Origin of the sequence: Chryseobacterium sp. ON_d1, from assembly GCF_006829085.1 — a bacterium.
Classification (GTDB): Bacteria; Bacteroidota; Bacteroidia; order Flavobacteriales; family Weeksellaceae; genus Chryseobacterium.
Map to the genome: position 1 here is coordinate 227987 of NZ_BJTC01000004.1, position 115343 is coordinate 343329.

A 115343-nucleotide genomic window follows, 5' to 3' on the forward strand; every position below is an offset into this window, starting at 1 on the left:
TCTTTTGAAGAATTTAAAGATAAAAAAGTGCTGTTTGTAGGAGACGGAGCGAAGAAAGCAAAAGATATACTCAATCTTCCTGGTGCTGTTTTTAAAGATGACGTTTATCCGTCTGCCCAATATCTTATCAGTAAAACGATGAAAAAAATACAAAATCAGGAATTTGAAGATATGGCTTATTTTGAACCTTTTTATCTTAAAGATTTCCACGGGGTAAAGAAAAAGCCTTCGTAATTGATATTTTATAAAAGAAAGATAATAACCGTATAAAGTAAAAAAGCAACTCAATTTGAGTTGCTTTTATTATTTTTATTGAGGTCTTGGCGGCGCTTTTGATGCGGGCTTATTTCCGCCGGATTTGTCATTTTTTTTCTGCTGGGCGGGATTACCCTGCTGCAAACCCGGATCTACGTTTAGGGTTTGTGTGGCTATGTTTTCCTGCTGCTGTACTTTCCCGTTATTCATTGGCGGGCCTCCTGTATTTTGTGTATTAGGCTGAACAGGAGCTCCTCCAGGTTGTTGGGGAATTGCATTTCCTTTATTATCGGTCGCCTGAAAGCTGAGATCACTTTTCAGGTAATTCAGCATTTCCTTAGCCCTTATTCCTTCGGGGGTTTTAGAATAATTCAGGGCAATCTGTTCAAGCTGAAGAATCATTACTTCCTTTCCGCTGGATTTTCCTGCATTGAAAGCATTGAGCAGATACAGTTTCGGAACCAGTGCATCCTTTGGATATTTTTGAAGGGCCTGGTCTATGAGATCTTTACTTTCTGCAAATTTTTCCGATTCAAAAAGAGCATATGCTTTTTTATACTCGTTTTCAACTTCCTCAGTTGATTTTACAAATGATTTGTTTTTAGGATTTCTGGCAAATTCAGCATAGGAAGTATAAGGATAATCTGATAACAGAATTTGTTTTGCTCTTTCAGAAGCCTGTGGATTTTTTTCATAATTCATGGCAAAAATCTCATACAATGCCTGCAGCATTACCTTTTCTTCAGGCTTTACATCTACAAGCTCATACAGCGTTTTGGTAGCCAGGGGAGTATTGGTAAAGTAATTCTGATACATAATACCCAGGCCTAGTGAGGCAGTATCTCTGTCCTTTTTCAATTGGGATAATTTACCCTGATCCATAGGAATCTGTTCAATATAATAAGCCGGTTCAAAACGTCTCGGATTAGGAGCAGAAGTCACTCCAAGCGCTTCATTTTTCATATCTTCTATAGAAGCCATTTTCTTGGAAAAACGCCAGTTATCCGCAAGTGCACGGTCTCCCCAGATCTGTTTAAATGTAGAGGCTCCTTTGCTTACTGTTCCGGTATTACTGAAGTAGAATCCTTTAGTAGTGACCCCAAAGTCTTCAAAGGAATTAGAAGAACCGTTGGCAAAAACAGAGTTGGCACTATAGTCCCCGGTATCAAATCCTTTATTTCTTTCTGCACGTCTTCTTTCCAGTTCTTCTTTCTCCTCCTTGGCCTTTAGTTTTGCAATATATTTCGTGAAATAATCTGTTTTCTGGGCATCATTCATCTTGGCAAGAGAAAGAATACTGTCATTCTTCTTGATGAGATAGTAGTTTCTGGAAATCTTTTTAATATACTCGGATTGATCTTTTAAAAGGATCTTTGAAGGTTCATAAGTCATTACAGCAAGTGCAGAATCATAATAGCTTCCGGCTCCGATATAATCATTTTTTTCCAGGTAACTTTTTCCTATTTCATAATAAGCCAGCCCACGGATTTGAGGGTCGGATACCTTTTCAAACAATGATTTTCTGAAGAACTGCTGAGCCTCCTCTTTTTTTCCTGCCTTGTTGGCCATTAAACCTAAAGCATAGTAAAATTCATTTTTTCTGGAACCATAAGTCCCTTTCTTGCTGATTCCCTCCAGATAATTTTTAGCGCCTGCATAATCTCCTTTACCATTAAAAGTTTTAGCAATAGCAATCTGTGATTTTACTTCGAATTCAAAATCATTGGCATATTTGTATGCTGCAGTATAGCTTTCCCTTGCTTTATCATTCTGCCCCAGATTTTCCAAAACCTGACCTCTCAGATAAGCGATTCTGCTTTTCAGTTTCCTGTTGCTGTTCAACTCAAAAGCGTCATCAAGCTCTTTGGCGGCTTCTTCTTTTTTTCCCGCATCCAGCAAAGATTCAGCATAGTAGATACTGAGCAGTTTTGCATAGCTTTTATTAATATCTTCTCCTTTCAGTTTTGCAAAAGTTTCATGCGCTCTGTGATAATCCTTGATTTTATCATAAGCCAGTCCCTGATAAATTCTTGCCAAAGCAATCCTCTTATCATCTTTCATATGAGTGAAAACATAATTAAGTGCGTCCAGTGCCTCCAGAGATTTACCACGATAAATTCTCGCCTGAGCCAGGATCATATAGGCGTCAAAGATCTGTTTATTTTTCTCTTCACCGTTCCTGGTTACAGAATATTTATTAATAGCTTTTAAAGCTTTAGCCTCTGCAATTTCAAGGGTGGTTGCTCCTTTTGCCTGTTCTCCATCCGGTCTTGCCGGGGCATTCCCTGAAGGTCCGCCAGGTATATTCGGTACTCCGGAATTACTCCTTCCTGAAGGTCTGTTAGCTACTTCAGCCATTTTCATAGAGTTCTCTGCAAAAGCCTCAGACTGTCCGAGGTCACTTCCTAAAGGCTGTTCTTCATAAGTCAGAATAGGAATATAAGGCGCATAAAAGTTGTCTTTATGGCCCTTATCCCGGGTCGTAAACTCACTGTTTAATGCGTCTTTGGCATTAAAAAGAGTGTTGTAATATGTTGAAAATCCTTTCAATAGCTTTGAACGCTGCTCCGGCTTTTTTGTTTTGGTAGCACAGGAAGCGACAAGGCATATTACCAAAAGGAATAATATATTCTTTTTCATTATTCAATATAACTCGCTAATCTGCTTTTTATTATCAGCAGTTTGATGATTTTGTAAAAATAATAAAATTTTATAATGAATAATATTTATATTTCCGAAGGAAATATTTTATTTCTTCTTAAATGGATGTCAGAACCTCAATAATTTTTTTAAATCAGAGCGGTTTCTTTTAATATTTTGTAAACAAGATGGGTGGGAAGTCCCATAATGGTGTAGAAACTTCCTGTGAGGCTTCTAATCTTTGCCATTCCCAGCCATTCCTGGATACCGTAGCTTCCTGCTTTGTCAAAAGGCTTATAATTTTGAATGTAATAATTTATTTCTTCATCAGTAAGTTGATCCAGAGTAACATCTGCTACATCTGTTTCTGTAAAAGATTTATTGGCTGTTTTGATAGTAATTCCGGTATACACCTGATGCGTTCTTCCCGAAAGGCTCTGAAGCATTTTAAAGGCATCCGCTTCATCTTTAGGTTTTCCCAGAATCTGATGGTCAATAGCTACTACTGTATCAGCAGTCAGCAGAACTTCATTTGCTTCCAGACTCCTGAAAGCTTCCGCTTTTAGATCAGAAAGATAAGCCGCGGCATCTTCTATTTTGATATTTTCCGGCAGAATTTCTTCACAGTCTATTTTTACAACTTCAAATTTAAAACCAAGGCTGGAAAGAAGTTCTTTTCTTCTTGGGGATTGTGATGCTAAAAGTAATTTCATGCCTGTAATTATACGGATTGTGTATTATCATCATGCCAGTTTCCCTGAACTTTCATCACCTGTTCTATCACATCGCGCACAGCACCTGTTCCTCCTTTTTTCGGGGAAATATAATCAGAAATTCCTTTTACTTCAGGAACTGCATTTTCAGGGCATGCGGCAATAGCTGAACGCTCCATGATATGAATATCCGGAAGATCATCACCCATGGTCAGGATTTCTTCATTTTTAAGGTTGTATTTTTTCTTAAAATCTTCAAAATCATCTATTTTATTGTGAGACTTAGGATAATAGTCCTGAATCCCAAGATAATTGATCCTGTGTTTTACCATCTCATCATTTCCTCCTGTAATAACACCGATCAGATAATTGTTTTTTAATGCTTTTACAACAGCATAGCCGTCCAGGACATTCATTACCCTGCACATATTTCCTCCGGGAAGAAGATAGACGCTTCCGTCCGTGAAAACTCCGTCAACATCAAATACAAATGCTTTAATATCTTTTAGTTTCTCTTTATAACTCATACATTTTCTGAATAGAATGATTCATTGTTTTATAAATTTCAAGACTCTCATCTTTTAGCAACTGTTCATGCAGCTGTAAGATCCTTAGATCATTTCTTACAGCAGGTCCTGTCTGCGCTGCTTTAGGTTCAATTTCATGGATTTTCTGAACGGTTTCATCAATCAGCGGTAAGAAATAATCAAACGGGATATCCTGAGCATCTGAAATTTCTTTAGCCCTTGAAAAAAGATGATTCACAAAATTGCAGGCAAAAACAGCTGTAAGATGGATATATTTTCTTTTTTCGTGAGTACTTTCCATTACCTTTTCTGAAATCTTTAAAGCAAGGTCAAACAACATTTTTTGATCTTCTTGATTTTCAGCTTCTACAAAAAACGGAATTTTTTCGTATTCCAGTTCTTTTGATTTTGAAAAGGTCTGTAAAGGGTATAGGCTCGCTTTCCGATAATCGCCGGCAAGAACTTCTTTAGGAAGAGATCCTGAAGTATGAACAACCAGGCAGTCTTTTTCGGTAATAGTTTTTGAGACTTCCTCTACAGATTTATCACTCACGCAGATGATATAAAGATCTGCCTTTTCCAAACGATCAGTAGAATAGGGAATGTCTAATTCTTCAGAAATATTACTTAATTCTTTTTCGTTCCTGCCAAATATCTGAACAAGAGGAATGCTTTTCAAAATGAAAGCTTTTGCCATATGATAGGCTACATTTCCGGAACCGATGATTACAATTTGCATATAACAAATATAAGATTTTAAGCTGAGCCGGAAAAGACAGATGGCTTCAGAAATGCTGTCGCTCAATATAGGCACGTTTATTGCGTAAGTGTCTCATAATATTTTTAATATTTAAATTGAAAATTAGATTTTTAATTTAACTTTCAGCTATTTTTGTAATCCAAAACAATGAAGGCATCTTATGAAGATTAAGGACGCGGAAATTATTTCGTTGATGCAGAATCCACGGACCCAGGATAAAGGAGTCCGTGCCTTGATGGATGCCTATCAAAGCAGATTGTACTGGCACATAAGAAGAATTATTGTGGACGGAGATCTTGCACAGGATACTTTGCAGGAAACTTTTATTAAAGCTTATCAGAATTTTCATCAGTTCAAAAATGATAGCCAGCTGTATACCTGGTTGTACAGAATTGCTACCAATGAAGCACTACAGCAGGTCAATAAAATGAAAAAAATGCAGAAGACTGATGAAGATCCGGAGTATCACATGCAGAATCTTGTAGCAGATAATACAGAAGGAGATGCAGAAGAAATACAGATTTTACTGCAGAACGCTATACAGAGCCTGCCTGAAAAGCAGAAACTGGTATTTATGATGCGGTATTATGATGATTTGCCCTATGAAGAAATATCAAAAATAGTTGATATGTCCGTAGGGACCCTGAAAACAAATTATCATTATGCCAAACAGAAAATAGAAGATTATATTAAAGAAAATTACGAAAAATAATTTTTGACCCTACAAAGATGAAAGAGTTCGACATAGAAAAATTAGAACGTAAAAACATTTACACAGTTCCTGAAAATTTGTTTGAAAATATTCAGGAGAACGTTATGAATGATATAAAGACAAGTAAAAAAGCACCTGTCTTTAAGCTGAACTGGATGTATGCAGCAGCAGCATCACTGGCTTTGATCTTTGGAGCAACTTATGTTTTCAATTCAGATAATGACTCTGCCGATCAGACCCTGAATTCTAAAACAGCCTATGTTGCCAATAATGGAGAGCCCAAAACAGAAAGTGAGCTGGCTTATGAAACTTTAAAATCTGATTTAACTTCTGTTGAAAATAATAATCAAACAGTTGAAAATCAAAAAAATAACAATATATACGCTTCTGAAAGTGTAAATAAAACTGAAAAAGCAACAGAGACACCCAAACCGGTGAAAACTGTAAATAAAAAAGAAGAAACACGAATGAATGACTATCTGGATTCGTTTTCTAATTCTGAAATTGCAGAATTAGCAAGTAATTCGACCCAGGACGTTTATTTGGATATTTATAATTAAAAGAAGATGAAAAAGATATTATTGACGTTTTTGATTATTTACGGCTTTGGATTAAATGCCCAAAGAACTGATTATGACTGGAAAAAGATGGATCCGAAACAAAGAAAGGAAGTCATCAACAATCTTTCCCCGGAAGAAAGGAAAGAGCTTCTGAAGAAATTCAGAAACAATATGATCATGGATAATCTGAATGTCGATCCGGAGGATAAAGCCGAATTTACACAATTGTATAACGAATATCTGGATAGCCAGAAACAAATAAAAAGTCAGTTTAATTCAAACTTTGATCCTGAAACTTTAACGGATGAAGAGGCTAAAGCCAAATTACAGCAAAGTTTTGAAGTGGGACAAAAGCTTTTGGATAACAGAAAAAAATATGCAGATAAAATGCAGCAGGTAATTCCCTGCCAGAAAGTTCTGAAGCTGTTTCAGTCAGAAAAAATGATGAAGGATAAAATGGAAGAAAGAAAACCTCACGGAAACAATAACACTGCTTCGGGACCTAAACAAAACCCATAATAGTTTATTTTTTTAATGTTGGACGGCTCTTACAGATCTTTCTGTGAGAGCCGTTTAATTTTGCTTCAAATTCCTATTTTTGCCGAAAATTTATAGATGAAAAAATTATTTTTCTTTTTTTTACTTTCGTCTCTATGGTCCGCACAAAAAACTGAAATAATTAAGATTAATGATAATCTTAGAGACAGAAAAGGACTTACAAAATCACTTACTTTTATTGATAACAGATCAGATAAAAATATTGGAAGTATTCCGGATAAAAAAGATATAGTTGAACTGAAATTTGCAACTAATGATCTTCAGGGATTGATCGAAAACAAATTCAGAGAAGACAATAAAACAATAGGAAATAATGATATTGTCCTGATGTTGGAAGACCTTAAAGTCTATGAAGAACAGGATAATAACCGTACATTTACTTATGCAAAAGCGAGAATTAAACTTTCCAGCTTTATTAAAAGAAATGATAAATACTATTTTATCGGAAGATATAGTAATGTAATTGTCTGTAACCCGAATATTACAGTACATCCTTCTATATTTTTGGCTGGACAGATTTCTGAAATATTTACACAGTTTATAAAAGCGTCTTATTATCCAAATATTAATCCCGGATATTATATTCCTGAAAATGAAATAAACAGATATGAAGAGTATTTAAACAAGGAGTATAAAGCATTTAACAATCCTATTCTAAAGGAAGGTATTTACACAAACTTTCAGGAATTTCGTAACCAGAATCCAAATCCTGAGTATTCCCTCAAAAAAAATAAGAAAGGAAAAGTAGTGCAGTTAATAGATAAAGGCCTTGAGACTTCGCTCTCTAAAGTATATTGCTATGTAGAAAATGGAATAGCTTATAAAACGACACCTGTGGGCTTTGATGAAATAAAGAAAGATAATAAAGGCTTTTATATTTATTCTTCCAGAACCAATCTTTTTGCTTCAGCCCAAACCGGAGGTTTATTCGTTGGAGCAGTTACAGGAGGTTTGGTAGGAGCTTTAATCGGTGCTGCAATTGATTCCTCATCCAATACCAATGCTGGAGCAGTTCAGGGAGTCGGTTTCAGATCTACTATGGAATCCAATGTGTATCTTGATTCTTTAACCGGGAGTTATATATTTGAAAAATAAAAAAATCAGCAGTAAAAATTAAATAAATTCATACAATAAGATAATGAAAGACAATAATCTCTCGCTTTTTTTTATCTTTGCAAACTACAAGATTCTTAAATGAAAAACATACGAAATTTTTGCATAATCGCCCATATCGACCACGGTAAAAGTACCCTGGCAGACCGTCTGTTGGAGTATACCAATACAGTTACCCAAAGAGAATTACAGTCTCAGACGCTTGATGATATGGATCTGGAAAAAGAACGTGGGATTACGATTAAGTCGCACGCTATCCAGATGGATTATGAATATAAAGGAGAAAAATATATTTTAAACCTTATCGATACACCGGGACACGTTGACTTTTCCTATGAAGTTTCCCGATCTATTGCTGCCTGTGAAGGAGCGCTTCTAATCGTGGATGCTGCACAGAGTATCCAGGCACAGACCATCAGTAACCTTTATTTAGCACTGGAAAATGATCTGACAATCATTCCGATTCTGAATAAAATTGACCTTCCGTCTGCCAATCCTGAGGAAGTAACCGATGAGATTATGAATCTGATCGGGTGCGACTATGAAGATGTACTGAGAGTTTCCGGAAAAACAGGAGAAGGTGTTCATAACCTTTTAGAACAGATTGTTGAGAGAATTCCTGCACCGGAAGGAGATCCTGACGGTCCGCTTCAGGCCTTGATCTTCGACTCTGTTTATAACCCTTTCAGAGGTATTGAAGCGTATTTCAAGGTAGTGAACGGAAGTATTACTAAAAATGAAAAGATCAAATTCTTCGCTACAGGCAAAGAATATGGGGCTGATGAGGTAGGAACGTTAAAACTTAAGCAGGTTCCTAAGAAAACAATCCATTGTGGAGATGTAGGCTACCTGGTGTCGGGAATCAAAGATGCCCGTGAAGTAAAAGTAGGAGATACCATCACTTCTTTTGACAGACCTGCAGCGGCTCCTATTGATGGATTTGAGGAAGTAAAACCAATGGTATTTGCCGGTATTTACCCAATTGATTCTGAAGATTTTGAAGAGCTGAGATTCTCTCTTGAAAAATTAAGACTGAATGATGCTTCTCTGGTTTTCGAACCGGAAAGTTCTGCTGCTCTTGGTTTCGGTTTCCGTTGCGGATTCCTGGGAATGCTTCACATGGAAATTGTACAGGAACGTCTTGACAGAGAGTTTAATATGAACGTGATCACTACGGTACCGAACGTATCTTATTTTGGATATTCCAAAAAAGAACCAGAAATTCCGATTCTGATTAACAACCCTTCGGAAATGATGGATCCGTCTATTATGGACAGAGTGGAAGAACCGTTTATCAAGGCTTCTATCATTACCAAATCTGATTTCGTGGGGCCGGTAATGACTCTATGTATTGAAAAAAGAGGAGAAATTGTTAACCAAAGCTATTTAACTTCTGAAAGAGTGGAATTGGTGTTCAATATGCCGCTTGCTGAGGTAGTATTTGATTTCTATGACAGGTTAAAATCAATCTCTAAAGGATATGCTTCATTTGATTATCATCCAATCGGATTCAGAGCGTCCAAGCTTGTAAAAATGGACATACTGATCAATGGTGATATGGTAGATGCCCTTTCATCTTTGATTCATGACAGTAATGCCTATCACATTGGTAAAAAAATGTGTGAAAAACTTCGTGAGCTGATTCCGAGACAACAGTTTGATATTGCTGTTCAGGCTGCCTTGGGTACGAAAGTAATTGCAAGAGAAACCATTAAAGCCTTAAGAAAAGACGTTACTGCAAAATGTTATGGTGGTGATATTTCCAGAAAGCGTAAGCTATTGGAAAAGCAGAAAGAAGGCAAGAAGAAAATGAAGCAGATTGGTAGAGTAGAAGTACCACAATCAGCGTTCATGGCTGTATTAAAGCTGAATGACTAATTCATTATAAAAATAAAAACCGCTTCTGATAATGGAGCGGTTTTTTTTGTTGATTTATTTCTTACGGGTGTATTTTATTTCCATGGTTTTGTACTCTTTTCCTGTCTTGGAGTCCGGGCCGTACATTTCCAGTTTTTGATTGTTGTCATCTACAAATGTGAAAACCTCTCTGAAATCACAATCTTTCCCAGGTCTTGAAGGATCCGTCATTTTTCCTTTAAATTCAACCGATTTTGTAGAGGGACTCCATTCCCCTTCACCATGCATGATACCGGTTCCCATATTGTCGATCCATGTACTGATAAATTTCTTTTTGGAGTTGTCATATCCCACAATGCTCATTCCTTCGAAAGGCATTCCCATAAAGTTGCCTTTATGATTACTGATCTGGTAGCGTCCGCCATACATCATTTTATTGATAGTCTCAGATTTACTCATCATAGGTTTTCCTCCGTTTTCCATCCACATGGTGGTTTCTCCCGTCCAGATTCCGTCAGATTTTGCCAGCATCTTATGCATTTCTCCCGGAGTAGAGTACTCCATCCACGCTTTCATAGCTGTTGCTGAATCTACTGGTTTCCATTCAGATTCTGAAGCAGCAGGGTCTGCTTTATCGGAACCATTGACTGCTGTTGTTTTTCCTTTCTCACAGGCTGTTAATAAAAAAGCAGCGATAAGAATTGATAATAAATTTTTCATAATGGTTTAGTTATAAGATGGTTAGAATGATAACTTAAAGATAGGAACTTTTATTATACCTCTGATTATTTTTTTACTTTGCACATAAATCGTAACTTTGTGTATTCATAACGCAAATCAATTTATGGAGTCTCCAAAAAAATTACAGGATATAAAAGTGGCTGTAGATGCTGTCATCTTCGGATATTTTGATAAAAAAGACCTTCAGATTCTTCTGATTAAAAGAAATATTGAACCTTTTAAGGGAGGATGGGCTCTACCGGGAGGACTTGTTCTTGATGATGAGAGTGTAGATGATGCAGTAAAAAGAGAACTGTATGAAGAGGCAGGTATAAAACCCGATTTTCTGGAACAACTGTACACATTTGGTAATCTGGGGCGCGATCCAAGAAACAGAGTGGTTTCTGTAGCTTATCTTGGGCTTGTGAACCCGTCTTATCATGAACTTTTTGCAGACTCTGATGCCGAAGATGCACAATGGTTCAGTATTAATAAACTCCCTTCTTTGGCTTTCGACCACAAAACGATCATTGATACTGCCTTAAAAAGACTTCGTACAAAAATTCAGTATCAGCCGATCGGCTTCAATCTTCTCAATGAAGAATTCCCTTTTTCTGATCTTGAAAACCTTTATAAAACCATTGTGGGGCAGGAAATCGACAGAAGAAACTTCCGTAAGAAAATTATGAGCTACGGTCTGCTTAACGAAACCAACAACGTTAAAAAAGAAGGCAGCGGCAGACCCGGAAAACTTTTTACTTTCAATAAGGAAAAGTATAAAGAGCTTGAAGAGCAGGGCTTTTATTTCGAAATTAAATAGATTTCTAAACACAAACTTCACAAATGTTTTGCACAAATATCCACTAATATTTATGACATTCTTGAAGCCACAGTATAAAATATCAATTGAAAACATTCAATAAGAACGGGCTTTAGCCCGTTTTTTTATACCATATCATTCCATTGGCTTCAGCCTAAACGAATCAAATTTGTGTCATTTGTGATCAAAATTTGTGTTATTCGTGTTGATTGGAATTAAATTTTTATCCCTGAAAATCAATTTATTATATTTATTAGCGTAAAATTAACACAAATAAATTTGGTGCAAAGACTGATATTATTTTAAATTTGTGTCAAAATAACGCAATCATGAAATACACCATACAAAATATTACAGAACGCTTTCAAAAAAAGGAAAAGATAAAATATCTCTTTTTCTGGGGGCACACGGCAAAGGATATTGTGACCAAATCATGCTTCAGCCAATGGTTTCCCGGAAAATTTGAAGAAAACGGGATCATCTATAAGACTGCAGAACATTATATGATGGCAGGGAAGGCCAGATTATTTAATGACCCTGAAACAGAAGAGGAAATTTTAAAGGCAAATACTCCTAATCAGGCAAAAGCCTTAGGCAGGAAAGTAAAAAACTTTGACCCGAAACGCTGGGATGAACATAAATATGAAATTGTAACCCAGGGAAATCTTTTAAAATTCTCGCAAAATCAGAAATTTAAAGACTTTCTTTTATCAACTGGAGATAAAGTTCTGGTAGAGGCAAGTCCTTATGACAGAATCTGGGGTATCGGAATGCTGGAAACGGACAGCAGATCAGAAAATCCTTTACTATGGAACGGAGAAAACCTGTTAGGATTTGCTTTGATGGAAGTCAGAGATGAATTAAGAAGGTAAAAACACATCCAGGCACAAAATATTAATTATGGAAAAAATAGAACTGCACCCACAGATATTTCTGATTGAAGATTTTCTGACCGAAGCAGAATGTGATCATTATATCAGTCTTTCGCAGGAGAAAGTTTTTGAAGAGGCCAAGATCAATGTATTCGGCCGCCAGCAGATGAATAAAGGAATCAGAAATAATGACCGATTGATGATCTTTGATACAACAATAGCTGAAGAGCTTTTTAACAAGGCTGTAGAGTTTCTGCCTCAGGAACAGGATGCATACAAGGTCCTTAACTTTAATGAAATGCTCAGGATTTATAAATATGCGCCCGGACAGCAGTTTAAAATGCACAGAGATGGAAGTTATATACGGAATGAAAATGAAAAAAGCTTTTACACCTTTATGATTTATCTGAATGATGATTTTGAAGGTGGAGAAACAGAATTTGAGAACTTATTTACTGTAGCTCCAAAGAAAGGAACCGCTCTTATTTTTTATCATCCCCTGAGACATGAAGGAAAGACTTTGATCAGCGGGCAGAAATATGTGTTGAGAACAGATGTAATGTATTTAAGAAAAAGACCATGAAAAAGATATATGTTTTTGGGAACGGAAATATATCGTGGGATAATTTCCATCAGTTTTATATAGAACCTATCAAACAATTTGATTGGTCAAAGTGCGAATTTCTTATCGGAGATTTTAATGGTACAGATACCTTAATGATGGAATTTTTAAAAGATAAGACCTCTAATGTTACCATACTTCATATAGGAGAGAAACCTAGATATTTCGTAAATAGATTCAATTGTCAGGCTGGAAATTGGAAAACAATTGGAGGATTTCAGACGGATAAAGAAAGAGATCAATATGCCATGACAATGTGCACTCATTTCTTAGGCATTGATTTCAATTCTGATGAGAGAAGGAAAAGTGGAACTCTGCAGAACATTAAAGCATGCTTTGATTTAGGAAAAATAAAAATATAAAACTATGCTTTCTCTTTTTTGCGTAATAAAAACACAAAAGGATATTGATTATGGAAGATGAATTAAAACCCAGATTTATCGAATCATTACAAAGAAATAATGATCAGATCAGAGAAGACCGGGCAAGGATCATCGGAGCAGATTCCGAATTGATCTATAGACGAAGAGTTGAAGATATTGAATTAAAAATCAAAAGACTCGAGCGTGAACAGGAAGGGCTTATTGATATCAGTCCTTTAGACAGAAACAGTCTGACTTTTGCGGATTTCAATCCCGAAGTATTCGTTCAGAAAGACATGGAATTATCATTAACAATCAGAAATCTGAATATTCAGCTCGAAGTAACCCAAAAGAGATTTGAATATTTATTTGGAAAAACACTGTAGTCATGGGAAGTACAAGATACGATTTAGACGCTCGTTATGACAGAGCAAGAAAAGCAGGTTACGGAACCAAATCCGCGGGTGAGATTTTTACCCAGAATGCCAAAAGAATGGCTCATGAATCCATGAATCCTCACGGAATTTCTTTCAGGGAATCCAGAGACTCAGAAGTTCACCCTAACTCGGTTCCGATTATTTTAGGGCTGGATGTTACCGGAAGTATGGGGCATATTCCTCATGAACTGATCAGAGATGGATTGCCTAAGCTGATGGGCGGAATTATTCAGGGAGGCGTTCCCGATCCGGCCTTATTGTTCCTTGGAATCGGGGATCATGAATGTGATGACTACCCACTTCAGGTAGGGCAGTTTGAATCCGGAGATGCAGAACTGGATATGTGGCTTACGCGCACTTATATTGAGTCAGGCGGTGGCGGAAATGCTGGTGAAAGCTATCTGTTAGCATGGTATTTTGCTGCATTTCATACGAGAACAGATGCTTTTGAAAAAAGAGGTCAGAAAGGATTACTGTTTACTGTAGGTGATGAACCTTGTTTAAAAACACTTTCCGCATCTGCTATCAGGGAAATTATGGGAAAAGGGCAGCAAACCTACACCCATTCTGAGCTGCTGGAAGAGGCAAAGAAAAAATATGAAGTATACCACATCAGTGTTTTGCATTCCGATCAGGCATTGAGAGCGGACAGGGGCTGGAAAGAATTATTAGGACAAAATTGTGTATCTATAACAGATCACAGAGAAATTCCGAATGTTATTAAAAACATTATCTGTGATAAGTTTAAAAATCAAAGTTTCGGAACAACGGGAACAGGAGGGTTAGATCAGTTTCAAATGCTTTAAAAATCTGTCAATGTCATGAGCAAATAGGAATGACAGAGACAAAAGATTAAAAAAAATAAAAGTCATGAAAAAGGCACAAATAGTAATAGGACTTGGTTTTGGTGATGAAGGAAAAGGAATTACTACAGATTTCCTGGCTTCTCAGAATCCGGAGACCATTGTGATCAGGTTTTCCGGAGGCCAGCAGGCAGCACATACCGTGATGATTGATGATAGAAAACATGTGCATTCCAGTTTTGCGAGTGGTGCACTTCGTGGTCTGCCTTCTTATTTCACGGAGCATTGTACCATCCATCCGGTTTTTCTGCTCAATGAAAGAGAAGAATTAAAAGCAAAGAATGGAAATATTGAGGTCCATATTCATCCACTGGCGAAAGTTACGACTCCTTTTGATGTATGGCAGAACAGAACGAATGCAAGAAACCTCGAACACGGAACCTGCGGAAAAGGAGTAGGAGCCACCATGAAAAGAAATGAAAGTCCCTATAAACTGTTTGCTATAGACCTGATTTCACCCGGAGAAATGCTGATGGAAAAGCTGAAAGGAATAGCCTATTATTATGGCTTTACAGATGAAAACGAGATCAGTGAACTTTTACAGCCTTTTTTAGAAGCTATTGATAGTATTGATTGGAGAATAAATGATTATACCTGGTTGGCTTCATTCAATCATCTTATTTTTGAAGGAAGCCAGGGTATTTTACTCGATATGGATCATGGCGTTTTTCCCAATGTGACTTATGCGCATACGACTTCAAAAAATGCCTGTGAGATTTGTAAGCTTTTAAAGATTGAAGATATTGAAATGTATTATGTGACCAGAAGTTATGCAACCCGTCATGGAAACGGCTGGATGAGCAATGAAAAGGAAATGAACCTGAGAAACAATGAAGAAGAAACCTGTACATTTAATGAGTATCAGAAAGAATTCAGAACCGGGGAAATAGATTACAAACTGCTTAATTATGCCTTAAAGCTGGATGGAGCATATGTATTTCCGACTAAAAAGAATTTAGTTGTTACCTGTCTGGATCAGATTGATGAGCAATTTAAATTAGAAAACTTGAGTGTTGAATTTAATGCTGTTTACGGATCCTATTCTCCGTATTCAAAAGATTTTAAACAGATTTTTTAATTTCAAAAGGGAATCAGGAATAAGATAAAAAAGCATTAGTTTTATATTGAATGATAGGATAGAGAATGATTAATGATTGAAAAATAATAACCATGAAAACAACAACATTATATAGACCAGTAGGAGAAAAAGAAATGATATTGATTATGGAAAGCGGATTTAAAAAATTTCCTCCCAGATTAGATTGGCAGCCCATTTTTTATCCGGTTCTTAACGAAGAATATGCTTCTGAGATTGCTGAAAAATGGAATACCAGAGACGAAGCAGGAAATTATCTTGGTTTTGTAACCAGGTTTGAGGTGTTGGAAGAAATCGCGGATAATTATCCTGCACAGAATGTTGGAGCCAGGAACCACAATGAATTATGGGTCCCTTCTGAAGAGCTGAAAAGCTTTAATGAGGCGATTGTAGGAGATATCAAGGTAACCAAAGTATTTATAGGAGATGATTTTAAGAAAGCCGGAAATACTGGACTGGAAGAGCTGATGTTGAACATTAAAAAACTAACTATGACCAATAAAGGAATGGCAAAAGATACTTTAGATATCCTTGCCAAAAAATATTATATCAACGAACATAACGAGAAAATAAATATAGAAAACGAGCTGGAAATCAGTAAAAAAGAAACGGTTCTTTTCACTCAGGAACAACTTTCAGAAATGGCAGAATCCTCAATGCCGGAAAATACTTTCGAAACACAGTTTGAAACAAGAAACTGCAGTTCTTTAAAAGCAATTTTAGAATTGGCTGAAGAAGAAAACCAGGAAAAACTCATGTGTCTGAACTTCGCTTCGGCAAAAAATCCTGGAGGTGGATTTATCAACGGAGCGGAAGCACAGGAAGAAAGTCTGGCAAGAACTTCTGGTTTATATGAAAGCTTACTTCAGGCATGGGATTATTATACAATTCACCGGGCAATGGAATCGTGTTTTTATACGGATACAATGATTTACAGTCCTAAGGTTCCAGTCTTCAGGAAAGATAAAGGAGAATTGCTTCCTAAGCCTGTCCTGTGCAATTTCATTACTTCTCCGGCAGTCAATGCAGGTGTGGTAAAACGCCAGGAACCGGAAAGGGCACATGAAATTCTTAGTGCAATGGATGTGAGGATGGATAAAATGCTTTCTCTTGCATTGCATAAAGGAAATGAGGTCTTAATTTTAGGAGCATGGGGCTGTGGAGTATTTAAGAATGATCCAAAAGAAATTGCAGGATTGTTTAAAAAACATCTTCAGGGGAAATATAAGAATAAATTTAAAAGAGTGGTTTTTGCAGTGCTTACCAGGAAAGAAGAAATGCTGAAACCTTTTGAAGAAATTGTTTTGTAATAAAAAAGAAGATAATTATCATGAAAGTTTATAAATATAGATCAATAGAAGAAGATATTTTTAAAAGAGATTTTGAAACTATAAGTACCAATTCTTTTTACTCATCAAACTATAGCATGTTGAATGATCCGTTTGATATTTATTTTAATGAGGAAATATCCCAAGTCATAGATCTTTTGAAAAAATTATTTCCATATAGTGAATTGGAAAATCTAGAAAAACAATTTCATGAAGTTTTAAATTTTAAAGAAGAAATTGGAGTTTATTGTTTAAGTACAGATTTTTTGAATGAGCAATTATGGGCTTATTATGCTAGTTCATATTTTGGATACTGTATAGAATATGATTTAGATAAATTAGTTGATAAAGGGCAAAATTTTGATTTTCAATATCAATTTCAAATTGATTATATAGATAATATTCCAACTTTGGGAATTGAGGATCTTATAAATTTACAAGATGGCTTTATAAGAAAGATGTTTGCTACTAAGAAGTCTGCTTGGCAGCATGAAAAAGAAATTCGCTTAATCTTTGATAAGTATGGGATAAAAAAAATTCATCGCTCAGCTATTACGGGGATTTATTTTGGAGTTAAAACGCCAGAAAAAATAAAGCAGGATTTTTACAAACTTTTCGAGAATGATGATGTGAAATTTTATGAAGTTTTTCCTTCTAATTTTGAATTAGATTTTAGACTAATAAATGAGACTAAAAGAAAACTAAAGCATAATATAAATAAATTCGATTTTGAAATATTGCAACATAGAATTAATGTATCTCATGAATCATATTATATTTTTTATAAGGGTAACAAAAATGAACTAGATATTAAAGAATTTATTTTAGCATTTAGAGAAGCTTTTTTAATTAAAGAGAATAATAGTCTTTATATTTTTGATAATAAAGAGGTAGAATCTTTAATAGATATTTATCCTAAAAATGATGAACAGTATATTAATTACGCTAATTCAATAATTACTGTTTGTGACGATTGGGAAGAAGCAGGTATCAATAATCCTTATAAAGATTTTCATTATAATGAAATTATAAATAAAAGATGAAAAAACTAACCATATTAAGCGGTGCCGGAATCAGTGCCGAAAGCGGAATAAAAACCTTCAGAGACGGAGACGGTCTTTGGGAAAATCATAATGTAACGGATGTAGCCAGTCCGGAAGGATGGAGAAAAGACAGAGCGTTGGTCCTGGAGTTTTACAACCAGAGAAGACGCCAGCTTCATGAAGTACAGCCCAACGAAGCGCATCAATTATTGGCAGAACTGGAAAAACATTTTGATGTTCAGATTATTACCCAGAATATTGATGACCTTCACGAAAGAGCAGGATCCACCAACATTCTTCATATCCATGGAGAGCTGTTCAAATCTTGTTCGTGCAACAATAAAAGTCTGATTTATGAGCAAAAAGGGGATATCAATATCGGCGACAAAGCAGAAGATGGAGCGCAGTTAAGACCTTTTATCGTTTGGTTCGGAGAAGATGTTCCTTTATATCAGACGGCAAGAGAAATCGTAAAAGAATCGGATATTTTACTGGTAATAGGAACTTCTCTGCAGGTATATCCGGCAGCCGGGCTGATTCATGATATCAAAGACGACTGTCTTTTAATTGTGATCAACCCTAATGAAACAGGATTTGGTTACGGACAGAGAGCTGTTGTAATGAAAGAAACCGCAACACAGGGAATGAAACTGTTGTTTGATAAACTGGTCAACCTTGCCTGATGGAAAATAAAATAAAAGCAGGAATTATGGGTGTTTGTATAGGAGACGCTCTTGGGGTTCCGGTGGAATTTAAAAGTAGAGAAGATTTAAAACGTTTTCCGGTAACAAAAATGCTGGAATACATGTCCTGGAACCAGCCCAAAGGAACCTGGAGTGATGACAGCTCTCTTACGCTTTGCCTTGCGGATGAACTTTCCAAAAGATATGATCTGGAAAAAATCGGGCATAGTTTTGTAAAATGGAATAAATACGGTCACTGGACTGCTCATGGAAGGCTTTTTGACATTGGTGGAACGACAAGGCATTCTCTGGCGAGATTAATCAAAGGTGAGAGTGCCCGATTTTCAGGAAATATTTTTGAAGAAGATAACGGAAATGGTTCTTTGATGAGAATCCTTCCCCTTGCTTTTTATCTCGAAAAAGAAGATGATATTCAGAAGCTTTATCTGACGGTAAAAGAGGTTTCCGCAATAACTCACGGGCATTTCCGTTCTGTTTTTGCCTGTTTCATCTATGTGATTTTTGCTATTCAACTGTTGAAAGGAAAGAATAAAAAAGAAGCATATGGGCAAACACAGAATATCACTTTGAAATATGCTGATGAACAGGGTTTTAATCCAAAAGAAATTGAACTTTTCAACAGGGTTTTAAAAAATGATATTTCCGGATATGCTGAAGATGAAATCAGTAGCGGCGGTTATGTCCTTCACAGCCTGGAAGCCTCTTTATGGTGTTTTTTAAACTCGGAAAGCTATGCTGAAGCGGTTTTAAAAGCAGTCAATCTCGGAGAAGATACAGATACTACCGGAGCAATCACCGGAGGAATAGCCGGAATTTATTACGGATATGAAAATATTCCTCAGGAATGGGTTTCTGAGCTGGTGAGAAAGGATGATATCGAAGAATTGTGCAAAAAATTGGCTAAAAAATTATATAACATTGATAACCCTTTATAAATTTATTTCAGAACAGGAACTGTTTGAAATTGCAACGAATAATTTTAAAAAATTTCCGTCTCATTTCCCATTGTATTTTTATACTAGGAAAATGTCGGAAACAAGTGAAGAACAGTTGCAATTTATTGTAAAGTTTGAAACAGAAGAAAAAAAAATATTGAATCTTACTACGCTTAATGAAGGGAAATTAATTATTGATAATAGTAATAAATTAGATAGGATTAATTGTTTGATTAAAGATAAAATTAAGATAATTGAAATTGGCGGAAAAAACATTGAACTTAGCCAGAATAGCATAAGAATATTGGAGAAAGAAAAAAGGTTCTTCGAATTCAGATTAAAGACCTATCTGCATACCAATAACAGAGAAATTATTGCTTATGATTATTTTGAACAAAATTTTGATGAAAATGATATAACAGAATCAACTGAAGAAGAAATTTCAATTCAATATTATGATGAAAAGCGATCAAGAATAAATACAGTTGAAGAAGCCGTTGATTTTTTAATCAATGAAGAACTGAATGAAGGTCAAATCAATGAAATCAAGAATAAATCACTAGCTTCAAAGTTCGATGATATGGATAGTCTTTTCGGCCTAGGAATGTATCTTAGGAACGTATTCATTTATCCCAATAAAAATAAAAATTTTCTACAATATCTCAATAATTATAATCCACATTATATGGTAAATAGAGGAGAATTTGGAGAAGGTAGTATTGAAGACTTATTATGGAGAAAACTGAATTGCTGTCTGATAACAGATGAAAGTAAAAATAAAATTGCGGAACTGAAAAAGGAGCAATATGAAGAGAATTCTTTTTGGAATAACTATATAAAAGAGCAATTGCTTTCATATAATCTTGATGAAGACGATATCAGATTATATTTAGAAATGGAAGATAAAAAAGATTCTGACGATGAAGATTTTGAACGTAATTATTATGAACAGAAAAGACTTTTGGCAAAAATATCAAACGATGAAAGACTTATTTATAATCAGTTAAGTGAGGACTATTTTAATGTAAGAAATCTTATTGAAAAATTAAAACACCAACCATGAACGAAATAGAAAAGAAAAAAATAAGTAAATTTTTAAGCCTGATCCTACGGCATCAGCCGGAAAGTATAGGCCTTACACTGGATGAAAACGGTTGGGCAAATGTGGAAGAGCTGAGAGCAAAATCAGCAAAGAGGAGAATATATTTTACTCCCGAAGAACTGGATGAGGTGGTAGAAACGAACAATAAAAAGCGTTTTGCTTTTAATGAAGATAAAACAATGATCAGAGCCAGCCAGGGGCATTCTATTGATATTGACCTGGCTTTGGAAGCCAGACAGCCTCCGGAATTTCTGTACCATGGAACAGCAGAAGCTAATATTGCTTCTATTTTAGAAAAAGGAATTGAAAAAAGGACCCGTCAGCATGTACACTTAAGTGCTGATAAAGAGACTGCTGCAAAGGTGGGGATGAGACATGGTAAACCTGTGATTTTGACCATCAGAACCGGAACAATGTATCAGGAAGGATTCTCTTTCTACCAGTCTGCAAATGGAGTATGGCTTACGGATTTTGTTGATGTAAAATATATTTCTAAGTAAAATGAGCCGAACATTAGTAATAGGTGACATTCATGGGGGATTTAAAGCTTTACAGCAGGTTCTCGAAAGAGCAACAGTAACACCTGATGATCAACTGATCTTCCTCGGAGATTATGTAGACGGATGGAGCGAATCTTCCAAAATCATACAGTTTTTAACAGAGCTGTCCCAGCAGCAGGAATGTATTTTCATTAAAGGAAATCATGATGCATGGTGCGAAGACTGGCTTGAAGTGGGACAAAAACCTGATGTGTGGCTTTTCAATGGAGGGAAAGGCACCGTAGAAAGTTATGCAGATTATTCACTTGAAGATTTAGATAGTCATCTCAAATTCTTTCAAAGGATGAAAAATTACCATATTGATGATCAGAATCGACTGTTTATTCATGCCGGATATTCTTCGATGCACGGACCGGAAAAAGAAGTCTATTCCAGCAATTACCGTTGGGACAGAACCCTTTGGGAAACCGCCGTGGCAATGGATAAAAAGCTGTTGAAAAACTCAGCATTATATCCCAAAAGATTGCTTTTGTACTCAGAAATATTCATCGGGCATACGCCGACTCTTGATATCGGAATTACAGTCCCGGCCAACAAAGCTAACGTCTGGAATATGGATACCGGAGCAGCTTATACCGGAGCCTTATCCATCATGGATATTAATACTAAAGAATTCTGGCAAAGTGATCCGCTTCCCTCCTTATATCCTAAAGAAAAGGGTAGAAATTAATACTATCAAGAACACCTAACAGGTTTTCAAAACCTGTTAGGTTTCTATTTTAAAGTAATTTTGCATTTTCACTTTTTCGCAATTTTGCCTGTCAACACATTCCTATTTCTCACAAAAGATAACTACTTTTAAAGTCTGAAAATATGACTTCAATGAAACTGAAATATCTTTTATTCACGCTAAGCTCTACCTTATTTTTTGCACAGAAATCATTTCAGACCCCTTTTGAAAAAGGAAATGGTAACCAGACCGTTACCTATGATGAAATGAACAGCTACTACCGGGATCTGGCTAAAAACTTCAATACCATTCAATACCTTAAAAAAGGAGAAGATGATAATGGAAAACCAGTTTATGTTGTCGTTTATAATCCTTTTGCTGAAAAAGACCTTGAAAAATTAAGAAAAACCAAAGCCATTCTCTTTGTGAACAATGGAATTCACCCTGGGGAACCGGATGGAATAGATGCTACCATGATGCTGATGAGAGATCTTGCCACTAAGAGGATCAAAACTCCGCAGAACTTTATTGTTGCGGCTATTTCCGCTTACAATATCAGTGGAATGCTTAACAGAGGTTCTTACTCCAGAGCCAATCAGAATGGGCCGGAGCAGTATGGTTTCAGAGGAAATGCAAGGAATTATGATCTGAACAGGGACTTCATTAAAGCAGATTCCAAAAATGCCAGAAGCTTTCAGGAAATCTACCAATGGCTGAAACCGGATGTTTTTATTGATAATCATGTCAGTAACGGAGCAGACTATCAGTATACTTTTACTTATATTTCTACCTTTAAAGAACGTCTTGGAAACACTCTTGGAAATTATTTTTATAATGATTATCAGCCTAAAAATCTTGAGGATATGAAAAAACTGGGCTATGAAAGTACTCCTTATGTAAATATTCATGGTGATGTTCCCGAAGTAGGATTTGCGTCATTTGAAGATTCTCCGAGATATTCCACAGGATATGCCTCCCTTTTCAATTCTTTAGGAACCGTTCCCGAAACCCATATGCTGAAGCCTTACGACAAAAGGGTGGACGCTACTTACAAATATATGCTGGTGAATCTGCAGAATTTAGATAAGGACTATCAGAAAATAAAACAGCTTCGCATTGAAAATTTAAAACAGTACCAGGCCGGAAAACAATACGGAATCCGCTGGAAAATTGATTCTACAAAGTTTTCTACGATGGATTTTAAAGGCTACGAAGGGAAATATAAACCAAGTGAAATTTCCGGGAAACCAAGACTGTATTATGACAGAGACAAGCCTTTTACAAAAAATATAAAGCTCTTTACAACAGCTGTTCCGACGGGGTATATAACCATTCCGAAATATTATGTGATTCCGCAGTCACAGTACCGTGTGATTGAAGAATTTAAAAGAAATAATATTCAGTTGAAACCGATTCAGAAAGATAGTACTTTGTCCGTTGAATCCTATAAAATCAAAGATTTCAAGACCGTTAAAAATCCTTATGAAGGGCATTATCTGCATTTTGAAACCACAGTCAATGCTTCAAAAAAGAATATAATGTTTTCAGCCGGAGATTATCTGGTTTCTACCAGTCAGCCTGGTGTGAAATATATCATAGAAACCCTTGAACCTGAGGCATTAGACTCTTTTTTTAACTGGAATTTCTTTGATGGAATTTTAGCCCAGAAAGAATATTATTCTGCCTATATTTTTGAAGACACGGCTGCTGAACTGCTGAAAAAAGATCAAAAACTGAAAGAAGCCTTTGAAGCAGCAAAATCATCTGATAAAAAACTCTCCGAAGATGGAGATGCACAATTAGATTGGGTGTACAGACATTCCCCTTACTTTGAAGAAAAGACTTTCAGACAATATCCTGTTTATAGGGTATTGTAGAGAATTACTCATAAAAAGTCAGATTATTTTATTTTTTATAGTGATTTGTTAATCAATGTGTTAGTTTTTTTATTAAATTAGTATTCAAAACAAAACACTATGAAACAAATTTATCAATTCGTAACATTGCTGTGCTTTGTACCAATAGGTCTGCTGGCACAATATTCTCAAAGTTTTGATTCGGCAACAATGCCTGCCGACTGGACGGTAATTAATGGAGGAGATCCCGGAACCTGGGAAACCTGGACTTCCTATGATTCTTCATTCAACGCACCTCATTCAGGAACACACTTTCTGGGATTAGAATATGGCAGTACTGCCCATGATGATTATGTCATTAGTCCCGCTATAGTAGTGACTGCAGGAGTATCGGATAAGCTTACTTTCTGGGCAAGAAACAGAGGAGCCGGACTTGCAGAGACAGTGGATGTAAAAATCTCAACAACAACTCCTACCGTTGCAGGACTTACCAATACGCTTGCTGCCGCAGTAAAGCCTCCTACTTCATGGAATCAGTATACCTATGATCTGACCCCTTATGTAGGACAAACTATTTACATTGCTTTTCATTCCACTACAACCGATATCTGGTTTATCGGGATAGATGATTTTCAGATTTCAGCAAACAGTCTATCGGTTTCTGATGCAAAAGCGGATAACAGCCGGGCATCTATCTATCCAAATCCGGTAAAAGATATCTTATATATCAAAAATAAAACGAAGATATCTGAAATCAATATCTATGATTTTAATGGAAAACTAGTGAAGAAAGAAATGATGAGCTCAGAAAACGGAACGGTAAACGTAAGCGAACTGGCTGCAGGAAATTATATAGTAAAGGTCAAAGATAGAGAGACTGAAAAAGGCTATAAAATTATTAAGAAATAAAACTTTTTATAATAGAATTAAAAAAGACGTTTCATCTGAAACGTCTTTTTATTTATTTTGGTAAACCTCTTTTTAAAGCAATTTCTGCCCTTTCAATGGCAAGCTTTTCTTTCCAGTCCATGTATTTACTTTTAAACTGTGATTTCATAACATCGTCAAATTTACGCTGTACAGTAAGATTCCATAAAGAATGAGCTTTTACTGCCCATGATTTGTCCCATGCTCTCAAAGAAATAGAGAAACTTCCGTCCAGATATTTCATCCAGTGCCACCATCCGGTAGGCATGAATAAAGTATCTCCATGCTCAAGATAACATTCAATTCCTTCTACACCATCCAGTGCCGGGAATTTGGTAAAATCAGGATTTTCAATATCATAATCTTCCAGTGCATAGGTTGCATACGGAATCTGGTAAAGCCTTTCTTTCCATTTATAGTCAAAAAGAAGAATATGCTTTCTTCCGTTGAAGTGAGTATGGAAAATATGAGCCATATCAATATCGAAGTGAAGGAACGTTACTGATCCTTTACCTCCAAAGAACATGTTTGGATATTTATCAAGAAAGCCTCCCATTAACTCTTTAGGAGAAATATAATCTTCAAGAAGTTTCGGAGCATATTTTATAGGGTCGAAAAGAAAGATTCTGAGATCAGTAGGCTCTCTTTGTATAAGATCTATATAATCTCCAAACTTCATTTTTGCTGCAGATGCATTGATGGGAGCAGAAGGGTCTGCCTTTGAGCTGTCATATAGCGGGACCTCTACATCTCCTACAACCTCCTTCATATATTCCATCGTCCATTTTTGATAAGCAGGCCATTTTTTTGCCATATTTTTGATGACAACGGGCCTTCTTGGCTTCAGATATTTTTCGTAGAAATCTTCTTTCGAAATGTCATCTACAACATCTATAGGCTTTAAAATAATTCCCATTTTATAAATTTTATGTTACAAAATTATTAAATATATATTGATGTACCAGTGTTTAATTTTTTTTTAATCTATGATTCAAATCAGATTTTACTATCTGGAACAGATAAAAATATTAAAATTTCTATTACCGTTAAACATGTTCCTTTGTTACTCAATAAGACAAAATGCCTATAGATTTTGTTACAGATTTTAAAAAATAGAAAGACACCCATTTTTGAGGAATTGATATGCCAAATACAGTTTTTAAGAAAAAATAATCAGTTGAGTCAATTTTATAACTTGTCCATAATTGATTTTAAATAAGGGTGTTACTTTAAAAGCTGAAAATTGTAAAAAAATATAACTATGTTTGTAGTGATAAAGGTTTAACTTTTATCTATAAAATTCATCTTTATAAAAAGTGTAACAAAAAACAATATCCATTAACTAATTGAGCAAATAATAAGTATGAAAAAAAATATTTCCTTATTTCTGATGCTTTTCTTTACGGTGCTTACTTTCGCCCAGAAAACGATCTCAGGAAAGATCACGGATGATGATGGGGTAGCAATACCAAGTGCCAGCGTTACGATAGAAGAGCCGGGGAAAGATGCCATTCTGGCTTATGCTATTACCAATGCCAAGGGAGAGTACAAGGTAACATTTACTTCTGCAGAATCCAATGTGGATCTTAAGGTGAAAGCATTTAATCAGAAACCTCTTACAAAACAGATCAGTAACAGTGATCAGACCCTGAATTTCAAAATGCAGTCGGAAGCTACAGAAATCAAAGAAGTACAGCTGAAAACGAAAATGATCACAGCAAGAGGAGATACCATTTCTTATGATCTTAAAGCATTCAACAGTAAAAATGACAGAACCCTTGCGGATGTAATGAAAAAAATTCCGGGGATTGAAGTGAACAACGATGGTACGATCCTTTACCAGGGGAATGCCATCAATAAATTCTATGTCAACGGAAAAGACCTTATGGAAGGTGGTTATGGCACTATCAACAACTCTCTTCCCAAAGATGCAGTACAGAAAGTAGAAGTTCTGGAAAATCACCAGCCGGTAAAAATTCTTCAGGATAAAGTGCCTTCAGATCAGGCGGCTATCAATATCAAGCTAAAGAACTCTGTAACCATGACGGGAAGAGGAGAAGTAGGAACCGGATTTGGAGACCCGTGGCTCTGGAATGTAAAGCTGACCCCAATGTTTTTCGGACAGAAAAGCCAATGGGTAGTCAATTATAAAACCAATAACATGGGTGAGCAGGTGGAAAATGAAGGAAATATCCTGGCATTCGGGAGCTCATGGGAAGGAAGAAGAAGTAATATTTCTCAAAATAACTGGTTGAATGTAGAGAATGCAGAGACCCCTAACCTTCCGGTAAAAAGATATTTAATGAACAGTGTTCATTACCTTTCTGCAAATTACCTTACCAACATTGATAAAAAGAAAGAATGGGAGCTTAAGGCCAATGCAAACTACACTAATAACGCAGTGGAAAGAGAATCAAACAGTATTACCAGAGATATCCAGCAGGGAACGCAATACACAACAAGGTTCCTGAATAATTTTTATACGGATAAACTAAAAGGAGAATTGATCTTTACAAAAAACGCTAAAAAGGGATTCTTTAAAAATACGACTACATTTTCACAGTTTTGGAATGGAGATAGGGCTTTTGCAGAAAGAAATGATAAAAATGGTTACAGGATAGGAAATGAAGCTTTGGAATCACCCACAACATCTTTCCAGAACTCTCTGAGTACCATTATTCCATGGAAGGAAAAAATGGTAAATTTTAAATCTTATATCAGCTATCAGAATGATAAGCAGACCCTAGAAATTTCTCCAGCCGATTATTTGCAGTTTCCTTACAAAGAAACAAATAGTACAGATTTAACTACGATTAAATTTACGCCAGGAAGCACAGCTTTGCAATATTTCAGAATTAAATCTTTAGATACTTCGCATTCTGCAAATATAAGTTTCTCTTCTAAGGGTTGGACTTTTACACCGCAAGTAGGACTCGACTTTTCAACAGATAAACTGATAACAAATTTCGATGGAAGCACAGTTAATGATAAACCAGACTTTGCAACATTAAACTACGAAAATGATTTGAAATTTACGAGAATCAATCCATCTGCTTCGGTGGGAATTAATTATAAATCTGAATCATGGAGCTTATTTTCAAGTTTCCCTGTTAATTTTAATAATATCAAAGCTGAAGATGCTTTCAGAAATGTTTCGAAATCTTTGAGCAAAGTAACATTTACTCCTAATATTTTTGCACAATATTCATTTGCTTCATTCTTCAAAGCCAGCGTGAATGGAGGAATCAGTAACAATTTTGGAGATATTCAAACAGCTTATGCCGGATATATTTTAATAAGTCCAGGTGGATTTAATAAAATGAACCCTAAAAATCCAATACCTGAAACCAATACAAAAAATGGAGGATTACGATTGGAATACAGAAATCCGCTGAATAATCTATTTTTTAATGTAGGCTATAGGCTAAGTGATACAAAAAATAACCTTTTGGCTTCAAGCATAGTTAACGAATCAGGATTTAGTGAAATTGAATATATAGAAAAAGAAAACAAAAGAACAAACAACAGTTTATATGCAGAAATTGGAAAATATTTTCCGAAATTTAAGACGAATGCATCATTCAGCTATAATAATAGCATCTCAAAATCTCAATCAATAAGAAATACAGATCTTATTGATACTAAAACTAATGGTAATACATTAGGATTTAAATTCAATAATACCTACTTCTCGTGGATGAGCGTTGATTTCAATATGACCAAATCATGGAATAAGCAAAGTAATGACATCATCCAGGCTGACCTTGGTAAAACTGAGGGGTATACCCATAATTTAAATGTATTTTTCTATCCTTTGGAAAATCATACTATTGGTTTTTACTGGGATCAGATCAATTCAAAATTAGGGCAAACAAAATTGAACAATGGTTTTTTTGATGTTTCTTACCAATTCAGCTGGTCTAAGAAAAAAGTCGATTTTGAATTAAAATGGATGAATATTGCAGACAGAAAAGTATTTGAAAAAATAAATGTTGGGGATGCAACTATTGCCCAGACAACTATGCAACTCCGCCCTAGCCAAGTGATGTTTACTGTAAAATTCAACTTTAAATAAAATAAAAACCAATCCATCCGGATTGGTTTTTTGTTGAGATATACTTAAATATTAAAATTAAAAACTTTGCTGGTCTGCTGAAGGCCCATAGCTTCCCGGCAAAGGAATGTTGTTCAGTCTGTAATACACTCCCAGTTGAGCCCTGTGATGGGTAATCTGGTTCAAAGCATGTCGTATTGCCCCGTATTTGCTCCAGCTTGCCAGTTCATGGCCGTCATTTTTAATGGTCCAGCTTGGATTCAGATCTTCTTCGTTGCTGCTTTCCAGGGCTGTTTTTGCTGACTGATAATCTTCCTCCAGTTTTTTCATGAGATCTGCTTTTGTAGAAAGAACAGTAGGTTTATAGTCTCCTTTGGCAAAATCCAGTTCAGACGTTTTTAAAATAGTGTTAGGCCATTCAAAAACTTCTACCAGGTGGGTGGCAAGAGGCATCATTTTCATGCTTTTTTCATGGGGAGCATAATCGTTTTTCCCTTCAGGGAACAGTTCAATAAATTTTTTTGTGGTTTGGAACTCTCCCTCCAGTTCGGATTTTAATTGAGATAAGGTATCCATAATATTTTGTTTTTTAGAAACTTAAAGATAAGCGTTTTGAAAATGAAAATGTTTTAAGAGAATCATAATTTTTCAGTCATCAGAGATTTGAAAACACAGAATATTTTTAGTAAAAAATAAAATTTCAAAAAAAATGTAACAAAAGAAGACATATGATTACTAATTATATAAACTTGTTTACAATGAAAAAGTTATTGTCCGTATTTCTTATCACTCTTTTTGCTTTTGCAGGAGCTCAGGAATCAAAGGAAACAGCCAACCGTTTCTTCTATGAACTGACTTTTAAACCGAAGAAAGATTCGGCAAAATTGGATAAAATAATAACCATTCTTGATATCACACCAAAGAAATCAATCTACCAGGATTATACCATGCCAGCCCAGGATTCTATCATTAAAGTACAGATAGAAGAAATGGAGAAGACCAAATCTTTTAAGGACATGACTAAGCTTATTAAATGGCCGAAGTTTTCCTATAAAATCATTAAAACTTATCCGGATATGAAGGTTCAGTATGTAGACAGAATCAGCAGAAACCTTTTCTCATACGAGGATGATCCTAAATTACAATGGAGTATTTTGCCGGATAAACAAAAAATAGGAGAATATAATGCTCAAAAAGCGACTACAGAATTTGGAGGCAGAAAATGGACAGCATGGTTCAGTTCAGATATTCCTTTCCAGGATGGACCTTATAAGTTTAAAGGACTTCCAGGACTGATAGTAAAAATTGAAGATGCGGATAAAAACTATTCATGGCAGCTGAGCGGAAATAAGAAGATCGAAAACTATGATGAACTGTCATACGCAGACAAGATCAATGCTAAGATGGGAATGACGAGCAATACGGTAACTCCTACTTCTAAGGAAAAATTTCTGAAGTCTTATGAAGGGTACAAAGCAGATCCATTTGCTGAATCCCGTCCATATATGACTCCGGAAAATATGAGCAGACCAATGCCGGGAACAGACGGAACTGTAGGTGATTTCATGAAAAGACTGGAAAAACAGGTAAAAGATTTCTTTGGGTCTAATGATAATCCAATAGAAAAAGATCAGCCTTCTGACAAGAAGAAAAAATAAGACTTCATATCAACTAAATTATATTTCGAATCACCCCAGATACAGCAATGTGTTTGGGGTGATTTCTTTTATGTTAAAACGTTATTTAGATTAAATTTAAATAACGTATATTTGCAGGACTAAAAATCAGGCTTTGAACGAGAAAGGTTTACATAAATTAAGTGGATTCCCTAAAAACAAAATGGGGAAGATATTGGGATATGATAATGACCATCTGAAAATGCCCAATAAAATCATTGAAATGGGGCTTCTTCCGGAGACTGTTTTCAGGGTTTTGTATCAGGCTCCCTTCAGCGGGCCTATGTATGTGGAATTTGGAATAGAGAAAAGCAGGATTGCTCTTCGTGAGGAAGAAGGCGATTACATCATTGTTGAAGAATTGAATTAATGCAGGAAAACAAAAGAAAACAGGTACTTTTAGTCGGAAATCCTAATGTAGGAAAGTCAACGGTTTTCAATACGCTTTGCAACAAAAAGCAGAAGACCGGAAACTATGCCGGCGTTACCGTTGCCAGTCATTCGGGGAACTATGTTTATAATAATGAGGAGGTTGAAGTCATTGATCTTCCAGGTTCCTACAGTGTATATCCGAGTTCAGAAGATGAAGCTATTTTTTCCAAATATCTGCTTGATGAGCAGAAAAACTATGCAGGAGTTGTTTATATTCTTGAAGCACTAAGTTTAAAAAGAGGGCTGCTTCTGTTTCAGCAGATTCAGGACCTTGGAATTCCGATGATTTTGATTGTCAATCAGATTGACCAGGCAGAAAGAAGAGGAATTACTATCGATATTCAGAAGTTTTCTGAAGCATTGGGCATTAAAATTATTCAGACCAATGCCAAAGAACAGATCGGGATTGATGAAGTAAGAAAAGCTGTTTATAACAATGAATTTGTAAAAGCAGATAAAGTTTCTTTTGAAACACCGAACGAGCATCGTGATTTTATTCAGAAATTGGCTGCTCATAAAGGTTTCGACAACGAGTACAAAGCGTGGATGAGCCTTTCATTAGGAACAGACCTGGGAAGAATAGGATCTGTCCTGGAACAGCTTAACGAACCTGATGCGAAAAGCCTGGTTCCAAAGAGATTACAGGTTCAGGAAACCGTAAGAAGATATCAGAATGTAGACAGAATACTGGCTGATGTTATTTCTAAAAAAGCTCAGTTCAAGGAATTACTGACCGAAAAGCTGGATAAGGTTTTAGTGCATAAATTCTGGGGGTATGTTGTCTTTTTAGCTATTTTACTGATTATTTTCCAAAGTGTTTTCTTCCTTGCAGAATATCCGATGAGCTGGATTGAAAGTACTTTCTCATGGCTGGCGGCATTTACCGGGGAACATCTTCCTGAAGGACCGGTTAATTCTTTGATCTCAAACGGGATTATTCCGGGAATAGGCGGAATTGTTGTTTTTGCGCCGCAGATCGGAATTCTGTTGTATTTTCTTTACCTGTTGGAAGACTCGGGCTATATGGCAAGAGTGGTATTTCTGATGGACAGATTGCTTCGACCGTTCGGACTTAACGGTAAAAGTATTGTTCCGCTTGTATCAGGAACTGCCTGCGCTATCCCGGCGGTGATTTCTACCAGAAACATTGAGAATGTAAAAGAAAGATTGCTGACGATACTGGTAACACCATTTATGACATGTTCAGCGAGGCTTCCCGTATACAGCATTATCATTGGACTGATTATTTCAGAAGGAACATTTTTAGGTATAAAATATAAAGCACTGGTTCTGATGGGTATGTACCTTCTTGGCTTTCTGGTTGCTTTATTCTCAGCTGCTATTCTTAAAAGATTTATTAAAAGTAAAGGAAAAACGTATCTGGTGATGGACCTTCCGGCCTATAAAAAACCACTTTTCGGATATGACTTTAAAATGGTCCTGGGAAAAGTATGGGACTTCATTACCGGAGCCGGAAAAATAATTTTCATTGTCAGTATCATCATCTGGTTCCTGAGCTATTTCGGACCGAGCCAAAAAACGAATGAGTTTGTCGCTACAGACGTTCACCTCGATCATTCTTACCTTGCAAAAATGGGTAAAGGAATAGAACCTGTTATCGCTCCGCTTGGCTACGACTGGAAAATGGGGGTGGGAATCCTTACAAGTTTCGTGGCAAGAGAAGTTTTCGTAGGAACAATGTCTACATTGTACAGCCTGGAAGACGATGCTCCGGAAGTAAAAGTGATTGATAAAATGAGAAGAGATGTAAAGCCCAACGGAGAAAAAGTCTTCAGTTTTGCCACCGGAATTTCGGTTCTTCTTTTCTATGCATTTGCAATGCAGTGTGTTTCTACACTTGCAGTAGTCTACAGAGAAACCAAAAGCTGGAAATGGACCGGCTTTCAGGTAGTCATGATGACCGGTTTGGCATATTTTGTGTCGATGATAGTATATCAGATTTTAAAGTAATGGACTCATCATTAATTATTCAATACGTACTTGTTCTGCTTATTGTAGCATTCGCCTGTTACTCTTTATTTAAAGTGCTTAAAAAGAACTTTGCCCCTAAGAAATTCAGTTCCAAAAGAACCAACTGCGATAAAGACTGTGGCTGTTCTTAATATTGGGATGATCCGATAATTGAAAAAAATGTAGTAATTTCATTTTTCTAATGTAAATTATTAATTTGAATTACTTAAAAACAGGATTACTCGTATCATTTTCTTTATTTGCTTTTCTGCTAAAAGCACAGTCAGATACGGCCGGTATCAGGTCTTATGCAGACCAGGTAATGATTCGTGTGAATCTTGATACCAATCTTGAGAACTACGTTTTTTCTGCAGGAGAGGGGAAAGATGCTTTCGAGATGGACCTGTCAATCAATAACAAAACGAAAACTTCTGTTTCAATTGATTATAGAATTATAAGTGCAACAATATCGTTTGCACCCAGGTTTTTAGACGGAAATAATGATGATGAAATGAAAGGGAAAAGTTCTTATACCGATTTCAGCTTCAGGTTTTTTCCAGGGAGATTCATCCAGAATGTTTATTATAAAAATGTAAAGGGCTTTTATGTAGAAAATATGAAAGACCTGTCCCCTGGCTGGCAGGAAGGAAGAGATCCCTATATTCAGTTTCCGGATTTACGGGTGCAAACTTTTGGAGGTTCCACATCTTATATGCTCAATAAAAATTTTTCAGCAAGAAGTATCTACACTCAGGGAGAGTGGCAGGAAAAAAGCAGTGGAAGCTGGGTTCCGTTTGTGGATTATGACCTTACGGTCTTCAGAAATAAAATTGACGGTGTAAGAAGTAAAGAGATACAATACAATATCGGAGGCAATATGGGGTATTTCTATAATTGGGTGATCGGAAAGAAGGTCAATATTTCACCTTATCTGGCTGTTGGAATTGGAGGAAAATTTTCCAGCTATAGAGATATTCAGAATGGAGGAACCAAAGAAAATTCACAGTATGCTACCATAAGAATGCAGGGAGGCCTTCATATAGGCTATAATACTGACCGGTTTTTATTCGGGGGCAGAATGAATTTTAAAGCCTATTCCTATGATCAGAAAAATAACCAGACGATAGAAAATAATAATCTTTATGGACTGTTATATATTGGGTATCGCTTTGCGCCACCGAAAGTTGTAAAAAATACCTACGATAAAATTCAAAAAAAGATCCCTGTTCTATAAGTTCAATGGTCTTTTAAGTATCTTTGCGCTGGAAAATTTAGAAAGAACAAAATAAAAGTAAAAACATCATGTCATTAATAAAATCTATTTCCGGAATTCGCGGAACCATTGGAGGAAGAGTAAATGATAACCTGACACCGCTGGATGTGGTAAAATTTGCATCCGCATTCGGAACATGGCTTCAGAATAATAAAAACAAAAAAGATCTTACCCTTATCATCGGAAGAGATGCCAGAATCTCCGGTCAGATGGTTTCTTCTTTAGTCACTGCAACATTGCAGGGATTGGGAATTAATGTAATAGACCTTGGCCTTTCTACAACACCAACAGTAGAAGTAATGGTTCCTGAGCTGAATGCCGACGGAGGAATCATCCTTACGGCTTCCCATAACCCAAAACAATGGAACGCCCTTAAGTTATTGAACGAAAAAGGAGAGTTCATCAGTGGTGACAACGGTGCTGAGGTTCTGGCTCTGGCGGAAAGTGAAGACTTTAACTATGCAGAGGTGGATGATCTTGGAAAATATGAAACAAGAGATGATGCTTTTGATATCCATATCCAGCAGATCCTGAATTTACCAATGGTAGATGTGGAAGCAATCAAAGCGAAGAATTTTAAGGTAGTCCTTGATGCTGTCAATTCTACAGGAGGAATTGCGATTCCTATGCTTTTAGATAAACTGGGTTGCGAAACCATCAAATTATACTGTGAACCTACAGGACACTTCCCGCACAATCCTGAACCGTTGAAAGAACATTTGGGCGATATCTGCGAATTGGTGAAAAAAGAAAATGCAGACTTAGGAATTGTCGTGGATCCGGATGTTGACAGACTCGCTTTAATTGATGAAAAAGGAGAAATGTTCGGGGAAGAATACACTCTGGTAGCAGTGGCAGATTACTTATTGAAACATAAAAACGGAGTAGCTGTTTCCAATCTTTCTTCAAGCCGCGCTTTGAGAGACGTGGCACATGCCCACAACTCAGAATACTTTGCAAGTGCTGTAGGAGAAGTAAATGTAGTTACCTTGATGAAAGAGAAAAATGCGGTGATCGGAGGAGAAGGAAACGGAGGAATTATCTATCCTGATTTGCACTTCGGAAGAGATTCTTTAGTAGGGGTAGCCCTATTCCTGACCCATTTAGCCAAAGAAAACAAAACCGTTTCCAAACTAAGAGCAGGATATCCAAGCTATTTCATGGGTAAAAAGAAAATAGAGCTGACTCCGGAGATTGATGTAGATGCTATCTTAAGCAAAATGGAGCAGGAGTATCAGAATGAAGAAGTTTCTACCGTAGATGGTGTCAAAATAGACTTTGAAAATAACTGGGTTCATCTTAGAAAATCTAATACGGAGCCGATCATCAGAATTTATACTGAAGCTAAATCTCAGGAAGAAGCAGATCAGTTAGGTGATGATATCATTGCTAAAATCAAGAGTTTAATTTAAAAATATATGAAGAACGGATGCATTGTCCGTTCTTTTTTTATCATAGAAATGTTTGAACATCTCAAAGAAAATTTTCCTTTCCCTAAAGAAAAGTGGAGAAAATTTCTAGGCAGCTTCGAACGGATGGAAGTTCCTGGTAAAACATTGCTTTTAAAAGAAGGTGAGGTTTCCTATAATGCCTATTATATTGAAAAGGGTATTGTTAGAGCCTGGTATAATAACGATGGGAAAGACGTTACATTCCAGTTTTTTCTTGAAAACACGATGTTTTCTTCCCTTGAAAGCTTTAAAAAAGGGTTGCCGAGCATGGTTTCATTTGAGACCATAGAATCCTGTATCTTATACAAAATAAGCAAACCTGATGTGGACGCTTTCCTGGAAGAAGTCTATGAAAATCCTGAGCTCAGAGATTTCTTTATGGATGCTCTTTTTGAAAGAATATTTGATTATATGAAGCATTTCTTTTCATTCATTAAAGACACACCGCAGCAACGATATTTAAATCTGATTAAACAAAAACCGGAGATTATCAAAAGAGTTTCCCAACATTATATTGCCTCCTATCTTGGTATTACCACCGTACATCTCAGCAGAATCAAAAGTAAAATATTGAAAGAAAGATTGGAATAAGCGGGAAGCCGGAAGTTTACAAAGAAACTGCATAAATTCTGACTCATCTTAAACGCAATGTTCGCAAAGAATAATAAGTATTGTTAAAAATGTTCGCAAAGGCGTTCCTCTCAGCGATGTTCATTGTTATTTGCTGAATGAAGTGCCCTTGCGAACACATTAATACTTACTCTTATTTCCTGGCGTCCTCTGCGTTTTTAATCTTTTGCCTGTTTATAAACTTCCGGCTTCCTTTCCCGAAATCCAAAACTGATAACAAATGTTATCGCTCCATAGCTTTCACTCCTCATAATTTTGTATAAAAATTAAAAAGAATGAAAGCAGCAGTAGTATTTGAAAAAGGAAATATTCCTCAATACACCGATTTTCCGGACCCTGAAGTACAGGGAAATGAGATTTTAGTTTCAGTAAAAGCAGCCTCTGTTAAAAATCTGGACAGAGCCAGAGCGGGAGGAAATCATTATTCTACAGATAATCAGGAACATCAGCCAGCCATTATTGGCACAGATGGAGCAGGATATCTGGAAAACGGAGATAAAGTCTATTTTTTCAGCAAAAAAGGAACCGTAGCAGAAAAAGCAGCAGCAGATAAAAAAATGATCATTCCGATTCCTGAAGAACTGGACTTCTCTATAGCAGCAGCATTGCCCAATGCGGTGATGGGATCAGCTATGGCATTAAAATTCAAAGCGGGATTACAGCAGGGGAACACTGTTCTGATCAATGGAGCAACGGGAATTACGGGTAGAATTGCGGTTCAGATTGCCAGGCTATATGGAGCGGGTAAGATTATCGTTACAGGAAGAAATGAAGAATCCCTGCTGGTTCTACGTGAGTTAGGTGTCAGTGAGGTGATTTCTCTCAAGGAGGAAGATGGTGATTTTAAGCAAAAAATAAAAGAGATCCATAAGGAAACCCCTATAGATATTATTGTGGATTATATCTGGGGACATTCTGTAGAAATGATATTATCTGCCCTTAAGGGAGACGGAAACTTTTCTCATAAAACAAAGCTGGTAAACGTAGGAGGAATGAGCGGAGATACCATTCAGCTGTCTTCACAGATTCTGAGAGGAACTGATATTCAGATTTCCGGATCCGGATTAGGAAGCTGGACCAAAGAAGAAACAATGCTTTTGTTTTCAGAAATTATCCCCGGAATTTTTCAGGCAGCCGTAGAAGGAAAAATTAAAATGGAAACACAAGACATTGATATTAAAAATATCGGAACTGTCTGGAATAGTGAGATACAAAGCGGAAAACGCCTGGTCATAAGAATTTAACCCCAATTTCCATTTTTTTATCCACAATCCTTTTATCGGTTTTCTTTTTTTACTATTTTTATAATAGAAATTTATGAAATGGAAAATTCAAAAAAAAGTTGCAACTTTGCATAAATATTTGAATATCAGTTTCAGATGTATTATTAACTAAACGTTTGCCGAGGTTTGCAAGTAAATTCAGACATCAGGCCGACAAAGAGGACACTATTGGAAGAGTATTTTGGAAATGAACTTGTAAAGAAGTTCGAGGAAATGATGGAAAACAATGAGGAATTCTACTTTGATACAGAAGAGTTGGAAGACATTATTGTTTATTATTTGGAGCTGGGTGATTTTAATTACGCTGACATGGCCGTTAATTATGGACTCAAGCTTCATCCTAATTCGTTGGATATTAAGATCAAAAGACTTGAGATCCTTCTGGAGTGGGAAGAGTATAATACGGCGAAAGAACTTATTGATGAACTGAAAGGGGCTTCTATGGAGAACACAGACTTTTTGGTTTGCTACGCCAAGTATTATTCGAACTTAGGAAATCCCAGAAAATCCATTGAAATCTGCAAAAAAGCTTTGACATTAGAGGAAGAAGAAAACTTTCTCCACAACTTTATTGCGGATGAATATGTGAATCTCGGAGATCCTTTTAACGCTCTTAAACATTACAGAAAAGCACTGAAAGAAGATCCGGCAGATGAATATGCGCTGGAAAACTGTATGGTGTGCTTCAGTGACCTGAATAAGAGTGAGGAGGCAATAGCCTTTCTTAATGAATATTTAGATGATTTTCCTTATTCTGAAACCGCATGGTTTGAATATGGGCAATTCTATTTCAACAGAAAAAATTACGATGAAGCCATAAGAGGCTATGACTATCTGCTGGCCATCAACTCAAACTCTGTAGGAGTGTATGCCAATAAAGCAGCCTGCTATGAGGCCCTGGGACAATATCAAAAGGCAATCGAGACTTATGAGGAGATGCTTGAGCTGGAATATACAAAGGCATTTACTTTTTATAAGATCGGATTGTGCAACAAGGCATTAAAACAGCCTATACTTGCACTGAATGCGTTTCAGAAATCGTTAAGAGAAGATCCTCAGTTTTATCTTGCGATGATGGAGCAGTCTTATCTTTATGAAGAAATGGGAGGAATGACTGAAGCATTACATTATGCCAAAGAAGCTACCCAGCTGAATGAAAATAACCTTGATTATCAGAAAAGATTGGCTTTTCTGTTCATAGATTCAGGGAAATTTGAAGAAAGTCTTTCCTGTCTGAAAAAGCTGGTAGATGCTGAGCCTACAAGGTTTTATAACTGGTATGCCTATTCAGAAGTTTTGATGTTGGTAGGAGAGTATGAAGAAGCAATAACGGTCTTGAATAAAGCTATAAAGAAACATCACAGAGCTGAGCTGTTTTATCAGCTGAGCAATTGCTTTTTCAATCTGAAAGATCAGGATAAAGGAATGGAAGCACTTCAGAAAGCCTTAGACCTTGACCCTTCTTTGGTGAAAGATATGCAGAAAAAATATCCTTTTATTAAAGATGAGGTGAAAAAGGTAAAAGCAAATAAAGTGAAGAAAAAGAATTAATCAGTCTAATAAAATAAGGAAACCTGCAGTAATGCAGGTTTTTTTTATTGGTAGTTGTATTCATAAATAAATTTATCAGAAGCACTGCCCGTCGGGTTTCCGTTGGCATCGAGCGCCTGTCTGTCTTCTACAGATGGATAGCCGGCAGTATTGAATGTGGTTGTATACTTATGGCTTGTGGTTCCGGTAGCAGTTCCGCCTCCGGCTGTTGTATTGGTAAATTCACCCTTATAGCTGCTTAAGCTGTTTTTTATATTCGAAAATAACATGCTTACACCATCACTTTCGTTTCCATTGAATATGATTTTATCAAAACCCTTTACATTTTTAAAAGGATAATTTTTGTCTGTGTACGTATAAGTCTCTTTTTCGGTATAGCTAACGGTATTTCCGTTTACGGTTCCTGTTCCTGTTCCTATATTGCTTACCATATTTCCATTATTATAGGTAAATACACTGTTGATCGTAGAAGAACCGGCAGCTCCGGAATTCGTCTGTCTCTTTACGTTGATTTCTGAATTGCTGGTGTAGGTATAGGTAAATGTGACTGTGTTTTGCACTGTCCCACTGGTAGAATATTCCTTGGTAACGGCTGTTGCCATACGTCCGCTATTGTAGGTGTATTCAACCATGCTTTCCAGAACATTATTTTCGTAGTTTTTAATACCGGTCACATAATCATCGGTATAGGTGAATTCAATCCTTTGTCCATGATTAATATTGTTGATCATGCTGATGATTTTGGTACCGTTGTAATTGATTTTCATTACAATCCCATCCTTGGTCATCTTTGTAGGAAGGATCACATTTTGATTGGAAGGGTCGCTGTTGTCAAAAGGAGTATCATCAGAGCTGTAACATGAAAGGGTAAATAAGGCTATAGAGCCACAAAGTAGAATTTTTTTCATAGTTATAAGTTAAATCATTCAAATATAATTTAATTTATAATATAATTTTACTTTTTGGGATTCGCTCTTAAAAATAAAAGTCCGCCAATAATAATAGCTGCTCCTACAAACTGTAAATAAGTCAGTTTTTCACCATCTATAATCCCCCAGATAATCGCAACAATAGGCATTACCAGAGTTACGGTTGAAGCAAAAAGAGGGCTTGAAACTTTCAGCAGCCTGTAATTCATCATCATGGCAAGTCCGGTACCGAAAACAGATAAAAGGCTGACAAACATAAGACCAAGCAGGTTATCTTTTGAAAAGGTGAATTCTGAGAAGAACCCTGTACATGTCAATGCAATAACAGATGGGAAAAATAAAACAAAAGAGAAAACAAAAGCAGATAAAACAGTAGAGGAAACCTCCATGAGTTTTGATTTTACAGTAGTTGTACTCAAGGCATAACATAACGTTGCCAATAAGAGCAGTAGAATGGGGATCAGTTTAAATTCCCCACTGTCGCCTCCTCCAAATGCCAGGATACAAACACCTGTAAAGCTTATGAATGTCCCTATAATCTGTTTTTTGGTTGTTTCAAACCTCCATACCAATGCTCCTACAATAATCACAAAAATCGGCATCATAGAGTTGATGATTCCTGCAATGCTGCTGCTTACTTCAGTTTCGGCAATCGGAAACAGGAACATCGGAATAAAGTTTCCTGTAAAAGCAGCCAGAATTAACCACTTGATATGTTTTTTAGGAAACAGCTTATAATTTGAAATAGCAATCGGAAGCAGAATAATTCCGGCAATAAGAACTCTTAAGGATCCCACCTGAAAAGGATTGAAATGTTCCAGTGATTTTTTGATTAAAATAAAGGAAGATCCCCAAATGATGCTCAGGATAACCAGAAGAACCCACTTTTCTTTATCTGCGTTCATTATTTTCGTGTAAAATTTTTAGAAATTCTTTTTTAGGAATCATTTTTGCGCCCAAGCTCTCAAGGTGTTCTGTATGGGATTGGCAGTCAATTAACTCTAATATGTTTTTGTTGTTTTCTACAAAATGGATAAACCCTGCTTTGGAAGCGTTGCTCACCTTTGCGAACATGCTTTCTCCACAGAAAACACCGCCGATCTGCAGGCCATAAAAACCACCGACAAGCTCTTCGTCCTGCCATACTTCAATGCTTTTTGCCAGTCCATACTCATGAAGCTGAATAAAAGAATCCATCAGTTCATCAGAAAGCCATGTTCCTGTTTGTCCTTTTCGTGCAGCTTGCTGGCAGTTTCTGATCACTTCCCTGAAATTCTGATTCTCAGAGAAAGTAAAAACATTTCGGTTCAATATCTTTCTCATTGATTTCGAAACCTTTAATTCTGCTGGAAAAAGAACAAATCTTGGATCCGGGCACCACCAAAGGATTTCTTCTCCTGGATTGTACCAGGGAAAAATACCTAACTGATAGGCAAACCAAATACGTTCTACGGAAAGGTCACCTCCAAAAGCAACCACTCCTTCGTGACCGTCATACAGCTCAGGGTCTGGAAATGAAATCTCGTTTTCGTCTAATCGGACCATTTTTAGAAAAAAAATCCCACTTCAAAAAGCAGGATTTATATTGATCTTTATTCTTTAATTAAAAAGGTAAATCATCATCATCGTCTCCGGCAAACGGATTCTCATTAGAAACAGGAGAGGCAGATTGCTGAGGCATTGCCTGAGTAGGTTCTGAAGCATTATCAAATACTTTTTCTACTCTCCACCCTGTAATAGAGTTGAAATATTTCGTTTCACCCTGAGGAGAAACCCATTCTCTACCTCTGATGTTGATTCCTACTTTTACGTTTTCTCCTTCTTTAAGGTTATCTAATAAACTGATTTTATCAGATAAAAATTCTATGTTTATCGGCTGTGGATACTGTTCCTGGGTCAAAATAACCATTTCTCTTTTTTGAAACCCGCTCGCAAATGTTTGAGCATCAAAAAGTTTCTTTACCGTTCCTTGTAATTCCATATCGTAAATATTAACGATGTAAAAGTAAGAAAATGAAATGTAATAAAAGGTGCCGTGAAAAAAAAATGTATAAATTTTAATTTTTTTCTCTGAAAAGTTTGGTACTAAAGGAAATTGTCCTATATTTGCACTCACAAAAACGAAGCAAGCTCTTTAAAACTTACAATATAAAAACCAGCGGATGTGGTGTAATTGGTAGCCACGCCAGACTTAGGATCTGGTGCCGTGAGGCGTGGGGGTTCGAGTCCCTTCATCCGCACTATGCGAAAATAGCTCAGCTGGTAGAGCACAACCTTGCCAAGGTTGGGGTCGCGGGTTCGAATCCCGTTTTTCGCTCCACACCATGCCCTGGTGGTGGAACTGGTAGACACGCAGGACTTAAAATCCTGTGCCTCTTTTGGCGTGCGGGTTCAAGTCCCGCCTGGGGTACAAGACCCTCTGTACGATCATACGGAGGGTTTTTTGTTTTTATAGAGAGCGTTCTTTAAAAAAAACTTATATTTGTAAGAAATATAGCTGATGCTGCACAAGTAATCAGTAAAAACCAGCGGATGTGGTGTAATTGGTAGCCACGCCAGACTTAGGATCTGGTGCCGTGAGGCGTGGGGGTTCGAGTCCCTTCATCCGCACTATGCGAAAAGACTCCTGGAGTCGCAGAGAAGATTGGAACTCTTGGTTCGAATCTTTTTTTTCGCCCACACCATGCCCTGGTGGTGGAACTGGTAGACACGCAGGACTTAAAATCCTGTGTCCGCAAGGACGTACGGGTTCAAGTCCCGTCTGGGGTACAAAGCCCTCTGTAAGATATTACGGAGGGCTTTTTTTGTTTTTTAATGAGCATATTTCTCATTGATTTTATATTGAATTCATTATAATTTTAAAATATTCTACCAAAAAATAGAAACCATAGAATGTCTTTTGGTACATTTGCTTCAGAAAAAACAAAACCATGAAATTATTCAATACTGTTATAGTCGTTAGCATGATAGCTGCTTCTAACCTATTATTCTCACAAGTATCCAGCGAAAACAAAGCCAGGGAAATTATTGAAAAAGCTATTCAGGCAGAAGGTGGAAAAAAACTTCTGAGCAGTATAAAAACGCTTTATACCAAATCTGAAACGGTGATGGACGGGCGGAATGTGAATTGGATTACAAAGGAAATGGTGCCCAATAAAGGAAGTTTTGAAATTGAATATCAGGGAAGGATTGTTTACAGATCGTGGTTTGATGGTAAAACAGGTTATGAATTGGTAAAAGGAGAAAGAAAGGTGGCTGACCAGGCTGAATTTAAAGATAAGGCTGACAGAAAGTACATCATGAATGAACTTGCTTATACAGATCCCAAGTTATATAAGATTGAACTTATTGAAGAAAATTCCGAAAAGATGTATTATAAAATAAAGGCCACCTATATAACCGGAAAAGTGACTTACCTGTACTATGATGTAAAATCATTTTTTCTGAGTAAAGAGGAAACAGTGGAAAATGGTGAAAAGAATGCCTTTTCAACGGTTTTACAGAGTGATTATAAAAAATTCGGGGAACTTTGGTATGCTACTAAATCGACTTTTATTTCTGAAAGTGGAAATCAGGAAGTTCGACTTGTAGATTTGTACTATAATAAAAATATTGAGGAAAAAGATTTTAAATAAATCTTTTAGCCCTAAAATCTCATTTAATAATACCTCTAAGTAATCATTTACTTAGGGGATTTTTATTTCTGATCTGATTAATGACCGAATTTCTTCATGATTTACTTTCCAGTTTTTCCAGTCTTTCAAAAATGCCTGTGAAAATATTTTTCTCAGCAGTTGAAACATATCCTACGATCTTGTAATATTCCTGGTTGTTTTTGTTTATAGACTGATGGTCAGTTGCATACTGAAGGCTTTTGTTGGTGTACACCAGCAAATTGTTAATAGGGTCCGTTTTCAGATCTGTTTTATTCAGAAATAAAATATCACCATATTGATAGTGTTGGAGCAAATGTTTTTCAGCAGTAAATTCATAAACGAGATCAACAGATGCTAATATTTTTTGCAAAACTGCTGAATTGGGATTATTTTCTTCCGTTTTTACCTGTGCTTCTTTGCTGTTTTGAATGGCCAGCTCAGGAAAAAGCATCAATTGATCAATATCAGAAACACTTACCAGTTGATTTACCTGAATGGTTTCAGTCAGTAATTTGTCAAGATTGAGGTTAAAATGATTCGCAACCTTTAATATGGTTTCAATCTTAGGTTCGGCACGGCCTTCCTCATAAGAGCTTATGACTCCTCTGTTTAAATCAAATAAATCAGCAAAAGCCTTTTGGCTTAGTCCTTTCACCTGTCTTATTTTCTTAATATTAGTTCCGAAGAAGCTCATTTTTGTCTAATCTTTTTTGCAAAGATAGAGAATCTGAAATAAATAATTGCTAATAATATTTGCATTTTGAAAATTTTATTTTATATTTGTGTAGAGAAAATAAAACACTAAACCAGCCATTATGAGAAATCAAATATTCAGAACGGTCAAAGAGTGGTTGTTAGATTATGAGTTTAACATCACGTTGGAAGATGAAACTCAGAGAATCTTAATCATTGAAAAAGAATCCAACGGGATAAAAAATATGATCCTGATCATTTCAGACTCTATTCTGATCATGGAGCAGTTTCTTTTTGAAATCAAAAATCCATCCGAAAAAATATTTCTGAGACTGCTTCAGAAAAACAGAGACATTGTTCACGGGGCATTTGTGCTGGACGGAACCGGAAGACGGGTGATTTTCAGAGATACGCTTCCAACTGATAATATGGCACAAAACGAAGTGATGGCTTCCATCAATTCTTTAGGGATCCTTGTGGGGGAATTTACAACAGAAATGCTGGAAATGAGTAAGTAATTCACAAAAGATATTTAAAATGAACATTTTCAAAAGATTGTTAACAATAGGAAAAGCGGAGATCCATTCTGTGATCGAAAGCTTTGAAGACCCAATCAATTTAACGGAAGAGGGTATCCGTGAAATGAAAGAACAGCTGGCAAAAAGCATAGAAGCGCTTGCCCAGTTAAAAGCTCTTGCTATTCGGAAAAAGAATGAAGCAGAAACAGAAGAGCAAACGGCTAAAGATTATTATAATAAGGCTGTTGTCATTGTACAGAAAGCTGAAAACGGAGAAGTGGAAGCTGCAGAAGCAGACCGCCTTGCCAAAGAAGCCCTGAAAAAACAGACTGCTTCCCTGGAAAATGCAAAAACTCTTCAGAAAGAACACGAAAAGCAATACGATGAATGCGAAAAGATGCAGGGAAGTATCAATCATCTGAAGTCCAGTATCGCCAAATGGGAAAATGAGCTGAAAACCCTGAGGGCAAGAGTTCAGGTAAGTGAAGCCACGAAAGATATCAATCAGAAGATGACTCAGATGGATACCGGAAGTACAGTAAGCATGCTGGAAAAACTGAAAGATCGGGTGGTACAGCAGGAGGCCCTTGCAGAAGCCTATTCTGATATTTCGAAGTCAGCAAAAAGTATTGATGAGGAAATAGATGCCATGGTAAACAATAACGATACAAAAGCTGAAGAAGCTTTAAACAGATTAAAAGAAACACTAAAAAAAGGCTAAAATGACCTTTCAGGAATTTTTAAATGTAGCATTTTCTCCGGTGAATACAGTGCTGACGGTCCTGCTTGGGCTATCAGTGATCTATTGGCTCTTTACCATTCTTACAGGGCTGGATATCGATGTAGGTATTCATTCTGATCTGGATGCAGATGCAGATATAGATGTTCCGGACGGCCATCTTCACACGCCTGATCATGATCCTTCGGCATGGATGCACTTCCTGAAATTTTTGAATCTGGATATCGTTCCGGTGACGTACTTTCTTACGCTTTCACTGCTGATCACATGGCTGGGCTCATTTTATCTGAATTATTTTATACCACTACCAACATGGGCCGGAATACTGATTTTATTCCCGCTAATGATAGGAGGAATGCTGTTAACTAAAATCATTCTGAAGCCCCTGAATCCCTTTTTTAAAGAGATCAATCATAAAGGTGAATTATCGTATGCTTTTTTAGGAAGAGAGGGCCGTTTGAAATCAAGCATTCAGGATGATAAAATAGGAATGATGGAAGTCTTTATCGGAAGTGATCCTATGACTCTGATGGTGAGAAGCCAGGACGGTAGCAGGCTGGAACACGGAAGCCGCGTCATGATTGTAGATGAAGAACCTGAAAAAAGGATCTACTACGTACAGCGGTCAATGAGATATTAAAATAAAAAACTAATAACCATGATAACTATTTTTTTGATCCTGATAGCCTATATCCTGGATATCGTCTGCCAATTTTTATAAACAAAAACACAATCTATATATAAACTATAAACTTATAAAACTATGAACTTACCTTTAATTGCTGGAATAATTGTTGCCGTAGTAGCAACAGTCGGATTGATTTTCTGGATTTTATCGATGTATAAAAAGACCGTTCAGGGAATCGTTATTTTAAGAACTGGTTATGGAGGTACAAAAGTCTTCTTTAATGCAGGTATTGTCATTCCCATCATCCATCGTATGGAGTCTATGGATATCTCCGTAAAAAAGCTGGAGATTTCAAGAGAGGGAAGAGCAGGATTAATCTGTAAAGACAATATGAGAGCAGATATTCAGGTGGCGTTTTTTATCCGTGTCAACAAATCAGTAGATGATATCGTGAATGTAGGTCAAACCATTGGTTGTCAGCGTGCTTCAGATGCCCAGACATTAAGAGAACTGTTCGAAGCAAAATTTTCAGAAGCCCTTAAAACAGTAGGAAAGAAATTTGATTTCACCGAATTATACGAAGCAAGAAGCGAATTCCGTCAGGAAATCCTTGATATTATAGGGACAGACCTTAATGGGTATGTTCTGGATGACTGTGCGATAGACTATCTTGAGCAGACTTCCATTGATAAATTAGATAAAGACAATATCCTTGATTCTGAAGGGATTAAAAAAATTACAGAGCTTACAGCCACTCAGAATATTAAGGCCAATCAGGTTCGCCGTGATGAAGAAAAAACCATTACAAAACAGAACGTAGAAGCCCGGGAAGCAATTCTTGAGCTTGAAAAACAGCTGGCAGAAAAAGAAGAATCTCAAAAAAGAGAAGTGGCCAATATCAAAGCACGTGAAAATGCAGAAATTCTGAAAGTAGAAGAAGAAGAACGTCTGAGATATGAAACAGTTCGCATTGCTACAGAAGAAAAGTTGCAGATTGCTGAAGAAAACAAGCTTCGCCAGGTCGTTATTGCTGCTAAAAATAAAGAACGTGCAGATCTGGTAGAAACAGAAAGAGTACTAAAAGATAAAGCGCTTGAAGCTACGGAAAGAGAAAGAATTGTCTCTCTTGCACAAATTGAAAAAGAAAAAGCCATAGAACTTGAGAAGAAAAGTATTCAGGATGCGATCCGCGAGCGTCTGACCATGGAGAAAACCGTTGTGGAAGAGCAGCAGGGAATCAAAGACCTGGAAGCCTTCAAAACAGCAGAAAGAAACAAGCAGGTAGAAATTACCGTTGCCACTCAGGAAGCTGAGAAAAAACTGATTGAAGAAACAAGAGCCGCAGAATCCCGCAGATTGGCTGCCGAGAAAGATGCCCAGAAATACGTCATTGAAGCACAGGCAAAAAGAGATGCTGCCGAAAAAGAAGCAGAAGCCCGAAAAATCATCGCGGATGCAAAAGCCAAAGAAGAGGCTACCGTAGGATTATCTGAAGCTCAGGTAATGCATGCAAAAGCAGATGCTGCAGAAAGACAGGGAATTGTAGAAGCCGTGGTGATTGAGAAAAAAGCAGATGCCTCCAAGAAAGAAGGAATTGCGCAGGCAGAAGTGATCAAAGAAAAAGCATTGGCAGAAGCCGCAGGAATTACAGAGAAGGCAGAAGCCATGAAGAAACTGAACGATGCCGGAAAAGAACACGAAGAATTCCGTCTTCAGCTTGCTAAAGAAAAAGATGTGGAGCTGGCTCAGATTGCAATTCAGAAAGATATTGCAGAAGCACAGTCTATGGTACTGGCAGAAGCCTTCAAATCTGCAAAAATTGATATTGTAGGAGGTGACAATACTTTCTTCGACAACGTTATCAGGCAGGTTTCTGCAGGAAAAGGGCTTGACAAATTCATCAGCCACAGCGAAAACGCACAGATTGTAAAAGAAAATCTTCTGGGCGATGGAGAAAATATCATCGGAAAAGTGATGGGAATGGTAGACAAATACAAAATTTCCTCAGACGATATCAAAAATATGAGTATAGCTTCCCTGATCTTTAAACTGAACAGTGTTGCCACTCAACAGGAAAAAGGAATTCTGGAAAGAGCGCTTGATATGGCTAAACACCTCGGTGTGGAAAATAAACCGGTGAACAATAACCACGTTTAATACAAAAGTCTTTTAGATGCTTTAAGAGACTTTAAGCCTCAAACCTTATAGGTTTTCAAAACCTATAAGGTTTAGATTAAAAAATTTTCAAAGTACCAAAGTTATACAAAGACCTGCAGACCTGCAGCAGTCATGACAACCTAAATAAAAATGATGTCAGAACAACTTAATTCCGGAACTTACGAAATTATTCAGAACCGTTTAAATGAGCAGAAGAATGACCTGATTCAGAGACTTCAGCAGCTTAACGAAAGCCGTAAAAATATATTTGGCGGAGTAGATTTTTCGCTTGTAGCCAATGAAAGAATTTCTACGGATCACAGCTGTATTGCCAAAGATATCTATTCACTGGGTGACCACCTGATATTCGGATCAAATGCACACCTTGGACTTCAGACGGAAATCCATATTTCGGATGTTTTCTCAATATATACAATTAATAATGACCGGTTTGAACCTCAGGATTACACCCTGATCAATGATGAGGTTTTCATTGACGAATTCAAAAATCTTTACAAATATTACAGAAATACTTTCTTTGCCAGATTTGCTTTCACAGAAAACTACCTTTATATGGTTTTCCAGCTGTCAGAAAGTACTACAGATATCAAAGCTTTTAAATGGCTGATCAAAGATAATCAACTGATCTATGTAGATTCAAGAAGTGCCTCCGAGACCTCATACCCTCAGCAGCATGGTTTTGCATGGACAAAGGCAACGAGAGATATGCAGAGATCCGGGAAACATCCTCATATTTCTCTTGCAGATAAAGTCTTTGTAGAAAGCATTGGTGGCGATATCACCATCAAGGTAGAAGACAATACAGATACTGGGAAAGGAATTTATTCTGAAGACGTGATTCATAAAGACCAGAATCTGGACGATGCCGAGATTCATTTCTGTGATCTGGATAATCTTGTTCTGTTTAAAATAAAACCCTATCAGGAAACAGAACGTTATTTCATTTATAATCACAAAGAAAAAACAGTTTCCAGAGCAGATGCGCTTAAATATTCGGGACTTCTGCTTCCGGAAAACCAGGGTGTACTATTTTCAAACGGTTATGCTCTTCAGACAGGAGGACTAAAGGTAATTTCCCAGGATCAGAACAGGCTTTACTATCTGAAAACGGTTATAGAGCCCAACGGTGAAAATTTTTTATACGTTTTTTATGATGATAAAACCAATAATTATCAGCTGATCTCCTATAATATTATCACCCAGACCATTGAAACACCCATCCGATGCAGTGGCTTTACTTTTCTTGATGATGGAAAACTGATTTATCTTCGGGAAAGTACAGAAACCACAAAGAATCACCTTGCACAGATCTGGCAGACTCCTTTTTCTAAAGAATTGCTGCCAAATACTGAAAAGGCAGACAGCTTAATTTATAAAATCGGAAACAAGGATATCGTAAGAGTGATGGCGGAAAGCCAGGAACTGATCACCCTTCTGAACAAAAAAGATTCTTACAGTGGTCTTTATAATGATATTGTAAAGCTTTCTACATTTATTCTGGATACCTATTATTTCCTTGGTGAAGATGAGGTCCAGAAGCTGGATGTTCCATTGAAGGAGATCAGAGCCATTGCTCATTCTGCCATCAATGAATACGAAAAAGTAGTAGAACAGAGGAAAAATACAGAAGAAGCTTTAGAAAAAATAAAACAGGCCTGTGAGAAAATTCTGGATGATACCAAAAGACTTCACTATTCTCAGCTTACAGAATACATTGATGCCCTTTCTCATATCAGAGTATTAAGAGGAGAAGTTACAGGAGCAAGGGAACTCAAATATGCAGACACAGTTCTGCTGGATACACTGGAAAAATCGCTTGCAGACCGCTATACAGAACTGTCAAATGCCTGTGTGGAATTTCTGCTTCAGGAAGGAGCATTATTGCCATATGAAGAAAGAGCGCAGCAGATATCAGCAGACATTATTGAGCTGCAGAAAGCCATAGACGCTAAAACAATAGAAGAAAATATCAATACCCTTTCCGGGAAGCTGGAATTATTGGTGGATATTGTCAACAATCTTAAAATAGAAGATACTTCCCAGTCTACTCAGATCATTGAAAACATCTCAGTGATTTTTGCCAGGCTGAATCAGGAAAGGCTTGAGCTCAGCAAAAGAAAAAGAGAAATTTCAGGAAAAGAGCTTGCTTCGGATTTTCAGGCCCAGATTACTTTATTTGATCAGTCTGTAATCAACTTTCTTGAACTTTCACAAACCCCGGAAAAATGTGATGAATATCTGACCAAGCTTTCCATCCAGCTGGAAGAAATGGAGACGAAATTTATTGATTTTGAAGAATTTATAGGGCAGATTGGAAGCAAAAGAGAAGAAGTTTACGGACATTTTCAGAATAAAAGAGTACAGCTTACCGAAGCAAGAAATAAAAGGACTCAGAATCTCTTTGATGCAGCACGGAGAATTCTGAAATCCGTACAGACCAAAGCAGAATCCTTTGATTCTGAAAATGAGATCAATGGCTATTTTGCAGCAGATCTTATGGTAGAGAAAGTGAGAGACCTATCCAGACAGCTTGCAGAATGGGAAGATTCAGCAAAGTCGGAAGAGATTCAGACATTGTTAAAGACTCAGCAGCAGGAAGCAGTAAGAAAACTGAAAGATAAAAAAGAGATCTATGCGGACGGGCAAAGTATTATTGCGTTAGGAGACTATAAATTTGCCGTCAATCAGCAGAAACTGGATCTTACGCTGGTGCTGAGAAATGCCCAATACTACTATCACCTTACCGGAACAGGCTTTTATGAGCCTCTGAATTTCACTGCAGATGAATTCAAAGATGTATGGAATCAGGAATTTGTTTCAGAAAACAACAAGGTAAAAAGATTTGAATATCTTGCCTGGAACGTATTTTCCGCTCATCAGGAAATAACCTCGGAAGCAGAGAATGAAAAGGCTGTACAGGATTTTACCTCACAGCATTTTGGGGAAGGACTGGTAAAAGGGGTCCATGATAAAGATGCCGAAAAAATTGTTCTCAAACTGCAGCAGATACACAATGAGCTGGGACTGATGAGGTTTACAGCACAGGAAAGAGCACTTGCCCAGCTTTTCTGGTTTTTCCTTGGAACCGAAAGAAAGGAATATTATACCAAACAGTTTGCGGCTGCATCTATTATTGCCCAATCATTCATTGTAAAACAGGAATTTGAACATCTGAGCAAAGAGCTTTCAGAAGAAATGAAATCATTTGCATCGGCCCATGGTATTTTTAAAGAAACAGATTGTATCAATGCTGCCATCTACCTGAAAAAAGAGAACAAAGAAAATTTCCTGATCTCAGAAAAAGCAGCCATTCTGTATGAACTGTTCATGAAAGAACTCAAAGAAAAAGGCAAAGACCTGGAGTTTATGGCTCAGTTACAGGCTATGTATCAATATCCTTCGGCATGTTATTATATTGCTGAAGGCGCATTACAGGCATTTGACTCTAATGCTGATCAAAATACGGTACAGGAAGCAGCAGGATTTTTGATCACCCAGAAGTTTGATCCGAAAAATATCAAACACATTGCTTGTGAAGTAGCGCTAAAAGAGCTAAAGTCTCTGGAAAAAGATACAGAATATCATGTGAACTATTTTGAATTTGTATCCCGGCTGAACTATTTTAATACCGTTACCGTTCCCCAATATAAACGTCTGCAGGAACTGAAATACAGTTGGGTAGATGAAAAGAAAAAAGCACTAAAACTGGATACCTTTAAACCTCAGATATTAAGCTCATTTGTAAGAAATAAACTGATCAATGATGTTTATTTTCCTCTCATCGGAGCGAACCTTGCCAAGCAGTTGGGAACAGCGGGTGCCGACAAAAGAACAGACAGGATGGGAATGCTCCTTCTGGTATCTCCTCCTGGATACGGAAAAACAACCCTGATGGAATATATGGCAGAACGTATGGGATTGGTATTTATGAAAATCAACGGTCCGTCTTTAGGATATGATATTGTGTCAACGGACCCTTCCGAAGCCAAAAATGCAGGTGCGAGACAGGAGCTTGAAAAACTGAATCTTGCGCTGGAAATGGGAGATAATGTTATGCTTTATCTTGATGATATTCAGCACTGTAATCCTGAGTTTTTACAGAAATTTATCTCTCTTGCTGACGGACAGCGAAAAATCGAAGGAATCTACAATGGAGAAAGTAAAACTTATGATCTTCGGCCCAAAAGATTCTGCCTTGTCATGGCTGGAAACCCCTATACGGAGAGTGGAGAAAAGTTTAAAATCCCGGACATGTTAGCCAACCGTTCAGACACTTACAATTTGGGAGAAATATCCGGCTCGAAAACAGACCTTTTTGACCTGAGCCTTATTGAAAATGCTCTGATGTCTAACGAGTATCTCACCAGATTAACAAATCCGGGAATGGAAAACCTTTATGAGCTCTATGATTGTGTGATTACAGATAATCCTGCCGATAACCTGAAAGGAAACTTTAGTTCCAGTGAAATATCAGATTTCAGAGCAGTAATGAAAAACACGATCATGGTGAGAAATATGGTGTTGAAGGTGAACAAAGAATATATTGCATCCGCAGCCATGTCAGACGATTACAGAAGTGAACCGCCATTCAAGCTGCAGGGATCTTACCGTAATATGAATAAACTGATTGCACAGATACAGCCGATCCTGAAAGACAGCGAAGTTACTCAGATTGTCCTGAATCACTATCAGAATGAATCCCAGACGCTGACAACAGGGGCAGAATCTAATATGCTGAAACTAAAAGAGCTGATAGGAATTCTTTCGGTAGAAGAAACAGAGCGATGGAATGAAATAAAGAAAACCTTTGTTAAAAATAAAACTTTAAAAGGATTGGGTGAGAATGATAGAATGTCACAGATTGTAGCACTGCTTGCCCAGTTTGGTGACGGATTGGAAGGAATCAAGGAAGCCCTTAAAAAAGCTGAACAATAAGCATGAAACTTTAAATAGTAGCAGACAGGCTGTTTCAAAATAGAAGCAGCCTGTTTTTTTATATGCGTTTTTCTCACGTTTTTAAAAGTGAGCACTGATTGTAAATGAATCACACTTAATCCACAATAGATAAAGGTAATGAAGTAAAAAATCTGTACCCATAATATTGTATAGTTCTGTATCTGTATCCAGGATCAAATACTCCATAATTTTGTTTAGCTAAAGAAGAAAATATGGAAACAATCATTCAACATCAGAAATCGTTTCAATATGCTGAAGCTTATATATCAGACATGTTGATGCTTAAAAATATTTTTCTGGAAACGCAGAATCTGAAATTAGCAGATCCAAGTTTCGGACTTCCTTTTCTTTTGGCTAAAGAAGGAAAGGATGCTATTGCTTTTGCCAGCCTTATCGTGAATGAAAAAGATGAAATTTCTTTCAAAATCTATGATAAAAACAGGATGACAGAGGGAGAAAAGAGAAATTTCTTTTCCCGTGCCGAAAGATATTTAAAAAATAATAATACCGCCAATTTCAAAGATCCGAAACAATTAAAAAGCAGCATCAGCAGTATGATCAACTGGCTGAATCCTGAATAAATACGGGATAAAATTGTACATTTACGTAAAACCCAGATTCTATGTCTAAAGATGTTCTGTACCTTAAAATAGCCAATTCTGTCACAGAGCAGATCAAAAGTGAAACCCTGCAGTTTGGAGACCGGTTGCCTTCATTGAGAAGCGCCCAGAAGTTATATAATGTAAGTCTGAATACCATAAAACAGGCGTATATGGAACTGGAAAGTCGCTCTCTGGTAGAATCCCGTCCAAAATATGGATATTATGTAAGCCAGACTTCCCAACGAAAACTGGCGCTGCCTTCCGTAGCTCAGATGAAAGGTTCAGAAAAAAAGAATACCCCGCAGGATCTTATTGATAAAGTATTTGGAGTGATTGGAGGAACAGATATCACACAGTTTGGATTGGGAGTTCCAGGTAAAAGTCTTCTTCCGGTTGCCAAAATGAAAAAATGCATGATTGATGTGATCAAAAGAAAAGGTGACAGCGGAACAAACTATGAACCCGTACAGGGGAGTGAAGTGCTTCGCCGGGAAATTGCCAAATGGTCTATTGTAATGGAAGGCAAAATCACGGAAGATGATCTGGTGATTACCTCGGGAGCAATGAATGCGGTTTACAACTGTTTGATGGCTGTTACAAAGCCTGGGGATTTGGTAGCGGTAGAAAGTCCTGTTTATTTCGGAATCCTTCAGGCCATTCAGTTATTGGGACTCAAGGCAGTAGAAATTCCTACTCATCCTATTACAGGAGTAGATTTGGATGAGTTAAAGAAAGTGCTTCCAAAGCTTTCCGCGTGTTGTTTTGTGGTCAATTATAATAATCCGTTAGGGTTTCAGATGCCTGATGAAAACAAAAAAGAGCTGGTAAAAATGCTTACGGAATATAATGTTCCTCTCGTTGAAGATGATGTGTATGGAAATATTTACTTCGGAGCAGGGAGGCCCAAGCCCTGTAAGTTTTATGATGAAGCGGGAATTGTGATGTGGACCGGCTCAGTTTCGAAAACACTGGCTCCGGGCTTTAGAGTGGGATGGGTGGCTCCGGGAAAATTTAAAGAAAAGATTATCCGTCAGAAAATCGTTCAGACTGTTTCCGGGCCGTCTTTATTTTCAGAGGTCATTGCAGATTTCCTTGCCCATGGGCGGTATGATCATCACCTGAGAATGTTCAGAAAAAAACTGTATGCCAACTATCTTCAGATCCAAAAATCGGTGATTGATTACTTTCCTGATAATACAAAAATCTCGGAGCCCAAAGGAGGGTTTATGCTCTGGCTGGAGCTGGATAAAAGGATCTGTACAGAAGATCTTTATGATATTGCGGTAAGCCAGAAAGTAAATTTTGCTCCCGGAAGAATGTTTTCACAATATAACCAATATCAGAACTGTATGCGTCTGAACTACGCTCTGGAATGGACAGACAGAGTGGAAAGTGACCTGGAAAAGCTGGGGAAAATGATAAAAAACAGAATTTAATAAACCTTATAGTGATGAATGATATTAAGAATGAAGTAAAAATTGTAGCCTATGACCCTCAGTTTAAAGAAGCCTTCAAAGCTTTGAATGAAGAATGGATCAAAACATTTTTTGTAATGGAAGCAGGTGATTATAAACTGCTGGATCATCCCGAAGAAGAAATTTTAGATAAAGGAGGACACATTGTTTTTGCTTTGCTGGACGGGGAGGCAGTAGGAACCTGTGCATTGGTAAAAACAGAAGATCGTCCTCTTACTTTTGAACTCTCAAAAATGGCAGTAAGTCCTAAAGCTCAGGGAAAAAAATTAGGCTATCTGCTGGGAAATGCTTTAGTGGAAAAAGCAAGAGAATTACATGCAGAAAAAGTCTTTTTAGTGACCAATTCTATCCTGGTTCCGGCGATTAAGCTTTATGAAAAATTAGGGTTTATTCATACTCCTATCGGTAAAGCCGAGTATGACCGCGCAGATGTTCGGATGGAGTTGATTTTCAATAAATAAGAAAAAATATTAGAACTCGGATAGAAATATCCTTGTTCTAATATCAAAATTTAAATCTAATTGCTTTACTGTTTTATTTCTTAATAAAAGTCTTGGTCAGTGATTTTTTGCTTCCATTGATTTTAATGTAATACACACCTGCCGGAAGATTTCCCATATTGATTTTTTCATCGTAAAAACCTCTTGAAGACTGTAAATGTGACGTTGAAACAACCGCTCCTTTACTGTCAATGATTTCTGCTTTAATTTCCTTATCCTCAGATTGATACCGGATTCCGATGAATGTTGAAACAGGATTCGGATAGATTTTAAAGTCATCAGCGATTACCTTGGTCTCTTTTGCGGCCAATATCTCTTTGGAACATGCCAAAATTCTATTAACTCCATCGATTCCCCATGAAGATTGTACCGGAATACAAAGCCAGTTCAATACCGTAGGGAAATGATCTGTTTCTCTTGTTGTTGAGGTATAATCGTACACCTTAAAATTATTCACTGTACCCGCATTATAAGTAGGAGAACCCGTCACAGTCATATGATTGGCGTTTGGACCAGAGTCTGCCAATGTATTTCCTGAAGTTCCATTACATTTCCAATTGGCTAATAATTGAGAATAATAAGGATGCGAAGGCGTAATGTCCTGATTGGCCCAGTTTACGATGACATCGTTCGGAAGAACAGATTTCCAGATTCTTACATCTTTATAAGAAGCCGCCAGATTAATGCCGTAAGCATTCGTTCCGTCCTGGTTTAAAGTTAAAGGAAGCCCGGAATCAATATTTCCAATCGTTCCCATTTTAGCAAAGGTTACAGGAACACCATCTTCATATAATGTTACAAGACCATCTCTGTCAAAACTTGCAGCAATATGTTTCCACTTATTCGTTTCCACTTTTCCGCCCACAAGGTCAATTCTGTTGGTTCCATCTCCAATATTCATCTTAAAGGTCTGCCCTGAATAGCCTGAGAACACAAACCCTTTATTTTTTCCGTTCGCCCAGTTTTTATTACTGATCATCACCGGATCACTGGAATAAGCTGTGTTAGGTTTTACCCAAAATTCAATGGTGAAATCCTGATTGGCCCCGAAATTAAAAGCAGACTGGTTTGTTGGTTTTGCGTATGTTCCTGCTGGAAAGGTCAGCTGATTAAAGGTTATATTGGATTCCAGAACGGTTTTACTGATCTGCTGAGGAGTAAATCCCGGATTGGAATACACGGTAAAAATATTTCTTTCAGTAAGATTTCCGCCTCCATGAGAGCTTTCAATTGCACCATGATCTGTTGTTAACACAACCAGCCAGTCTTCGTTGCTGTAAGAAGGCCTGTTTTTCATCGCAGCAACAATCTCTCCGATATAAGTATCCGTTGTCTTGATAGAAGAAACGTACTGAGGAACTGTTGACGCAAACCCATAAGAATGGCCTGCATGATCTACATCGTCAAAATCTACGAAGAGAATATCTGGGTTGTCATTCTGTAAAGCCGTTACCGCTGCATTTTTTACTGCAAGATCCGTTGCCAGATTGGTTTTTACATCTGCGGTTTGGATGATTTTATCGTTAATAGGCGACCAATGAGCCAGAGAAATGGTTCTTAAATTAGGATTAAAGGTCTCTGCTCTGGTTAAAAAATCAGGATAGTTGACGAAGTTCGGGCTGGTAAAGTTATTGTCCTGAACATTGTGTTTGGTATGCCATACTCCGGTAAGCATAGTGCTCCATCCGTTTCCGCTCCAGGTAGTGGCAGCACAAAGCCCATCGGTAGAGTAGATTGACTGACTGATAAGGTTTTGAATGTTGGGAGTAGGAGTAGACATCATCACATCTGCACGGCATCCGTCAATACCGATAAAAAGTACTTTTTTGGTCTGAGCTCCAAGGAAACAGCTCATGACAACAGCCATTGAGAATAGTTTTGTTTTCATAGGGAAAAAGAGTTTTTTAAATATAGAAAGTTTACAAATAGTAATTTATTTTTTAGTTATTGTAAAATTAATTTACTATTTGTAAATATTTGTAAACTGAAAGTTAATTAATTGATAATTAAAAAGTTCACTCAAAAGTTTAGAAATTAACCACAAAAGTCACAAAAGAGAATGACTTTATTTATTTTAAGTTATATGCTTTACGAATATAAAGTTCAAAAAAGTTTGCCGGAAGTTTAGGCTATAACAAATATCAAATGATCCGTACGATATTCCCCTCCTCCGGAGGGGTGTCGAAAATTCAAAGAATTTTTGACGGGGTGGTAAAAAAACACAAACATTTCCAATAGAAAAACCATGAAAATATTTGTGTCAGGAAGGATTTAAAAATATGTTGAAAAAGAAGTTGCTAAAGAATTCCCGCTGCCTCAGAAATCGTATTCAGAATATAATCAGGAGATGCTTTTTCAAGCTCTTTTTTACCTTGTGCTCCGGAAAGAACCGCTACTGTCAGTCCGCAGCCTGCATTTTTACCTTCTTCAATATCAATCACAGAATCACCCGCTTTTAAAACTTTACTGGCTTCCGTAATATTGAATTTCTTCATGGCAAGATGGATCATCTCTGGGCTTGGGCGGCTTTCTGAAACATCATCCGCAGTAATCAAAGCATCAAAATGAATGTTTTCCTTCCAGTTCAGTTTGTTCAAAAGCTGATGAGCGATTTCTGAGGTATACCCTGTATTTAAGACGATCTTCTTGTTTTGAGACTTCATGTTAAGCAGGAAATCTTCCGTTCCGTTGATGGGCTTTACATCCAGATTTTGATAAGATTCTTTCAGCTGATCAGAAAAATTCTCAAAAATAGCAGGAGCATCCTCCACATTTCCATTGATTTCCTTTAAAAGACTTGTGATGGCTTCCAGTTTTTCCATCCCGGCACAGCTGGATAATACTTTTTCCAGACTTACCACATAGCCATAATCATTTACGGCATTGGTAAGTGTTTTGTAAACTACATTGTCTTCATCAATTGTTGTTCCGGCCATATCCAGAACCAGTAATTCTATATTTTTCATGTAAATGTTATGCGTAAATTTTTTCAATATTAAACTTAGAGAAGCCGCCGCTTCCCGTCATTCCTTTTCCTCCGATACCCGTTACAATATGAATATTGGAAGATGGACTGTGCTCAAAAATATCTTTTGTTTTGCATTGGGAGTAGATGCCGAACCATCTTCTTTGTATCTCATATGTAGGAAGATCAATGATTTTTTTTGCTTCATGAATCATGAATTCATCAATCTCCATATTAAGATCATAGCCAAGATCATCCGCATTTTTAGCGTCTGCATATTCATGAGAGTCTCCTATTATGACAGAACCGTCAAGAGCCTGCTTGAATAAAATATGAACTCCATATTTCTTCTCAAATGAGTTAGGGTCTTCTAAAGCCTTGATTTCCTGGAAAGAAGGACACTCGCTGAATGATTCGTATCTTCTCACGGAAAGCCCGGTAAGAATATTTCCCTGAAGCGAATAGATTCCCTGCGGTTTGGTCTGCAGCATCTGAAGCTTGCTTACTTCCAGATCGCTGTCATTGAATACTTTAGGGTATAAGGTTTTGAACTCATGTCCGCCACAGATTATGATTTTAGAGGCATTGAATGCTGTTCCATCTGCAGCTACTGCAATACATTTCTGATCATCTTCAAGGGTTTCAAGAACTGTGGTGTTATAAAAAATCTGTAATCCCATTTTCTCCTGAAGCAGCCTATGAAGTTTTACAATCATATCTGCCGAATCTACTGAAAGTTCCTGCGGAAAAAATAGTCCCCCTTTACAATAGTCAGAGCGAAGTCCGTCAAATTTCTTAATGCAGTCGCTTTTGGATAATAAAACAGATTCATAATCATTATTTCTGTTGATTTCATAAAGTTCTTCAATCAGCTGGAGCTCTTCATCATTTGAAGCGATATATACAGATCCGTTTTGTCTGATGGTAAGATCTGCCTGATCATGAAGTTCATTATAGATGGCAAGGCTTTCTCTTCCGAAATTCTGCCATTTAAGATCCATGCCGGAAGGTACTACCTGTCCGAAATTTCTTACGGTGGCACCCTGAGGAAAAGAATTTCTTTCCAGTAAAGCTACTTTAAGATTTTTCTTCAGCGCATGATAAGCGTGGAATGTTCCTAAAATTCCACCTCCTACAACGATTAAATCAAATTTTGTTGTCATTGTACTATAGTTTATAAAATTTTCGACGTATCGAAATTGATGAATTGATTAGAGTTAGATTTGGGTTTTGACTTTTTTCTGAATGCCAGAAATGCAATCATCGAAAGAACGAAAACCGTAACGGTGATGATATAATTTAAATTGATATAGAAATTTAACCAAGAAGTCTGAGCTGAACCGAAGTTTTTATACAGCAGGATCAAGACACTTCCAAGGTACCCGAAGGAATCTACAATATAGATCAGGAAACCTACATTTCCCTTGATTTCAAATGCGGCAATCATCCGGTCAAAATAAATTCCATTGAAAGGAATATAGCAAATGTACATTCCAAAGCCTGAAACCGTCATCCATAAAAAAGGCGACAGAGAACCCTGCTGAAACAGATAGGTGGAAAGTCCTACCGTAAGAATTCCCGCAAAAAGGATGTAATGATAATAGGCAAATGCCTTTTTATTGTTTTTGACTTTTACCATAAAACTTAAAATCACCAGAACCATTACGGCGATAGGAATTTCTGTTAAGGTGAAAACAGAACTGTCAAAAGTAAAATGCAGTCCGTCCCAGATCTCACGGTTGAAATTATCTCTGAAATCCCTTAGAACCGTTAAGCTGATATATAAAAAGATGATACATACGATCGGAACAAAAAATTGTTGGATCAGGGCTTTTCTTTCTTTACCATTCAATGGTTGTCTCTTGTTTTTAAGCAAAATATCTTCGTTTGAAGGTTGGGGAATTCTTTCAAGAAGCAGCCCGAAAAGGATCAGTGGAATTATGAAAATAAGTCCGGCTGAAAAAGGCATCCAGAATTCTGTAACCGAGAAAGTATCCATCAGAAATTTTCCTACAGATTTTGTAAAACCTGAAGAAACCACAAAGCTTGAACATAAAAAAAGTCCGATGATTTCTGTGGTTTTTCGTCCTTCAATATAGGAGAAAACAATTCCCCAGACCATTCCCAGCGGAATACCGTTGATGAACATAAATATAATATTGTAAGGAGCGGGAACAGCTGCAAATCCTAACAACGCAAGTTCTGCAATGGCAATGAAAACAAACAGATAAGTGAGTCTTTTCTGAGGTTTCAGCTCTGAGATAAATTTGATCCCAATGAATTTTGAGATAAAATATCCTACAGCTTGGGCAATGATAATAAGAATCTTATAATCAACCCCGAAATAAGAAAGCCCCTCGAAAGAGGCTACGGTAAAAGGTTTCCTGAAACCGTACATGCAGAAGTAAACACCAAAAGCGGCAAAGGCAGCTTTCAGTGTTACTAATGTTTTTTTACTGATGGTTTTGGCCATGGTAATGATTTAGAAGTTCAGTTTTATTCCAAGATTGAATCGTACTCCATAATATTCTACCTGCTCCGGACGGTCTTCACTTTTACCGAAATGATAGATTAGGGGTTTGTTCAGAATATTGTTTACATCCGCATACAGAGTCAGGTATTTGGTAAACTGATAAGAACCCCCGAAGTCCAGATTGCTGTATTTACCATAATAAGAATCATTAATATCCTCTTCAGCATATTCTACGGCATATTTTCCTTTGTAATTGTAAGCCAGCCTTGCGTTGAATCCTTTTTTCTCAAAGAAAAGCTGGGCATTATACAACTCCTTTGCCTGATAAGGAAGGGCTACCTTTCTTCCACCTGGCTTTTCCATTTCGGAAGTCATGAAGGTGGCATTCAACTGTACCCCGAAGTACTGTAAAAACCCTGGCAGGAAATCAAATCTTTTATTAATTCCCAATTCAATTCCCCCTAACCATGCTGCTTTTCCATTGTTTGGTGCTGTAAACTGTACTCCATTGATTCCGTTATAATTTCCGATAAAAGAGTCCTGGAAAATAGGATCTGTAATGGATTTATAGAAAACACCACCGCTCAGAATCCCGACATTGGAAAAATAATATTCTCCCATCAGGTCAACATTCAAAGAATACGTAGGATTAAGATTTGGGTTTCCCCCTTTGAACTCGTTGTCTGCTTCAATATAAGTTCCTCCCGGGGTCAGATCACCAAAATTCGGTCTTGAGAAAGTTCTTGTCGCAGCAAAACGAAGATTGGTTTTATCATTCAAAGTATATTTTAAATGAACCATTGGAAGAACAGCCAGATAATTTTTGGTATTTTCTACAGGGGTCAGTACATTATCATTTACACTGTATCCTTTTACTTTTGTATTGGTATTGGATAGTCTGATTCCTCCTAAAATGGTAATCTTATCATTCAGTTTATAGGTGGCCATCCCATAAGCGTCTGCATGTTTTTCAAACACATCAAAGTTTCTTCCTAAGGCTTTGTTATATTCTAATACTTCAGAATCTGCAGTATTGATCTTCAGATTTCCCTGATGATCATACCAGAACTGGTTCATTCCTGTGGTTGAAAGTACCGGGCCAAACGTATTGCCGATGTGTGCATTCATTTCACTTAAATATTTAGGTCCGTTAGGTTGTGTCGTGATATATTGAGAATAATCGGACAGAAGAGGTGCGGTTCCGTTGCTCCAGTTGTAAAAAATATCGGAGAATTTTGCATTACGTTCCTTATCACGGTATTTAAAGCCATATTTCAAGGTCAGTTTGTCTGAAGCATTGATTTCATGATTGAATGCCGCTACGATTTTATCCTTTTCCTCCACAAAGACTTTATAAAATTCAAGATCTGTAAATCTCATCTTGGAAGCATCCATTTTAAAGTTAGGGTCGCTAAAGAAGCCGAATAATGCATCCGGGTTTTTGTAATCTAATTTCCCACCATCTGCTTTCCAATAGGCTCTTGGGCCATTTCCATGATCTGAAATATAATCAGGATTGATGCCTACACCAGATTGGGTATATTTGATTACATAATAAGAATTGTTCTGTTTATCGGGGATATTTCCATATTTGAATTGGTTGTCATAGTAAGATAGATCCCAGTCTATTTTCCCTTTATTGAAATGATGAACGGCACCCAAAGAAACAGAGGTAAGTTCTGTGATCAGTAAATTGTGGATGTTCTGAAGTTCCACTCTTGCTGTATTATTGGCGCTGCTGAATTTATCAAACCTTATTCTGTGTTTGTAATGGGTTTCGTCATCCGATAATGTGCCATACATTCCCTTTAAATAGAAGGTCGTTTTTGGAGACAGTACATATTCAAAAGCGGTATTGATCCCTGTTGTCTTTCTTACCCCGTTATAATCGCGGAGTTCAAGTCTGAAAACACCTTCATCACCACTTCTTCGCGCTTCAAAATTATCCGTAGACCAGTTTCTGATGAAATGGGCAAAATTGAATAAATACCCGAATTTTTTATCCTTCGTTCTGCCTCCATATAAAAATCCAAGATTGTAAACTCCCTTATCAGACTTTTCATTATAACCGCTTCCTACAGTGGCCTTGAATTCTGTTTTCATAGGCGGAGTTTTAGTGATGAAATTGACACCACCGCCTATTCCGTCAGCTTCAATATCTGGGGTAAAAGACTTATTTACATGTACATATGAGATCAGTTCTGTGGGAAAGAAGTCGAATGCGGTGGCTCTGGAAGTCGTTTCCTCCTCTGCGGTGGGAAGCCTGTTTCCGTTAATGGTTGTAGATGCCCAGAATGGAGGAAGTCCTCTCAGGGAAACAAACCTTCCTTCTCCCTGGTCTCTTTCAATAGAAACACCCTGTACACGCTGTACGGTTTCTGCTGCATTTCTGTCCGGTAATTTTCCTATCCCGTCTGAGGCGATTATATTGGTAATATTGATGGCATTTTTCTGAAGACTTAAAGCTCTTGCTTCCGTATTTTTTAAGGTTCCGGTTACTACAACTTCGTCAATTTTTTTTCGGAGTTGGGAAAGTTTGATGATTCCCAGATCAACTGTTTGCTCAGGTTTCAGATCAACCGTAATATCTGAAGAATCATATCCTATATAGCTGATCTGTAAAGTATACTGGCCTTCTTTGATGTCGTTGATGGTGAATTTTCCTTCAATATCAGTGGTAATATTTTTAGATAAGCCTTTTATTTTGACTGTAGCCCCGGGGAGAGGCTGGCTGTCATCAGCTACAGCTCCTATAATTAACTGCTTTTGTGCTGAAACACAGACCATGAAACAGACAAAAACAAGGGTAAGTAAGTTCTCTAAATTTGTTTTCATTTTTACATATATTAAATTTTTTATGCAAATCACGCTAATAATTTTAATATATATAAATATTTTGTGTTAAGTATTGTTTAACAAATGAGCAAGGTTTGTTACGTCTTTTTTACTTTAAAACCAATTGTATTTTTCCTTTGGAAATTTGATAAAATAGGGTTTGAAGTAGCGATGACAACGTTTTTAGTAGATGTTTTCCAAAAATAGAAGGACTAGAAACCTACTGAAGACAGGCTTGTTTTAGTTAATATTTCGTTCATTTTGAGAAAAAGTAAAAAATCAAAAGTTGCATATTTGTAAAATTTTGTGTGTGCTGGAATTCAAAAATTGAAGAATGATGTAAATTGGAACATGATTTAAACGTAAAGTCTAATATTTATAACGCTAAATTATAAGTGTGTAAAGTTTGCGACATTGTCGCTGATGAAGCTTGATTATTATGGGTGTATTTATAGTGCATCTACACTACAATTGTCATTCTGAATGAAATGAAATGTAATGAAGAATCTCAAATTATTGAATGAAAATAAGAGATTCTTCCTTCGTCAGAATGATAAAAGTAAAATAGTAAAAAGCTTTGCGTTAAAAAAAAAGTTAAGCCGTATAAAAATAAAGAACAAGCATCACACAGCTTTCATTGCTGATGCTTACCGGAACGTGTGGAAACTTACCATTGAAATACAGGGAATCCCCTTCTTTTAAGATAATTTCTTCATTATCAATTATATATTTTACTTCTCCTTTCAGAATATATTTGAATTCCCAGGCATCCGTAATGACCTTTTCTCTTTTAGAATTGGGTTCAAGTGTTAGTAAAACGGCTTCGAAGCCCAGAGAGTGAAGACTTTTGCTGAAGATGTGCATATATTTGAATCCCTCAGCTTCTACTTCTTTTTCTATAACCTGTTGGTTTTCTTTTGGAACATAGATGAATTTGGCGTTGGATTTTTTCTCAACCCCTTCGAAAAAATAACTGGCATCAATCTCGAGCGATTGGATCAGGTCCAATAAAACAGGAAGGGAGGGAATCGTTCTTCCATTTTCAATCCTTGACACAAGACCATTGCTTACATTGGCTTTGAAAGCCAGTTCATTAATGGTTAAATTATTCTTTTTTCTAATATCCTTTAATCTCTTACCGATACCTATTAAAAAATCGTTCATACGCTGTGCAATTTAACCTGAATTATTTTTTCATCATTCTATTAAAAGCAAAGGTAATATTATTCTATAGAGTTTAGGCACAGGAGGGAATCAATTCATTGAAAATTATTATTTGCTACTTGACTCTCTGAGATTCTTCACTTTTTCTCCCCAGGAAAATTTCCCTATTTTTGTAAAACTCCTTATTTCATCTATGAAAAAAATTATTCTTATCGAAGACGAAACCAGCGTAGTGTCTTTTATTAAAAAGGGACTTCAGGAAAATGGATATGAGATTTCTGTAGCTTTTGACGGGCGTACAGGAGTACAGCTGGTGCAGGCTAACGATTTTGATCTGGTCATTTTGGACATTATGCTTCCGGAAATGAATGGTCTGGATGTATGTAAAGAAATAAGAAAAACCAATCAGAGCGTTCCTATTTTATTTCTGACAGCGTTGGGAACTTCTGAGAATATTGTTCTCGGACTGGAAAGTGGAGGAGATGACTATCTGGTAAAACCTTTTAAATTCATTGAGCTGGTTGCCCGCGTGAAATCTTTGCTGAGGAGAAGCAAGAACAATGGCCCACAGGAAATTGCCGAACCGGAGCCGGATAATGAACATGTATTTCAGTTTTCGGATCTCATGGTGAATGATTATACCAAGAAAGTAACCCGTGCAGGAGAAGACATTTCGCTTACTTCTACAGAATATAAACTGCTGCTGTATTTCCTGAATAATCCGGAAAAAGTAATTTCCAGAGCGGAAATTCTCGATGCTGTTTGGGGCGTGAATTATGAGCTGGGAACCAATGTGGTGGATGTATATGTAAATTATTTAAGAAAAAAACTGGACAGTCAGGACGATAATAAACTGATTCATACCGTTATAGGAATGGGTTATGTTCTGAAAAAGACATAATGGATGTTTAATAAAGTCATTACAAATCAGACCAAAACGATGGTGCTTTTAATGTTGGTTTTTACTGCCATCATTTTGCTGTTCAGTGGTTTGGTGTACTTTTCTATCGTTAATTTTTCACATCAAAGATTCTATGAGCTGCTGAAGATCAGGACTGCGACTATTGTTCAGATCGAAAAAAGTAAAGACCATCTCGATCTGCCGGAAAATTATGTTCTCAACAGTTTAAATGATGAGGAACTTCCAATGGAAAAGGACTATGTTTTTGCCGTTCCTGCAGATTCCAATTTCAAAAAAATATCTCAGGAAGTGCATATCCCTGATTATTTCTTTAAAAACATTATTAAGGAAGGGGAATCCAATTATAATGACAAGGAATTCTATTATATAGGACAGAGCTTCAGACATGATGATAAAGATTATATAGCAATCGCTTCAGCTAAAAATCACTATGTTGTTTATTATCTGGGCTTTTTAAAGAGAACATTAATTACCTGTATTGTACTTTCTCTGTTCTTCAGTATGATCTTTTCTTTTTACCTGTCCAAAACCTTATTCAGACCGATCTTGAAAATAACCGGTAAAGTAAAGGAAATCAGTTCTGAAAATCTTCACTTAAGACTTGAGTCCCAGCCTGATAATAAAGAACTGAATGAGCTGGTAGATACCTTCAATGATATGCTCAACCGTATTGAAACTTCATTTGAAACCCAGAATCATCTTATCGGAAATGTTTCCCACGAATTGAGAACCCCGCTTACCTCTATCATGGGAGAAGCCGATGTTGCCCTTTCTATAAGCAGAACGGCTGATGAATACAAAGAAACCCTGGGAATCATTCTGGATGAAGCTGAAAAGCTGGATAAAAAGATCAAGGCTTTGTTGATGATTGCCCAAACCGGATTCGACGGAAAGATCCAGAAAATGGATAAAGTAAGAATAGACCAGCTGCTTTGGGACGTTATTGAAACACTCAGAAGAATTGATTCCCGGAATAATATCTATCTGGATATCAGCATGCTTCCGGATAATCCAAAGAAGCTTAAAGTACAGGGGAATGAGCAGCTGTTGCATCTTGCAGTGGCCAATATCATCAGTAATGGCTGTAAATATTCTAATTTTCAGCAAGTTAAAGTTTCCCTGGGAGCTACCAATACAGATGTTTATATCATCGTAAAAGATAACGGTATCGGAATTCCGGAAGTGGAAATGAATAAAATCTACGATCCGTTTTTCAGGGCTTCTAATACGAATAACTATGAAGGCTACGGAATTGGACTTCCACTGGCAAGAAACATCGTAAGAATGCATCATGGTGAACTGATCGTAAGCTCGCATGAAAACCAGGGAACAACAGTACAGATGAAATTCCCGAATTTCTATAGTATGCAGAAAGGGGAAGAAACAAAAGGATAATCCGCAAGAACAATAGGAAAAATCGCAAAATGGCAAATTTGCTGTTTTGCTTTTTCGCCATATTAACTCCCCTTAACAATTTTCTAATCTCATTTTAATCTCTTTAATCACATTTTAATTCTATTCCAAAGATCTTCTAATATGGTCGTTCTAGTTTTGTATCATCAAAAAAGATAAACACAATACAAAATAATAAGAACATGGCTAAAACAATTTTAATTGCAACAGATTATTCTCTTGAGTCATTGAATATATTGAAAAAGGTTCTTAAAGAGAAAGACGCAGCAGAAGATCAGAACCAATATAACATCTTTCTGACTTCCGGATATGATGGCGGAGATTCTATCAGAGATCTTTTATTCAGTACCAAAACAACTATTTTCAATAAAATCAGACCTGCTGAGTTCTGCGATGCTTTAGGAATTATCAGCAATAAATATCCCCATCTGATTAATAAAATCATCTGCGACATTTTTACAGGAAGTTTCCAGAGAACATTCAACCAGTATGTGAAGGCAGAAAATATTGAGGAAGCTTATTATTCTCTTTCTGTCAAAAGCAGAGGGAAAGGGAAATTCGATCTGATTCCTTATATCAAAAAATGCAAAGAACTGAATTCTCAGGAAATTACCATCGAAGCCAGAGAAAGTCTCCCGGAAAGAGGCAGATTGGCAGAGATCTTTGTAGAGGTCTAAAATTAAACACAATTTAAAAAAATAGAAAATGTTAAGAAATTATAGTAACAGCAGAACATTGGGAGACAATATCAGATTGGGGACGCTGACTGCTTTCACAGCAGGTACTATAAATATTGCTTCCCTGTTGATATTTCTCTCTTTTACATCGAACGTAACAGGACACTATGCTATTTTAGCAGCAGAAATCAGTAAAGGAAACTGGACGCAGGTAGCTGTAGTGGGAGGATGGATTTTCCTCTTCTTCTTCGGAAGCTTTGTTTCCAACTTTATTGTTATTAATTTTAATAAGAAAAGTAAATACTTTGCCCATGCCATGCCGATTGTGCTGGAGATTATATGTCTTCTTTTCGTAGGAGTATACGGGCAGTTTTACTACCAGAAGACATTAGAAGAAACAGAATACCTTGTAGCCCTGATGCTTTTTGCGACAGGATTACAAAACGGATTGACAGCAAGTATCTCTAATTTCTCTGTGAAAACCACCCACCTTACCGGAACAACCACCGACCTGGGAATTCTCGTATCTATGTTTACACAAAAGAAGTACAGAAGAAACGGAGAACTGATCGGCAGAGCAAAGCTTCTGATGAGTATTATGCTTGCTTATGTGATGGGAGCTGTTTTCTCTGGATTAACTTATTACTATCTGGAATTCAGAGTATTCTATGTGATCAGTATATGTCTGTTGATTGTCATCGGGTATGATGCCTATAAAATTCATGTAAGGCACTTCAATACAAAATACAGGTACAACAGAATTTACAGAAAGCCCAATATCTTTGCTTATCTGTATGAAAAAATTCATGGCGCTCCTAAAAAAGAGAAAAAGAGAAAGCTTGTCTTTGAGGATTAAAATATAAACACACTATTAATTTTTTGTATAAACTAGCTGTAAGTGCCCTTATTTTATCATAGAATAGGGGCATTTTTCTTAAAAATTGACTTTAATAACTATAAATTCATTGTTTTTTATTCTGTTTTTCATGGCTGCAGAAATGGAAATTTCCCAATGGGATCAATCAACTTGCTAACGCCCTTCATTACAAACATTAAAAAAAACAGATGGGGATAAATAGGTAAAAATGTTGATAATTAAATATTAAATCACGGTTTTAGTATTTTAATTCCCGATTCCATTGACTATTTTTGTAAGTTGATTTACGTTTTTATGTCAGATATTATTCAGCTTTTACCGGATCATGTAGCCAACCAGATTGCAGCAGGAGAGGTGGTGCAGAGACCTGCATCCATCGTGAAGGAACTTTTGGAAAATGCTATAGATGCAGATGCAACGAAAATTGAACTGATCATCAGGGATGCCGGGAAAAACCTTATTCAGGTGGTAGATGACGGAAAAGGAATGTCTGAGACCGATGCCCGCATGGCGTTTGAAAGACATGCTACCTCCAAAATCAAAGGAACAGAAGATATCTTTAAAATTGCTACAAAAGGATTCCGTGGTGAAGCTTTGGCTTCTATTGCTGCTGTTTCTCAGGTAGAGCTGAGAACGAAACAGAAAGATACTTCCATTGGCACCAACATTTATATCGAAGGTGGAGTTTTCCAGTTTCAGGATCCGGTTCAGACTGCGGACGGTTCCAATTTTTTAGTAAAAAATCTTTTCTATAACGTTCCTGCAAGAAGGAAGTTTTTGAAAAATAATAATATCGAATTCAGACACGTAATTGATGAATTTCAGCGTGTGGCATTAGCTCATGAAAATCTGGAATTTTCGCTGTTCCATGACGATGAGGCTGTTTTCAGATTGAGAAAAGGAAGCCAAATGCAACGTATTGTAGATGTTTTTGGCAGAAAACTTCAGCCGCTTCTGATTCCTATCAAAGAAGATATCATCTGGTGTAGGCTTCATGGGTTTGTTGCCAAGCCCGAAGGAGCTAAAAAAGCAAGAGGGGAGCAGTTTCTCTTTGTAAATGGCAGGTATTTCAGAAGTCCCTACTTTAATAAAGCAGTACAGGAGGCTTTTGAAGGGCTTCTTCAGCCGGGATATGTGCCTTCGTTTTTCCTTTTTCTGGAGCTTGATCCGGAGAAAATTGATGTAAACATCCATCCGCAGAAAACTGAGGTGAAATTTGAAGATGAACACCTTATTTTTGCTTTGCTCCGTTCAACGATTAAAAGATCTCTGGGAATCTATAATGTGTCTCCAAGCCTCGATTTTGACAGAGATCCGGAGCTGGATGAAATGATGAATAAACCGATTCCAAGTAAAAGCAATGGCGGTGGTACCGGTGGAGGAGTTATCAAAATGCCTGAGATCATTGTAGATAAAGATTATAATCCTTTCCTTGAAGAAAGGAATGTAGTACACCCGGAGGAAATTCAGAATCTTACAGAAATGTACCACCAGAATATCACAGCTGAACCTTCAAAGATCAATCTGTTTGAAGATGAGGATTTTGACGAAGACCTGATGAGGCTCCCGAATGGCTACTGGCTTTTCAATAAAGGTGATGTAACGCTTATGCTTGATCTGGGAAGAATGCACCGGCTATTGGTATCTGAGAGTAACAAATCTGTCAGAAAATCAAGCACAAACAGTCATGCTCTTCTTTTCTCTCTGGAGTATCATATGAATGAGATTGAGAAGACAAAATACAATGCGATAAAAAAATATCTTCCGGAATTAGGGTTTGACATGAAAATTGCTCATGAAAGTGTACTTCGGATAGATTCACTTCCTGAAGGGCTGAAAGAAACCCAGGCGATGAAGTTCCTGGAAAACCTTTTTGAGATCCTGGAATACAAGACGGAAGAAGAATTTATGCTGTATTACCATAATCAATGGAATAAAATGCAGTCGAAGTCAAGATTTGACTTTATTTATAAAAAAGATGCGGAACAGCTTATTAAAGACTTTACAGCATTAGGATTTCCGGAATTTTTACCGGATGGTAAAAGATGCTTTTATGAAGTTCCGTTTAATGACTTTAAAAACAAATTTTAAAAATTATGTTTAATAATATACCGCCTATTACAAGGAACATCATTATCATAAATGTGGTAGTATTTATTGCTACTTACTTTATGGGAAATCAAATGATTGGCTATCTTGCAGGCTTTTATCCTTTCTCACCATTTTTCCATTCATGGCAGATTATTACCCATATGTTCATGCATGGAAGTATCATGCACATCTTATTTAATATGATGACGCTTTTTAGTTTTGGGCCTATTCTGGAACAGACATTAGGAGACAGAAAATATTTGCTTTTATATTTTGCGAGTGGCTTAGGGGCATTTTTTCTTTTTAATGCGTGGAATTTTGTGGAAGCCCAACAGATTTCTAATGAATTACAGCAGCTGGGATTTAATGTAAACGCTTATCTGTCAGGAGCAAGTGTCCAATTTGCAGGGGGCACTGAATCGATCCTTAAACAAAAAGAATTATTGGAAAGTTTAAAAGCTATTGTAGCAACACCAATGGTAGGTGCATCGGGAGCTATTTTCGGCGTGGTTGCTGCATTTGCAACACTATATCCGGATTCTAAAATTGGGATTATGTTTATTCCGGTCCCGATTAAAGTAAAATATCTGTTGCCGATCATTGTAGTGATCTCCGTATATCTTGGAGTTTCCGGTAATGGAGGAGGTATTGCCCACCTTGCTCACGTAGGTGGGGCTTTGGTAGGGTGGCTGTTGGCACGAAACTGGAAAAAACACCTGTACCGATTTAACTAAAATAAGTTTGTGAAGGTTTTCCGACTCATACTGTTCATCTTACATCTGGGAATTCTGTTTATGCTGCTGGGTACTTTACTGAATGCCTATGTTCCGCCTAAGATTTTTCCGTGGTTTAATTTACTGTCACTGGGATTCCCGATTCTCATCGTTATCTACATCATTCTGACGGTATTCTGGGTCTTCAGCTGGAAAAAAAGAGCTTTTTTATTTATGCTGGCGGGTTTAGCATTTATAAATCCCGTTAAAAGATGGGTTAACTACTCTTCTGATTCAAAGAACAGTTCAGATTTCAAGGTTGTTTCTTTCAATACAAGAAGCGGAATTGTAAAGAAAAAAGAAGTTACAGATTATTTAAAATCTCAGAATGCAGATGTGATTCTTTTACAGGAGGATGCAGGGAAAGAATATGAATTTGAAGGCTACCAGAAGGCAAATCCGGGAGGAGGACTGACGATTTTGACCAGGCATAAAATCATTAAGCAGCAGATCATAGATCCATTGGATGAAAGCTTGAGAATTCCTGGATTGATGGCTGATATAGAAATTTACGGCAGGGTATACAGGTTCATCGATGTATATCTTAATCCTTTTCATTTCGAGAAAGAAATGGTGAAGCTCAATGGTAATACCGATGCCGATGAACAAAAGATAAAAGATGTCATAAAAAGACTGATTCCAACCTTTAAAAAACACCAGGATCAGGTAGATTTAATCAGCCCGGTAATTGAAAACTCGCCCTATCCGGTTATTCTTGCCGGGGACTTCAACTCTGTACCAAATTCTTATGAATACTATCATCTATCCGATGGGCTTGAAGATGCATTTTTAAAAGCCGGAAAAGGAAGTGGCACCAGTTTTCATGACTATAAATTTCCGATAAGAATTGATTATGTTTTTTCTTCAAAATCATTGCGGACAATATCTTATGAAGTTGACCGTTCTATAAGTGTTTCAGATCATTACCCGGTTGTAGCTAAGTTCTCCTCAACACGTAAATAATCATAAAAAGAGTTAAAGTTTACTTGCTTGGTAGGGTTTTTGATGAAAGAAAACCGTACCAAGACCGTTTTTCATGAAGTCGAATCAGATATTACTATTCATACATATCGTTGTTGCCGTTTTGCTGTTATGCACATTGGGGAATGCGTGGATTCCACCCAATATTTTGGGCAACCTGAATCTTCTCTCTCTTGGTTTTCCTTATCTTATCCTGTCACACGTCATTCTTACGCTGATCTGGATCTTCAAAAAAGAAAAAATTGCAATCGCTTTTGCGTTAGGTACCCTTATTTTCTATAACCCCATCAGACGGTGGATTAACTTTTCCCCTAAAATAGAAAACTTAAAAACAATACGGGATATCAAAGTACTGACTTTTAATGTGAAATATGGAGAATATGGATGGGATAAGGTAAAGGATTATATCAAAGCACAGGATGCGGATATCATTCTCGTACAGGAAAAAGATACCAACCGTGTTATAAAACGCGATCTTATAAAGTACCCATCAGTAATTCTTAAAACCAAACATAAAATTGTAAGGCAGGCAGAACTGATTGATGAGAAAGCGCGAGGAAATTCATTCTATGCCGACATAGATATTAATGGAAAGGTAATCAGAATTATTAATGTTTATCTTGAACCTTTCAGACTTAATAAATCGATGTTTACGAAGCTTGACGGATTGGGTTTTGGAAATGTTTCAACATTACTTTCTCATATGACCCCTACATTTCAGGCTCATGAAGATCAGGTGAAAAGAATCAGAAAGATGGTGGATTTATCACCATATCCCGTCATTCTTGCCGGTGATTTTAATTCTGTTCCCAATTCATATGAGTATTATAATCTGGGAAAAGATCTTCAGGATGCATTTTTAGTAGCAGGAAAAGGAAGTGCGAGCAGCTTTCATGATTATAAGGTTCCTTTGAGAATCGATTATATTTTCAGCTCAAAATCAATCATTCCTTTAAGCTATAAAGTGGATCAATCTGTGAAATTATCGGATCACTATCCTGTAATTGCAGAATTTCTGTTAAATTAGTTCCATGAAAAATTTACTGGCTGCTATTTTTGTTTTTACAATTTTTTTTACTGCTTGTTCCAAAAAGGAATCTCCGGGCTTCGGAGATGAGCAGGAGGTTAAAATAACTTATGATACTGCTGCTGTTGATTCCTTTTCTACAGGAGCTGTTTCGGTAGATATTGCACGTAAAATAAGAATGTCTTCTCCCCAGTATATTGATTCTGTAAAACAGGCTAAAAAGCTTCAGGACGAAGAAAATAAAATGAAGGTGGAGCTTGAAAAAGAGAATAAAGCAAAACAAGAAGAGGAGAAGAAAAAAGCAGAAGCGGAAAAAAAGCAGAAAGCATCAGAAAAACCGGCTGCTCAGGAAGCCAAAACAGAATAAATCCAAAAAAAACATTAAACAATAAACAATATGAAAAAGCAAATTCTGGCTGTAGTGGCCATCTCTGTATTCACGGTGGCATGCACAAAATCAACAACAAAAACAGAACAGGTAGAAAATCCTGACGGATCAGTTACTACAACCACCACTACAACTACTGAAACCCCTAACGTTGTGGATACTGCAAAGATCAACAATGCTAAAGAAGATGTGAAGGCTAAAGTAGATGCCGCAGGAAATAAGATTGACGAAGCTGCTCAGAAAGCGAAAGATAAAATTGATGCCACCGCAGATAAGACGAAACAGGATCTTAACAAAGCGGGTAAGGATATCAAATCTGAAGCAGATAAAGTAGGACAGGATGCAAAAGAAGCTGCAAAAAAAGGAGCTTCAAAAGTAGAGGAAGCTGCAAAGAAAGTTAAAGAAGATCTAAGTAAATAAACGAAAGCCGTAATTCAACTGAATTACGGCTTTTTAGTATACAGAAAAGAAATGACACCATCGGTCTCTCTTACTTATTCATTTCCAGTAATGGATCAATATATTCCCTGTCATTACTTAATCTCGGTACTTTATTTTGCCCTCCAAGCTTTCCTTTAGCTTCCAGCCATTGGTAGAAAAGGTTTTCCTTAGCGATATGAACAATAGGCCTTTTTAAGGTCATATTATTGTACCTTTTCGCTTCATAATCTGAATTGATGGCTTTTAAATGCTTGTCAAAGGCATCTATAAAGTGGTCCAGGTTATCCGGATGCTGGCTGAATTCAAAGATCCATTCATGAGCGCCGCCTTCATTTCCTTTCATAAAGACTGGAGCTCCTGTAAAGTCGGTAATTTGGGCCCCTGTTACTTCACAGGCTTTTGAAAGGGCAGATTCTACATTGGTAATCATTAGTTCTTCCCCAAAGGCATTGATGTAATGTTTGGTTCTTCCTGTTATTTTGATTCTGAAGGGATTGGTTGAAGTAAAGACTACCGTATCACCAATCAGGTATCTCCAAAGTCCTCCGTTGGTTGTAATGACCATAGCATAATTTTTTCCCACTTCCACATCTTCGAGATTGACAACCTTCGGATTTGAAAAATGAAACTGATCCATCGGTATAAATTCGTAAAATATACCATAATCCAGCATCAGAAGCATCTCATCACTGTCTGATCGGTCCTGGATGCCGAAGAATCCTTCAGAAGCATTATAAATTTCGTAGTAATTGATGTTTTTTCCGATGATCTGCCTGTATTGCTCCCTGTAGGGCTTAAAACTGATTCCGCCGTGAAAAAACACCTCCAGATTGGGCCACAATTCAGAAATACTTCCTACGTGGGTTTCCTTCAGTACTCTTTGAAGAAGGACCATCATCCAGCTTGGTACCCCTAGGATACTTCCCACATCTTCATTTTTTACTTCAGAAGTAATTGCTTTCAGCTTACTTTCCCACTCTCCCATCAGAGATACCTTCTTACTTGGGGTGGTGGTAATTTCTACCCAGAAAGGAAGATTATCAATTAAAATAGCAGATAAATCACCAAATTTAGTATTGAAATCCGCATACAGTTCAGAGCTTCCGCCTAACCGTAAATTTTTATAATTAAAAAGCTGATTTTCAGGATGGTTGTTCGCATAGATGGAAACCATATCCTTTCCTGCCTTCATATGACAATATTCAAGGCTTTCTGCAGATATGGGAATAAATTTACTTTTAGCATTGGTAGTCCCCGACGATTTTGCAAAATGTTTAATGAGCCCGGGCCAGCTTACATCCTTATATCCCTGTCTTGCTTTTTCAATATAGGGTTCCATTTCTTCATAGGTAACAATCGGAACCTTATTTTTAAAATCCTGATAACTTGAAATGGAATTGAAACCGTAAAGTTTACCATATTCTGTATCCTCTGCATGAAACAACTGAGAAAAGAGTATACCTTTCTGTGTTTCAATGGGATGATCCATGAAATTCTGTATCTGGTCAATTCTTTGACGGATAAACCAGTTGACCACGGTATTGAAAAGTGCTTTGGTTGCCATTCCAACAAATATAATGATATTTGAATTTTCAGAAAATTTTTTATCTGATTAAATAAAAAAACCGTTACAGATTATGTAACGGTTTGATATTTAGTTTATTGTATATTAGCAATACTCGTCATAAGCAGCCTGAAGGTTGGCAGCAATAGCACCAGCCGGATTCCCTTCAATGTGGTGTCTTTCCAGCATGTGAACCAATTCACCATCTTTGAAAAGGGCAACACACGGAGAACTTGGAGGAAATGGAGCAAGGTGTTTTCTTGCTTCTACTACCGCTTCAGTATCATATCCTGCGAATACGGTTGTTAAATGATCTGGTTTTTTATCTCCTGTCAAAGAGTATACTACTCCTGGTCTTGCCGCTCCTGCAGCGCAACCACATACAGAGTTGATGACCAGTAATGTTGTTCCGGACTGCTTTAAAGCCTCTTCTACCTGAGCAGGAGTTGTTAAATCCTGAAAACCTTTATCTGTAAGCTCTGCCTTCATAGGCATTACTAAATCTGTTGGATACATATATTTTGTTTTTATCACCACAAAGTTAAGCAATTCCTGGCGTTTGTTCAATATATAAAAACTATCAATCGTTTAGGCATATAAAATTAACCAAATATTAATACTTCAATAATATTCAAAAAAAAGTGAATTAAGACTAGGAATAATGAAATATTATTATTAAATTTGAAATGATTCTGAAAAACAAGGACCATGAAAAAAACATTTAAGGCTTTCCCTCAAGCAATCAATCACTTAAATACTGTCTGAAATATGGTAGTAGCTAAATTCTTTTTTCAGTTTAGAATTAAAACTGATTAACAAACTTTAATATCCAAAACGAAGTCCGGAACTGAACAGTTCCGGACTTCTTTAATCAAATCGATATGCAAAGGTTGTATATCCTTAGTTATGGAGTGAAACGTGTCTAAGATTTGTAAATCAGTTCAAATCTCAAAAAACGGATCACCTTAAGACAGGAGTTTCTTAGCCATCTCGGAAATACTTTTTCCATCAGATTTTCCGGCTAATGCTTTTGATGCCACTCCCATTACCTTCCCTAAATCTTTGATAGATTCAGCTCCGGTTTCAGAAATAATGTTTTTAATTTCTGTTTCCAGTTCTTCAGCAGAAAGCTGCTTTGGCAAAAACTGCTCAATAATTTTCATCTGAGCTTCCTCTACTTCTGCGAGATCATTTCTGCCCTGGGCTGTAAACTGGTCGTAAGAATCCTTACGTTGTTTTACCATTCTCTGAAGGATGGCAATTTCCTGTTCTGCAGTTACTTCTGCTCCTACAGCTTCAGTTTTAAGCAGTAATATCTGGGATTTTACAGCACGCAGAGAATCTAAAGCTACTTTGTCTTTAGCTCTCATTGCTGTTTTTATAGCTTCGTTTATTGTATTTTCTAAACTCATGGTTTCAAATTTAACAATGTATCAATGTAACAGTTTACCAATAAATGTCTGGTAATTGTTACATTGGTACATTTCTACATTGTTATATTATTTAGTCTACGTCTTTATTTAAAAATCTGTTTTCTCTGATCTGCATAGATCCATTGTTATCAGACAGGTATGTATTGATGTTCTGGTCTGATGCATTGTTTCCGTCGATCGAAATATTTTTTCTTTTGAAAGCCGGAATAGATTCAAATTCACTTGTGCTGTCAAAGCTCTGATAGCGTGAGTTGAATTCTTTTAATTTATTTCTTCTTTCAATCACTCTGTCCTGATCAATTGTTTTATTCACGAAAGTGAATTCTGATTCTTCAGTTTTCGGAGTTTCAATTTCTGTTTTGTTTTCAGAAGCTGATCTTATTTCAGCCTTTGGTTCTTCCTGTTTCTGATAGAATGTTTCTATTTTTTGAGCGGGTTCAGCTATGGCAGCGTTTGTTGGGGTATTAAATTCTGCCTTTGGCTGTCCAAAATCGGTATTGGGTTCGTTTCTTGTAGGCTCGTTGACAAAGAAGCTGAATTCAACAGGTTTTTCCTCTGAAAAAGAGCTTGTAAGCGGAGTTCCGGATTGTGGCTCATCTTTCTTGTTTTCAAAATCAAATGAGAAAGACTGGATCTCAAGATCGTTAGGATCGTCATGCTCTTCATCAATAGAGAATAAGCTGTATTCTTCTTCTGCACCTTCTTCATTTCTCCAGTTCTGTTCAGGAGTATTCACCGTATCTTCCTCTTTATCAAAGAATTTTATTTCAGTTCTGGGCTGTTCTTCTTCAATAATCATTTTTTTTTCAGTAGACTTCACATTGAATGAGATGTCGTGGTCTTCATCATCCAGCCTGAAAAGATTTTTCCCACCAAAATCATGCGTGGTTTCAGGAGCAGATTCTCTTTCTTCTCTTGTTTTGAAAGGAGAATTTTTGGGAGCTTCAAAACTGTCGTTAAGACTGATTCTGATTTTCTCTGTAGGTCCTGCAAACTTCTTATTATCGTTGGAGAATCCTGTTGCAATAACAAGAACGCTTACTGCATCTCCTAATTCTTCATCAGCACCCACCCCGAAAATGATATCCGCTGTATTTCCAGCTTCTTTCTGGATGTGGTCCATGATCACCCCGATTTCGTCCATGGTTACTTCTTCTGCACCACTTCTGATCAATAACAGTACGTTTTTCGCTCCTGTAATCTTGTTATCGTTCAATAATGGAGAATCTAAAGCCTTTCTTACCGCTTCTTCCGCCTTATTTTCACCCGAAGCAATACCTGTTGACATCAGCGCAGTACCGGAGTTCTGAAGTACAGATTTAGCATCTCTAAAGTCAATGTTTACATCAAAGTAACCGGTAATAACCTCTGCCATTCCTTTGGCAGCATTGGTTAAAACTTCATCGGCTTTTGAGAATCCCTGTTTGAATCCAAGGTTCCCGAACTGCTGTCTTAGTTTATCATTATTGATGACAATAAGTGAGTCAACATTATTTCTTAATTTATCAAGACCGTTTTCTGCCTGTTCCAGCCTTCTTTTCCCTTCAAAGCTGAAAGGAACGGTAACAATACCTACCGTCAGGATTCCCATGTCTTTTGCGACTTTAGCAATGACAGGTGCAGCTCCGGTACCGGTACCACCACCCATTCCGGCAGTGATGAACACCATTTTGGTGTTTTGTCCCATAGCCGCTTTGATATCTTCAATACTTTCGATGGCAGATTTTTCTCCCACTTCAGGATCGGCACCAGCTCCAAGCCCTTCTGTGATAGAAGTTCCCAACTGAACTTTATTGGCTACCGGGTTGTTATCTAAAGTCTGGGCATCTGTATTACAGATCACGAAATCAACCCCGTGAATCCCTTTTTCGTACATGTGTTTCAGGGCATTGTTTCCACCGCCTCCTACACCGATTACTTTTATAATGGATGAATTTCCTTTTGGTAAATCAAATGAAAATCCTTGTGTACCTAAATTTTCCATAACTATACTTTTTATAATTATAATTGATCATTGATTGATGATAATTGATAAGGAAAAGATCGTTTATCGCTTATCATTCATCATTTATAATTTACTCTACTTCTTCAAAGAATTTTTTTACTTTTTCCATCAGCGACTGGCCGAAGGTCAATTTCGCTTTTCTGTTTTCCAGTTTCTCCTTTTCAAAAGACTGTTGCTCTTGAACGGGCGCAGCCTGCTGAACAGTTTGAACAGTTTCTGTCTGTGCTGCAGTAACTTCCGGTTTTGGCTGTTCAGTGACAACTTCTGCTATTTCATCAATATTCTGCTTTTTGTCCCTGATCTTTAAACTTTCCATCAGTAATCCGATAGATGTAGCAAATTCAGGGCCTTTCAGATACTGATTTTTATCGTTGGCAATATATTCATTCGCAAAACCGATTCTGCTGTCAAAACCTGTGGTATAATTGGCCAGCTGGCGAAGATGCTTTAAGTTTGAACCCCCACCGGTAAGAACGATTCCGGCAATCAGTTTTTTCTTTTGTTCAAAAGCTCCGTAAGCCTTCAGCTCTGTATTTACCATTTCCAGAACTTCTTCTACTCTTGCATTGATGATCTGTGCCAGCGTTTTTAAAGAAATTTCTTTGTCTGGTCTTCCGTGAAGCCCGGGAATGGTTACAAAAGTACTGTCTTTTTCCAATTCGGGAACAGCCGAACCAAACTTTACTTTCAGTTGTTCTGCATGTTTCTCTATGATAGAACAGCCTTCTTTGATATCTTCGGTAATAATTCCGCCTCCGTATGGAATCACGCAGGTATGACGGATGATATTATCTTTAAAGATGGCAATGTCGGTTGTACCACCACCAATGTCAACGATGGCTACCCCAGCTTCTTTCTCTTCTTTGGTAAGGACAGCTTCTGAAGACGCCAATGGCTCTAAAGTAAGGGCTTCCATTTCCAGGCCGGCCTCACGGACACATCTTGCAATGTTTCTGATACTGCCCATTTGGCCTACTACAACATGGAAGTTTGCTTCTAATCGTTTTCCATGCATTCCGACAGGTTCCTGAATTTCCCCCTCGGAATCCACTTTATATTCTTGAGGAAGTACGTGGATAATTTCTTCTCCAGGAAGCATGACCAGTTTTTTTACCTGATCTTTTAATGCTTCAATGTCATCGTCTGTAATAAATTTGTCAGGATGTTCACGCATAATATAATCGGAGTGCTGCAGAGAACGGATGTGTTTTCCTGCAATACCTACCGTAACTTTGCGGATAGGAACTCCGGCGCTGGATTGTGCTTCGGATACTGCAGCCTTGATTGAATTAATGGTCTGTGAAATATTATTCACAATCCCTTTATGAACACCAAGACTTTTAGCTTTTCCTACACCGAGAACTTCTATTTTCCCGTGTGCATTCCTTCTTCCGACAATCGCGACTATCTTTGTTGTCCCGATGTCCAGACCTACTGAATACTCTTGATTTTCCATTTTATATCGATTTGATTTTTTCTACTTTTTTCCTTTTTCACTATAAGGATGATCTCTTATTTGTGCATTAAATGCCCTGAAGGGCCTATTCTATTTTTACTTTTGCCTTAGGCTTGGACTGTGCCTTGACGGGTGGCTTTTTCTCGGCTTTTTTCGTTTCTTTTGTATGTGTTTTCGTTTTTGTACTTTCTTTAGGCTTTACCGTGGTGGAGGCCTTTTTCGCTTCCGTTGTCTGGGGCTTACTATCCGTCTTTTTAGCTGCTGCTGTAGAAGGAGCTTTGGCCAGTTCCATTTTTCCTGCCTTTAAAATACTGTCATTTTCTTTAAAATAAGGGTTTAAAGTAGTGACAATCTGATTTTGATATTTCACAGAAACCATACTGTATTTCTGCGGATCCTGGTATACCAGGTATTTCTCAACAAAGGTTTTAAATCCTTTTACTTTAAAGTCGATATTATCAAGATCTCCTATTTCTACTCTATAGTTTCCTTCGCTTGTAAGCAGGCTATAACTGTCTTTATTTTTTGAGATTCCAATAAAATATTTTTTACTGAAATCATCTTTGTCAATCTTTTCTACCAGTTCTGCCAGTTTTTCATATTCATCCGGCTGTACATTTCCGGTTACCAGCATACATGGGTGTGAATAGGTTCTTGAAATCGGGAATTCAATCCCCTTTTCATCTACATAAAAGTCTCTTCCGTCTTTATTCAGCCTGAAGACAGGTACTCTTTGCTTGATATCCAGATTCAGTTTTCCATTCAGATTCAGATAGACATTGGCGCTATCCACTGCCGGAAGAGAATTGATCTTTTTTTCTAAAGAAGGAATATTTAGATCTCCTACTTTTCCTGAAGGGTTTTCTTTTTTTACAATCTCCCTGATATCTTTTTCATCCACAAAATACACCGGAGTTTTCTCGCTCATTTTTACAGAAATCTTATTGTCCGTAATCTCCTCACGGCTGAATCTTCTCAATGAGAAGCTCAGTAAAAATCCTAAGATGATTACAGTGACAACAATTTTTAATATTCTGTATTTATTTTTCATACATTTTTTGTATTCATGTATTTATGTAAAATGTATTCATGAATACGTAAATACATTATTACTTTTTACAATTTATTTACAACTCGTTTTACTCCATTTTTGAATAGCATTGAATGGAAATTCAAAATCATTCCGAGTTTTATGTTGGTTATTCTTAAATAATTTAAAAGCTGAAAAAAATGATAATCATTAATCTCCTGAACTGCTTTTATTTCAATTATTAATTTGTTTTCAACTAATAAATCTACTCTGAACGCTTTAGATATCTTTAACTCTTCATATTCAATGTCAATGTTTTTTTGACTTTCTACATTCAATCCTCTATTTTTTAGTTCATAAACTAAGCACTCTTCATATACATTTTCATAAAGTCCAATTCCAAGCGTACGATGTATTTTCATTCCAGCACTGAAAACAATCTCTGAAATTTCATTTTCTATCATACATTTTGTGTTTTTCTTTTAACGCTACGATCGCAAAGCAACCTTTTTATTTTTCCGTTCGCGAGGGCGTTTCACTCAGCGAGGGCTATAACTTATATAATTTGTTTTCTCATTTTTGCTGAGTAAAACGCCTTTGCGAACGATGTTACATTTTTCTTCGCGAGCATAGCGTTTATACTCAAATTTTCTCAATCCATTCACAGATAGGATCATACAGGGTATCTATATTTCCTGCACCTACGGTGAGAAGGATATCAAAATCTTTTTCTTTTATTTTTTCAAAAGCATCAGATAAAGTCGATACCTCTTTTTTATCTAATGTCACTTTTTCCAGCAGCCAGTTTGAAGTAATTCCCTCAAAATTCTCCTGAAGCTCTCTCGCAGGATAAATATCAAGCAGAATAAGTTCATCGGCTTTGCTTAAGCTTTCCGCAAATCCGTCTGCGAAATCTCTTGTTCTGCTGAAAAGGTGGGGCTGGAAGGCTACCAGAAGTTTTTTATCAGGATAAAATGTTCTGATTGAGCTCATTACAGCATTGATTTCTGTAGGATGGTGAGCGTAATCGTCAATATAAATTTTACCGTTTTGATAAATATGTTTGGTATATCTTCTTTTAATTCCTTTAAAATTGGCAATTGCTTTTTTCAGCGTATCAAAATCTGCGCCTAAATTATGCAGAATAGCCAGTGCTGCAGTAGCATTTTCCACATTATGAATGCCAGGAATTTCCCAGACAAAATCCTTTATCGTTTCTGTTGGGGTATGGAAATCAAAATAAATTTTATCATGATCCATACGCAGATTGTCTGAATAATAATCTGCAGGCTCATTAACGGCATAAGTCTGATGTCCTCTGCCGATTTCCAGTCCCTTTCTTATAAAAAGCTGTTTGTCTTCAGGCACTAATGCTGCAAACTGTCTGAATCCTTCTTCAATATGGCTCTTATCTCCATAGATATCAAGGTGATCCGCATCTGTAGATGTCACGACTGCCCAGTCCGGAGAAAGGTTCAGGAAGCTTCTGTCATATTCATCTGCTTCTACTACAGAATAGGTAGAACCATTGTACAGGAAGTTGGATTTAAAGTTTTCAGAAATCCCTCCCAGAAAACATGAGAAAGGAAGATCTGCTTCTTTGCACAAATGGGCAACAAGGGTAGACGTGGTGGTCTTTCCGTGAGTGCCAGCTATGGCGATGCAGTCTGTATTTTCTGTAATTAATCCTAAAACTTTCGCTCTTTTCAGAACTTCAAACTGATTTTGGCTGAAATAATCCAGTATTCCAAGTGTTTTGATAGCAGGAGTATAGATGACCAGTGTATCTTCTTTCTGAAGAGAGGTTATTCTTTCATCAATAAGATCCTCAAAAACAATATCAATGCCTTCGTTCATCAGGTTCTGGGTAAGTTTTGTATTGGTTTTGTCGTAGCCCAATACTTTTTTCCCGGAGGCATTGAAATAACGCGCCAGTGCGCTCATTCCGATACCTCCGATTCCGACGAAGTAAAAAGTCTGATATGTTTGTAAAATGTTCATTTATATTTTAATCTTTAATGGCTCTTAACTAGTTCAGAGCTTTATTTTTAATATATTATAAGACTTCAATCACTGATATCCATGACTTGTTAACGGATTAAATTTTTAACAGAGTCAGGCTGAGCTTGTCGAAGCCTCTAATCTTTCATTCTATTTTTTGATAACATTGGTAATAAATCCCAGTTATCATTTATTATTGCTTCCTTCTTTTTTCTACTCCAACCTTTAATTTGTTTTTCAAAGCTTATCGCTTGAGTAGCATCATTAAATTCATGGTAGAAAACAAGTTCTACGGGTTTTCTTGTATACGTGTAACTTTCAGGATTTAATCCGTCATTATGTTCATTAATTCTCCTTTCCAAATCATTGGTAAAGCCTGTATAATAAGAATTATCAGAACATTTTACAATGTATACATAATATATTTTCATTTATTCATTTGTGTTTGCTTACTGGCCCTTCGACAAGCTCAGGGTGACAGCTCTAATACTAACTGTCTTATTTTATGTAGGTCAGGCTGAGCTTGTCGAAGCCTGACCTAATTATTTTATTACTTTAAAAATCTCGTCTACAATCTCTTTTGCTGCATTGGGCTTGGCAAAATATTTCAGATTGTCAGACATTTCTTTTCTTAGACTTTCATTCTCACAGATTTCTGATAATGTATTCCAGAATTTTTCCTGCATCTCAGAGTCTTTTACCATTCTGGCTGCATTCTTTTCAACCAGATTCATGGCATTTTTAGTTTGATGGTCTTCCGCTGCAAAAGGGAAAGGCACCAAAAGCACCGGTTTCTGTGCTACAGCCAGTTCTGAAATGGCAATAGCTCCTGCTCTGGAAACAATGATATCAGCGGCAGAATAGGCCAGTTCCATGTCTTTAATAAATTCTTTCAGATGAATTGAAGCTGGAAGCTGAAGGCTGGATGACAATTCTTTGTAATCCAGTTTTCCTGTTTGCCAAATTAACTGATACCCTTTTTCTTTCAGATTTTCAAGGTTTTCTTTCCATGCATTATTTAATGTTCTGGATCCTAAAGAACCGCCTACTGAAAGAATGGTAAGTTTGTCTTTATCCAGTCCCATTTTCTCTTTTGCCTGAGCAGTATCTTGCATTCCTGAAATAATATTTTCACGAATCGGATTTCCCAGGAATTTTATTTTCTCTGCCGGAAAGGCATCTACTTTCGGATAAGCCGTAAAGACTGCTTTAGCTTTCTTGCTGAGGATTTTATTCGTTACCCCTGCATGGGCATTCTGTTCCTGAATGAAAATCGGAATTCCCATTTTACTGGCTTCATAAAGAGCGGGTCCGCTGGCAAATCCTCCCGTTCCTACCGCAAAGTCAGGCGCGAAGTTTTTGATAATCTTTTTAGATTTGGACAGGCTTTTCAGAATCTTGAAAGGGAGACCTAAATTAGATAACAAGTTACCTCTGTCAATTCCGGCAATATCAATTCCTTCAATTTTATAGCCTGCCTGTGGAACTTTTTCCATTTCCATTTTCCCGTTGGCACCAATGAACAAAAATTCTGCATGAGGAAATCTTTTTCTGATCTCATCAGCAATAGCGATGGCCGGGAAGATATGTCCTCCTGTTCCCCCGCCTGATAATAGTATTTTTAATTTTTTGTCCATTTTAAGCGATATCGTTTATTTCTGCTATACTTTGTTTTTTGCCCATTCCTTCTTCATCATAAATCTGAATTCTTGAGCTTATATTTAGAATAATACCTAACTGTAAATAAGTCACCAGCATTGAGGTTCCTCCATAACTGATCAAAGGCAGTGGCTGCCCTGTTACCGGGATCAGATTCACTGCTACAGCAATATTTACTGAAAGCTGAATAAAGATCATTACCCCGAGGCTGAGAACAAGCAACGATCCGAAGAATGCCGGCATCTTACTGGCGATCATGACGATCCTGATCATCATAATCAGGTATAAACTGATCAGAAAGGCTGCGCCTATCACCCCATATTCTTCTACAATGACTGCGAAAATAAAGTCGGAGGCAGACTGTGGAAGCATCTGTTTCAATGCACTTTTTCCCGGTCCCATCCCGGTAATTCCGCCATGTACAATAGCTGCTTTAGCCTGCATTACCTGATAGTTTTTTGCTTTTACGCTTTCATCATCTGTGTCTGCTGTTTTGGCTTTACTGGATGTAAATGTTTCTATACGGCTCATCCATGTATGAACACGGTTTCCTCCGATCAGATTGGTGTTCAGAGCAATCAGAAGGAAGAATACAATGGCTACAAATGATGCCGAGATAAAGCCCGCAATGTATTTCCAGTGAAGCTGTCCTATTACAAGAACTATCACAGAAACCATTAAAATCATTAATGCTGTGGAGCCGTTATCTTTGGCTACCAATACAAATACAAGCAGGATAGGTCCGAAGATATACATGATATTCTCTATCGGAAGTCTTTCCCTTGTGATCTTTTTGGTTAAATATCTGCACAGATAGATGATTAGCATTAAAAATGCAAATGATGAAGGCTGAAAAGAGATGGGGGTTCCAGGAATTTTCAGCCATCTGGAGGCACTGGCTCCATCAATGGTCTGGCCTGTAAACATGGTAACCACCAGGAGAATAATCATCAGGCCAAGCAGAATACTGCTGAGCTTTCCGATGTATTCATACTTTACGGTTCCTACCAGTCTCATAATACCCAATCCTAAGACTACAAAGAACATATGCTTGATAACGTGACCTGTTGTGGTCCCGTTATTGACAATGTATTCGAGATTTGAACTTGCAGAGTATACAGGGAAAATAGAGAAGATGGAGATCACAAGGATGACCATCCAAAGCACTTTATCGCCCTTTAGAAATTCAAATCTGCTTTCTGTGTTCTGTTCGTCCATAATTATTGTATTCATGTACTGATGTAAAATGTATTGATGAAACTGATGATCATTAATACGTTACTCCATTAGAACTTTTTACATTTTTATTTTAATACCTGTTGTTTAAACTGGCGTCCTCTGTCCTCGTAGCTTTTAAACAAGTCAAAGCTTGCGCAGCATGGAGACAGTAAGACTGTATCGCCTTTTTTAGCCAGAGATTTTGAAATTCTCACAGCTTCTTCCATGCTTGAAGTGTCATAAATAAATTCTTTTTTATCTTTAAAGAAATCGATGATCTTCTTGTTATCGACTCCAAGACAAACAATTGCCTTTACTTTTCTTTTGACTAAATCTTCAATTTCGGTGTAGTCATTTCCTTTATCTAATCCGCCAACAATCCATACGGTTGGTGTTTTCATGCTTTCCAAGGCATAATAAGTAGCATTTACATTGGTTGCTTTGCTGTCGTTGATGTATTTTACGCCATCAATTTCTGTCACAAACTCCAGTCTGTGTTCTACGGCCTGGAATGTCATCAATGAATGTCTGATACTTTCGTTGTTGATTTCTAAAATCTTACCGGCAATTGATGCTGCCAGGCTGTTGGCTACATTATGATTTCCCAACAGAGACAATTCATCAACTTTCATTGAGAATTCGTCTTTCATTTTTACCACAATTTCATCTTCATTTACAAAACCTCCTTCCGGTAATTTCTCTTTTGTTGAGAAAGGAATCATTTTGGCTTTTATCTCAAGCTTTTCAAGAAGATTTTTGCTCATTTCATCATCTTTGTTGTAGATGAAGAAATTATCATTTTCCTGATTTTCAGTGATTCTGAATTTTGCCAAGGCATATTCTTCATAGTTGTAGTTGTACTGGTCCAGGTGATCCTGGGACAGATTCAGCAATAAAGAAATATAAGGTCTGAAATTCTGAATATCATCCAGCTGGAAAGAGCTTACTTCCAGTACATAATACTCATGGTTTTCATCTGCAACCTGCTTGGCAAAGCTATAGCCGATATTTCCTCCCAAACCTACATTCAATCCGTCATTTTTCAGGATATAATAGATCAGGGAAGTTGTAGTTGTTTTTCCGTTACTTCCGGTAATGGCGATAATTTTTGCATCTGTAAATTCAGAAGCAAATTCAATTTCAGAGGAAAGTCTGATTCCTTTTTCATGAATTTTATTGATAATTTCCGCCTTTTTTGGAATTCCGGGGCTTTTTACGATCCAGTCAGCATTTAAAATTCTTTCTTCGTCGTGATTTTCTTCTTCAAATTCAATTTCATTATCGGTAAGGAACTGCTTATAGTTATCCTTAATGGCTCCTTTATCTGAAAGAAATACTTCCAGACCTTTCTTTTTAGCCAAATAAGCAGCACCGCATCCGCTTTCTCCACCTCCTAAAACAACTATTTTCATATTTATTCTTTTGTAAAATGTAAAATGTAAAACGTACAATGTATCTGGTGTCTTTTTACATCAATACTTTTTACTTTTTACAAAATTTATCTCATTTTTAATGTGATCAGACATATAATAGCCAATATTACTCCGATGATGATCATTCGGTTCACGATTTTACTTTCGTGGAATCCTTCTTTCTGATAATGATGGTGTAATGGTGACATCTTGAACAGTCTATTGTTTTGGGCATATTCCAGCCCGTATTTTCTTTTTCTGTATTTAAATACCCAAACCTGAAGAATAACAGATAGTAATTCAATTAAGAATACTCCGCATAATACAGGAATCAATAATTCTTTTCTTAAAATAATGGCTAATACAGCAATCACTCCTCCCAACATCAAACTTCCGGTATCTCCCATGAAAACCTGTGCAGGATAGGTATTGTACCAGAAAAAACCTATTACAGCCCCTACCATTGCTACGGCAAAGATGGTGGTTTCCCCCATGTTTGGAAGGAACATGATATTGAGGTAATCTGCAAAGATGATGTTTCCGGAAAGGTAAGCGAAAAGGGCCAGCGTGAGCAGTATAATAGTACTTGTTCCTGCGGCCAGACCGTCAATCCCGTCTGTGATATTGGCTCCGTTTGAAACGGCTGTTACAATGAAAATTACGATAGGAATAAATACAACCCATGCCCACTCATGGGCATCTTTGTCATTCATCCAAAATAAAATTCCGCTGTAGTCGAATTCATTATTTTTTGCAAAAGGAACGGTGGAAACGGTAATTTTTTCTGTCGGCATAAAATTTTGCTCTACGTTATTTCTGTTGACCACCTTAGCATCTGCATATTTTCTTTTAACGGTGATGTCCGGATGAAAATACATGGTAATTCCGACAATCAGCCCTAGTCCAACCTGGCCTACAATTTTAAATTTACCACTTAAGCCGTCTTTATTTTTTTTGACTTTCTTTAAATAATCATCAAGGAAACCAATTGCTCCCATCCATAACATTGAAACCAGCAGCAGAACAATATACACATTGGTAATCCTGGTAAACAGCAATACCGGAATAATGGTTGCCAGAATAATGATAAGTCCTCCCATGGTAGGGGTCCCTTCTTTCTGTTTCTGGCCATCCAATCCAAGATCACGTACCAATTCACCCATTTGTTTTGTTCTCAGGTAATTAATGACTCTTTTTCCGTAGACAAGAGCAATAATCAATGAGAACAGTACAGCCATTCCGGCACGGAAGGAAATGTATTTCAACATTCCTAATCCCGGAACGTGGATTCCATGGTTGGTTAGATATTCGTATAGATAGTATAGCATGTTTCTGTTTTTTATTATTTAAAAATTTAATTTATTTAAAGATTTAAAGATTGGGCTTCTCCATATTTTCATTTAAATACTTAATGAAGTTTGATATGTTTGAAGAAACCTCTTTTGAAAGAGTAATGATTTCTTCAGCTTTATTTTGATCACCTAATTTTAATCTTTTACTTACAATCAGCATGCTTTTTACCTCAGCACAGCTGCCTTTTGCAATTTTTAAATATCTAATAAATTGTCTGTTATTATTATATTCTGAGCCTTCCGCAATATTATTGCTAATGGAAAAACTCGCTCTTTTTATCTGGTTATTAAATTCAAATTCTTTTTCAAAGCTTGGATTTTGAAGAAACTCATAAACTTTTTGAATAAGATCTAAACTTTTGATATATACTGGGAAATTTTCAAAATTCTTCGTCATCATCAAATTTTTAAATCATTAAATGAGTTTAATCTTTCAATCTATTTGCTCATTAATTTCCAGAGCTCATTAATTACTTCTTTGTCATCAAAATGATGTTTCACACCATTGATCTCCTGATAGGTTTCGTGGCCTTTTCCGGCGACCAAAACGATATCTTTAGGTTCTGCAAACTTGATGGCCATTTTTATGGCTTCTTTTCTGTCTGGAATTGAAGTGTATTTGCTGAAGTTCTGTGGTTCAACACCTGCTTCAATTTCTTTGATGATCTGTGCCGGATCTTCTGTTCTCGGATTGTCTGATGTGATGATTGCCAGAGTGGATTTTTTAGTGGCAATATTTCCCATTTCAGGTCTTTTGGAGTGGTCTCTGTCTCCTCCACAACCAAATACAGTGATTAATCTTTCGTTCTTGGTTCTGATATCGTTGATGCTGTCCAGAATGTTTTCCAAAGCATCCGGAGTGTGTGCATAGTCTACGATAAAGAAAATCCCCCCGTCGGATTTGAATGTTTCAAATCTTCCGGAAACTCTTTTTAATCTGCTGATGGCCTGAAGAATTTCATCCTGTTCAAAACCCAGTTCAGCAGCAATTCCGAAAACCAGAAGTAAATTGTATACATTGAATTTCCCGGTCAGTGTCGTCCAGAATTCTTTTCCGTTGAAGTTCAGCAGCATTCCGTTGAAATCAACTTCCAATAGTTTTCCGTGATAGTCTGCCATGGTTTTCAGGGCGTAAGACTTCTTTTTAGCCTTAGTATTCTGAAGCATGACATTGCCGTTCTTATCATCCACATTGGTAATGGCAATAGCTGTATCTTCTAATTCGTCAAAGAATCTTTTTTTCGTTTTTAAATATTCTTCGAATGTTTTATGATAGTCTAAATGATCATGGGTAAGGTTGGTAAAGCCTGCTATTTTGAAGTGCAATCCTTCAATTCTGTTCTGAGCAATCCCGTGTGAGCTTACTTCCATGAAAGCAAATTCACATCCTTTTTCTACGGCTTCAGCTAAAATCCTGTTGATGGTAATCACGTCAGGCGTAGTGTGGGTAGCCGGTATAATTTCTTCACCAATTCTGATTTCAACAGTAGAAAGTAACGCAGCAGGATAACCCAGATTTTTGAAAACATCAAAAAGAAGGGTAGAAACAGAGGTTTTTCCATTGGTTCCTGTAACACCTATCAGTTTCAGTTTTTGAGAAGGGTTTCCGTAAAAGTTCGACGCCAGGTGACCTAAGGCTTTAGACGAATCTTTTACCAAAATATAGGTTACATTTTCTGCCAATGTTTGAGGGAGTTCTTCGCAAGCAATTGCTGCAGCCCCTTTTTCAATAGCAGATGCGATGAATGAATGGCCATCCACTACAGTTCCTCTCATTGCAACATAAAGAGAACCTTCTGTAACCTTTCTGCTGTCGATCACCAATTCTGCAACCTCACGGCTGTTATCTCCGTGAATTTCCAGTACTGGGATTCTGTTTACTAATTCTGTTATAATCATCTTTATCAATAAGGCTTTGCCTTATTTGGGTTTAAATTGTCCTTACGGGCTTGTTTTTTAATTCTGCAGAGACAAATAAATTCTCTGGTTTTTACTGATCGTTGTGCCTTCCAGCGGGAATTGTTCCTTAATTCTTCCTACTCCTTTATAGTCGACGCGATAGCCTAAGTTTTCCAACTGCGGGATCACGTTTTTCCCGATTAATCCCACTACATTAGGCATCTGTTTATCATTTACTGCTATTTTCACATTAGGCTCAACCATTTTACTCAGGTTTACCTTTTTGTCTACCAGCATTTCTTTTTCAATATTCTGTGGGGTCTTCAGGAATGTTTTTCCTGCAATTTCCTTAAACACCGGTGCTGAAACGGATCCTCCATAAAAGCCTTTTGCTGTATTGGGCTCACTGATCATTACATAACAGGTATATTTGGGTGCGTCAGCCGGATAAAATCCTGCGAATGAAGCACGGTATTTCATAGGGCCAGGCAGCCAGTACTCAAATCTTGCGGTTCCTGTTTTCCCTGCCATTTTCAGGTTGGGTGTAAAAATACTTCGTCCTGTTCCTTTTTCTACGGCTTTCGTTAAAGCACTGGTCATCATTTTAATCGCTTTTTCAGAAGCCATTTTGTTGACCATTACCTCAGGTTTTGCCTGATACATTACCTTTCCGTCTTTCATGATTTTATCGATGAATAAAGGCTTAAGCATTTTTCCTCCGTTAGCAACCCCATTGTAAAATGTTGTTAATTGAAGCAGGTTGATATTGGAAGAATACCCGTACGAAATAGAAGCAAGCGTTGCAGCGTTCCATCTTTTGTTTTCCGGTGTGACAATCTTTGGCTTTGTAATTCCCGGAAGTTCGATATCCATTTTGTCGAACAATTTCCAGCGTTTCAGATGATCAAGGAAAATCTGTGGCTTATCTGCATAATACTTTGTGATCAGTTTTGAAGTACCTACGTTACTTGATTTAGCCAAAACATCACTGATATCATAAGTTCCACCGCCATGACCGTCAGAGATTCTCTGTTTTGCATATACCCATACTCCGTTTCCTACGTTTACGGTTGTATTTTCGTCAATGAATCCGTCATCCATTGCTGCCAGAAGTGAAATGGTTTTAAAGGTGGATCCCGGCTCAATATTATCTTTCAGGGCATAGTTGTAGGAGTCTTCGTATTCTCCTGATTCCGTTCTTCTTAAATTAACAAGAGCACGTACTTTTCCGGTTTCAACTTCCATCACGATAACGGTACCGTGTTTTGCTTCAAAATTAATTAACTGTTTCTCAAGAGCAGAGTGTGCAATATCCTGAATTCTAAGGTCTAAGGTGGTATAGACATCTTCTCCATCGACGGGTTCCTTAACTTTCCAGAAGTCAATGGGTTTCCATTGTGAAGAGTTAATTCTTTGCTCCAATCTTTTACCGTCTGTTCCAGTTAAATATTTTGAAAAGGCGCCTTCCAGTCCGGATTTAAATTCACCGTTATCCATACCAATGGTACCGGCCCCGATTTCTGAAGTAGCCAGTTCTCTTTTGTAATTTCTGTCAACGATGAATCCTCCTTTATTTTTACCTCTTTTGAAGATCGGGAACTTTCTGATCCTGTCATATTGATCAAAATCAAGACCTTTTACAAGGGTGTAATACTGGTTTTTCTTTTTCTTCTGTTCATCGAACTTCTGTCTGAATTCGCTTCTTGGTTTTCCGAACATTTTGCTCAGAGAATCGGTCAGCGCTCCGATATTGTTAGAGTACACCGTATCTTTCATTGTTTTGAAGTCAAGATAGATGTCATACCGCATTACAGTTGTGGCAAGAATAGAGCCGTCAGAAGCAAAAAGATTACCACGGGCGGCCTTTAAAGTGGCTTCGCGATAGTTTTTATTAATGTAATCATCTTTGATTTCCTGGACATTGGTATTCTGAAGGATGACAATTCTTGCCAAGAACATGACAAACACGCACAAAGCTACCACTGCAAAGAGGTAGCCCCATCGTAACGTTTTCTTACGTTTATTGTCGTATTCATTTTGCTTTTGCATCTGTACTGTCCAGTTTTATTAGCAATTTGTGAGGATGGTTTTCCAGGGTCATCAATGAATCCCGTGCAACCTCTTTCCCCAGCTCTGATTCCATTTTTACTTTGATCAGCTTACTCTGGGCGTAAGCGTTTCTTGATTTATATTCTTCTGTTTCTTCCTTTAAGGCGTTTACAATTTTAATTTTTTTATTGACGAGATGGTTCGTATAAATCATGGCCATCATCAGAACAAACAACAGGAGAAAATACTTGTAATGTATTTTGATCTCATCACGGTTCAGAAAGTTACCTTTTATAATATCTATAAAAGTGAGTCTTTTCTGGGGGCGATTTGTTGTTCTTTTTGCCAATTTATTGTGTCAATTTGCTTTGCAGTGAATTTACTTCGTGTCAATAGTCAATTTTATTTTGCTTAATGATTCACTATTGACGATTCACTCATTCACATTTTATACTTTTATTCCTGTTCTCATCTTGGCACTTCTTGCTCTGGAGTTTTCTTCGATCTCCTTGTCATCAGGAATAATCGCTTTACTCTTAATCAATTCGAATGCCTTTTTATAATTTCCGTAGATATCTCTTTCCGGCTCTCCTTCGAACATTCCGTTTTTCAGGAATCTTTTTACCAAGCGGTCTTCTAAAGAGTGGTAAGAAATAACGACTAATCTTCCTTCCGGTTTCAATACATTGTAAGCCTGAACCAGCATTTCTTTTAATACTTCAAGTTCCTGGTTCACTTCAATTCTTATCGCCTGAAAAAGCTGGGCATAGAATTTATTAACCTTGTGAGGCGGAATATAGCTGAACAGTTTTTTCAGATCTTCCGTTGTTTCTATACTTTTTGTTTTTCTGTGATGAACAATTTCTCTAGCCAGTTTTCTTGCTTCTCTCAATTCTCCATAGTGATAGAAAAGATCTGCAAGCTCTTCTTCTTCATACTCATTGATCACTCTTTTGGCATCAAGATTCTGCATGACGTTCATTCTCATATCCAAAGGAGCATTGCTTCTTGTTGAGAAGCCTCTGTCTGCCTCGTCAAACTGATGAGACGACACTCCTAAGTCTGCCAAAACACCGTCTACCTGCGATACGCCATACATCAGCAATGAATTTTCCAGAAATCTGAAATTCTGATTGACCAATGTAAAGCGTGGATCATCAATTGTATTTTTAAGTGCATCCAGATCCTGATCAAAACTGAACAATCTTCCTTTGTCGGAAAGTCTGCTCAGGATTTCTCTTGAATGGCCTCCGCCTCCAAAGGTGCAGTCCACATATATTCCGTCAGGATTCGTCACCAAATCATCAACACTCTGCTTCAACAAAACGGGGTTATGATACATGCTTAATTGTGTTTTTTATTTAATAATAATCAATTAATAACCGCTACAGTTATTCTTCATCGAAAGAGCCCATCACATCTTCGGCAAGGCTTGCAAAATCAGCTTCATTGGTAGCAATTACCTTTTCATAGGCCTCTTTATCCCAAATCTCAAAGAGTTCTCCTGCGCTGGTGATCACAATATCTTTCTGAAGATTTGCGAAAACCGTAAGGTCTTTGGAGATCTGTAATCTTCCTGCATTATCCAACTCTACAGTCTTTACTCCTGCCGTAAACATTCGTATGAAATCAGCATTCTTTTTTATGAACCTGTTCAGTTTATTAATTTTACCCATCAGTTTGTCCCATGCATTCATAGGATAAACCTCCAGACAAGGTTGGAACACAGATCTTTTGACTACAAACGCCTTATCGTCGAAGTTTTCCATCTGTTTGATTAAAGATGAAGGAACTTTTAAGCGGCCTTTGTCGTCAATTTTACACTCATATGTCCCAATGAAATTTTTCATTTGGGACAAATTTATATAATAATTTCCAAAATTTCCCACTTTTTCCCACTTTTTGACTTAATGTTAATAAGTTTTATTAAAGATTGAATTTCAATAATGTAAAATACTGATATGAAGAGAGTTGTTGGAAGTGTTATTTAAGCCATAATAAAGCGGTTTTGAAAAAAAAAGTTAAAAAGGAGAATATTATATTATTTTTATCTTAAATTAGGATAATCAAAATTTTTTTGAGGTTTAATTTGTATTTTTGCAGGGCTTTATTAAGGCGTTTTATGATATTTAGTACAAAAAAAGAAAAGAAATATTCCTATGTAGAAGCGGGAGAAGGGCATCCATTAGTGCTGTTGCACGGGTTAATGGGTGGTTTGAGTAATTTCGATAAAATGGTAGATTTTTTTTCGGAAAGAGGGTTTAAGGTATTTGTACCACAGTTACCCATCTATGATCTGCCGGTACTCAATACGAATCTTACCACGATTGCAAAATATATTATCAAGTTCATAGAAAGTCATATTTCAGGCCCCGTAAGTATTGTAGGAAACTCGATGGGGGGGCACGTAGGGCTTATTCTGACTCTGGCAAGACCTGACCTGGTAAAAAATCTTGTTCTTACAGGAAGCTCCGGTCTATATGAAAGAACTTTCGGGGACAGCTTTCCGAGGAAAAACGACCGTTCCTATATCAGAAAGAAAACGGAAGAAGTTTTCTATGATCCGAAGATCGCAACGGAAGACCTTGTAGACGAAGTTTTCAGTGTGGTAAATGACAGAATGAAAGGAATAAAAACGGTAATGCTGGCCAGAAGTGCCATCAAACACAATATGCTGAATGATCTTCCGAAGATCCTGACTCCCACATGTCTGATCTGGGGGAAACAGGATAATGTAACACCTCCTGAGGTGGCAGAAGATATGCATAAGTTCATTCCCAATTCCGATTTATTCTGGATAGATCACTGCGGTCATGCAGCCATGATGGAAAAGCCGGATGAGTTCAATGAAATCCTGTACAACTGGATAAAAGATAAAGTTTAAATACATTATAAATGACCATTAAGAGCTTTTCTTAATGGTTTGTTTTTCTAAAATACATTCAAAATGATTATCAAGACAGCAGAGTTTGTAAAGAGTAGCGGAAAATGGCAGGAATGTCCTGAACCCAATATTCCTGAATATGCTTTTATCGGGAGATCAAACGTAGGAAAGTCATCACTGATCAATGCAATGATGAACCATAAAGATCTTGCCAAAACATCACAAACCCCCGGAAAGACCCAGCTGATCAATCATTTTTTAGTGAATGAAAGCTGGTATCTAACCGATTTGCCGGGGTATGGGTATGCAAAGGTTTCAAAAGTTCAGCGAAAGGATTTTGAGAAGCTGATCACCAACTATATCCTGAACAGAAGAAATCTGGTAAATCTTTTTGTCCTTGTGGATGTGAGGCATACCCCTCAGAAAATTGATATGGAATTTATCCAATGGTGTGGTGAAAGTGGGATCCCATTTTCTATTGTCTTTACTAAGGCAGATAAGCTAAAACCTAATGCCGTTATTAAAAATGTTGAAGACTATAAAGCTGAGCTGCATAAAACATGGGAAGACCTTCCTGAGTTGTATATTACCTCCGCAGAAAAGAAAGAGGGAGGAGATAAAATTCTTGATTTTATTGAAAAGACCAATGACTTTTTAACACTTAATAATATAAGTTTCGATGAGTAATATTGTCTGGAAGATCAAAACATTTGATGAGTTCACGGTTCCGGAATTGTACGCTGTACTGAAAGCCCGTATAGATGTTTTCATCATTGAACAGAACTGTCCTTATCCTGATCTGGATAATGATGACCAGAAAGCAGTCCACATCTGGGCGGAAGAGGATGGTCAGGTTTTAGCTTACTGCCGTGTATTTGATAAAGGAATAAAGTACGATGAAACTTCTATTGGCAGAGTACTGACCACTGAACAGGCAAGGGGAAAAAATCTGGGAAAACAGCTGATACAATATGCGGTAGAAACCATAGAAAACCGTTTTCACACTTCTGAAATCAGAATATCAGCACAGGATTATCTGTTGAGATTTTACAGCGGATTCGGTTTTGAAGATACAGGGAAGAAGTATCTGGAAGATGATATTCCCCATACGGAAATGATAAGAAAATAGATAAAAGCGAGGAAATATATTCTTCGCTTTTTTGATTGTGAAATATATTGATGTGTTTTTTTATTTTCCTGTAATCGCTTTTAGAATGACCGGTTCCAGATTGGAGGGAAGATCTGCGGATTTGATCTGGTAATTTTTAATTTTCATTTCCTTGAACCAGTTTTTCCAGTATTCTTTAATAACAGCTTCTTCGAAAGGATTTCCTTTTTCAGGATTAATGCCGAGAACAATTACTTCTAAATTTTTGAGATCCTCATTAGCTTTAACAAATCCATAGCCATTTTTTTCAATGGTTTCTTTAAAACCAGAGGTTATTAAGTTGTTAGCTTTTATAAGTTTGGTTGTTAAATAGGATGTTTTATATGAATTTTCTTTTTTTTCATCAAACCTTGTGTTTTCATGATACATATAGCCGTCTGTCAGAATGAACAGAATATTTCTGCGATCGTCTTTTATGCAATAATCCTTTACCTTATTTTTGAAAAACTCCCAGATATCGGATCCAATATATTTCCCGTCCTTAATGGCAGACTGATAAATGCTTGATGGTAATTCTGAATATTTTTTATCCACAGAATTAAAATAGCTTTTTGGAGTATCTTTATTGAAGGAAACTTTCAGTTCTTTTGTGAGTTCGTTCATCTTTGGATCTGAAGGTTCCGGATTGAAGAAAACCTGCATCTGATCATCATAGGTGATGATTCTTTTTGATTTAATATGGTTTAAAAGTCCTTTTTCAATGGCTTTGATATATTCCATATCCCGTTGGTAATATTCCATTGTGGGATTGGGATGGACTGTCGGATCAATCCTGTCTGAAAGATCAATTAAAATGCTGACATTGATATTGTTTGAGTCGGCTTTAGGCGGGCAATTTGTACAAGGAGGAGGCGGAGTCTTTTTACAACAGGAAGCTAAAGAAATAATCATTAATAAATAGAAGATTTTTTTCATGATAGTAATTATAAAGATGATAAATACACTAAATTTTGATTGTCAGAATTAGCCCCCACAGCTTCCAGGCTGGTATTGTAGGTAGCAATACAGTCATCAATCATTGTTTGTTTTTCTGTCCTTGATACGGCTATTTTTTCACCTATAAAGGTGATCCAGCCCTGAACATATTCCGAAGCATATAATTTGTAATCTTTGGTAGGAATGATGACTCCGTCAATAATATTCTGAAGCTCCTCGATTCTGCCCCGTGTTTTGATAATGGTTTCTTTTATATTTCCGATCCCGGCAAGAATTTCCTCAATTTCCTTTTTCAGAACGTTTATTTTATCCTGAAAGAATTCAATCCTTTTCTGTCTGATTTCCTGTTCATTTCTGATCTTATCTTTTTCTCTGTGCTCTTTCATGACGAAATCGAAAACCACTCCCCAGATAATATACACGATGAACCCTGCGAAAATAATTCCCCAAAACTGAATCTTGGTAAAAGCAATTGTAAGATCAAATGGCGGTGAATCAAAAGTTTTGTTCAGCTCATAGAGTTTTGATTCAATTTCATAAGCTAAAATAGAGTCAAAGACAAAGGTTACTATAAATAATAATCCGAGCTTGATGTAATTCGCTCCTGTTTTATTCTCCCAAAACATATGAATCAGATAGCCTAATCCAAGAAAGACAAACGGAATCAGGGTTACAAATGCCCCTTCAATAACTCCTTCATCCCATGCTTTGCTGAAAGCCTGCGCATCCAGAACACTTTGGATAATAGTACTTTTTGCATCAAAGTTTTTAAAGAAAGCTGAATAAGAAGTGGAAATATAAAAAGTGGTTAAATATAAAGTAATGGGAATAAGAATGATCAGGCCGATCCAGAATTTTGCAGAAGCTCCTTTTGTTGCTTTTACGTTGTATTTTTCGGGATTTCTTGGAAGATCAAGAACCTCTGCCTTTAAAATTTCAATGCTGTGCTGATGGTTTTCAATTTCTGTGTTTTTATTTTTCAGCTGTTCCTCTTTCGTCTCCTGTGATACTGTGAGTGCCTTAATTTCAGTTTCCCTGTTTTTCTGTTCATTGACGTAGGATTCTTTAAGTTTTTGCTGTTTCTCTACCATTTCTTTTTCTTCATTCTGAAATTTCGAATAAACGGCATCCAGGCAAATCGACAGGGTAGAGTGGTTTCCGTTGGTTCGTGAGCTATCCCTGTAGCCTGATTCGTGGTAGGTTCTTTTTCGGGTTTCTTCAGAGGATTCGTTGTCCGGATCTGTTTCGTTTTTGAAGACCGGTTCCTGTTTGGGTTCTATCGGAACGGATTTTAGTTTAAATAAATTTTTTATGCTGGTGGTATCCATGATCGTTAGTTTTTTAATTCATATAAAATTTCGTTTTTGTTTTTTCCGATTTTTACGGCTTCTATCAGATAATCTACAATTGCTGTTGCGTTTTCTTCCAGGAAGCCAAACATCAGAACATATTTTTGCATGGCAGAATATTCGTCCGGAGAAACGATACCGTCAGCCCAGATCATGACGGTGAGATCATAGAGATAATCCACTTTTTCTTCAATCGTTTGCGGAACCAATGATTTTAGATTGATCGGGTTTAAAAGGATCTCGTCCAAGTTTTTTGATGAGATACCTCTTTCTTCTGCACATTTGTAAAGCATTTTCAGCTCTAATGCACTGAAATCATCATCACAGATTGCCATTTGATACAGCCTTAAAAAATGGGCTTTGAGGTTTTCTGTTATTTGATTGTTTTCCATGATGGTTATTCTTGTTTTGTTGTTTTAGGATTAATAATTCTGTCTCTGGAAACAGTTCTTTGGTGTATAGGAGGTGAAGGCTCTGATGTTTCTTCGGCAGTTTCTTCTTCTTTTTTTGTATGCTCTTTTCTTTCTATGAAGTTAATGAGTAAGAATAAAGCACCCGTTATCGTATCTATCGGGATCCAAATGCTTTTCCGGTACAGATAAATAGGGAAAACGGGATTGAAAAGAATGAGGATAACCAGAAAAATTATACTGAAATAGTGCTGCCCGGAACTCAGCGTATGGTATAAAACCAGTAAGGCTCCAAGGGAAACAAGAATTCTGAGGAAAGTATAATATTCTATAGGAAGTTTGAAAATACCCGCGAAACAGCATAGCGCACAGAAAGTGAGAAATGGTTTCATGATTTTGATTATTTTACGTCTTTAATGGAAACATATCCTTTTTTACCGTTTGATTTAATCTGTACCTTATACCATGATCCTTCCTTTGAAAGCTTTATCAGCTGGGTGCCCTTAGGTAGTGTTGTTATTACTTTTGATGTAGGGGTAGGTCTCTCATACATATTTATCGCTGCAATGCCTGCAATGTATCTGTTGTTGGTGTTAACATTAACCGTTACCTCATCGATAAAAACTTTGGGAGGTTTTCCGGAGTGGGTTTTCGAAGACCGGTAAGAATCTGGTGATTTGTGTTTTTTAGACCTGCTTTTAGCATGGTCGTCCGAAGATGATTTTCTTCCGGAAGATCCACCACGGCAGACCCCACAGGTTCCTCCACTGCTGCAGTGTCCACAGCCTGAGCAATTTGAACAGGCCGTACAGTATGCGGAGCCTGTACACCTTCCGCCATGTCCTATATTATCATTGGCTTTAAAGCAGGAATTGAAGAGAAATATGCTGAAGGTAAGTATGATGAATGGAATCAGTTTTTTCATGTTTTGAATATTAATAGTGAATTGATTTTGGACTTCAGATGAAATTTTCATTCATAGAGATTTCTCTCATAGCCTGTATTTTTATTTGATCATTGGCATTTCTGTACTGTCGGAGAGCACTTGATAAGGCAAGCATAAATATTTCAGCTTCTTTATAGCTGATACGCAGTGAGTGGTTTTTGTTTTGGATTACCAATTCAAGACTTCCTCCTCTTGCGTTGTGTGAAATCAATTTGCAGAAAGGGATTTGGAAACTCTTACCTCCGGCATTGAAAACAATTCTTGAGCTGGTAAGATACAGTGTTCCAGGATGGGTTTCCCTTACATTTTCTTTTACGGGGCGGTACCTTCCGCCGCCAATTCTTGCATTGACTCCTTTCATAACCCTGAAAGAAACACCGGTACTTGTGCGTGAATATCCTGCATGAACCAGTTTGTTTTCAATGAGGGTTGCATGAACATTCAAATAACATTGTTCATCTCTGCTTAAGGCTATGGAGGGATTGTAAACAACCGGAAAAATACCGTGATCAAGATTCCATAGTAACTTGGCATGCCGCAAGCTTTTAATTTTTCGGTCAGAAAGAAAGGCTGTAATACTCTGATGGTCAATTTTCAGATTTCTTGTCGCCTGTTTCAGCTCTGTTTCTTTTATTGGAGAAAGGCGGTTATCTGATATCTTTTCTTCAAGTATTCTGTTGAATAATGAAAAAGCGATTTTATTTTTGATCTCTCCTGCTTTATTTAACGGGAATTGAAGAAAGTTAGCCATGTTTGTAATTTGCTGTTCTTCTAAATCAGTCAGTACATGGTCTGCATAACATTTCTGCACCAGGTTTTTAACCGTTTTTTCCGAAATCCTGTTTTTTTCAAAGAATATTTGCTGATCAGATAAGTTGAAATATACCTTAATCTCATTTAGTTTAGCTATTTTGCTCTGGGTGAGAGTGAAATCTGAAATTGCAGTGCATAAAGTATTGTAGTAAATTTTTCTTCCGAATTTTATTTTTTGCTTATCACTTATTATTTTTTTGTGGTTCAATACATTTTGCTGATAGGTGGGTAAAATAGTATGAAGTTCAGAGTAATTGATAGACCGCAAGACTTTATGGGTTCCCGAAAGATTGATCTTCATTGTTTTTCTTACGATATAATCCCCAGTGATCGGAACCAGAAAAGCCGTTAAAATTAACAGTATAATTGAAGCGCCAAAACTTTGTTCTATTAATAAACCCAACGAAGTAAAAAGGAATACAGCACCCAGCATCCATCGCACAACTTTCAGAATGATAAAAAAAGTTTTCATGGTGAGTAATTTTTAGGCATAGTTTTCCAGTGTCTGATGAAGCTGGTTCCTGTAGTTATAGATTTCGTCAAGAGTATTTAATAAAACCTTTTCACCAGCTTCCTTTCCGTTGTGGAAAGTTTCCAGATATTTATTCGTTGTATTAAAATGCAGTCGGCAAAGCGGTTTTCTGTTGTTGTCATCCAACAGGATTCCGAAGTAGGATAAAGTATCCCGGTAGGCAATTCTTGAAGAAGGAATTTTCTCTCTCAAAATCGCTTTGACAATCTGAAAACCTTCCAGCTCTTCTTCTGTGGTAACGATTTTAGAATCATTATTTTGATCAATAGGCTGTGATGTTTTCACATCGTCTTCCTTTTTTTCTATCTGTTCATTGATGCTCAGTGCAGACTTTAACCGGAAACTGATCGATTCATTAATAGAAGTCGTCAATGCCTTTTTAGCATATTCTTTGAAAGAAATCATTCTGTTGGCTGTTAAAGGCTTTTCAAAGAAACGGTTCACCAGAAGTTTTACCAATTCATCAGATGGGTTTTCAATTTCTTTTTCGAATTCTTTTCTGATGGCTTTGATATACTTTAATGCTTCTGCAGAATCAAGAATGCTTTCAAGGTTATAGTCTTTCTTGGTGAAACTTTCCAGAATTTTGATGGAACTGTCTTTCAGATCTTCAATATTGATGGTGAAAAACGGTTTTTCATCCATAATATTGGGTTTTTCCAGATCTGTATAAAAGTTATAAACGATACCATTGGTCAACACACCGAACCTCGTTTTCGAAACATGATAATACCTGTGAAGCTGTGAATTATGGGCATCTGCACTTTCCTTCCAGTGCTTGCATTCGATAATGAAGATAGGTTCATCATTATTTTTGATCACATAATCTACTTTTTCACCTTTTTTAGTTCCGATATCACAGACATGCTCGGGAACCACTTCCGTAGGATTGAAAATATCATAGCCCAGGATTTGTATGAAAGGCATCACAAAGGCATTTTTTGTGGCTTCTTCCGTACCGATCTGTTCCTTAAGGCCCGTTACTTTCTGATGCAGCTGCTCCAATTTAATTTTAAGATCCATAGTTTTATTTTTTTAAAGTTTCATCAATGATTTCTGCTGTCAGAGCATTTGATTTTACAGAGGCAATACCATTCTCCATTCCGGACTTTGAACTGTACATCTGGCTGTTTCCGATAATTTCACCGTTTCTTGCTTTTAACACGAAATAGTCTTTTCCATTTTTTGCAAGTCTTCTGTCGTACCTTGAAAGATCCTGAGAATTGACTTTTACAGATTCGATGCCTTTCTGACAGGATGCTTTCTGGATATACCCTTCACTGGTCAGAATGATTTCACCGTTTCCGGCCTTAAGATTGAACTGATACTCTTTGTTGATTCTCTGTGTGATTACGAATTTTCCCATGATTAATTTTATTTATTTTTAATAAATCTCTCTGAAATCTCTGTTTCATTAAGAATTTGTTGATTCGGTAAAATGATTTGAATTTCTCCGCAAGGATTCTCTATGATATAAGCTCCGGATCTGCAGTTTTGAAAACGATATTTAAAAGCTTTTAATCCTGAAATAAATCCTTCGTGTATTGTTTTTTCATAGACGTGTCTGGAGCAGCTGGTTTTGAAAATACATTTTCTTCTTTTTGATGGGGGAACCAGCCAATAAATTTTAATAAGAAGAACTAATAGGTTTTTCATTTTCTTTTTTACTGAAAACTATCATCTGATAAGAAGTCATATAACCAGGTTTGACTGTATTTCCAAAACATCCTTCGACTGGCTGGATATAAGTAGAGACACTTTCCAGTCTTATATATTCCCAGCCATCATTGGTATGAACTTTTATTAAATTATCTAGTTGTTCTGCAATATTTTTTGAACTCATATTTTGTTGATTGGCAGTTGCAACAAACGGTATTACTTTGTATTCCATAGTTGATTATTATTTTATACTCCAAAAATATGAGCATTAAATTTTGGTCTGTTACGGAAAACCGTAAAACGGGCAAAAAATAAAAAAACCTTTCAAAAATTTGAAAGGCTGTATGTAAAATGAATTGTTTTTTATATTATTCCAATGTCCTTGCAGAAGGCTACCAGCTGCTCATTGCTGTTGATTTCAAGGTCTTCCTTCAGACTGTTTAATCTTTTCTCAACACTGCTCAGGCTGGAGGGTTTAATATTTCTTTCTTCGAGGTGGGCAGGAATGTTTTTCTGTAAGATTCCCTTAGAAAGAAGAGAGACCAGGGTAATGTCGAATGTAGAAAACTCGTAGCTGTTGAATTTTTTCATATCCTGCTTCAGATCAAAAGATAAATAATTTTCGCCGATGTATGCGGATGCAATCGCCTTTTTCAAATCTTTTGAATCGTTTCTGGCTTTACGGACATATCCGTTGATTTGATAATCAGAAAAAAGATTTTCTATTACGCCCGTTTTATGTTCTGCTGAAAATACAATGACTTTCAAATTGGGCTGTATCTCTTTTGCTTTTCTGATGAGTTCTTTTCCGTCTTTAAGGTTTTGCTCATGATGATCATCTTCATAATAAAGATCTGTAATCAACAGATCATAAGGATATTCTTCCCGTAACGCTTTCTGAATTTTTCCTATAGCATCATCACAGTAATACACATAATCTACTGTGGGAATATTCAGCTCCTCAAGGGTTTTCTGAACAGAAATATTGATGCTTTCATGATCTTCGGCAATTAAAATTTTTTTGAACATGGTTATACGGTTTAATTAAAAAATTGGTTAAGACCTCAAAAGTATATTCATTTAATTTTTCGTCATTACGGGTTCACGTAAAAGGGACGAAAAAAATGATATTTCAGCAGAGCTGATCAGATGAGACCAATATCTTTGCAGATGACGATCATCTCAATATTATTTTTTGCACCAAGACTGTCCCTGAGTTCATTCAGCCTCTTTTCAACAGACCGGATGCCATACGGGATCATTCTGTGCTGTTTCAGATAAGTGCTTATTTCACTTTGTTTGTAGCCCTTGGCTAGCAGCTCAAGCAATTTGATATCATATGCATCAAACTCAGAAGAAATATGACGCATGGTATTCAGAATTTCCTGGGGAATTACGGTTTCTCCGTTAAAGATTTTCCGTATTGTGCTTTTCAGACCTTGTCCGTCACGTCTTGCTTTGCTTACAAATCCGTCAATCTGATAGATTTTGTAAAGATCGTCAATTGTTTTTGCTTTCTTTTCAACAGAAAACACCACTACTTTTAAAGCTGGCTGAACTTTTTTTGCCTCACGAATAAGTTCCTGTCCGGAATGAAGCTTCTGAGGAATATGGTCCTGGACAAAGGACAGATCAGCGATAAGCAGATCATACGGATTTTTTCTTTCTAAAGCTGTTCTGATTCTGCTTAATGCCTCATCACAATAGGTTACATAATCAAAATCAGGGATGTTTAACTCTTTTATCGTGTTCAGGATTCCCTGGTTCATGATTTCCTGATCTTCAACGATTAAAACTTTTTTGAACATGGCTGCATAGTTAGGAGACAGGGAATGAAAGATTTACCTTCAGCCCCTTTTCAATTTTCGTTTCAAAAGTAAGGGTTCCGTTGATTGCTTCAATACGGGATGCCGCATTACGTAAGCCGTTTTTATAAACAAGATCCCCCGGAATTCCTATTCCATTGTCTTTGTACTGAATTTCAATGACATTGTTTATTTTTTCAAATTTAACCGCAACATGACTGGCCTGGCTGTGCTTTTTCATATTTACCATCAGCTCACGGACCATTTGGTAAACTTCTTCTTTTACTGTAGGAGAAACGGACTCCCAGATCGCAGGACTGTTTCCAGCGGTAAAGGTTTTTACCGTATCATTATTAAAAGAAGCAATAAGCTCTGAGACGACTTTGCTGAACTCTTTTTCTTCTCCAATTTTATCATAGGAAATATCCCTTGATTTTTCATATACAAACTCCAATTCGTCAAGTGCTTTATCCCGGTCAAAATCTTCCTGATTTTCAATCTTTGTCATCACCTGGTAAATCCCATTGGCAACCACATCATGAACTTTCTTTGACATTTTGAGCTGCGTGTTTTTTACCTCGATTTCTTTTTCTTGTTGAAGTTTTTTTTGTCTTCTTCTGTATTCAATTGTTGTAATAGTAATAAGTAAAATTAATATGCCAAGGAGAAAATATTGTCTTTGAATTTCGTTTTTAGATGATAAAACTTCAGCTCTACTTTGTTCGGCGTCGTAAATAACAGATGTAAATTGGCTTTTAGAATTATTGATAACATTTTGAATACTATCATTTAGATTTTGATATTTTTCAAAAAGAGGTTTTAAATTAATTGTTTCAACTCTAATAATTTTTCTAAGTGCATCTAGTTGGTCTTCTGGGCTACCCGTTCTTTTAGAATTCTCATACATAGCTTTTGCATAATCTAAAGATTTCTTTTGATCTCTTTTACTAAAGTAATCTGATAAATGGGCTAAGCTAGCATTTACTCCTTGTAAATCTTTTCTTTTGAATTTATTGGCAAGAATTGAAGTCAATTCATTTTCTGCATTGTAGTTAGCATTTAATAAAAATTTTGAGTATGCATAATTATCTAAAATTTTATTTCCTAAATCAATACTGTCTTTAACGCAGTTACTTTTAGATGCATTTTCAAAAATTTTTACGGCTTCATTATAATTTTTAAGCTTTAGATTAATAATTCCAATATTATTTTTTAAAACTAGAATAGAATGTTCGTCATTGCTATATGGAATAGCTTTATTATAAAAATAGATTGCTTCTTTATAATTCTTTAGTTCATCATGATTTCTTCCAAATTGATTGTAAATAGAAACGAAATTCTCATCATCTTTTTTCAAAAGTTTTGCTGCCTTAGTGGCACTTTCATTACTGCCGAGATAATCTCCCTTTTCATTTTGTATAATTGATAAAAATATCATTGCTTTTGCAGCATTTTCATTATCCTTATGATCAAGATAATCTTGGTGTGCTTTATAGAATTTTACAAAAGCACTGTCATATTTTTTTTCATAATATAAATCACTAGCTCGATTATAAAGTTTATCACCTAGCGATGGAGTTTTATCTTTATTGCAGGATAAAATAATTAAAAAAAACAAAAAAAATAGGGAATGATTTTTTTTCATTCCCCTAAATTATAAAATATTATTATTTTTTTGGAGGTATTGGATGGGTTTCTCCTCCCGTATCGCTGCCTCCCGTGTCTCCTGTATCTCCTCCCAATCCTGTTGAATCTCCCTGAGATTGAGTTGTTACAGTAGTTGGGTTATTATCATTTGCAGTTGTAGTATTGGCATTATTGTTTGAGAATGCTAAACCGATTAGCATCAATATAATCTCGATCATTTCCGTAAAATTTTAGAAGTTTTTTGACTGTTTTTCTTCCTCCTGAGATGTATTTATCTCAGGCTGTACACAATTAAAATTTCGAAGCGCTTCTTAATTTTTTAGGGAAGTGAACCTTCAAAAACGGAGGAGAAACATCTGCTTCCCAATCCGGAGTTTTCCTCCGTTTTATCTGGTGATTTTTGAAATCAGTTTTTAGATTTTATTTTTAATGTTTGTATTTGTTCCTGATCTCGATTACAAAATTGCATCAAAATGGAAAGCAGGGGGTAGTAGCTTTTTAGTAAGATTTTGGAAACTTTAAAATGTTGATATTTACGGTTTTCCGCATATTTTTTTTGTGAAAACTTTTTATTTTTCCAAATAATTACTAAGATCATGGCAGAAAATTTACAAGAGAAAAAAGAATTACTTCAAGAAGTACATTTTAAAGCAAAAAAGGATAGTTCAGAAAGCTCAATAAGTGGCATTTTTAAATACTTGTCAATAATATTATTAAACGAATTTAGATTTCCTTTGAACTATAGAACTATGCAAGGATATTATCAGTCTATAGTGGATAACAATGAGGATGTAACTATAAAACCTGCTACATTAGACTTATTCAGCAGGTATTTAGGTTTTAATGATTTCAAACATTACCGAGAAGAAAGAAAAGTACATTGTGTAAATAATACTGAAGATACTGAAGTAAATGTCACAGTGAATAAAGGCAATTCATTTTCTGATAAAATGTCAAATATCATGATAGTGGTAAAGAACCAACCTGTCTTCAATATTCCACAGATGGCAAAAAATGGAATGGGAATAGGAGCTATGGTTTTAATTTTATTTGCAAGTTTTTCTTACGGTGGAAATGGAGGTATAAAATTTGGCAAAGAGAATCAATGTATGTACTGGGATGGGAATGAATATAAGCTAACATCCTGTGACGATAAAAACCCAAAGCATCAATTAATACCTGTTGATACTGTCAAGCTAAAGTATTTTAAGAAAATTACCAGACCGGATACGCTGACGGTTGAAAATGGATTAGGTAATTCCTGGTATACAAAGTATGATAATGTGGTTGAGTTTTTTACAATGGATGGAATAAATCCTGATAATGGTAAAAGTTTGAGAGATGCAAGCAGACATATGATCACCAAATATGCTGGTAAGAATGCAGAACCTTTATTAATGGTAGAGTAGGCTATCTTTTACAATTATTTAAAATTCAATTAAAACATTTCCTTGTCAATTCCTGTAATTTCGTCTTATTTTTTAAAGATGAACAAAGGAATATTCACTATTGTATTATTGATATTTACCCTTTTTCAGGCACAGAAACCCGTGCAGATTGCTTTTCTTTCGGATGTCCATTTCCAGGATCTGTACGGGAGTTTTTCGGACCATGATTTTAAGGGAACTATCAATCCGAAAACGGGAAAATCTACCATTCTGAGAACCATGGATTCTCAGTTGCATTCCACAAGAATCTTCAATGAGAATTACTTTACCTTTCTTAAAGCGCTGGATGATATTGCTGTAAAAGGAATTAAAATTGTAGCGATGCCCGGTGATTTCTCAGATGACGGGCAGGCTTATAATCTGCGTGGACTTCATAAAATTTTAGAAGAATATCACGGGAGATACGGAATCCGTTTTTATTTAACCACAGGAAACCATGATCCTGTTGGACCGTTTCGAAATGACGGAGGGAAAGACGATTTTCTGGGAACTGATGGAAACCCACTGGGAATTTACAGCCGGAAAGATGTGGGGAAATCAACGGAGAAAGTAATTACAAAAGATATTGCTGAATCAGGATATCTTGAAATTTTAAATGAATTGAAAGACTTTGGTTTTTATCCTCAGAAAGAAGACCTGTTCTGGAGTACTCCCTTTGATGGCAGTTCATCTGAGAATTACTCTTACGAAGAAGGGCTGCAGGCTGCAGACTATTCGAAGAGAATGTATGATGTTGCCCAGGGATTTTCTGTTCCGGATCTGAGTTATGTTTTTGAGCCTGTGAAAGATGTATGGATGATTGCTATTGACGGCAATACCTATATACCGAAAAATCTCAGCGAAAACCCCGCAAATCCATCAAATTATAAAGGAGCGGCCATCGGGTATAACAATGTACTGACCAGTAAGCAGCATTTAATACAGTGGGTAAAGAAACTTGCCGATGAAGCAAAGAAAAATAATAAAACCCTGATTGCATTCACCCATTATCCGATGATTGATTTTAATGATGGGGCAACCCATGAAATTAAAAGTTTATTGGGCGAAAAAAAGTGGCAGCTGGAACGTGTTCCGGAGGAGGAAGTGTCAAAAGTATTTGCTGAGGCAGGATTGCAGATTCATTTTGCGGGTCATATGCATATTAATGATACTGGAATTAGAAAAACGGGAGATACGTTTCTGGTAAATATTCAGGTCCCGTCACTGGCGGCTTATCTGCCGGCATATAAGGTTCTGACCATACAGTCTCCCGATAAGATGGAAATTCAGACCGAGATTTTAGACGAAGTTCCCCGTTTCGATGAATTGTTTCCATTATATGAAAAAGAATATGATGCTTTACAAAGAAATACGGGTAAAATACTTTGGAATAAAGATATATTAAAGACAAAATCGTATCATGATTTCATGCTTTTTCATTTAAAAGAGCTGGTTCGCTTACGAATGATTCCCGATGACTGGCCGGAAGATTTTATTAAAAAAGCAAAGGAGTTGAATGGGGAAGATCTGCTTCTGCTTATTCAGAATAAAGGGCTAAAAGCTAAAGGAATCAAATCTGAGAATTTTAAAAATTGGTCTTTTGATGATCTGTTGTTGGATGTATATCAATTTCAGTCTGCAGATGAGCTGGCAAAAAAGGATATTCCTGAAGAAAGGCTGAAGCAGTATCATGTATTGGAAACCCTGTACAGAGATAACAACTCGAAAGATCCATTTATTCAGCAGTTAAAATCTGTTTTCAAAATCCTTTCATTACTTTCCCACGGAGATCCGGCAAACCATTTTGAAATAGATTTAAAAAGAAAAGAAATAAGGAAGCTGTAATTTACAATGCTTTAAGAGCATTCAATTCATACTTACAGATTGGTGAATATTTGTGAAAAGCATTAGCGCTATTTGTGTTTAAAATAGAAAGGCTGCCCATTCAGACAGCCTCCTCAATTATAAATCTGACAGAAACAGGATTATTTTCCTGTTATGGGGTTTATTCTTTCATACGTATTATGATCAAAGCTTACTCTATAACCGGATTTAAATAGCTTGCTCGGGTAATAGTAGTCTGTTGTAATAATTTGTGCTCCGCTTGCTTTTGCTTTTTCAAACCTTGAGTAGTCTTCACTTCTTGCTTCCATGGTATCAGCATCAGCTCTGGTACGGATGATATAACCTTTTTTGACCAGATCTTTGATCATCGCATCATCTTTTTTCGGTTCATTCATAAAAAGAACAGCAGATTCGGGAGTTCCCGGAGCAGAATTGGTAAAAATCATTCTTCCTTTCAAAGAGGGGTGACCTTTAATATATAAATCCCTGTTTTTCCCGTTATTATCCAGTACAAAAAGGAATTTTCCCTTTGCGTCTTTTACTTTCGGCCAGTTTGTGTTGATAACTGCTTCGTTCAGTGTTTGATAAGGGCCACGGATATCATCCGGGGTGATGATTTTTTCTTTTCCGAGATATTTTTTCAGTTCAAGATCCAGGTCGTCAAAAAGTTGAGAAGTATAATGTTCCGGTTCTGTTCCGAATTGATTGGCGTTTCCGTCTTTGGGCTCTAGGGTTATAAAAACAGGATCGTGATCCGGATGGCTGTCTGACCATTTTTTCAGGTCCTTCAGACAGTCTTCTAATGTAAAGTACCAGGTCTGGTAATCAATATCTGTAATATGGATCATCTTATAACCGGGCTTTTTCATTTTATTTTCAGGATCGAAAGGCTCTTTTGTTTGGACCAGATCCAGAATTTTAGGGTGGGCATATTTTCCTCCTTTACGGTCTGCATATACATCAATTTCCAGGTTCCTGAGCCCGAGATCCAGCTGCTTGAGGATAGGAATGTGTTCATACTGAATTTTCGGAAGTACATTAAGAGTATCTTTTTGAGATAAATAATGATACACTTCCGGCAGAATCGCTTTTTTATAAGAATTATGTGAACCAATGACCTGAATTTCATTGATTTTTAATTCATCAGGAAGCTGAGACTGTGACCACAACAGATTGATTGAAGATAAACAGATGCCAAGAAAGACAGCCTTTTTCATTGGATACATTTTGAATACGAAATTAATCACTCTTTACAGGTAATGATCTATATATTATGTTAAGTAATTTTTAAAATTCCGTAAAGTCGTGAAAAATATAACCGTATAAATGTTTGATAGCTAATTGTTTTCTATTTTCCCACTCCGGGATATTTATATTTTGTTGACTTTAAGATAATATTATGTTAAAATGAAATTGTGGTAGATCCTTTTACTTTGTATGCCGAAATAAAAACTAACCGTTGCCTGAAAATAAAACCACTGTTGCGGGAACAACAGCGGCTTTTTGATAAGCAATGTAACGTCTTGCAATTACTTTACTTATTGATATGTACCACAAAATTAATTTTTTTAAATTTAAAAGACTAATTCCGGTTGCATTAATTTTCCTGGTGTCTCATCAGGCCGATGCAAAAGGATTTACTTCAAAGTATCCTGTGTTTTCACAGATAAAAGAAACGATTTCCGGAAATGTAAAAGACCAGAATGGCGTTGCAGTAGAAGGGGCGAAAGTTACTGTTGTAGAAACCGGGGATACCGCTGTTACCGATGCATCAGGAAACTTTACCATCTCAGCCGGTATCGGGCAGACTTTATCCATTTCTTACGACGGATATGGAGAACAAATGATCAAAATATCCGGCACTTCGGTATCTGTACAGTTAGAGCCTAAAAAACAATCTACTTCTATTGAAGAGGTGACTCTGGTAGGATATGGTTCTCAGAAAAAGTCTGATTTGACAGGAGCAGTAAGCCAGCTGAAGGCAGAGAACTTTAAAGAGGGAATGAATATTTCTGTTGATAACCTGATGCAGGGAAAAATCGCAGGAGTCCGTATTGTTCAGTCCAGTGGGGAACCGGGAGCGGGAGTGAATGTTTCTATCAGGGGAATTGGTTCCATCCGAAGCGGGAGTACTCCCTTATTTGTTGTAGACGGAGTTCCTTTGAGTAACGATGCCGTAAGTGCTACCGCACCGAATATCGGTTTGGGAAATGCCCAGGCTAAAAACCCGTTAAACTTTTTAAATACCAGTGATATTGAATCGATTACTGTATTGAAAGATGCTTCTGCGGCAGCTATTTATGGAGCCAGAGGATCCAACGGCGTTGTTTTGGTAACAACCAAAAGAGGAAGAAAAGGAGAACCTTTGTTTACCTATGATACCTATTTGGGCTTTTCTTCAGTCATTAAAAAACTGGATCTGATGACTGCTGATGAATACAGATCAGCAGGGATCAACAAATTATATGATCACGGAGGAAACACAGACTGGCAGGATGAGATTTTCAGAAATGCCGTTTCATCCAATCACTCGGTATCGTTTTCAAAATCTACGGAAACAGGAAACTATTTTGCTTCCATATCCCATATGGATCAGGACGGTATTGTGCTGAACAGCGGTTTCAAAAGAACAACAGCCCGCCTGAATGCTGAAGAATCGTTTTTTGATAACAAGAGATTAAAAATCAAGCTCAACCTTACGGCAAGTGACATCAAAGAAACAGGAATTCCGAATGGAGGCAATGCAGGTTCTGACGGCCAGGTGATCATTCATGCTCTGATGGCAAATCCTACACGTTCCGTATATGATCAAAACGGGAACTATACGAACTTTAATATGAACGCTCATTACAATCCACTGTACCTGTTGAGTGTTTATAATGATAAAACCAATACTTTCAGAGTTCTTGGAAATACTGAGGCGACATTAAGAATCTTACCGGGACTGAATTATAAATTCAACTTAGGAATTGATAAAACAATGTCCGAGAGGAATACAACCATGTATCCGAATATCACAGACAGAACCCCGAAAGGAATGTATGTTCAGGCCAACCTTGATTCTTATAATGTATTGCTGGAGCATTATTTAACCTATGACCTGAGTTTAAACAAACATAATTTCAGCTTGTTAGGCGGTTTCTCTTATCAGAAATTCAAAACGACAGGAACCTATTTCGGGTTGAAAAATATTGCCGGCCAGGGAGCCGGTATTTCACCGGAAATCAATCCGGGATATTCTGGAGAAGCCTTTGTTCCGGCTGCGGGATATGCTCAGGAGAATGAGCTGCAGTCTTATTTTGGAAGAATAAATTACAACTATGATAAAAAATATTTATTAACAGCTTCATTAAGGGCTGACGGTTCTACCCGTTTCGGGCAGAACAACAAATACGGATATTTCCCATCTGTTGCAGTAGGCTGGACCATTTCCAATGAAAATTTTCTGAAAGATTCTCAAATTATTAATGAATTGAAATTAAGAGGAAGCTGGGGACAAACCGGTAACCAGGAAGTTCCGAACAAGATCACCCAGGCGAGTTCTTCCCTGTCACCAGCAGGAGGCTATTATCTGTATGATAACCTCAACCTCATCAATGGAGTTGTGATCAACAGGACCCCTAATCCGGATTTGAAGTGGGAAGTGGTAGAACAGACCAATATTGGTGCAGATTTCAGCTTGTGGAGAAACAAATTGTACGGATCATTGGAATATTATAATAAAACAACGAAAGATCCTATCCTGAATATTCCTTCGAGGCCTTTGAGTCCTACAAGTACAGTCTGGAAAAATGTTGATGCAAAAATTGTCAATAAAGGATTTGAATTCTCTTTAGGTTCAGAAATTATCAAGACTGAAAATTTCACATGGAATGTTGATGTCAACGGAGCTACAGTCAATAATGTAGTGAAAGACCTTCCGGTTTCTGCCATCTACTCAGGAGAAGTTTCGGGACCCGGGCTTTCCGGAGTTACCGCCAATATTTATAAAAACGGCTACGAAGCAGGAT

General features: G+C 36.9%; 108 protein-coding genes and 5 tRNA genes (2 of these 113 running past the window's edge). 61 read left to right on the forward strand and 52 right to left on the reverse strand.

The genetic code is table 11. From position 1 onward, the window contains the following. On the forward strand, positions 1–234 hold the 3' end of the coding sequence (gene tsaB / locus CRS_RS08300; RefSeq protein WP_142723587.1) for a tRNA (adenosine(37)-N6)-threonylcarbamoyltransferase complex dimerization subunit type 1 TsaB. 441 nt of this gene lie to the left of the window's left edge; only the last 234 of its 675 coding nucleotides appear in the window; its start codon lies beyond the left edge, outside the window; it ends in the stop codon at positions 232–234. 75 nt (positions 235–309) lie between these two features. Here tsaB and CRS_RS08305 read toward each other — a convergent pair whose 3' ends face one another. The 4 genes from CRS_RS08305 to CRS_RS08320 all read right to left on the reverse strand — a co-directional run bounded on the left by CRS_RS08305 (position 310) and on the right by CRS_RS08320 (position 4874). Continuing rightward, a complete protein-coding gene (locus CRS_RS08305; RefSeq protein ID WP_228451211.1) occupies positions 310–2895 on the reverse strand; it encodes a lipopolysaccharide assembly protein LapB in 2586 nt (861 codons plus the stop codon). A 149-nt stretch (positions 2896–3044) separates the two neighbouring features. Continuing rightward, positions 3045–3608 carry a nucleoside triphosphate pyrophosphatase gene (locus tag CRS_RS08310; protein ID WP_142723588.1) on the reverse strand — a complete coding sequence of 188 codons (564 nt, stop codon included), beginning with the start codon at positions 3606–3608 and terminating at the stop codon, positions 3045–3047. Between the two features lie 8 nt (positions 3609–3616). Beyond that, positions 3617–4135, reverse strand: coding sequence for an HAD family hydrolase (locus tag CRS_RS08315; RefSeq protein WP_142723589.1), 519 nt, complete (start codon positions 4133–4135; stop codon positions 3617–3619). Further along, positions 4125–4874 (reverse strand): Rossmann-like and DUF2520 domain-containing protein, encoded by a 750-nt coding sequence (locus tag CRS_RS08320; RefSeq protein ID WP_142723590.1) that lies wholly within the window; start codon positions 4872–4874, stop codon positions 4125–4127. The genes CRS_RS08315 and CRS_RS08320 overlap by 11 nt, the downstream gene beginning before the upstream one ends. 181 nt (positions 4875–5055) lie before the next feature. On the opposite strand from CRS_RS08320, the gene CRS_RS08325 reads away from it, so the two are divergent. The 5 genes from CRS_RS08325 to lepA all read left to right on the forward strand — a co-directional run bounded on the left by CRS_RS08325 (position 5056) and on the right by lepA (position 9716). Next, positions 5056–5607, forward strand: coding sequence for an RNA polymerase sigma factor (locus tag CRS_RS08325; protein ID WP_034694015.1), 552 nt, complete (start codon positions 5056–5058; stop codon positions 5605–5607). 17 nt (positions 5608–5624) lie between these two features. Continuing rightward, positions 5625–6167 (forward strand): hypothetical protein, encoded by a 543-nt coding sequence (locus tag CRS_RS08330; RefSeq protein ID WP_142723591.1) that lies wholly within the window; start codon positions 5625–5627, stop codon positions 6165–6167. A 6-nt stretch (positions 6168–6173) separates the two neighbouring features. After that, positions 6174–6686, forward strand: coding sequence for a hypothetical protein (locus CRS_RS08335; protein WP_142723592.1), 513 nt, complete (start codon positions 6174–6176; stop codon positions 6684–6686). 96 nt (positions 6687–6782) lie between these two features. Next, on the forward strand, positions 6783–7820 hold the full coding sequence (locus CRS_RS08340) for a hypothetical protein (protein WP_142723593.1): 1038 nt from the start codon (positions 6783–6785) through the stop codon (positions 7818–7820). A gap of 99 nt (positions 7821–7919) precedes the next feature. Next, positions 7920–9716: a translation elongation factor 4 gene (gene lepA, locus CRS_RS08345; protein ID WP_142723594.1), complete on the forward strand. Its 1797-nt coding sequence runs from the start codon at positions 7920–7922 to the stop codon at positions 9714–9716. 54 nt (positions 9717–9770) lie between these two features. Here the strand turns inward: lepA and CRS_RS08350 are convergent, their stop codons facing one another. After that, the gene (locus tag CRS_RS08350) at positions 9771–10415 is read right to left on the reverse strand and encodes a DUF1579 domain-containing protein (protein ID WP_142723595.1); all 645 of its coding nucleotides are present in this window, start codon (positions 10413–10415) and stop codon (positions 9771–9773) included. Between the two features lie 124 nt (positions 10416–10539). On the opposite strand from CRS_RS08350, the gene CRS_RS08355 reads away from it, so the two are divergent. The 16 genes from CRS_RS08355 (at position 10540) to CRS_RS08435 (ending at position 24594) form a co-directional block, all read left to right on the forward strand. Continuing rightward, entirely contained in the window at positions 10540–11235 is a 696-nt protein-coding gene (locus tag CRS_RS08355) for an NUDIX domain-containing protein (RefSeq protein WP_142723596.1), read from the forward strand. Between the two features lie 329 nt (positions 11236–11564). Then, positions 11565–12107, forward strand: a complete 543-nt coding sequence (locus CRS_RS08360) for an NADAR family protein (protein WP_142723597.1) — start codon at positions 11565–11567, stop codon at positions 12105–12107. 28 nt (positions 12108–12135) lie between these two features. After that, positions 12136–12690, forward strand: coding sequence for a 2OG-Fe(II) oxygenase (locus tag CRS_RS08365; RefSeq protein ID WP_142723598.1), 555 nt, complete (start codon positions 12136–12138; stop codon positions 12688–12690). Next, a complete protein-coding gene (locus CRS_RS08370; RefSeq protein ID WP_142723599.1) occupies positions 12687–13091 on the forward strand; it encodes a hypothetical protein in 405 nt (134 codons plus the stop codon). Before CRS_RS08365 ends, CRS_RS08370 begins: the two co-directional genes overlap by 4 nt. A 50-nt stretch (positions 13092–13141) precedes the next feature. After that, complete coding sequence (locus CRS_RS08375) at positions 13142–13477, forward strand: hypothetical protein (protein WP_142723600.1); 336 nt, start codon at positions 13142–13144, stop codon at positions 13475–13477. A 2-nt stretch (positions 13478–13479) separates the two neighbouring features. After that, positions 13480–14334 (forward strand): hypothetical protein, encoded by an 855-nt coding sequence (locus CRS_RS08380; RefSeq protein ID WP_142723601.1) that lies wholly within the window; start codon positions 13480–13482, stop codon positions 14332–14334. A gap of 64 nt (positions 14335–14398) precedes the next feature. After that, on the forward strand, positions 14399–15469 hold the full coding sequence (locus CRS_RS08385) for an adenylosuccinate synthetase (protein WP_142723602.1): 1071 nt from the start codon (positions 14399–14401) through the stop codon (positions 15467–15469). Positions 15470–15561: 92 nt separating this feature from the next. After that, positions 15562–16797: a TIGR02452 family protein gene (locus tag CRS_RS08395; RefSeq protein ID WP_228451212.1), complete on the forward strand. Its 1236-nt coding sequence runs from the start codon at positions 15562–15564 to the stop codon at positions 16795–16797. A gap of 20 nt (positions 16798–16817) precedes the next feature. Beyond that, positions 16818–17858, forward strand: a complete 1041-nt coding sequence (locus tag CRS_RS08400; RefSeq protein WP_142723603.1) for a DUF2971 domain-containing protein — start codon at positions 16818–16820, stop codon at positions 17856–17858. Beyond that, the gene (locus CRS_RS08405; RefSeq protein ID WP_142723604.1) at positions 17855–18541 is read left to right on the forward strand and encodes an NAD-dependent deacylase; all 687 of its coding nucleotides are present in this window, start codon (positions 17855–17857) and stop codon (positions 18539–18541) included. The genes CRS_RS08400 and CRS_RS08405 overlap by 4 nt, the downstream gene beginning before the upstream one ends. Next, entirely contained in the window at positions 18541–19497 is a 957-nt protein-coding gene (locus CRS_RS08410; RefSeq protein WP_142723605.1) for an ADP-ribosylglycohydrolase family protein, read from the forward strand. Before CRS_RS08405 ends, CRS_RS08410 begins: the two co-directional genes overlap by 1 nt. 91 nt (positions 19498–19588) lie before the next feature. Beyond that, positions 19589–20560, forward strand: a complete 972-nt coding sequence (locus tag CRS_RS08415) for a hypothetical protein (protein ID WP_142723606.1) — start codon at positions 19589–19591, stop codon at positions 20558–20560. After that, complete coding sequence (locus CRS_RS08420; protein ID WP_142723607.1) at positions 20557–21099, forward strand: RNA 2'-phosphotransferase; 543 nt, start codon at positions 20557–20559, stop codon at positions 21097–21099. The genes CRS_RS08415 and CRS_RS08420 overlap by 4 nt, the downstream gene beginning before the upstream one ends. A 1-nt stretch (position 21100) precedes the next feature. After that, positions 21101–21829: a metallophosphoesterase family protein gene (locus CRS_RS08425; protein WP_142723608.1), complete on the forward strand. Its 729-nt coding sequence runs from the start codon at positions 21101–21103 to the stop codon at positions 21827–21829. Positions 21830–21981: 152 nt separating this feature from the next. After that, positions 21982–23706 (forward strand): hypothetical protein, encoded by a 1725-nt coding sequence (locus tag CRS_RS08430; protein WP_142723609.1) that lies wholly within the window; start codon positions 21982–21984, stop codon positions 23704–23706. A 99-nt stretch (positions 23707–23805) separates the two neighbouring features. After that, on the forward strand, positions 23806–24594 hold the full coding sequence (locus tag CRS_RS08435) for a T9SS-dependent choice-of-anchor J family protein (RefSeq protein WP_142723610.1): 789 nt from the start codon (positions 23806–23808) through the stop codon (positions 24592–24594). Between the two features lie 52 nt (positions 24595–24646). Here CRS_RS08435 and CRS_RS08440 read toward each other — a convergent pair whose 3' ends face one another. After that, complete coding sequence (locus CRS_RS08440) at positions 24647–25528, reverse strand: cupin-like domain-containing protein (RefSeq protein ID WP_142723611.1); 882 nt, start codon at positions 25526–25528, stop codon at positions 24647–24649. A 447-nt stretch (positions 25529–25975) separates the two neighbouring features. Between CRS_RS08440 and CRS_RS08445 the strand changes: the two genes are divergently transcribed. Beyond that, a complete protein-coding gene (locus tag CRS_RS08445) occupies positions 25976–28687 on the forward strand; it encodes a carboxypeptidase regulatory-like domain-containing protein (RefSeq protein ID WP_142723612.1) in 2712 nt (903 codons plus the stop codon). Positions 28688–28744: 57 nt separating this feature from the next. Here the strand turns inward: CRS_RS08445 and CRS_RS08450 are convergent, their stop codons facing one another. Then, positions 28745–29242, reverse strand: coding sequence for a DinB family protein (locus tag CRS_RS08450; protein ID WP_142723613.1), 498 nt, complete (start codon positions 29240–29242; stop codon positions 28745–28747). A 182-nt stretch (positions 29243–29424) separates the two neighbouring features. On the opposite strand from CRS_RS08450, the gene CRS_RS08455 reads away from it, so the two are divergent. From CRS_RS08455 to CRS_RS08490, 8 genes are all read left to right on the forward strand, one after another. Then, the gene (locus CRS_RS08455; protein ID WP_142723614.1) at positions 29425–30324 is read left to right on the forward strand and encodes a GLPGLI family protein; all 900 of its coding nucleotides are present in this window, start codon (positions 29425–29427) and stop codon (positions 30322–30324) included. 133 nt (positions 30325–30457) lie between these two features. Next, entirely contained in the window at positions 30458–30712 is a 255-nt protein-coding gene (locus CRS_RS08460; RefSeq protein ID WP_142723615.1) for a FeoA family protein, read from the forward strand. Beyond that, positions 30712–32745, forward strand: coding sequence for a ferrous iron transport protein B (gene feoB / locus CRS_RS08465; protein ID WP_142723616.1), 2034 nt, complete (start codon positions 30712–30714; stop codon positions 32743–32745). The genes CRS_RS08460 and feoB overlap by 1 nt, the downstream gene beginning before the upstream one ends. A gap of 217 nt (positions 32746–32962) precedes the next feature. Continuing rightward, entirely contained in the window at positions 32963–33979 is a 1017-nt protein-coding gene (locus CRS_RS08470; RefSeq protein WP_142723617.1) for a DUF4421 family protein, read from the forward strand. 68 nt (positions 33980–34047) lie between these two features. Continuing rightward, positions 34048–35430 (forward strand): phosphoglucosamine mutase, encoded by a 1383-nt coding sequence (gene glmM / locus CRS_RS08475; protein ID WP_142723618.1) that lies wholly within the window; start codon positions 34048–34050, stop codon positions 35428–35430. 6 nt (positions 35431–35436) lie between these two features. Beyond that, positions 35437–36060, forward strand: coding sequence for a Crp/Fnr family transcriptional regulator (locus CRS_RS08480; RefSeq protein ID WP_228451213.1), 624 nt, complete (start codon positions 35437–35439; stop codon positions 36058–36060). Between the two features lie 314 nt (positions 36061–36374). Continuing rightward, positions 36375–37343 (forward strand): zinc-binding alcohol dehydrogenase family protein, encoded by a 969-nt coding sequence (locus tag CRS_RS08485; RefSeq protein WP_142723619.1) that lies wholly within the window; start codon positions 36375–36377, stop codon positions 37341–37343. A 207-nt stretch (positions 37344–37550) separates the two neighbouring features. Beyond that, positions 37551–38933 carry a tetratricopeptide repeat protein gene (locus CRS_RS08490; RefSeq protein ID WP_142723620.1) on the forward strand — a complete coding sequence of 461 codons (1383 nt, stop codon included), beginning with the start codon at positions 37551–37553 and terminating at the stop codon, positions 38931–38933. Between the two features lie 44 nt (positions 38934–38977). On the opposite strand, the gene CRS_RS08495 is transcribed toward CRS_RS08490, so the two are convergent. Genes CRS_RS08495 through CRS_RS08510 form a run of 4 tightly spaced genes read right to left on the reverse strand, consistent with a single transcriptional unit; the run spans position 38978 to position 41843 of the window. Next, a complete protein-coding gene (locus CRS_RS08495; protein WP_142723621.1) occupies positions 38978–39841 on the reverse strand; it encodes a hypothetical protein in 864 nt (287 codons plus the stop codon). 47 nt (positions 39842–39888) lie between these two features. After that, positions 39889–40767 carry a DMT family transporter gene (locus CRS_RS08500; RefSeq protein WP_142723622.1) on the reverse strand — a complete coding sequence of 293 codons (879 nt, stop codon included), beginning with the start codon at positions 40765–40767 and terminating at the stop codon, positions 39889–39891. Further along, positions 40754–41407, reverse strand: a complete 654-nt coding sequence (gene aat, locus CRS_RS08505) for a leucyl/phenylalanyl-tRNA--protein transferase (protein WP_142723623.1) — start codon at positions 41405–41407, stop codon at positions 40754–40756. The genes CRS_RS08500 and aat overlap by 14 nt, the downstream gene beginning before the upstream one ends. A 58-nt stretch (positions 41408–41465) precedes the next feature. Next, positions 41466–41843: a DUF3127 domain-containing protein gene (locus tag CRS_RS08510; RefSeq protein ID WP_041461994.1), complete on the reverse strand. Its 378-nt coding sequence runs from the start codon at positions 41841–41843 to the stop codon at positions 41466–41468. A 177-nt stretch (positions 41844–42020) separates the two neighbouring features. Here CRS_RS08510 and CRS_RS08515 point away from each other — a divergent pair. The 6 genes from CRS_RS08515 to CRS_RS08540 all read left to right on the forward strand — a co-directional run bounded on the left by CRS_RS08515 (position 42021) and on the right by CRS_RS08540 (position 43497). Then, a tRNA-Leu gene (locus CRS_RS08515) sits at positions 42021–42102 on the forward strand. A 4-nt stretch (positions 42103–42106) separates the two neighbouring features. Next, a tRNA-Gly gene (locus CRS_RS08520) sits at positions 42107–42182 on the forward strand. Positions 42183–42188: 6 nt separating this feature from the next. Next, positions 42189–42272 (forward strand) — tRNA-Leu (locus CRS_RS08525). 118 nt (positions 42273–42390) lie between these two features. Then, positions 42391–42472: transfer RNA gene (locus tag CRS_RS08530), tRNA-Leu, on the forward strand. 75 nt (positions 42473–42547) lie between these two features. Beyond that, positions 42548–42631: transfer RNA gene (locus CRS_RS08535), tRNA-Leu, on the forward strand. Between the two features lie 161 nt (positions 42632–42792). Further along, positions 42793–43497: a hypothetical protein gene (locus tag CRS_RS08540; protein ID WP_142723624.1), complete on the forward strand. Its 705-nt coding sequence runs from the start codon at positions 42793–42795 to the stop codon at positions 43495–43497. 94 nt (positions 43498–43591) lie between these two features. On the opposite strand, the gene CRS_RS08545 is transcribed toward CRS_RS08540, so the two are convergent. Further along, positions 43592–44212, reverse strand: a complete 621-nt coding sequence (locus CRS_RS08545) for a helix-turn-helix domain-containing protein (RefSeq protein WP_142723625.1) — start codon at positions 44210–44212, stop codon at positions 43592–43594. Positions 44213–44333: 121 nt separating this feature from the next. Between CRS_RS08545 and CRS_RS08550 the strand changes: the two genes are divergently transcribed. From CRS_RS08550 to CRS_RS08585, 8 genes are all read left to right on the forward strand, one after another. Next, positions 44334–44729, forward strand: coding sequence for a YbjN domain-containing protein (locus CRS_RS08550; protein WP_142723626.1), 396 nt, complete (start codon positions 44334–44336; stop codon positions 44727–44729). Positions 44730–44748: 19 nt separating this feature from the next. After that, the gene (locus tag CRS_RS08555; protein ID WP_142723627.1) at positions 44749–45450 is read left to right on the forward strand and encodes a PspA/IM30 family protein; all 702 of its coding nucleotides are present in this window, start codon (positions 44749–44751) and stop codon (positions 45448–45450) included. Between the two features lies 1 nt (position 45451). After that, entirely contained in the window at positions 45452–46108 is a 657-nt protein-coding gene (locus CRS_RS08560; RefSeq protein WP_142723628.1) for a hypothetical protein, read from the forward strand. 123 nt (positions 46109–46231) lie between these two features. Next, positions 46232–48253, forward strand: coding sequence for an SPFH domain-containing protein (locus CRS_RS08565; RefSeq protein WP_142723629.1), 2022 nt, complete (start codon positions 46232–46234; stop codon positions 48251–48253). A 150-nt stretch (positions 48254–48403) separates the two neighbouring features. After that, positions 48404–53209 carry a DNA repair ATPase gene (locus CRS_RS08570; RefSeq protein WP_142723630.1) on the forward strand — a complete coding sequence of 1602 codons (4806 nt, stop codon included), beginning with the start codon at positions 48404–48406 and terminating at the stop codon, positions 53207–53209. Positions 53210–53442: 233 nt separating this feature from the next. Beyond that, positions 53443–53811 carry a hypothetical protein gene (locus CRS_RS08575; RefSeq protein ID WP_142723631.1) on the forward strand — a complete coding sequence of 123 codons (369 nt, stop codon included), beginning with the start codon at positions 53443–53445 and terminating at the stop codon, positions 53809–53811. A gap of 41 nt (positions 53812–53852) precedes the next feature. Further along, positions 53853–55268, forward strand: a complete 1416-nt coding sequence (locus CRS_RS08580) for a PLP-dependent aminotransferase family protein (RefSeq protein ID WP_142723632.1) — start codon at positions 53853–53855, stop codon at positions 55266–55268. A 14-nt stretch (positions 55269–55282) separates the two neighbouring features. Next, positions 55283–55768, forward strand: a complete 486-nt coding sequence (locus CRS_RS08585) for a GNAT family N-acetyltransferase (protein WP_142723633.1) — start codon at positions 55283–55285, stop codon at positions 55766–55768. Positions 55769–55841: 73 nt separating this feature from the next. On the opposite strand, the gene CRS_RS08590 is transcribed toward CRS_RS08585, so the two are convergent. From CRS_RS08590 to CRS_RS08615, 6 genes are all read right to left on the reverse strand, one after another. Beyond that, positions 55842–57695 carry an alkaline phosphatase family protein gene (locus tag CRS_RS08590; protein ID WP_142723634.1) on the reverse strand — a complete coding sequence of 618 codons (1854 nt, stop codon included), beginning with the start codon at positions 57693–57695 and terminating at the stop codon, positions 55842–55844. 409 nt (positions 57696–58104) lie between these two features. Beyond that, positions 58105–58773: an HAD-IA family hydrolase gene (locus CRS_RS08595; RefSeq protein WP_142723635.1), complete on the reverse strand. Its 669-nt coding sequence runs from the start codon at positions 58771–58773 to the stop codon at positions 58105–58107. Positions 58774–58780: 7 nt separating this feature from the next. Beyond that, positions 58781–59935 carry a TIGR03364 family FAD-dependent oxidoreductase gene (locus CRS_RS08600; protein WP_142723636.1) on the reverse strand — a complete coding sequence of 385 codons (1155 nt, stop codon included), beginning with the start codon at positions 59933–59935 and terminating at the stop codon, positions 58781–58783. Between the two features lie 11 nt (positions 59936–59946). Continuing rightward, entirely contained in the window at positions 59947–61245 is a 1299-nt protein-coding gene (locus tag CRS_RS08605; protein ID WP_142723637.1) for a DUF5690 family protein, read from the reverse strand. A gap of 9 nt (positions 61246–61254) precedes the next feature. Continuing rightward, a complete protein-coding gene (locus CRS_RS08610; RefSeq protein WP_142723638.1) occupies positions 61255–64080 on the reverse strand; it encodes a TonB-dependent receptor in 2826 nt (941 codons plus the stop codon). A 594-nt stretch (positions 64081–64674) separates the two neighbouring features. Beyond that, a complete protein-coding gene (locus tag CRS_RS08615) occupies positions 64675–65244 on the reverse strand; it encodes a helix-turn-helix domain-containing protein (protein WP_142723639.1) in 570 nt (189 codons plus the stop codon). A gap of 193 nt (positions 65245–65437) precedes the next feature. Between CRS_RS08615 and CRS_RS08620 the strand changes: the two genes are divergently transcribed. The 10 genes from CRS_RS08620 (at position 65438) to CRS_RS08665 (ending at position 74813) form a co-directional block, all read left to right on the forward strand. Continuing rightward, positions 65438–66145 carry a response regulator transcription factor gene (locus CRS_RS08620; RefSeq protein ID WP_142723640.1) on the forward strand — a complete coding sequence of 236 codons (708 nt, stop codon included), beginning with the start codon at positions 65438–65440 and terminating at the stop codon, positions 66143–66145. A gap of 3 nt (positions 66146–66148) precedes the next feature. Next, entirely contained in the window at positions 66149–67561 is a 1413-nt protein-coding gene (locus CRS_RS08625; protein WP_142723641.1) for a HAMP domain-containing sensor histidine kinase, read from the forward strand. A gap of 200 nt (positions 67562–67761) precedes the next feature. Further along, positions 67762–68256 (forward strand): hypothetical protein, encoded by a 495-nt coding sequence (locus CRS_RS08630; protein ID WP_142723642.1) that lies wholly within the window; start codon positions 67762–67764, stop codon positions 68254–68256. Positions 68257–68284: 28 nt separating this feature from the next. Then, on the forward strand, positions 68285–69112 hold the full coding sequence (locus CRS_RS08635; RefSeq protein ID WP_142723643.1) for a YoaK family protein: 828 nt from the start codon (positions 68285–68287) through the stop codon (positions 69110–69112). Positions 69113–69427: 315 nt separating this feature from the next. Further along, a complete protein-coding gene (gene mutL, locus CRS_RS08640) occupies positions 69428–71224 on the forward strand; it encodes a DNA mismatch repair endonuclease MutL (protein WP_142723644.1) in 1797 nt (598 codons plus the stop codon). Between the two features lie 5 nt (positions 71225–71229). After that, the gene (locus CRS_RS08645) at positions 71230–71958 is read left to right on the forward strand and encodes a rhomboid family intramembrane serine protease (protein ID WP_142723645.1); all 729 of its coding nucleotides are present in this window, start codon (positions 71230–71232) and stop codon (positions 71956–71958) included. Between the two features lie 9 nt (positions 71959–71967). Continuing rightward, complete coding sequence (locus tag CRS_RS08650) at positions 71968–72960, forward strand: endonuclease/exonuclease/phosphatase family protein (protein ID WP_228451214.1); 993 nt, start codon at positions 71968–71970, stop codon at positions 72958–72960. Positions 72961–73033: 73 nt separating this feature from the next. Next, positions 73034–74005: an endonuclease/exonuclease/phosphatase family protein gene (locus tag CRS_RS08655; RefSeq protein ID WP_142723646.1), complete on the forward strand. Its 972-nt coding sequence runs from the start codon at positions 73034–73036 to the stop codon at positions 74003–74005. Positions 74006–74009: 4 nt separating this feature from the next. After that, on the forward strand, positions 74010–74372 hold the full coding sequence (locus CRS_RS08660; protein ID WP_142723647.1) for a hypothetical protein: 363 nt from the start codon (positions 74010–74012) through the stop codon (positions 74370–74372). Positions 74373–74402: 30 nt separating this feature from the next. Further along, positions 74403–74813, forward strand: a complete 411-nt coding sequence (locus CRS_RS08665; RefSeq protein ID WP_142723648.1) for a hypothetical protein — start codon at positions 74403–74405, stop codon at positions 74811–74813. Positions 74814–74883: 70 nt separating this feature from the next. On the opposite strand, the gene CRS_RS08670 is transcribed toward CRS_RS08665, so the two are convergent. The 19 genes from CRS_RS08670 to mraZ form a co-directional block, all read right to left on the reverse strand. Further along, entirely contained in the window at positions 74884–76398 is a 1515-nt protein-coding gene (locus tag CRS_RS08670) for a GH3 auxin-responsive promoter family protein (RefSeq protein ID WP_142723649.1), read from the reverse strand. 105 nt (positions 76399–76503) lie between these two features. Beyond that, entirely contained in the window at positions 76504–76914 is a 411-nt protein-coding gene (locus CRS_RS08675; protein ID WP_002981903.1) for a BrxA/BrxB family bacilliredoxin, read from the reverse strand. A gap of 449 nt (positions 76915–77363) precedes the next feature. Beyond that, positions 77364–77810 carry a GatB/YqeY domain-containing protein gene (locus CRS_RS08680; protein ID WP_142723650.1) on the reverse strand — a complete coding sequence of 149 codons (447 nt, stop codon included), beginning with the start codon at positions 77808–77810 and terminating at the stop codon, positions 77364–77366. A 91-nt stretch (positions 77811–77901) separates the two neighbouring features. Continuing rightward, a complete protein-coding gene (gene ftsZ, locus CRS_RS08685) occupies positions 77902–79815 on the reverse strand; it encodes a cell division protein FtsZ (RefSeq protein WP_142723651.1) in 1914 nt (637 codons plus the stop codon). Between the two features lie 91 nt (positions 79816–79906). Continuing rightward, a complete protein-coding gene (gene ftsA, locus CRS_RS08690; protein ID WP_142723652.1) occupies positions 79907–81292 on the reverse strand; it encodes a cell division protein FtsA in 1386 nt (461 codons plus the stop codon). Positions 81293–81377: 85 nt separating this feature from the next. After that, complete coding sequence (locus CRS_RS08695) at positions 81378–82343, reverse strand: cell division protein FtsQ/DivIB (RefSeq protein ID WP_142723653.1); 966 nt, start codon at positions 82341–82343, stop codon at positions 81378–81380. Between the two features lie 65 nt (positions 82344–82408). Next, a complete protein-coding gene (locus CRS_RS08700) occupies positions 82409–82786 on the reverse strand; it encodes a GxxExxY protein (RefSeq protein ID WP_106917722.1) in 378 nt (125 codons plus the stop codon). A gap of 178 nt (positions 82787–82964) precedes the next feature. Next, positions 82965–84323 (reverse strand): UDP-N-acetylmuramate--L-alanine ligase, encoded by a 1359-nt coding sequence (murC, locus tag CRS_RS08705; protein WP_142723654.1) that lies wholly within the window; start codon positions 84321–84323, stop codon positions 82965–82967. A gap of 137 nt (positions 84324–84460) precedes the next feature. Further along, entirely contained in the window at positions 84461–84754 is a 294-nt protein-coding gene (locus tag CRS_RS08710) for a GIY-YIG nuclease family protein (RefSeq protein ID WP_142723655.1), read from the reverse strand. Between the two features lie 111 nt (positions 84755–84865). Beyond that, a complete protein-coding gene (murG, locus tag CRS_RS08715; RefSeq protein ID WP_142723656.1) occupies positions 84866–85960 on the reverse strand; it encodes an undecaprenyldiphospho-muramoylpentapeptide beta-N-acetylglucosaminyltransferase in 1095 nt (364 codons plus the stop codon). 1 nt (position 85961) lies between these two features. Continuing rightward, complete coding sequence (locus tag CRS_RS08720; protein WP_228451215.1) at positions 85962–87215, reverse strand: FtsW/RodA/SpoVE family cell cycle protein; 1254 nt, start codon at positions 87213–87215, stop codon at positions 85962–85964. 71 nt (positions 87216–87286) lie between these two features. After that, entirely contained in the window at positions 87287–88612 is a 1326-nt protein-coding gene (murD, locus tag CRS_RS08725; RefSeq protein ID WP_142723657.1) for a UDP-N-acetylmuramoyl-L-alanine--D-glutamate ligase, read from the reverse strand. Between the two features lie 86 nt (positions 88613–88698). Then, positions 88699–89940 (reverse strand): phospho-N-acetylmuramoyl-pentapeptide-transferase, encoded by a 1242-nt coding sequence (mraY, locus tag CRS_RS08730; RefSeq protein WP_142723658.1) that lies wholly within the window; start codon positions 89938–89940, stop codon positions 88699–88701. Between the two features lie 43 nt (positions 89941–89983). Continuing rightward, entirely contained in the window at positions 89984–90361 is a 378-nt protein-coding gene (locus CRS_RS08735; protein WP_142723711.1) for a four helix bundle protein, read from the reverse strand. Between the two features lie 41 nt (positions 90362–90402). Beyond that, positions 90403–91863, reverse strand: coding sequence for a UDP-N-acetylmuramoyl-L-alanyl-D-glutamate--2,6-diaminopimelate ligase (locus tag CRS_RS08740; protein ID WP_142723659.1), 1461 nt, complete (start codon positions 91861–91863; stop codon positions 90403–90405). A 57-nt stretch (positions 91864–91920) separates the two neighbouring features. After that, the gene (locus CRS_RS08745) at positions 91921–93912 is read right to left on the reverse strand and encodes a penicillin-binding transpeptidase domain-containing protein (RefSeq protein ID WP_142723660.1); all 1992 of its coding nucleotides are present in this window, start codon (positions 93910–93912) and stop codon (positions 91921–91923) included. Next, entirely contained in the window at positions 93896–94261 is a 366-nt protein-coding gene (locus CRS_RS08750) for an FtsL-like putative cell division protein (protein WP_002981890.1), read from the reverse strand. Before CRS_RS08750 ends, CRS_RS08745 begins: the two co-directional genes overlap by 17 nt. A gap of 99 nt (positions 94262–94360) precedes the next feature. Then, complete coding sequence (gene rsmH, locus CRS_RS08755) at positions 94361–95254, reverse strand: 16S rRNA (cytosine(1402)-N(4))-methyltransferase RsmH (RefSeq protein WP_142723661.1); 894 nt, start codon at positions 95252–95254, stop codon at positions 94361–94363. Positions 95255–95303: 49 nt separating this feature from the next. Next, positions 95304–95762, reverse strand: a complete 459-nt coding sequence (gene mraZ / locus CRS_RS08760; protein WP_110011282.1) for a division/cell wall cluster transcriptional repressor MraZ — start codon at positions 95760–95762, stop codon at positions 95304–95306. Positions 95763–96034: 272 nt separating this feature from the next. Between mraZ and CRS_RS08765 the strand changes: the two genes are divergently transcribed. The 3 genes from CRS_RS08765 to CRS_RS08775 all read left to right on the forward strand — a co-directional run bounded on the left by CRS_RS08765 (position 96035) and on the right by CRS_RS08775 (position 97925). Beyond that, on the forward strand, positions 96035–96796 hold the full coding sequence (locus CRS_RS08765; protein ID WP_142723662.1) for an alpha/beta fold hydrolase: 762 nt from the start codon (positions 96035–96037) through the stop codon (positions 96794–96796). Positions 96797–96859: 63 nt separating this feature from the next. Continuing rightward, positions 96860–97483 (forward strand): ribosome biogenesis GTP-binding protein YihA/YsxC, encoded by a 624-nt coding sequence (gene yihA, locus CRS_RS08770; protein WP_142723663.1) that lies wholly within the window; start codon positions 96860–96862, stop codon positions 97481–97483. Then, entirely contained in the window at positions 97476–97925 is a 450-nt protein-coding gene (locus CRS_RS08775) for a GNAT family N-acetyltransferase (RefSeq protein WP_142723664.1), read from the forward strand. Before yihA ends, CRS_RS08775 begins: the two co-directional genes overlap by 8 nt. A 60-nt stretch (positions 97926–97985) precedes the next feature. Here CRS_RS08775 and CRS_RS08780 read toward each other — a convergent pair whose 3' ends face one another. From CRS_RS08780 to CRS_RS08845, 14 genes are all read right to left on the reverse strand, one after another. After that, entirely contained in the window at positions 97986–98879 is an 894-nt protein-coding gene (locus CRS_RS08780) for a hypothetical protein (protein WP_142723665.1), read from the reverse strand. A gap of 8 nt (positions 98880–98887) precedes the next feature. Beyond that, entirely contained in the window at positions 98888–100228 is a 1341-nt protein-coding gene (locus tag CRS_RS08785) for a beta-carotene 15,15'-monooxygenase (protein ID WP_142723666.1), read from the reverse strand. Between the two features lie 5 nt (positions 100229–100233). After that, positions 100234–100641 (reverse strand): hypothetical protein, encoded by a 408-nt coding sequence (locus CRS_RS08790; protein WP_142723667.1) that lies wholly within the window; start codon positions 100639–100641, stop codon positions 100234–100236. Positions 100642–100646: 5 nt separating this feature from the next. Further along, positions 100647–101051: a DUF6804 family protein gene (locus CRS_RS08795; RefSeq protein ID WP_142723668.1), complete on the reverse strand. Its 405-nt coding sequence runs from the start codon at positions 101049–101051 to the stop codon at positions 100647–100649. Positions 101052–101059: 8 nt separating this feature from the next. Then, a complete protein-coding gene (locus CRS_RS08800) occupies positions 101060–101584 on the reverse strand; it encodes an SH3 domain-containing protein (protein ID WP_172617025.1) in 525 nt (174 codons plus the stop codon). A gap of 34 nt (positions 101585–101618) precedes the next feature. Continuing rightward, entirely contained in the window at positions 101619–102890 is a 1272-nt protein-coding gene (locus CRS_RS08805) for a hypothetical protein (RefSeq protein WP_142723670.1), read from the reverse strand. 12 nt (positions 102891–102902) lie between these two features. Further along, complete coding sequence (locus tag CRS_RS08810; RefSeq protein ID WP_142723671.1) at positions 102903–103973, reverse strand: type I restriction endonuclease; 1071 nt, start codon at positions 103971–103973, stop codon at positions 102903–102905. Positions 103974–103977: 4 nt separating this feature from the next. After that, positions 103978–104316 carry a YegP family protein gene (locus CRS_RS08815; RefSeq protein ID WP_142723672.1) on the reverse strand — a complete coding sequence of 113 codons (339 nt, stop codon included), beginning with the start codon at positions 104314–104316 and terminating at the stop codon, positions 103978–103980. 8 nt (positions 104317–104324) lie between these two features. Further along, positions 104325–104606, reverse strand: a complete 282-nt coding sequence (gene yidD / locus CRS_RS08820) for a membrane protein insertion efficiency factor YidD (protein ID WP_142723673.1) — start codon at positions 104604–104606, stop codon at positions 104325–104327. Continuing rightward, on the reverse strand, positions 104578–104841 hold the full coding sequence (locus CRS_RS08825) for a hypothetical protein (protein ID WP_142723674.1): 264 nt from the start codon (positions 104839–104841) through the stop codon (positions 104578–104580). The genes yidD and CRS_RS08825 overlap by 29 nt, the downstream gene beginning before the upstream one ends. Positions 104842–104972: 131 nt before the next feature. After that, positions 104973–105638: a response regulator gene (locus CRS_RS08830; RefSeq protein WP_142723675.1), complete on the reverse strand. Its 666-nt coding sequence runs from the start codon at positions 105636–105638 to the stop codon at positions 104973–104975. Between the two features lie 116 nt (positions 105639–105754). Next, positions 105755–106417, reverse strand: a complete 663-nt coding sequence (locus tag CRS_RS08835; RefSeq protein ID WP_142723676.1) for a DUF5932 domain-containing protein — start codon at positions 106415–106417, stop codon at positions 105755–105757. Between the two features lie 10 nt (positions 106418–106427). Further along, entirely contained in the window at positions 106428–108059 is a 1632-nt protein-coding gene (locus CRS_RS08840; protein WP_142723677.1) for a tetratricopeptide repeat-containing sensor histidine kinase, read from the reverse strand. A 22-nt stretch (positions 108060–108081) separates the two neighbouring features. Then, positions 108082–108279, reverse strand: coding sequence for a hypothetical protein (locus tag CRS_RS08845; protein WP_142723678.1), 198 nt, complete (start codon positions 108277–108279; stop codon positions 108082–108084). A 378-nt stretch (positions 108280–108657) separates the two neighbouring features. On the opposite strand from CRS_RS08845, the gene CRS_RS08850 reads away from it, so the two are divergent. After that, a complete protein-coding gene (locus tag CRS_RS08850) occupies positions 108658–109470 on the forward strand; it encodes a hypothetical protein (protein ID WP_142723679.1) in 813 nt (270 codons plus the stop codon). Positions 109471–109548: 78 nt separating this feature from the next. Beyond that, on the forward strand, positions 109549–111333 hold the full coding sequence (locus CRS_RS08855; protein ID WP_142723680.1) for a metallophosphoesterase: 1785 nt from the start codon (positions 109549–109551) through the stop codon (positions 111331–111333). 140 nt (positions 111334–111473) lie between these two features. Here the strand turns inward: CRS_RS08855 and CRS_RS08860 are convergent, their stop codons facing one another. After that, positions 111474–112550, reverse strand: coding sequence for a phosphatidylinositol-specific phospholipase C1-like protein (locus tag CRS_RS08860; RefSeq protein WP_142723681.1), 1077 nt, complete (start codon positions 112548–112550; stop codon positions 111474–111476). A 329-nt stretch (positions 112551–112879) separates the two neighbouring features. Here CRS_RS08860 and CRS_RS08865 point away from each other — a divergent pair, with 329 nt between their 5' ends. After that, positions 112880–115343, forward strand: partial view of a TonB-dependent receptor gene (locus tag CRS_RS08865; RefSeq protein ID WP_142723682.1) — the 5' portion only. It continues 581 nt past the right edge of the window; the window shows 2464 of its 3045 coding nt (coding positions 1–2464); the start codon lies at positions 112880–112882; the stop codon falls past the right edge of the window.

Bases quoted from the DNA above. Each gene is read 5' to 3' on its own strand.
- CRS_RS08305 (WP_228451211.1), bottom strand. From the start codon at position 2,895: ATGAAAAAGAATATATTATTCCTTTTGGTAATATGCCTTGTCGCTTCC.
- CRS_RS08310 (WP_142723588.1), bottom strand. From the start codon at position 3,608: ATGAAATTACTTTTAGCATCACAATCCCCAAGAAGAAAAGAACTTCTT.
- CRS_RS08315 (WP_142723589.1), bottom strand. From the start codon at position 4,135: ATGAGTTATAAAGAGAAACTAAAAGATATTAAAGCATTTGTATTTGAT.
- CRS_RS08320 (WP_142723590.1), bottom strand. From the start codon at position 4,874: ATGCAAATTGTAATCATCGGTTCCGGAAATGTAGCCTATCATATGGCA.
- CRS_RS08325 (WP_034694015.1), top strand. From the start codon at position 5,056: ATGAAGATTAAGGACGCGGAAATTATTTCGTTGATGCAGAATCCACGG.
- CRS_RS08330 (WP_142723591.1), top strand. From the start codon at position 5,625: ATGAAAGAGTTCGACATAGAAAAATTAGAACGTAAAAACATTTACACA.
- CRS_RS08335 (WP_142723592.1), top strand. From the start codon at position 6,174: ATGAAAAAGATATTATTGACGTTTTTGATTATTTACGGCTTTGGATTA.
- CRS_RS08340 (WP_142723593.1), top strand. From the start codon at position 6,783: ATGAAAAAATTATTTTTCTTTTTTTTACTTTCGTCTCTATGGTCCGCA.
- lepA (WP_142723594.1), top strand. From the start codon at position 7,920: ATGAAAAACATACGAAATTTTTGCATAATCGCCCATATCGACCACGGT.
- CRS_RS08350 (WP_142723595.1), bottom strand. From the start codon at position 10,415: ATGAAAAATTTATTATCAATTCTTATCGCTGCTTTTTTATTAACAGCC.
- CRS_RS08355 (WP_142723596.1), top strand. From the start codon at position 10,540: ATGGAGTCTCCAAAAAAATTACAGGATATAAAAGTGGCTGTAGATGCT.
- CRS_RS08360 (WP_142723597.1), top strand. From the start codon at position 11,565: ATGAAATACACCATACAAAATATTACAGAACGCTTTCAAAAAAAGGAA.
- CRS_RS08365 (WP_142723598.1), top strand. From the start codon at position 12,136: ATGGAAAAAATAGAACTGCACCCACAGATATTTCTGATTGAAGATTTT.
- CRS_RS08370 (WP_142723599.1), top strand. From the start codon at position 12,687: ATGAAAAAGATATATGTTTTTGGGAACGGAAATATATCGTGGGATAAT.
- CRS_RS08375 (WP_142723600.1), top strand. From the start codon at position 13,142: ATGGAAGATGAATTAAAACCCAGATTTATCGAATCATTACAAAGAAAT.
- CRS_RS08380 (WP_142723601.1), top strand. From the start codon at position 13,480: ATGGGAAGTACAAGATACGATTTAGACGCTCGTTATGACAGAGCAAGA.
- CRS_RS08385 (WP_142723602.1), top strand. From the start codon at position 14,399: ATGAAAAAGGCACAAATAGTAATAGGACTTGGTTTTGGTGATGAAGGA.
- CRS_RS08395 (WP_228451212.1), top strand. From the start codon at position 15,562: ATGAAAACAACAACATTATATAGACCAGTAGGAGAAAAAGAAATGATA.
- CRS_RS08400 (WP_142723603.1), top strand. From the start codon at position 16,818: ATGAAAGTTTATAAATATAGATCAATAGAAGAAGATATTTTTAAAAGA.
- CRS_RS08405 (WP_142723604.1), top strand. From the start codon at position 17,855: ATGAAAAAACTAACCATATTAAGCGGTGCCGGAATCAGTGCCGAAAGC.
- CRS_RS08410 (WP_142723605.1), top strand. From the start codon at position 18,541: ATGGAAAATAAAATAAAAGCAGGAATTATGGGTGTTTGTATAGGAGAC.
- CRS_RS08415 (WP_142723606.1), top strand. From the start codon at position 19,589: ATGTCGGAAACAAGTGAAGAACAGTTGCAATTTATTGTAAAGTTTGAA.
- CRS_RS08420 (WP_142723607.1), top strand. From the start codon at position 20,557: ATGAACGAAATAGAAAAGAAAAAAATAAGTAAATTTTTAAGCCTGATC.
- CRS_RS08425 (WP_142723608.1), top strand. From the start codon at position 21,101: ATGAGCCGAACATTAGTAATAGGTGACATTCATGGGGGATTTAAAGCT.
- CRS_RS08430 (WP_142723609.1), top strand. From the start codon at position 21,982: ATGAAACTGAAATATCTTTTATTCACGCTAAGCTCTACCTTATTTTTT.
- CRS_RS08435 (WP_142723610.1), top strand. From the start codon at position 23,806: ATGAAACAAATTTATCAATTCGTAACATTGCTGTGCTTTGTACCAATA.
- CRS_RS08440 (WP_142723611.1), bottom strand. From the start codon at position 25,528: ATGGGAATTATTTTAAAGCCTATAGATGTTGTAGATGACATTTCGAAA.
- CRS_RS08445 (WP_142723612.1), top strand. From the start codon at position 25,976: ATGAAAAAAAATATTTCCTTATTTCTGATGCTTTTCTTTACGGTGCTT.
- CRS_RS08450 (WP_142723613.1), bottom strand. From the start codon at position 29,242: ATGGATACCTTATCTCAATTAAAATCCGAACTGGAGGGAGAGTTCCAA.
- CRS_RS08455 (WP_142723614.1), top strand. From the start codon at position 29,425: ATGAAAAAGTTATTGTCCGTATTTCTTATCACTCTTTTTGCTTTTGCA.
- feoB (WP_142723616.1), top strand. From the start codon at position 30,712: ATGCAGGAAAACAAAAGAAAACAGGTACTTTTAGTCGGAAATCCTAAT.
- glmM (WP_142723618.1), top strand. From the start codon at position 34,048: ATGTCATTAATAAAATCTATTTCCGGAATTCGCGGAACCATTGGAGGA.
- CRS_RS08480 (WP_228451213.1), top strand. From the start codon at position 35,437: ATGAAGAACGGATGCATTGTCCGTTCTTTTTTTATCATAGAAATGTTT.
- CRS_RS08485 (WP_142723619.1), top strand. From the start codon at position 36,375: ATGAAAGCAGCAGTAGTATTTGAAAAAGGAAATATTCCTCAATACACC.
- CRS_RS08495 (WP_142723621.1), bottom strand. From the start codon at position 39,841: ATGAAAAAAATTCTACTTTGTGGCTCTATAGCCTTATTTACCCTTTCA.
- CRS_RS08500 (WP_142723622.1), bottom strand. From the start codon at position 40,767: ATGAACGCAGATAAAGAAAAGTGGGTTCTTCTGGTTATCCTGAGCATC.
- aat (WP_142723623.1), bottom strand. From the start codon at position 41,407: ATGGTCCGATTAGACGAAAACGAGATTTCATTTCCAGACCCTGAGCTG.
- CRS_RS08510 (WP_041461994.1), bottom strand. From the start codon at position 41,843: ATGGAATTACAAGGAACGGTAAAGAAACTTTTTGATGCTCAAACATTT.
- CRS_RS08540 (WP_142723624.1), top strand. From the start codon at position 42,793: ATGAAATTATTCAATACTGTTATAGTCGTTAGCATGATAGCTGCTTCT.
- CRS_RS08545 (WP_142723625.1), bottom strand. From the start codon at position 44,212: ATGAGCTTCTTCGGAACTAATATTAAGAAAATAAGACAGGTGAAAGGA.
- CRS_RS08550 (WP_142723626.1), top strand. From the start codon at position 44,334: ATGAGAAATCAAATATTCAGAACGGTCAAAGAGTGGTTGTTAGATTAT.
- CRS_RS08555 (WP_142723627.1), top strand. From the start codon at position 44,749: ATGAACATTTTCAAAAGATTGTTAACAATAGGAAAAGCGGAGATCCAT.
- CRS_RS08560 (WP_142723628.1), top strand. From the start codon at position 45,452: ATGACCTTTCAGGAATTTTTAAATGTAGCATTTTCTCCGGTGAATACA.
- CRS_RS08565 (WP_142723629.1), top strand. From the start codon at position 46,232: ATGAACTTACCTTTAATTGCTGGAATAATTGTTGCCGTAGTAGCAACA.
- CRS_RS08570 (WP_142723630.1), top strand. From the start codon at position 48,404: ATGATGTCAGAACAACTTAATTCCGGAACTTACGAAATTATTCAGAAC.
- CRS_RS08575 (WP_142723631.1), top strand. From the start codon at position 53,443: ATGGAAACAATCATTCAACATCAGAAATCGTTTCAATATGCTGAAGCT.
- CRS_RS08580 (WP_142723632.1), top strand. From the start codon at position 53,853: ATGTCTAAAGATGTTCTGTACCTTAAAATAGCCAATTCTGTCACAGAG.
- CRS_RS08585 (WP_142723633.1), top strand. From the start codon at position 55,283: ATGAATGATATTAAGAATGAAGTAAAAATTGTAGCCTATGACCCTCAG.
- CRS_RS08590 (WP_142723634.1), bottom strand. From the start codon at position 57,695: ATGAAAACAAAACTATTCTCAATGGCTGTTGTCATGAGCTGTTTCCTT.
- CRS_RS08595 (WP_142723635.1), bottom strand. From the start codon at position 58,773: ATGAAAAATATAGAATTACTGGTTCTGGATATGGCCGGAACAACAATT.
- CRS_RS08600 (WP_142723636.1), bottom strand. From the start codon at position 59,935: ATGACAACAAAATTTGATTTAATCGTTGTAGGAGGTGGAATTTTAGGA.
- CRS_RS08605 (WP_142723637.1), bottom strand. From the start codon at position 61,245: ATGGCCAAAACCATCAGTAAAAAAACATTAGTAACACTGAAAGCTGCC.
- CRS_RS08610 (WP_142723638.1), bottom strand. From the start codon at position 64,080: ATGAAAACAAATTTAGAGAACTTACTTACCCTTGTTTTTGTCTGTTTC.
- CRS_RS08615 (WP_142723639.1), bottom strand. From the start codon at position 65,244: ATGAACGATTTTTTAATAGGTATCGGTAAGAGATTAAAGGATATTAGA.
- CRS_RS08620 (WP_142723640.1), top strand. From the start codon at position 65,438: ATGAAAAAAATTATTCTTATCGAAGACGAAACCAGCGTAGTGTCTTTT.
- CRS_RS08625 (WP_142723641.1), top strand. From the start codon at position 66,149: ATGTTTAATAAAGTCATTACAAATCAGACCAAAACGATGGTGCTTTTA.
- CRS_RS08630 (WP_142723642.1), top strand. From the start codon at position 67,762: ATGGCTAAAACAATTTTAATTGCAACAGATTATTCTCTTGAGTCATTG.
- CRS_RS08635 (WP_142723643.1), top strand. From the start codon at position 68,285: ATGTTAAGAAATTATAGTAACAGCAGAACATTGGGAGACAATATCAGA.
- mutL (WP_142723644.1), top strand. From the start codon at position 69,428: ATGTCAGATATTATTCAGCTTTTACCGGATCATGTAGCCAACCAGATT.
- CRS_RS08645 (WP_142723645.1), top strand. From the start codon at position 71,230: ATGTTTAATAATATACCGCCTATTACAAGGAACATCATTATCATAAAT.
- CRS_RS08655 (WP_142723646.1), top strand. From the start codon at position 73,034: ATGAAGTCGAATCAGATATTACTATTCATACATATCGTTGTTGCCGTT.
- CRS_RS08660 (WP_142723647.1), top strand. From the start codon at position 74,010: ATGAAAAATTTACTGGCTGCTATTTTTGTTTTTACAATTTTTTTTACT.
- CRS_RS08665 (WP_142723648.1), top strand. From the start codon at position 74,403: ATGAAAAAGCAAATTCTGGCTGTAGTGGCCATCTCTGTATTCACGGTG.
- CRS_RS08670 (WP_142723649.1), bottom strand. From the start codon at position 76,398: ATGGCAACCAAAGCACTTTTCAATACCGTGGTCAACTGGTTTATCCGT.
- CRS_RS08675 (WP_002981903.1), bottom strand. From the start codon at position 76,914: ATGTATCCAACAGATTTAGTAATGCCTATGAAGGCAGAGCTTACAGAT.
- CRS_RS08680 (WP_142723650.1), bottom strand. From the start codon at position 77,810: ATGAGTTTAGAAAATACAATAAACGAAGCTATAAAAACAGCAATGAGA.
- ftsZ (WP_142723651.1), bottom strand. From the start codon at position 79,815: ATGGAAAATTTAGGTACACAAGGATTTTCATTTGATTTACCAAAAGGA.
- ftsA (WP_142723652.1), bottom strand. From the start codon at position 81,292: ATGGAAAATCAAGAGTATTCAGTAGGTCTGGACATCGGGACAACAAAG.
- CRS_RS08695 (WP_142723653.1), bottom strand. From the start codon at position 82,343: ATGAAAAATAAATACAGAATATTAAAAATTGTTGTCACTGTAATCATC.
- CRS_RS08700 (WP_106917722.1), bottom strand. From the start codon at position 82,786: ATGATAGAAAATGAAATTTCAGAGATTGTTTTCAGTGCTGGAATGAAA.
- murC (WP_142723654.1), bottom strand. From the start codon at position 84,323: ATGAACATTTTACAAACATATCAGACTTTTTACTTCGTCGGAATCGGA.
- CRS_RS08710 (WP_142723655.1), bottom strand. From the start codon at position 84,754: ATGAAAATATATTATGTATACATTGTAAAATGTTCTGATAATTCTTAT.
- murG (WP_142723656.1), bottom strand. From the start codon at position 85,960: ATGGACAAAAAATTAAAAATACTATTATCAGGCGGGGGAACAGGAGGA.
- CRS_RS08720 (WP_228451215.1), bottom strand. From the start codon at position 87,215: ATGAATACAATAATTATGGACGAACAGAACACAGAAAGCAGATTTGAA.
- murD (WP_142723657.1), bottom strand. From the start codon at position 88,612: ATGAAAATAGTTGTTTTAGGAGGTGGAGAAAGCGGATGCGGTGCTGCT.
- mraY (WP_142723658.1), bottom strand. From the start codon at position 89,940: ATGCTATACTATCTATACGAATATCTAACCAACCATGGAATCCACGTT.
- CRS_RS08735 (WP_142723711.1), bottom strand. From the start codon at position 90,361: ATGACGAAGAATTTTGAAAATTTCCCAGTATATATCAAAAGTTTAGAT.
- CRS_RS08740 (WP_142723659.1), bottom strand. From the start codon at position 91,863: ATGATTATAACAGAATTAGTAAACAGAATCCCAGTACTGGAAATTCAC.
- CRS_RS08745 (WP_142723660.1), bottom strand. From the start codon at position 93,912: ATGCAAAAGCAAAATGAATACGACAATAAACGTAAGAAAACGTTACGA.
- rsmH (WP_142723661.1), bottom strand. From the start codon at position 95,254: ATGTATCATAACCCCGTTTTGTTGAAGCAGAGTGTTGATGATTTGGTG.
- mraZ (WP_110011282.1), bottom strand. From the start codon at position 95,762: ATGAAAAATTTCATTGGGACATATGAGTGTAAAATTGACGACAAAGGC.
- CRS_RS08765 (WP_142723662.1), top strand. From the start codon at position 96,035: ATGATATTTAGTACAAAAAAAGAAAAGAAATATTCCTATGTAGAAGCG.
- yihA (WP_142723663.1), top strand. From the start codon at position 96,860: ATGATTATCAAGACAGCAGAGTTTGTAAAGAGTAGCGGAAAATGGCAG.
- CRS_RS08775 (WP_142723664.1), top strand. From the start codon at position 97,476: ATGAGTAATATTGTCTGGAAGATCAAAACATTTGATGAGTTCACGGTT.
- CRS_RS08780 (WP_142723665.1), bottom strand. From the start codon at position 98,879: ATGAAAAAAATCTTCTATTTATTAATGATTATTTCTTTAGCTTCCTGT.
- CRS_RS08785 (WP_142723666.1), bottom strand. From the start codon at position 100,228: ATGGATACCACCAGCATAAAAAATTTATTTAAACTAAAATCCGTTCCG.
- CRS_RS08790 (WP_142723667.1), bottom strand. From the start codon at position 100,641: ATGGAAAACAATCAAATAACAGAAAACCTCAAAGCCCATTTTTTAAGG.
- CRS_RS08795 (WP_142723668.1), bottom strand. From the start codon at position 101,051: ATGAAACCATTTCTCACTTTCTGTGCGCTATGCTGTTTCGCGGGTATT.
- CRS_RS08800 (WP_172617025.1), bottom strand. From the start codon at position 101,584: ATGAAAAAACTGATTCCATTCATCATACTTACCTTCAGCATATTTCTC.
- CRS_RS08805 (WP_142723670.1), bottom strand. From the start codon at position 102,890: ATGAAAACTTTTTTTATCATTCTGAAAGTTGTGCGATGGATGCTGGGT.
- CRS_RS08810 (WP_142723671.1), bottom strand. From the start codon at position 103,973: ATGGATCTTAAAATTAAATTGGAGCAGCTGCATCAGAAAGTAACGGGC.
- CRS_RS08815 (WP_142723672.1), bottom strand. From the start codon at position 104,316: ATGGGAAAATTCGTAATCACACAGAGAATCAACAAAGAGTATCAGTTC.
- yidD (WP_142723673.1), bottom strand. From the start codon at position 104,606: ATGAAAAACCTATTAGTTCTTCTTATTAAAATTTATTGGCTGGTTCCC.
- CRS_RS08825 (WP_142723674.1), bottom strand. From the start codon at position 104,841: ATGGAATACAAAGTAATACCGTTTGTTGCAACTGCCAATCAACAAAAT.
- CRS_RS08830 (WP_142723675.1), bottom strand. From the start codon at position 105,638: ATGTTCAAAAAAATTTTAATTGCCGAAGATCATGAAAGCATCAATATT.
- CRS_RS08835 (WP_142723676.1), bottom strand. From the start codon at position 106,417: ATGTTCAAAAAAGTTTTAATCGTTGAAGATCAGGAAATCATGAACCAG.
- CRS_RS08840 (WP_142723677.1), bottom strand. From the start codon at position 108,059: ATGAAAAAAAATCATTCCCTATTTTTTTTGTTTTTTTTAATTATTTTA.
- CRS_RS08845 (WP_142723678.1), bottom strand. From the start codon at position 108,279: ATGATCGAGATTATATTGATGCTAATCGGTTTAGCATTCTCAAACAAT.
- CRS_RS08850 (WP_142723679.1), top strand. From the start codon at position 108,658: ATGGCAGAAAATTTACAAGAGAAAAAAGAATTACTTCAAGAAGTACAT.
- CRS_RS08855 (WP_142723680.1), top strand. From the start codon at position 109,549: ATGAACAAAGGAATATTCACTATTGTATTATTGATATTTACCCTTTTT.
- CRS_RS08860 (WP_142723681.1), bottom strand. From the start codon at position 112,550: ATGAAAAAGGCTGTCTTTCTTGGCATCTGTTTATCTTCAATCAATCTG.